109 protein-coding genes, 1 tRNA gene and 3 pseudogenes (2 of these 113 running past the window's edge) are annotated in these 112,598 nt (G+C 64.4%); 63 read left to right on the forward strand and 50 right to left on the reverse strand.

Features of this window, described 5'->3' with window-relative positions:
• Positions 1–389, forward strand: partial view of an LTA synthase family protein gene (locus LB556_RS15375; protein WP_224568422.1) — the end only. Its footprint begins 1,255 nt before the window's first position; the window shows 389 of its 1,644 coding nt (coding positions 1,256–1,644); the start codon falls outside the window, past its left edge; the stop codon is at positions 387–389.
• 248 nt (positions 390–637) lie between these two features.
• On the forward strand, positions 638–1,270 hold the full coding sequence (locus LB556_RS15380) for a YceH family protein (protein WP_224568424.1): 633 nt from the start codon (positions 638–640) through the stop codon (positions 1,268–1,270).
• A 174-nt stretch (positions 1,271–1,444) separates the two neighbouring features.
• On the opposite strand, the gene LB556_RS15385 is transcribed toward LB556_RS15380, so the two are convergent.
• The gene (locus LB556_RS15385) at positions 1,445–1,870 is read right to left on the reverse strand and encodes an OsmC family protein (RefSeq protein ID WP_224568425.1); all 426 of its coding nucleotides are present in this window, start codon (positions 1,868–1,870) and stop codon (positions 1,445–1,447) included.
• Positions 1,871–2,081: 211 nt separating this feature from the next.
• Between LB556_RS15385 and LB556_RS15390 the strand changes: the two genes are divergently transcribed.
• From LB556_RS15390 to LB556_RS15400, 3 genes are read left to right on the forward strand one after another with little or no spacing between them, the layout of a single operon-like run.
• Entirely contained in the window at positions 2,082–2,309 is a 228-nt protein-coding gene (locus LB556_RS15390; RefSeq protein WP_224568426.1) for a hypothetical protein, read from the forward strand.
• The gene (locus tag LB556_RS15395) at positions 2,306–2,662 is read left to right on the forward strand and encodes a YciI family protein (protein ID WP_224568427.1); all 357 of its coding nucleotides are present in this window, start codon (positions 2,306–2,308) and stop codon (positions 2,660–2,662) included. Before LB556_RS15390 ends, LB556_RS15395 begins: the two co-directional genes overlap by 4 nt.
• A 7-nt stretch (positions 2,663–2,669) precedes the next feature.
• On the forward strand, positions 2,670–3,344 hold the full coding sequence (locus LB556_RS15400) for a hypothetical protein (protein ID WP_224568428.1): 675 nt from the start codon (positions 2,670–2,672) through the stop codon (positions 3,342–3,344).
• A gap of 220 nt (positions 3,345–3,564) precedes the next feature.
• Here LB556_RS15400 and LB556_RS15405 read toward each other — a convergent pair whose 3' ends face one another.
• Complete coding sequence (locus LB556_RS15405) at positions 3,565–4,824, reverse strand: ubiquinone biosynthesis hydroxylase (protein WP_224568429.1); 1,260 nt, start codon at positions 4,822–4,824, stop codon at positions 3,565–3,567.
• A 99-nt stretch (positions 4,825–4,923) separates the two neighbouring features.
• On the opposite strand from LB556_RS15405, the gene tesB reads away from it, so the two are divergent.
• From tesB to LB556_RS15440, 7 genes are all read left to right on the forward strand, one after another.
• A complete protein-coding gene (gene tesB, locus LB556_RS15410) occupies positions 4,924–5,784 on the forward strand; it encodes an acyl-CoA thioesterase II (protein ID WP_224568430.1) in 861 nt (286 codons plus the stop codon).
• A gap of 301 nt (positions 5,785–6,085) precedes the next feature.
• Entirely contained in the window at positions 6,086–6,424 is a 339-nt protein-coding gene (locus tag LB556_RS15415; protein WP_006327120.1) for a P-II family nitrogen regulator, read from the forward strand.
• A gap of 31 nt (positions 6,425–6,455) precedes the next feature.
• Positions 6,456–7,811, forward strand: a complete 1,356-nt coding sequence (locus LB556_RS15420; protein ID WP_224568431.1) for an ammonium transporter — start codon at positions 6,456–6,458, stop codon at positions 7,809–7,811.
• Positions 7,812–8,139: 328 nt separating this feature from the next.
• Positions 8,140–8,415, forward strand: coding sequence for a hypothetical protein (locus tag LB556_RS15425; protein WP_224568432.1), 276 nt, complete (start codon positions 8,140–8,142; stop codon positions 8,413–8,415).
• Positions 8,416–8,620: 205 nt separating this feature from the next.
• On the forward strand, positions 8,621–11,293 hold the full coding sequence (locus tag LB556_RS15430; RefSeq protein ID WP_224568433.1) for a DNA translocase FtsK: 2,673 nt from the start codon (positions 8,621–8,623) through the stop codon (positions 11,291–11,293).
• Between the two features lie 134 nt (positions 11,294–11,427).
• Positions 11,428–12,108 (forward strand): outer membrane lipoprotein carrier protein LolA, encoded by a 681-nt coding sequence (locus LB556_RS15435; RefSeq protein ID WP_224568709.1) that lies wholly within the window; start codon positions 11,428–11,430, stop codon positions 12,106–12,108.
• A gap of 116 nt (positions 12,109–12,224) precedes the next feature.
• Complete coding sequence (locus tag LB556_RS15440) at positions 12,225–13,031, forward strand: exodeoxyribonuclease III (RefSeq protein WP_224568435.1); 807 nt, start codon at positions 12,225–12,227, stop codon at positions 13,029–13,031.
• Between the two features lie 48 nt (positions 13,032–13,079).
• Here the strand turns inward: LB556_RS15440 and LB556_RS15445 are convergent, their stop codons facing one another.
• Positions 13,080–13,535 carry a Crp/Fnr family transcriptional regulator gene (locus LB556_RS15445; protein WP_224568437.1) on the reverse strand — a complete coding sequence of 152 codons (456 nt, stop codon included), beginning with the start codon at positions 13,533–13,535 and terminating at the stop codon, positions 13,080–13,082.
• Between the two features lie 121 nt (positions 13,536–13,656).
• The gene (locus tag LB556_RS15450; protein ID WP_027145512.1) at positions 13,657–14,340 is read right to left on the reverse strand and encodes a response regulator transcription factor; all 684 of its coding nucleotides are present in this window, start codon (positions 14,338–14,340) and stop codon (positions 13,657–13,659) included.
• Between the two features lie 144 nt (positions 14,341–14,484).
• Here LB556_RS15450 and LB556_RS15455 point away from each other — a divergent pair, with 144 nt between their 5' ends.
• Positions 14,485–15,021: a L,D-transpeptidase gene (locus LB556_RS15455; protein ID WP_224568710.1), complete on the forward strand. Its 537-nt coding sequence runs from the start codon at positions 14,485–14,487 to the stop codon at positions 15,019–15,021.
• Positions 15,022–15,141: 120 nt separating this feature from the next.
• Here LB556_RS15455 and LB556_RS15460 read toward each other — a convergent pair whose 3' ends face one another.
• Positions 15,142–15,384 (reverse strand): hypothetical protein, encoded by a 243-nt coding sequence (locus LB556_RS15460; RefSeq protein WP_224568439.1) that lies wholly within the window; start codon positions 15,382–15,384, stop codon positions 15,142–15,144.
• Positions 15,385–15,548: 164 nt separating this feature from the next.
• Here LB556_RS15460 and gcvA point away from each other — a divergent pair, with 164 nt between their 5' ends.
• The gene (gene gcvA, locus LB556_RS15465; protein ID WP_224568441.1) at positions 15,549–16,481 is read left to right on the forward strand and encodes a transcriptional regulator GcvA; all 933 of its coding nucleotides are present in this window, start codon (positions 15,549–15,551) and stop codon (positions 16,479–16,481) included.
• A 63-nt stretch (positions 16,482–16,544) separates the two neighbouring features.
• On the opposite strand, the gene LB556_RS15470 is transcribed toward gcvA, so the two are convergent.
• Genes LB556_RS15470 through tsaD form a run of 7 tightly spaced genes read right to left on the reverse strand, consistent with a single transcriptional unit; the run spans position 16,545 to position 21,321 of the window.
• On the reverse strand, positions 16,545–17,288 hold the full coding sequence (locus tag LB556_RS15470) for a glycosyltransferase family 25 protein (RefSeq protein ID WP_224568443.1): 744 nt from the start codon (positions 17,286–17,288) through the stop codon (positions 16,545–16,547).
• Between the two features lie 12 nt (positions 17,289–17,300).
• Positions 17,301–17,717: a DUF1761 domain-containing protein gene (locus LB556_RS15475; protein ID WP_224568445.1), complete on the reverse strand. Its 417-nt coding sequence runs from the start codon at positions 17,715–17,717 to the stop codon at positions 17,301–17,303.
• A 22-nt stretch (positions 17,718–17,739) separates the two neighbouring features.
• On the reverse strand, positions 17,740–18,465 hold the full coding sequence (locus LB556_RS15480) for a class I SAM-dependent methyltransferase (RefSeq protein ID WP_224568447.1): 726 nt from the start codon (positions 18,463–18,465) through the stop codon (positions 17,740–17,742).
• On the reverse strand, positions 18,420–18,845 hold the full coding sequence (locus tag LB556_RS15485) for an EVE domain-containing protein (RefSeq protein ID WP_224568448.1): 426 nt from the start codon (positions 18,843–18,845) through the stop codon (positions 18,420–18,422). The genes LB556_RS15480 and LB556_RS15485 overlap by 46 nt, the downstream gene beginning before the upstream one ends.
• A gap of 41 nt (positions 18,846–18,886) precedes the next feature.
• On the reverse strand, positions 18,887–19,183 hold the full coding sequence (locus LB556_RS15490; RefSeq protein ID WP_224568450.1) for a YciI-like protein: 297 nt from the start codon (positions 19,181–19,183) through the stop codon (positions 18,887–18,889).
• Between the two features lie 33 nt (positions 19,184–19,216).
• Entirely contained in the window at positions 19,217–20,239 is a 1,023-nt protein-coding gene (locus LB556_RS15495; protein ID WP_224568453.1) for an NAD(P)H-dependent glycerol-3-phosphate dehydrogenase, read from the reverse strand.
• Positions 20,236–21,321 carry a tRNA (adenosine(37)-N6)-threonylcarbamoyltransferase complex transferase subunit TsaD gene (gene tsaD / locus LB556_RS15500; protein WP_224568711.1) on the reverse strand — a complete coding sequence of 362 codons (1,086 nt, stop codon included), beginning with the start codon at positions 21,319–21,321 and terminating at the stop codon, positions 20,236–20,238. The genes LB556_RS15495 and tsaD overlap by 4 nt, the downstream gene beginning before the upstream one ends.
• Before the next feature lie 101 nt (positions 21,322–21,422).
• Between tsaD and hemC the strand changes: the two genes are divergently transcribed.
• The 6 genes from hemC to LB556_RS15530 all read left to right on the forward strand — a co-directional run bounded on the left by hemC (position 21,423) and on the right by LB556_RS15530 (position 27,553).
• Positions 21,423–22,349 (forward strand): hydroxymethylbilane synthase, encoded by a 927-nt coding sequence (gene hemC, locus LB556_RS15505; protein WP_224568455.1) that lies wholly within the window; start codon positions 21,423–21,425, stop codon positions 22,347–22,349.
• A gap of 2 nt (positions 22,350–22,351) precedes the next feature.
• Positions 22,352–23,068 (forward strand): uroporphyrinogen-III synthase, encoded by a 717-nt coding sequence (locus tag LB556_RS15510; RefSeq protein ID WP_224568458.1) that lies wholly within the window; start codon positions 22,352–22,354, stop codon positions 23,066–23,068.
• A gap of 111 nt (positions 23,069–23,179) precedes the next feature.
• Positions 23,180–24,682, forward strand: a complete 1,503-nt coding sequence (locus LB556_RS15515) for a COG4223 family protein (RefSeq protein WP_224568460.1) — start codon at positions 23,180–23,182, stop codon at positions 24,680–24,682.
• 10 nt (positions 24,683–24,692) lie between these two features.
• Positions 24,693–26,285, forward strand: a complete 1,593-nt coding sequence (locus tag LB556_RS15520; protein ID WP_224568462.1) for a heme biosynthesis protein HemY — start codon at positions 24,693–24,695, stop codon at positions 26,283–26,285.
• A 53-nt stretch (positions 26,286–26,338) separates the two neighbouring features.
• Entirely contained in the window at positions 26,339–26,818 is a 480-nt protein-coding gene (locus LB556_RS15525; RefSeq protein WP_224568464.1) for a TerB family tellurite resistance protein, read from the forward strand.
• Positions 26,819–26,836: 18 nt separating this feature from the next.
• On the forward strand, positions 26,837–27,553 hold the full coding sequence (locus tag LB556_RS15530; RefSeq protein ID WP_224568465.1) for a glutamine amidotransferase: 717 nt from the start codon (positions 26,837–26,839) through the stop codon (positions 27,551–27,553).
• A 60-nt stretch (positions 27,554–27,613) separates the two neighbouring features.
• Here LB556_RS15530 and LB556_RS15535 read toward each other — a convergent pair whose 3' ends face one another.
• The 8 genes from LB556_RS15535 to LB556_RS15570 all read right to left on the reverse strand — a co-directional run bounded on the left by LB556_RS15535 (position 27,614) and on the right by LB556_RS15570 (position 36,810).
• On the reverse strand, positions 27,614–27,844 hold the full coding sequence (locus LB556_RS15535; RefSeq protein WP_224568466.1) for a hypothetical protein: 231 nt from the start codon (positions 27,842–27,844) through the stop codon (positions 27,614–27,616).
• Between the two features lie 73 nt (positions 27,845–27,917).
• Entirely contained in the window at positions 27,918–29,156 is a 1,239-nt protein-coding gene (locus LB556_RS15540; RefSeq protein ID WP_224568467.1) for an MFS transporter, read from the reverse strand.
• A gap of 159 nt (positions 29,157–29,315) precedes the next feature.
• Positions 29,316–30,416: an aminotransferase class I/II-fold pyridoxal phosphate-dependent enzyme gene (locus tag LB556_RS15545; RefSeq protein WP_224568468.1), complete on the reverse strand. Its 1,101-nt coding sequence runs from the start codon at positions 30,414–30,416 to the stop codon at positions 29,316–29,318.
• 109 nt (positions 30,417–30,525) lie between these two features.
• Positions 30,526–31,008, reverse strand: a complete 483-nt coding sequence (locus LB556_RS15550) for a MucR family transcriptional regulator (RefSeq protein ID WP_224568469.1) — start codon at positions 31,006–31,008, stop codon at positions 30,526–30,528.
• A 188-nt stretch (positions 31,009–31,196) separates the two neighbouring features.
• Positions 31,197–31,901, reverse strand: a complete 705-nt coding sequence (locus LB556_RS15555) for an ROK family protein (RefSeq protein ID WP_224568470.1) — start codon at positions 31,899–31,901, stop codon at positions 31,197–31,199.
• 14 nt (positions 31,902–31,915) lie between these two features.
• The gene (gene zwf, locus LB556_RS15560) at positions 31,916–33,292 is read right to left on the reverse strand and encodes a glucose-6-phosphate dehydrogenase (RefSeq protein ID WP_224568471.1); all 1,377 of its coding nucleotides are present in this window, start codon (positions 33,290–33,292) and stop codon (positions 31,916–31,918) included.
• A 22-nt stretch (positions 33,293–33,314) separates the two neighbouring features.
• Complete coding sequence (gene gnd, locus LB556_RS15565) at positions 33,315–34,331, reverse strand: phosphogluconate dehydrogenase (NAD(+)-dependent, decarboxylating) (RefSeq protein WP_224568472.1); 1,017 nt, start codon at positions 34,329–34,331, stop codon at positions 33,315–33,317.
• 52 nt (positions 34,332–34,383) lie between these two features.
• Positions 34,384–36,810, reverse strand: a complete 2,427-nt coding sequence (locus LB556_RS15570; protein WP_224568712.1) for a glucan 1,4-alpha-glucosidase — start codon at positions 36,808–36,810, stop codon at positions 34,384–34,386.
• Between the two features lie 205 nt (positions 36,811–37,015).
• On the opposite strand from LB556_RS15570, the gene LB556_RS15575 reads away from it, so the two are divergent.
• The 4 genes from LB556_RS15575 to LB556_RS15590 are packed head-to-tail and all read left to right on the forward strand — an operon-like array spanning position 37,016 to position 41,582.
• On the forward strand, positions 37,016–38,029 hold the full coding sequence (locus LB556_RS15575; protein ID WP_224568474.1) for an ABC transporter substrate-binding protein: 1,014 nt from the start codon (positions 37,016–37,018) through the stop codon (positions 38,027–38,029).
• A 49-nt stretch (positions 38,030–38,078) separates the two neighbouring features.
• Positions 38,079–39,650, forward strand: a complete 1,572-nt coding sequence (locus tag LB556_RS15580) for a sugar ABC transporter ATP-binding protein (RefSeq protein WP_224568476.1) — start codon at positions 38,079–38,081, stop codon at positions 39,648–39,650.
• 1 nt (position 39,651) lies between these two features.
• Positions 39,652–40,632: an ABC transporter permease gene (locus LB556_RS15585; protein ID WP_224568478.1), complete on the forward strand. Its 981-nt coding sequence runs from the start codon at positions 39,652–39,654 to the stop codon at positions 40,630–40,632.
• 2 nt (positions 40,633–40,634) lie between these two features.
• Positions 40,635–41,582 carry an ABC transporter permease gene (locus LB556_RS15590; protein ID WP_224568479.1) on the forward strand — a complete coding sequence of 316 codons (948 nt, stop codon included), beginning with the start codon at positions 40,635–40,637 and terminating at the stop codon, positions 41,580–41,582.
• 56 nt (positions 41,583–41,638) lie between these two features.
• Here the strand turns inward: LB556_RS15590 and LB556_RS15595 are convergent, their stop codons facing one another.
• Positions 41,639–42,169 (reverse strand): TetR/AcrR family transcriptional regulator, encoded by a 531-nt coding sequence (locus LB556_RS15595; protein ID WP_224568480.1) that lies wholly within the window; start codon positions 42,167–42,169, stop codon positions 41,639–41,641.
• 164 nt (positions 42,170–42,333) lie between these two features.
• On the opposite strand from LB556_RS15595, the gene LB556_RS15600 reads away from it, so the two are divergent.
• A complete protein-coding gene (locus LB556_RS15600) occupies positions 42,334–44,046 on the forward strand; it encodes an MFS transporter (RefSeq protein ID WP_224568481.1) in 1,713 nt (570 codons plus the stop codon).
• Between the two features lie 100 nt (positions 44,047–44,146).
• Positions 44,147–46,222, forward strand: coding sequence for a 3-hydroxyacyl-CoA dehydrogenase NAD-binding domain-containing protein (locus LB556_RS15605; RefSeq protein WP_224568482.1), 2,076 nt, complete (start codon positions 44,147–44,149; stop codon positions 46,220–46,222).
• A 2-nt stretch (positions 46,223–46,224) separates the two neighbouring features.
• On the opposite strand, the gene LB556_RS15610 is transcribed toward LB556_RS15605, so the two are convergent.
• The 4 genes from LB556_RS15610 to LB556_RS15625 form a co-directional block, all read right to left on the reverse strand.
• On the reverse strand, positions 46,225–47,049 hold the full coding sequence (locus LB556_RS15610) for a metal ABC transporter permease (RefSeq protein ID WP_224568483.1): 825 nt from the start codon (positions 47,047–47,049) through the stop codon (positions 46,225–46,227).
• Complete coding sequence (locus LB556_RS15615) at positions 47,033–47,827, reverse strand: metal ABC transporter ATP-binding protein (protein WP_224568484.1); 795 nt, start codon at positions 47,825–47,827, stop codon at positions 47,033–47,035. The genes LB556_RS15610 and LB556_RS15615 overlap by 17 nt, the downstream gene beginning before the upstream one ends.
• Before the next feature lie 9 nt (positions 47,828–47,836).
• Positions 47,837–48,718 (reverse strand): metal ABC transporter solute-binding protein, Zn/Mn family, encoded by an 882-nt coding sequence (locus tag LB556_RS15620; protein WP_224568485.1) that lies wholly within the window; start codon positions 48,716–48,718, stop codon positions 47,837–47,839.
• A 255-nt stretch (positions 48,719–48,973) separates the two neighbouring features.
• A complete protein-coding gene (locus LB556_RS15625) occupies positions 48,974–49,789 on the reverse strand; it encodes a response regulator transcription factor (RefSeq protein WP_224568486.1) in 816 nt (271 codons plus the stop codon).
• 119 nt (positions 49,790–49,908) lie between these two features.
• Between LB556_RS15625 and LB556_RS15630 the strand changes: the two genes are divergently transcribed.
• The 6 genes from LB556_RS15630 (at position 49,909) to LB556_RS15655 (ending at position 55,788) form a co-directional block, all read left to right on the forward strand.
• Positions 49,909–51,045, forward strand: coding sequence for an ABC transporter ATP-binding protein (locus tag LB556_RS15630; RefSeq protein WP_224568487.1), 1,137 nt, complete (start codon positions 49,909–49,911; stop codon positions 51,043–51,045).
• Positions 51,026–52,189, forward strand: coding sequence for a PotD/PotF family extracellular solute-binding protein (locus LB556_RS15635; RefSeq protein WP_224568489.1), 1,164 nt, complete (start codon positions 51,026–51,028; stop codon positions 52,187–52,189). Before LB556_RS15630 ends, LB556_RS15635 begins: the two co-directional genes overlap by 20 nt.
• A gap of 62 nt (positions 52,190–52,251) precedes the next feature.
• Entirely contained in the window at positions 52,252–53,115 is an 864-nt protein-coding gene (locus LB556_RS15640) for an ABC transporter permease (RefSeq protein WP_224568491.1), read from the forward strand.
• Positions 53,115–53,927 (forward strand): ABC transporter permease, encoded by an 813-nt coding sequence (locus tag LB556_RS15645; protein WP_224568493.1) that lies wholly within the window; start codon positions 53,115–53,117, stop codon positions 53,925–53,927. The genes LB556_RS15640 and LB556_RS15645 overlap by 1 nt, the downstream gene beginning before the upstream one ends.
• A 10-nt stretch (positions 53,928–53,937) precedes the next feature.
• Entirely contained in the window at positions 53,938–54,699 is a 762-nt protein-coding gene (locus LB556_RS15650; RefSeq protein ID WP_224568495.1) for an SDR family NAD(P)-dependent oxidoreductase, read from the forward strand.
• A 279-nt stretch (positions 54,700–54,978) separates the two neighbouring features.
• A complete protein-coding gene (locus LB556_RS15655) occupies positions 54,979–55,788 on the forward strand; it encodes a hypothetical protein (protein WP_224568497.1) in 810 nt (269 codons plus the stop codon).
• 53 nt (positions 55,789–55,841) lie between these two features.
• On the opposite strand, the gene LB556_RS15660 is transcribed toward LB556_RS15655, so the two are convergent.
• Both LB556_RS15660 and LB556_RS15665 read right to left on the reverse strand, forming a co-directional pair.
• On the reverse strand, positions 55,842–56,285 hold the full coding sequence (locus tag LB556_RS15660; RefSeq protein WP_224568499.1) for a GFA family protein: 444 nt from the start codon (positions 56,283–56,285) through the stop codon (positions 55,842–55,844).
• Positions 56,286–56,385: 100 nt separating this feature from the next.
• Positions 56,386–56,702 (reverse strand): annotated as a pseudogene (locus tag LB556_RS15665) (aldehyde dehydrogenase family protein); the annotation flags it as partial.
• 275 nt (positions 56,703–56,977) lie between these two features.
• On the opposite strand from LB556_RS15665, the gene LB556_RS15670 reads away from it, so the two are divergent.
• From LB556_RS15670 to LB556_RS15680, 3 genes are read left to right on the forward strand one after another with little or no spacing between them, the layout of a single operon-like run.
• A complete protein-coding gene (locus tag LB556_RS15670; RefSeq protein ID WP_224568501.1) occupies positions 56,978–57,535 on the forward strand; it encodes a hypothetical protein in 558 nt (185 codons plus the stop codon).
• 5 nt (positions 57,536–57,540) lie between these two features.
• Positions 57,541–58,911 (forward strand): glutamine synthetase family protein, encoded by a 1,371-nt coding sequence (locus tag LB556_RS15675; protein ID WP_318011290.1) that lies wholly within the window; start codon positions 57,541–57,543, stop codon positions 58,909–58,911.
• A 2-nt stretch (positions 58,912–58,913) separates the two neighbouring features.
• On the forward strand, positions 58,914–60,212 hold the full coding sequence (locus LB556_RS15680) for an NAD(P)/FAD-dependent oxidoreductase (RefSeq protein ID WP_224568505.1): 1,299 nt from the start codon (positions 58,914–58,916) through the stop codon (positions 60,210–60,212).
• A 32-nt stretch (positions 60,213–60,244) separates the two neighbouring features.
• Here the strand turns inward: LB556_RS15680 and LB556_RS15685 are convergent, their stop codons facing one another.
• Positions 60,245–61,015 carry an IclR family transcriptional regulator C-terminal domain-containing protein gene (locus LB556_RS15685; protein ID WP_224568507.1) on the reverse strand — a complete coding sequence of 257 codons (771 nt, stop codon included), beginning with the start codon at positions 61,013–61,015 and terminating at the stop codon, positions 60,245–60,247.
• 122 nt (positions 61,016–61,137) lie between these two features.
• On the opposite strand from LB556_RS15685, the gene LB556_RS15690 reads away from it, so the two are divergent.
• The 8 genes from LB556_RS15690 (at position 61,138) to LB556_RS15725 (ending at position 69,328) form a co-directional block, all read left to right on the forward strand.
• On the forward strand, positions 61,138–61,995 hold the full coding sequence (locus LB556_RS15690; protein WP_224568508.1) for a CoA transferase subunit A: 858 nt from the start codon (positions 61,138–61,140) through the stop codon (positions 61,993–61,995).
• Positions 61,992–62,786: a CoA-transferase subunit beta gene (locus LB556_RS15695; RefSeq protein WP_224568510.1), complete on the forward strand. Its 795-nt coding sequence runs from the start codon at positions 61,992–61,994 to the stop codon at positions 62,784–62,786. The genes LB556_RS15690 and LB556_RS15695 overlap by 4 nt, the downstream gene beginning before the upstream one ends.
• Position 62,787: 1 nt before the next feature.
• Positions 62,788–63,993 carry a 3-oxoadipyl-CoA thiolase gene (gene pcaF / locus LB556_RS15700; protein WP_224568713.1) on the forward strand — a complete coding sequence of 402 codons (1,206 nt, stop codon included), beginning with the start codon at positions 62,788–62,790 and terminating at the stop codon, positions 63,991–63,993.
• 252 nt (positions 63,994–64,245) lie between these two features.
• On the forward strand, positions 64,246–65,277 hold the full coding sequence (locus LB556_RS15705; protein ID WP_224568513.1) for a BMP family protein: 1,032 nt from the start codon (positions 64,246–64,248) through the stop codon (positions 65,275–65,277).
• Positions 65,278–65,456: 179 nt separating this feature from the next.
• Positions 65,457–66,968, forward strand: coding sequence for an ABC transporter ATP-binding protein (locus tag LB556_RS15710; protein ID WP_224568515.1), 1,512 nt, complete (start codon positions 65,457–65,459; stop codon positions 66,966–66,968).
• Positions 66,969–67,040: 72 nt separating this feature from the next.
• Entirely contained in the window at positions 67,041–68,096 is a 1,056-nt protein-coding gene (locus LB556_RS15715) for an ABC transporter permease (RefSeq protein ID WP_224568516.1), read from the forward strand.
• Entirely contained in the window at positions 68,093–69,037 is a 945-nt protein-coding gene (locus tag LB556_RS15720; RefSeq protein ID WP_224568517.1) for an ABC transporter permease, read from the forward strand. The genes LB556_RS15715 and LB556_RS15720 overlap by 4 nt, the downstream gene beginning before the upstream one ends.
• A gap of 135 nt (positions 69,038–69,172) precedes the next feature.
• Entirely contained in the window at positions 69,173–69,328 is a 156-nt protein-coding gene (locus LB556_RS15725) for a hypothetical protein (RefSeq protein WP_224568518.1), read from the forward strand.
• Positions 69,329–69,349: 21 nt separating this feature from the next.
• On the opposite strand, the pseudogene LB556_RS15730 reads toward LB556_RS15725, so the two are convergent.
• Positions 69,350–70,035 (reverse strand): annotated as a pseudogene (locus LB556_RS15730) (cysteine hydrolase family protein).
• A gap of 322 nt (positions 70,036–70,357) precedes the next feature.
• On the opposite strand from LB556_RS15730, the gene exbB reads away from it, so the two are divergent.
• From exbB to LB556_RS15745, 3 genes are read left to right on the forward strand one after another with little or no spacing between them, the layout of a single operon-like run.
• Positions 70,358–71,278, forward strand: a complete 921-nt coding sequence (gene exbB, locus LB556_RS15735; RefSeq protein WP_224568519.1) for a tonB-system energizer ExbB — start codon at positions 70,358–70,360, stop codon at positions 71,276–71,278.
• A 12-nt stretch (positions 71,279–71,290) separates the two neighbouring features.
• Complete coding sequence (exbD, locus tag LB556_RS15740) at positions 71,291–71,755, forward strand: TonB system transport protein ExbD (RefSeq protein WP_224568520.1); 465 nt, start codon at positions 71,291–71,293, stop codon at positions 71,753–71,755.
• A complete protein-coding gene (locus tag LB556_RS15745; protein WP_224568521.1) occupies positions 71,752–72,690 on the forward strand; it encodes a TonB family protein in 939 nt (312 codons plus the stop codon). The genes exbD and LB556_RS15745 overlap by 4 nt, the downstream gene beginning before the upstream one ends.
• 102 nt (positions 72,691–72,792) lie before the next feature.
• On the opposite strand, the gene LB556_RS15750 is transcribed toward LB556_RS15745, so the two are convergent.
• From LB556_RS15750 to LB556_RS15770, 5 genes are all read right to left on the reverse strand, one after another.
• A complete protein-coding gene (locus tag LB556_RS15750) occupies positions 72,793–73,116 on the reverse strand; it encodes a hypothetical protein (RefSeq protein WP_224568522.1) in 324 nt (107 codons plus the stop codon).
• 170 nt (positions 73,117–73,286) lie between these two features.
• Positions 73,287–73,538, reverse strand: a complete 252-nt coding sequence (locus tag LB556_RS15755; RefSeq protein ID WP_224568523.1) for a hypothetical protein — start codon at positions 73,536–73,538, stop codon at positions 73,287–73,289.
• Between the two features lie 66 nt (positions 73,539–73,604).
• The gene (locus LB556_RS15760) at positions 73,605–74,663 is read right to left on the reverse strand and encodes a SagB/ThcOx family dehydrogenase (RefSeq protein ID WP_224568524.1); all 1,059 of its coding nucleotides are present in this window, start codon (positions 74,661–74,663) and stop codon (positions 73,605–73,607) included.
• A gap of 411 nt (positions 74,664–75,074) precedes the next feature.
• On the reverse strand, positions 75,075–75,824 hold the full coding sequence (locus tag LB556_RS15765) for a helix-turn-helix domain-containing protein (RefSeq protein WP_224568526.1): 750 nt from the start codon (positions 75,822–75,824) through the stop codon (positions 75,075–75,077).
• A 302-nt stretch (positions 75,825–76,126) separates the two neighbouring features.
• Positions 76,127–76,202 (reverse strand) — tRNA-Ala (locus LB556_RS15770).
• Between the two features lie 147 nt (positions 76,203–76,349).
• Between LB556_RS15770 and LB556_RS15775 the strand changes: the two genes are divergently transcribed.
• Complete coding sequence (locus LB556_RS15775) at positions 76,350–76,643, forward strand: YggT family protein (RefSeq protein ID WP_015315112.1); 294 nt, start codon at positions 76,350–76,352, stop codon at positions 76,641–76,643.
• A 4-nt stretch (positions 76,644–76,647) separates the two neighbouring features.
• Positions 76,648–76,962 (forward strand): DUF167 family protein, encoded by a 315-nt coding sequence (locus LB556_RS15780; RefSeq protein ID WP_224568528.1) that lies wholly within the window; start codon positions 76,648–76,650, stop codon positions 76,960–76,962.
• A gap of 80 nt (positions 76,963–77,042) precedes the next feature.
• Here LB556_RS15780 and LB556_RS15785 read toward each other — a convergent pair whose 3' ends face one another.
• Genes LB556_RS15785 through LB556_RS15795 form a run of 3 tightly spaced genes read right to left on the reverse strand, consistent with a single transcriptional unit; the run spans position 77,043 to position 79,784 of the window.
• Entirely contained in the window at positions 77,043–77,924 is an 882-nt protein-coding gene (locus LB556_RS15785) for a MurR/RpiR family transcriptional regulator (protein WP_224568529.1), read from the reverse strand.
• Positions 77,925–77,940: 16 nt separating this feature from the next.
• The gene (locus LB556_RS15790) at positions 77,941–79,011 is read right to left on the reverse strand and encodes an ABC transporter ATP-binding protein (RefSeq protein WP_224568531.1); all 1,071 of its coding nucleotides are present in this window, start codon (positions 79,009–79,011) and stop codon (positions 77,941–77,943) included.
• A gap of 2 nt (positions 79,012–79,013) precedes the next feature.
• Positions 79,014–79,784, reverse strand: coding sequence for an SDR family NAD(P)-dependent oxidoreductase (locus LB556_RS15795; RefSeq protein ID WP_224568533.1), 771 nt, complete (start codon positions 79,782–79,784; stop codon positions 79,014–79,016).
• 178 nt (positions 79,785–79,962) lie between these two features.
• On the opposite strand from LB556_RS15795, the gene LB556_RS15800 reads away from it, so the two are divergent.
• The 4 genes from LB556_RS15800 to LB556_RS15815 all read left to right on the forward strand — a co-directional run bounded on the left by LB556_RS15800 (position 79,963) and on the right by LB556_RS15815 (position 84,889).
• Positions 79,963–81,189, forward strand: a complete 1,227-nt coding sequence (locus LB556_RS15800; RefSeq protein ID WP_224568535.1) for an ABC transporter substrate-binding protein — start codon at positions 79,963–79,965, stop codon at positions 81,187–81,189.
• A gap of 441 nt (positions 81,190–81,630) precedes the next feature.
• Positions 81,631–82,500: a carbohydrate ABC transporter permease gene (locus tag LB556_RS15805; RefSeq protein ID WP_224568537.1), complete on the forward strand. Its 870-nt coding sequence runs from the start codon at positions 81,631–81,633 to the stop codon at positions 82,498–82,500.
• Complete coding sequence (locus LB556_RS15810) at positions 82,497–83,336, forward strand: carbohydrate ABC transporter permease (protein WP_224568539.1); 840 nt, start codon at positions 82,497–82,499, stop codon at positions 83,334–83,336. The genes LB556_RS15805 and LB556_RS15810 overlap by 4 nt, the downstream gene beginning before the upstream one ends.
• Positions 83,337–83,413: 77 nt before the next feature.
• Positions 83,414–84,889, forward strand: coding sequence for a M81 family metallopeptidase (locus tag LB556_RS15815; protein ID WP_224568541.1), 1,476 nt, complete (start codon positions 83,414–83,416; stop codon positions 84,887–84,889).
• Positions 84,890–85,064: 175 nt separating this feature from the next.
• Here LB556_RS15815 and LB556_RS15820 read toward each other — a convergent pair whose 3' ends face one another.
• From LB556_RS15820 to LB556_RS15845, 6 genes are all read right to left on the reverse strand, one after another.
• Positions 85,065–87,119: a M3 family metallopeptidase gene (locus LB556_RS15820; RefSeq protein ID WP_224568543.1), complete on the reverse strand. Its 2,055-nt coding sequence runs from the start codon at positions 87,117–87,119 to the stop codon at positions 85,065–85,067.
• An 89-nt stretch (positions 87,120–87,208) separates the two neighbouring features.
• Positions 87,209–87,643 (reverse strand): nuclear transport factor 2 family protein, encoded by a 435-nt coding sequence (locus LB556_RS15825; RefSeq protein WP_224568545.1) that lies wholly within the window; start codon positions 87,641–87,643, stop codon positions 87,209–87,211.
• Complete coding sequence (locus LB556_RS15830; protein ID WP_224568547.1) at positions 87,640–88,284, reverse strand: carbonic anhydrase; 645 nt, start codon at positions 88,282–88,284, stop codon at positions 87,640–87,642. Before LB556_RS15830 ends, LB556_RS15825 begins: the two co-directional genes overlap by 4 nt.
• Before the next feature lie 146 nt (positions 88,285–88,430).
• A complete protein-coding gene (locus tag LB556_RS15835) occupies positions 88,431–89,201 on the reverse strand; it encodes a DUF429 domain-containing protein (RefSeq protein ID WP_224568549.1) in 771 nt (256 codons plus the stop codon).
• A complete protein-coding gene (gene pdxY / locus LB556_RS15840) occupies positions 89,198–90,082 on the reverse strand; it encodes a pyridoxal kinase PdxY (protein ID WP_224568551.1) in 885 nt (294 codons plus the stop codon). Before pdxY ends, LB556_RS15835 begins: the two co-directional genes overlap by 4 nt.
• Positions 90,083–90,095: 13 nt before the next feature.
• On the reverse strand, positions 90,096–90,347 hold the full coding sequence (locus LB556_RS15845) for a hypothetical protein (RefSeq protein WP_224568553.1): 252 nt from the start codon (positions 90,345–90,347) through the stop codon (positions 90,096–90,098).
• Positions 90,348–90,510: 163 nt separating this feature from the next.
• Between LB556_RS15845 and LB556_RS15850 the strand changes: the two genes are divergently transcribed.
• The 5 genes from LB556_RS15850 to ppa all read left to right on the forward strand — a co-directional run bounded on the left by LB556_RS15850 (position 90,511) and on the right by ppa (position 94,030).
• Positions 90,511–91,149 (forward strand): LemA family protein, encoded by a 639-nt coding sequence (locus LB556_RS15850; RefSeq protein ID WP_224568714.1) that lies wholly within the window; start codon positions 90,511–90,513, stop codon positions 91,147–91,149.
• A 65-nt stretch (positions 91,150–91,214) separates the two neighbouring features.
• Positions 91,215–92,000 carry a TPM domain-containing protein gene (locus tag LB556_RS15855; protein ID WP_224568715.1) on the forward strand — a complete coding sequence of 262 codons (786 nt, stop codon included), beginning with the start codon at positions 91,215–91,217 and terminating at the stop codon, positions 91,998–92,000.
• Between the two features lie 9 nt (positions 92,001–92,009).
• Complete coding sequence (locus LB556_RS15860; RefSeq protein WP_224568555.1) at positions 92,010–92,648, forward strand: TPM domain-containing protein; 639 nt, start codon at positions 92,010–92,012, stop codon at positions 92,646–92,648.
• 151 nt (positions 92,649–92,799) lie between these two features.
• Positions 92,800–93,306: a GNAT family N-acetyltransferase gene (locus LB556_RS15865; protein WP_224568557.1), complete on the forward strand. Its 507-nt coding sequence runs from the start codon at positions 92,800–92,802 to the stop codon at positions 93,304–93,306.
• A gap of 190 nt (positions 93,307–93,496) precedes the next feature.
• Positions 93,497–94,030 (forward strand): inorganic diphosphatase, encoded by a 534-nt coding sequence (gene ppa, locus LB556_RS15870; protein ID WP_224568559.1) that lies wholly within the window; start codon positions 93,497–93,499, stop codon positions 94,028–94,030.
• Positions 94,031–94,168: 138 nt separating this feature from the next.
• Here the strand turns inward: ppa and LB556_RS15875 are convergent, their stop codons facing one another.
• Positions 94,169–94,786, reverse strand: a complete 618-nt coding sequence (locus tag LB556_RS15875; RefSeq protein WP_224568717.1) for a TetR/AcrR family transcriptional regulator — start codon at positions 94,784–94,786, stop codon at positions 94,169–94,171.
• Between the two features lie 74 nt (positions 94,787–94,860).
• On the opposite strand from LB556_RS15875, the gene LB556_RS15880 reads away from it, so the two are divergent.
• Both LB556_RS15880 and LB556_RS15885 read left to right on the forward strand, forming a co-directional pair.
• Positions 94,861–96,144, forward strand: a complete 1,284-nt coding sequence (locus LB556_RS15880) for an MFS transporter (protein WP_224568561.1) — start codon at positions 94,861–94,863, stop codon at positions 96,142–96,144.
• 127 nt (positions 96,145–96,271) lie between these two features.
• The gene (locus LB556_RS15885) at positions 96,272–97,846 is read left to right on the forward strand and encodes an alkaline phosphatase D family protein (RefSeq protein ID WP_224568563.1); all 1,575 of its coding nucleotides are present in this window, start codon (positions 96,272–96,274) and stop codon (positions 97,844–97,846) included.
• A 13-nt stretch (positions 97,847–97,859) separates the two neighbouring features.
• On the opposite strand, the gene LB556_RS15890 is transcribed toward LB556_RS15885, so the two are convergent.
• Positions 97,860–98,141 carry a hypothetical protein gene (locus LB556_RS15890; protein ID WP_224568564.1) on the reverse strand — a complete coding sequence of 94 codons (282 nt, stop codon included), beginning with the start codon at positions 98,139–98,141 and terminating at the stop codon, positions 97,860–97,862.
• A gap of 197 nt (positions 98,142–98,338) precedes the next feature.
• Between LB556_RS15890 and typA the strand changes: the two genes are divergently transcribed.
• Complete coding sequence (gene typA / locus LB556_RS15895; RefSeq protein WP_224568565.1) at positions 98,339–100,168, forward strand: translational GTPase TypA; 1,830 nt, start codon at positions 98,339–98,341, stop codon at positions 100,166–100,168.
• Positions 100,169–100,229: 61 nt separating this feature from the next.
• Here typA and LB556_RS15900 read toward each other — a convergent pair whose 3' ends face one another.
• Entirely contained in the window at positions 100,230–100,859 is a 630-nt protein-coding gene (locus LB556_RS15900; RefSeq protein WP_224568566.1) for a DUF1062 domain-containing protein, read from the reverse strand.
• Between the two features lie 400 nt (positions 100,860–101,259).
• Here LB556_RS15900 and LB556_RS15905 point away from each other — a divergent pair, with 400 nt between their 5' ends.
• Positions 101,260–101,874, forward strand: a complete 615-nt coding sequence (locus tag LB556_RS15905) for a LysE family translocator (RefSeq protein ID WP_224568567.1) — start codon at positions 101,260–101,262, stop codon at positions 101,872–101,874.
• A 9-nt stretch (positions 101,875–101,883) separates the two neighbouring features.
• On the opposite strand, the pseudogene LB556_RS15910 reads toward LB556_RS15905, so the two are convergent.
• Positions 101,884–102,206: pseudogene (locus LB556_RS15910) on the reverse strand (YciI family protein).
• 132 nt (positions 102,207–102,338) lie between these two features.
• The gene (locus LB556_RS15915) at positions 102,339–102,902 is read right to left on the reverse strand and encodes a peroxidase-related enzyme (RefSeq protein WP_224568568.1); all 564 of its coding nucleotides are present in this window, start codon (positions 102,900–102,902) and stop codon (positions 102,339–102,341) included.
• 136 nt (positions 102,903–103,038) lie between these two features.
• On the opposite strand from LB556_RS15915, the gene LB556_RS15920 reads away from it, so the two are divergent.
• Entirely contained in the window at positions 103,039–107,826 is a 4,788-nt protein-coding gene (locus LB556_RS15920; protein WP_224568569.1) for an NAD-glutamate dehydrogenase, read from the forward strand.
• Positions 107,827–108,153: 327 nt separating this feature from the next.
• Positions 108,154–109,530, forward strand: coding sequence for an MFS transporter (locus LB556_RS15925; RefSeq protein WP_224568570.1), 1,377 nt, complete (start codon positions 108,154–108,156; stop codon positions 109,528–109,530).
• Between the two features lie 64 nt (positions 109,531–109,594).
• Here the strand turns inward: LB556_RS15925 and purH are convergent, their stop codons facing one another.
• On the reverse strand, positions 109,595–111,211 hold the full coding sequence (purH, locus tag LB556_RS15930) for a bifunctional phosphoribosylaminoimidazolecarboxamide formyltransferase/IMP cyclohydrolase (RefSeq protein ID WP_224568571.1): 1,617 nt from the start codon (positions 111,209–111,211) through the stop codon (positions 109,595–109,597).
• 105 nt (positions 111,212–111,316) lie between these two features.
• Positions 111,317–112,598 carry the 3' portion of a heparinase II/III family protein gene (locus LB556_RS15935; protein WP_224568573.1) on the reverse strand. 443 nt of this gene lie beyond the right edge of the window, so only the last 1,282 of its 1,725 coding nucleotides appear in the window; its start codon lies beyond the right edge, outside the window; the stop codon is at positions 111,317–111,319.

Raw genomic sequence — 112,598 nt, forward strand, 5'->3', positions numbered from 1 at the left:
CCGAAGCCGAAGGTCTGATGGCGAACACAATTCTTGCGTTGCAAAGCGACCACCTCAGCGCGCCGAGCACAGTCACGGATCGCTTGAACCAATACGAACGACGCAACTTTTTCTCGGTATCGGGGGATGGCATTCCTTCCAAAGCGTATGCCGGACTGTCTGGCACGATCGACATATTTCCCACCATTCTGGACGCGCTAGGTTTGCTGCCGCGCAATGGCCAGGCTGCCTTTGGCGTGTCGCTGCTCGGGGATCGACCGGCGCTGGCTCAGGAACTTGGACAGGCTCGGTTCGATAGCTCGATCTATGCCGAGGACGTGCTCGTCAGATCGTTCTGGCAGCTGAAACCGGCGCGGACGGCTGTGGCGTCTGGGGCTGATGCACGCTAGAGCGGTTCAGCGTTTGATAGAATCGCTGAACCGCTCTAGCTCTTTGTTTTCACGCAGTTCCGGACGGAAAACCGCTGCGCACTTTTCCTGGAATTGCTCTAATGCCGACGCGAGCGCCGGGACAGAAGATGATGCTCGAGCGGCGGTAGAGCGGCTTAGGCTCATATGCAGCGATGACGTTCCGGCCTGTCGCAACGCTTCGATGTCTGTCAAAATCATCCGCGCCGACAAACAGCGAATAGTTATCCATGACCGATTCTGACCTTCCCATCCTGTCTCCCGTCGAGGCGCGGCTTCTCGGCTGCCTGATCGAGAAGAGGGAGCTTACCCCGGACGTCTATCCGCTGACGCTCAACGCGGCGCTTGCGGCGGCCAACCAGAAGACGGCGCGCGACCCTGTCATGGCGCTGGAGCAGACAGAGGTGCACCGGGCACTGAAGCTCCTCGAACAGAAGGGACTTGTGCGGCAGATGTTCGGCTCGCGCGTGGAGCGCTACGAGCATCAGATGGCGCAGCGCTTCTCGCTGACGACGCCGCAGACCGCGTTGCTCGGCCTGCTCCTGCTGCGCGGGCCACAGACGGCGCACGAACTCCTGGCGCGCGCTGAGCGCATGACGCGTTTTTCGTCGATCGAAGACCTGCGTACCGAACTCGACATGCTGATCGGCCGCCGGCCGCCGCTGGTCCAGGAAATCCCGCGCGGGCCTGGCCAGCGTGAGGACCGCTACGTGCATCTCCTCTCCGGACCTGTCGATGCCGCGGCGCTTTCGGCGCAGCGCAGCGTGGCTGCAATGCCCGTCTCCGACCTGGAAGCGCGGTTGGAGGCGCTGGAGCAGGAAGTCGCGGCATTGCGCGCCAGGCTTGACGCGCTCGGAGCTTAGAGCGGTTCAGCTTTCGATAGAATCGCTGATCCGCTCTAACTCTTTGTTTTCACGCAATTCCGGACGGAAAACCGCTACGCACTTTTCCTGGATTGCTCTAGCTGCGTCGACGCGCTTGGGCGACCTGCCCTCGTCCCGCGCCCATGGCGCGTCGATGCGTTTACGCGGCCGGTTTCACCCGAGCCTGGTGTCGAGCGACACGTTGATCGCGCCGAGCGCCTTGGAAACCGGGCATTCGGCTTTGGCCTTCTCGGCCAGTTCCTTGAATTTCCCAGCGTCGATGCCGGGCACCTTGCCGACCAGCGTGATGGCGCTGCCGGTGATGCCGGTACCGGGAACCAGCGTCACCACGGCCTTGGCGTCGAGCTCTTCCGCCGGCGTGCCGTTCTCGGCCAGGAAATGCGACAGCTGCATGGCGTAGCAGCCGGCATGGGCGGCAGCGATCAGTTCCTCCGGATTGGTGCCGGATTTGCCGCTCTCGTCCTCGAACCGCGCCTTGAACGAATAGGGCGTGGACTTCAAGGTCCCGCTCTGGGTGTCGAGCGTGCCCTTGCCCTCTTTCAGATTGCCTTTCCAGACGGCGTTTGCGGTGCGGTCCATGGAGTCCTCCTGGGTTGTCGTGAACTGGTCTTGGGTCAGCGTCCAGCCAACTATAGCGCGGGCGTGCGTGAAGACCACTGCGCTGTTTGGACCACGGCACGATGACGGTCCCTTTCCTCCGGGAAAAATAAGCATGCAAGAATGTCGGCTTCCATCCCGGCCGGCCGTCCTGCGGGGCGGCCACGGGATTTGTGGCCGGATGGAGGTTCACATGGACAATCTGTTTTTTGCACTGTGGAAGAGGCCGGGCCGCGGGCTTCAGCGACGGGAAGAGTTCTGGCTGGCCTCGCCGGCGTCCGGCTTCGGCAGGCTGCTGGCGGCGGTTGCCGTCATCGCGGTCGCGGCATGCCTTCTCGATCATGCGGCGGCGGTCGCGGGCAAGACTGACACGATTGCCGCCGCATCCCATGGTTTGCCGCAAAAAGGGAGCTTGAAATGAAATATGTCTGCCTGGTCTATGGTGAGGAAAAACACCTTCATGCACTCACCGCCGATGGCGGCGCCAAGCTCGACGCCGACTCGCTGGCCTATGACAGGTTGCTCGCCCAGCAAGGCAAGCTGATCATCGCGCAAGCGCTGCAGCCGGTGAAAACGGCAAAGACCGTACGGCGGCGCAAGGGCAAGCAACTGCTCACGGACGGCCCGTTCGCGGAGACCAAGGAACAATTGCTCGGTTTCGTCATGGTCGAGGCCGCCACTCTCGAGGAGGCGCTGGACATCGCCGCCGGCATTCCGCTGGCCGAACTCGGGATGATCGAGGTCCGGGCTGTTTACGACGTCCCGGGGTCGTAGGCGCAAATTGGCGGCCGGGGTCGTGAATCGGCTTGTTACTCGCCGAAATTCACCTGCCGCAAATGGAATTTTCTTCGCCGGAGGCAGCTCTCGCGTGTTGAAGCAACGCGACAGTTCTCCTATCGTCGCCGGGATTTTCGGGGATTTGGACATGCCTTTCCTGATTGCTGTCCTTGGCGTGCTCGGAGCGGCGGCGTTCTGGTGGTACCGGATGAAGGCCATGAACGACGCCGCGCGCGAGGTCGCCGACGTCGTCGGGCGCGTGCAAGGCAACATCAGGCGCAAGAAGCTGCGCAGCCAGGCCGCACTCTCGCCGTTGACGGCGATCGACGATCCGGTGGTCGCCGCCGCGACGCTGATTACCGCATTGGTTTCGGAAGATGGCCCGGTTCTGCCGCTGCGCGAGGCGGTCATCCGCGAGGTGATTTCGCAAATCGCGGAGAGCCAGAAGAAGACCGACGAGGCGGTTGTCTATGCCAAGTGGGCTGCCGCGCAGGTCGGCGACACCACCATGGTCATCGACAGGTTGGCGCCCTTTCTGCGCGAACGCCTCGACCCGAACGAACGGGACGATCTGCTACGGATGCTGAACCGGGTGGCTCAGGGCGGAGAGCAGCGCGTGAAGATAGCGGATCAGCGCATGCTGCGGCTGCGCCAGAAGCTCGGTTTCGAGGTGAACTGAGGGCTCGCCTTCTCGTCATTCCATGGCGGAGCAAGGAGCGCAGCGACGCGGCGCAGACCATAGAATCCATTCCGTTACGTATAGCCGTTGCAGCGGTGCAGAATTGTGCTCGGCTGCATCCTTCGACCAAGGTCACGGCACGGATCCTCGGGTCTGCACGTCCGCTTCGCTCCCGCTCCGTCGGTGGACGACGTCGCGGCCTCGGCCAATTGCCAGGCCATCAGATCGCCTCGCCCTTCAGCAGGCGCGGCGTGCCGGCCGAAAGCCCCGACGCCTGGCGAATGAAGAACTCCTTCAGGCGTGGCATGCGTTCGACGAGGCCGAGGCCGATATCGCGGACGGTGCGCAGCGGGGCGATGTCGTTGGAAAACAGCCGGTTCAGCACGTCGGTCGTGACACCCATCTGCACCGTATCGAAACGGCGCCATTGCTGGTAACGTTCCAGCACGTCGAGCGCGCCGATGTCCTGGCCGAGCCGGTCGGCTTCGACGATCACCTCGGCAAGTGCGGCCACGTCCTTGAAGCCGAGATTGAGGCCCTGGCCGGCGATGGGATGGATGCCATGAGCGGCATCGCCGGCAAGCGCGACGCGCGGTGCGACGAAGGCGCGCGCAAGGGTGAGGCCGAGCGGCCAGGCGCGCGGCTTGTCGGCGACGCGGATGTCCCCGAGCTTGAGGCCGAAGCGCTGTTCGAGTTCATGCTCGAAGACGAGATCGTCGCCGCCCACGAGCGCCTTGGCATCCTCCGTCCGTTCGACCCAGACGATCGACGAGCGGTTGGTGCCGTCCTCGTCGGGCTTCAGCGGCAGCGTGGCGAAGGGGCCGGCGGGGAGGAAATGTTCCTCGGCGCGGCCGTTGTGCGGGCGTTCATGCGCCACGGTGCAGACGATGCCGGACTGGCCGTATTCCCATTTCACCGTCTTGATGCCGGCCATGTCGCGCAGTTTCGAATTGACACCGTCGGCGGCAACCAGCAGCCGCGCCGTCAGCGCGGCGCCGTCGGCCAGATGCACCGAGATGCCGGCGCCGCTGGTTTCGAAGCCCTGCACGGCGACGCCTTCGATGATGTCGATGCCGAGCTTTTCGGCCCTGGCCCGCAAGGCGCCGTTCAATGCTTTGTTGGCCACCATGTGCGCGAAGGGCTCGCCCGGCGCCACCTCGCCGCCGAAGGTCAGGAAGACCGGGCGCACCGGATCGGCGCTGCGTGAATCGGTGATGATCATCTCGGTGATCGCTTGCGCCTTCGGCGCGATCTCGGCCCAGACGCCGAGCTGGTCGAGCATGCGGCAGGCGGCCGCGGCGATGGCCGAGGCGCGGCCATCCCTTTGCCAGGAACCGGCCGGCGCGGCATCGACCAGCGCCACGGCAAGACCCGGGCGAGCCTGCTTCAGCGAGACGGCGGCGGCCAGGCCGACATAGCCGGCGCCGGCGACGAGGACATCGAGCCCGGATCTGGTCTTGGCATCCGCGTTGCGTTCCATTGTCTTGGCTCCTTGCTTGCCGCCCGGGGCCGGCGCCCTTGACGGCCCGTTCTTCCTGTCGGAAACCGCCATAGCAATTTTGCGGCGAGGTCACAAAACATGACGGCGGCCATGGACGAGCTTCTGCGCATTCTCGACCTCGAGAGGCTGGAACACAATCTGTATCGTGGTCGCAGCCCCCAGGTAGAGTGGCAGCGGGTGTTTGGCGGCCAAACGATCGCGCAAGCGCTGGTGGCGGCGCAGCGGACCGTGGAGCCAGACCGTTTCGTGCATTCGCTGCACGGCTATTTCATGCGCCCGGGCGACATCAAGGTGCCGATCATCTACGAGGTCGATCGCATCCGCGACGGCGGCTCCTTCACTACGCGGCGCGTGCTGGCGATCCAGCACGGACAGGCGATCTTTTCGCTGGAGGCTTCGTTCCAGGTCGACGAGAAGGGGCTCGAGCACCAGTTCGCGCTCCCCGACGACGTGCCGCCGCCGGAGGGCCTGAAGACGCAGCGGCAACTGCTCGAAACCGCCGACCGGGTGCCGGAGGCGGTGCGCCGTTTCTGGGCCCGCGAGCGACCGCTGGAACTGCGGCCCGTCAATCTCCAGCACTATGAAAGCCGCGACAAGCTGCCGCCCCGGCAGAATGTCTGGATCCGCCTTGCCGGCCCGGTTCCCGATGATCGCGCGCTGCAGTCGGTGCTGCTCGCCTACCTCTCCGACATGACGCTGCTCGACACCTCGACCTTCGCGCATGGGCGCGGCCTGTTCGATCCCGACATCCAGGCCGCCAGCCTCGACCATTCGATGTGGTTCCACCGGCCGCATTCCCTCGATGGCTGGCTGCTCTATGCGCAGGACAGTCCGTCAAGCTCGGGATCGCGTGGCTTCAGCCGCGGCACGCTCTATGCCCGTGACGGCACGCTGATTGCCTCGATGGCCCAGGAAGGCTTGATCCGGCTCAAACGTTGAGCGCTACAGGAGGCTTGTTCGCGCATATTCTTTTCCGAAAATGGGTTCCCCTTTTCGGAATCATGTTCAAAGCCGGCAAAATAGGCAATTTCGAAAAACTGCACACTTTTTGAGCATGCGATGCACCGCAGGCGCCGACAGCTGCTGGCTCCCGCCGCTCCATTTCCTTTGTTTACAACAAGTTAACAGGCTGCTTCCGCACTTGGCACGGAGCTTGATTTATCGTGAGCACTCTCCGGCTCTTTGGGATCGGTGAAGTCGTGCAAACGCGGGTCACCGCAACAGCAAAGGGTGAAACCTTATGAAAATCGTGATGGCAATCATCAAGCCGTTCAAGCTGGACGAGGTACGCGAAGCGCTTACCGCCGTCGGCATCCAGGGCCTGACCGTCACCGAAGTCAAAGGCTACGGGCGTCAGAAGGGGCATACTGAAATCTATCGGGGGGCGGAATACGCGGTCAGCTTCCTGCCGAAGATCAAGATCGAGGTCGCGGTCGGTGCCGACATGGTCGACAAGGCCGTCGAAGCCATCACCGCCGCGGCGAAGACCGGTCAGATCGGCGACGGCAAGATCTTCGTCTTCGGCATCGACCAGGCGGTGCGCATCCGTACCGGCGAAACAGACACCGACGCGCTCTGAGCGGCGAACACGTATTCCAATGGAGAGTTCAATGAATATTCCTTCCACCTTCAAGACGACGGGAAGGGCGGCCCTCCTGGGTTCGCTCGCTCTCGCAGCATTGGGCAGCGTCGCCGCTTTCGCGCAGGAAGCCGCACCCGCCGCCGCGGCTGCCGCACCGGCTGCTACTCCGGCCCCGGTTCTCGATACCGGCAACACCGCCTGGATGCTGACCTCGACGGCGCTGGTGCTGATGATGACCATTCCGGGCCTGGCGCTGTTCTACGGCGGCATGGTGCGCAAGAAGAACGTGCTTGCCACCATCATGCAGAGCTTCGCCATCACCTGCCTGGTGACGGTGTTGTGGTTCATGTTCGGCTATTCGCTGGCCTTTTCCGACGGCGGCGGCATGAACGCCTATCTCGGCGGCTTCTCGAAATTCTTCCACCACGGCATCACCACCTCGACGCTGTGGGCGCCGGGCGTGGCGAACATTCCTGAATTCGTCTTCTCGATGTTCCAGATGACCTTCGCCATCATCACCCCGGCGCTGATTGCCGGCGCCTTCGCCGAGCGTATGAAGTTCTCGGCGCTGCTGATCTTCATGGCGCTGTGGCTACTGGTCGTCTATGCGCCGATCGCGCATTGGGTCTGGGGCGGCGGTTTCCTCGGCGCCGCGGGCGTTCTCGACTTCGCCGGCGGCACGGTCGTCCACATCAATGCCGGTGTCGCGGGTCTCGTCTGTGCGCTGGTGCTGGGCAAGCGTGAAGGCTACGGCACCACCAACATGGCGCCGCACAACCTCGTCTACTCGGTCATCGGCGCATCGCTGCTGTGGGTCGGCTGGTTCGGCTTCAACGCCGGTTCGGAACTGGCGGCCGACGGCCTTGCGGGTGCCGCCATGCTCAACACCCAGGTTGCCACCGCCGCGGCGGCCCTGGCCTGGATGTTCGCCGAATGGATCATCGCCAAAAAGCCTTCCGTGCTCGGCATCATCTCGGGCGCCGTCGCCGGTCTCGTCGCGGTGACCCCGGCTTCCGGCTTCGTCAACCCGACCGGCGCCTTTATCGTCGGCATCGTCGCCGGCGTGGTCTGCTACATCTCGGCGGTAAAGGTGAAGCACATATTCGGCTATGACGACTCGCTCGACGCCTTCGGTGTCCATGGCGTCGGCGGCATCGTCGGTGCGCTGCTCACCGGTGTGCTCGCCGATCCGGCGATCAACAGCCTGTCGTCGGGCGCTTCGCTCGGCAAGCAGCTCTATGGCATCGTCTTCACCATCCTTTGGACGGCGATCGCCACCTTTGTCATCCTCTACATCGTCAAGGCGCTTGTCGGACTGCGTCCGTCGACCCAGGAAGAGATCGAAGGTCTCGACATTTCCCAGCATGGCGAAGTGGTGCCATAAGGCATCCTTGCCAAGGGACCGGCGGAACCCTCCTCCCGCCGGTCCCGGTTTTTGCCCGTGTGGCTCCAAGTGGAAAACCGCTGCACGCTTTTGGCGGAATCACTTTGAAAAATCCCGTCGTGACGCTCCCGCAAGGAGGTCACGCCTTGAGGCCCGGATCGCATCCGGGCCTCTTTTTTGGCAAATTCGTTCTGCCCCAACCCAGGTCCGCGCAATCACGTTCGCGTGAAGACTCTTTCAGAGGAAACATTGACCGCCCTGGCTTCGAACTGTGGGGACGATCGCCGTTTCCGACGATCGTTTTTAAACACAGGGAAGGAATTTTCTCATGAATCTCAAGTCTATCTGCCTGGGAGCGCTTGCTCTTTCCATGGTCAGCGGCGTTTCATTTGCCGGTGCACTGGATGAGCCGGATAACATGGCGCCGTTCTTCACCGATTCCAGCATGAAAACCATGAAGCCCATGGCGGAATTCAAGACTGCTTTCATGGCCATGCCGATGGAAAAGCAGGAAGCCATGAAGAAGGAATGCCAGGACGCGGCGATGAGCAAGCCGCATGCCGAATTCTGCGCCAATGTGCAGGCGCTGGGTGGGGCCAACTGAGACAGCACGGGTCAAGCCATCGAGCGTGACCCCGCTGCCATTGCAGGGAGATGGCGGGCCGAGAGGCTCGCCATCGCCGTTTGCGCAGGTGGTCGCCGCCCGGCCATGGTTAATGCGCCCTTAACCTTCCCACGCCTAGTCTTGCATCCGAATCTGCCGGAGTGCGTCATGCGCTCGGGCCAGGCAATCACTGACGGGGAAGAGCATGCGTTCAGGGGCTTCAGCACCGCTCGCGCTGGCCGATACGGGGCACGGCATCCACGCATTCGCGCGGCGCCAGGTCGGTCGTCTGGTCGGCGCCGGCCTGTTCGCGTTCACCACCTTCGCCATCGCCAGCCTCGCGACCTGGAACGTCGCCGACCCGAGCTTCTCGCACGCCACCGCCAACACCGTCACCAACGCCATGGGCTATGCCGGCGCGGTGTTCTCCGACCTCGCCATGCAGTTCTTCGGCCTTGCGGCGGTTGCCGCGCTGGTGCCGGCGGTGATTTGGGGATACCTGCTGTTTTCGGCGCGCGGCGTCGACCGGCTGCCCAAGCGCGGGCTGTTCTGGTTCGGCTTCGCGCTGCTCGCCGCGGCGATCGCGGGCTGCATCGTTCCGCCCAAGACCTGGCCGCTGCCCACCGGTCTCGGCGGCGTCTTCGGCGACATGGTGCTCAAGATTCCCGGCGTCCTCATCGGCGGCTATCCGACCGGACTGATCGCCAGCGTGCTGGCCGTATTGTTGGCGGCACCCGCGCTCTGGCTGTTCGCCTATGGCGCCGCGTTGATCGGGCGCAAGAACGGCTTCGCGGTGATGGAAGAACCGGCGGCCGCGGACCCGCGCGAGGACGAACTCCTGTTCGGCAATGACGAGGACGAGGGCGACGAGGGCATACTGGCGCTCGGCGCAATTACACATTGGTGGCTTTCCCTGCGCGCGTGGATGCATCGCCGGGCGGTGCGCCGCAGGCAGCAGCGCGACGCATTCGAGCCGGAGATGGAGCCACGCGCCAGCGCCTGGCGCCGTGCCGCCGAACGGGTCGAATCGGCCGAGTTCGCCGAATCCCGCATGAGCCAGAACGGCCGCGCCCGCGTCGAGCCGGAATTCTTCGCCGCCATGGTCAACGACCGCGGCGTTTCGGTCGATCCGGCCGACGACGATGTCTTCGACGATCGTTTCGAAACCGGCGAGGACGATTTCGATCTCGACGATGAGCCTGTCGCCGGACGCCGTGCGGCGTCGGGCGCCAGGGTCCAGCAGTTCCGCTCCGACGCGGCCACGCGCGTGGCGGCGCCGGCTCCGCGCCCGGCTCCGGGCGCCCGCGTCCAGCGCGAGGCGCAGACCTCGCTGATCGGCTCGGACACGTTCGAAATGCCGTCGCTGCATTTCCTGTCCGAACCCAAGAACGTCGCGCGCGACCCAAGCCTTTCCAAGGACGCGCTGGAACAGAACGCGCGCCTGCTCGAAGGCGTGCTGGAGGATTTCGGCGTCAAGGGCGAGATCATCGCCGTCCGCCCAGGCCCGGTCGTCACCCTTTACGAGCTCGAACCCGCGCCCGGCATCAAGTCGTCGCGTGTCATCGGCCTCTCCGACGACATCGCCCGCTCGATGAGCGCCATCGCCTGCCGCGTCGCCGTGGTGCCGGGCCGCAACGCCATCGGCATCGAACTGCCGAACGCCAAGCGCGAGACCGTCTATCTCCGAGAGATCATGGCCAGCCGCGATTTCGAGACGACCAAGGCCAAGCTGGCGCTGGCGCTGGGCAAGACCATCAATGGCGAGGCCGTCATCGTCGACATCGCCAAGATGCCGCACGTGCTGGTGGCCGGCACCACCGGTTCGGGCAAGTCGGTCGCCATCAATACGATGATCCTGTCGCTGCTCTACCGGCTGACGCCGCAGGAATGCCGGCTGATCATGATCGATCCGAAGATGCTCGAACTCTCCGTCTATGACGGCATCCCGCATCTCTTGACGCCCGTCGTCACCGATCCGAAGAAGGCGGTGGTGGCGCTGAAATGGACCGTGCGCGAGATGGAGGACCGCTACCGCAAGATGTCCAAGGTCGGCGTACGCAACATCGACGGTTTCAATGCGCGCGTGCAGCAGGCCGAGAAGAAGGGCGAAAGGATCTCGCGCACCGTGCAGACCGGCTTCGACCGCCAGACCGGCGAGGCGATCTACGAGACCGAGAATCTGGATCTCGAGCCGATGCCCTATATCGTCGTCATCATCGACGAAATGGCCGACCTGATGATGGTCGCAGGCAAGGACATCGAAGGCGCCGTCCAGCGCCTGGCGCAGATGGCGCGCGCCGCCGGCATCCATGTCATCATGGCGACGCAACGTCCCTCCGTCGACGTCATCACCGGCACCATCAAGGCCAATTTCCCGACCCGCATTTCCTTCCAGGTGACGTCGAAGATCGACAGCCGCACCATCCTGGGCGAGCAAGGCGCCGAGCAGCTGCTCGGCATGGGCGACATGCTCTACATGGCCGGCGGCGGCCGCATCCAGCGCGTGCACGGGCCGTTCGTCTCCGACGACGAGGTCGAGAAGATCGTCGGCCACTTGAAGCTGCAGGGCGTGCCGGAATATCTCGACGCCATCACCGAGGATGACGGCGAGGACGACGACGAGCCGTCCGGCAAGGGCGGTTCCGGCGGTGGGGGCGGCGGCAATTTCGAGGATTCCGACGATCCTTACGATCAGGCGGTCTCGGTGGTGCTGCGCGACGGCAAGGCTTCGACCAGCTATATCCAGCGGCGTCTCGGCATCGGCTATAACCGTGCCGCCTCGATCATCGAGAAGATGGAAAAGGAAGGCATTGTCGGCCCGGCCAATCATGCCGGAAAACGCGAAATCCTGGTGCCGACCGAAGACGACAAATTCTGACGGATAGGAGTTCGCGGCAACTTTGAACCCTCTGGCGCGTTCAACCGGGTGAGCAGTCACCGCCTCGCCAAACTTCAGCCCAACTGGGGGTTCACGACAGCGGCCAAATCAGGAATCAGACGAGAGTGACCGATATGAAAAACGATCTTTCAGCGCTCGGCGATCTTGCCCCGACACGCCGCCATTTGTTTGCCCTCGGCCTGGTGTTCGCAGGGGCGGCCGCGCTCAACGTGATGCCCGGAGTCGAGCTGCTGGCCTCAGCGCAGGCGGCCGTGCCTTCGGCGGCGCAAAAGATCGCCGACCATTTTTCCTCCGTGAAATCGATGAGCGGAGAGTTCGTTCAGTTCGGGCCCAACAACCAGCAGACCGGCGGCAAGTTCTTCCTGGAACGGCCCGGCAAGATCCGGTTCAATTATGACGGAGCTGCGAACTTCAAGGTTATCTCCGACGGCCAGTCAGTGGTCATCCTCAACAAGAGGCTGAACACATCGGACCTTTATCCCTTGTCGAAGACGCCACTGAAGCTGCTGCTCGACGACAAGATCGATCTCTCCGGCGGCCGCGTCAAAAGCATCAAGGAAGAGAGCGATCTCACCACCATCCAGCTTGCCGACAAGTCGGTCTTCGGCAATTCCAAGATCACCATGATGTTCGATCCGAAGACCTATGAACTGCGCCAGTGGACGATCACCGACGCGCAGGGCAAGGACACGACGGTGATGATCTACAACGTCAAGGAAGGCGTCAGCTTCGCGCCTGACACCTTCGCCATCGACTATACGGCGAACCGCGAGTTGAACACCAAGACGAGATAGGTCCTCGTCTCTTCGGAGTTCCTTCTGGGCAACGCTGGCCTGATGATCATCGTCCAGCTTGTTTTTGCGGCGCGCGACTGGCAGTAGAATGGCGATCTCTTGCCGGACCCCGCCGCATGCCCTTTTCCATCGCGACCTGGAACATCAACTCCGTGCGCCTGCGCATGCCGATCATCGAGCGCCTGCTCGATGAGTACGCGCCCGATGTGCTCTGCCTGCAGGAAACCAAGGTCCCGGACGAACTGTTCCCGGAAAAGGCGTTCCGCAAGCTCGGTTACCAGCACATCGCCTTCCATGGCCAGAAAGGCTATCACGGCGTGGCGACGGTGGCGCGGCGGCCGATCGAGGTGGTCGAAAGGCGCCGTTTCTGCGACATCGAGGACAGCCGGCACCTGTCGGTGACGGTACGGGCCGGCGGCAAGGCGATCCTGCTGCATAATTTCTACGTTCCCGCGGGCGGCGACGAGCCGGATCCCGAGATCAACAGGAAGTTCAGGCACAAGCTCGATTTCGTCGCCGAGATGAACGCCATCCGCGCCGAGCACAGCGAGGTGTCGGGCTCGGTCCTGGTCGGCGATCTCAACATCGCTCCGCTCGAGCACGATGTCTGGTCGCACAAGCAATTGCTCAACGTGGTCAGCCACACGCCGGTCGAGACCGAAAACTTCGAGGCGATGCGGCTCGCCGGCGGCTGGGTCGACCTGATGCGGCTCAACGTACCATCGGAACAGAAGCTCTACACATGGTGGAGTTATCGCGCGCAAGACTGGGAAGCGTCGAACCGGGGCCGTCGGCTCGACCATGTCTGGTCGTCGCCCAACCTGGTTCCGGATTTCACCGGCTATGAGATTCTGAGGGCGGCGCGTGGCTGGGATCGTCCGTCGGACCATGTGCCGGTCATCGCGCGCTTCGATCTGGACTAGCGATACGCAGGCTTTGCGGCGAATGTCGTGTGGCTGCGCCGGCCGTGCTCACCCTGAAAAGCGCGGGGCCAGTTCCTCGATGCGGCGGATCATGTCGTGGAATTCCTCGGAGATGCGCTGGTGCAGCTTCACCGCGACATCGGGATACTCCTCCAGGATGCGCCGGAACATCTTGCGGCTCAGCCTTATCACTTCCGAGTCGATTTCGGCCGAGGCGCTGGTGAGCCGGTTGGTGTCGGCGATCAGCGCCAGTTCGCTGAGCATCGTGCCGGGGCCGACTTTGCCAATCGGGATGCGCTCGCCATTCTGCTCGCGGTAGAGCACGATACGCCCACTGACCACGACATAGGCCGAGTCGGCCACGTCGTCCTCCCGATAAAGCTTGTGGCCCGCCTGCAGGAAAGTGGTCTCGGCACCGAAGGCGAGCAGGCGCAACTGTTCCTGCGTGAAGCCTTCGAAAAGCCTCACGGCAGACAGGATGCGGATGTCGTCATCCAGCGCCATCTAGCTGTGTCCCCGAACGGTCAGTCCAATCCCTCCTCTGCGATACGATCCAGAATCCCCCTCCGACAGGATCGTACCCGAAAGCGGCCCCGCCCAGGCCGCCCATTGGATAATGAAATGTTTAAGGAACCAGCTTGTAGCCACCGCTTTCTGTCACAAGAATTTCGGCATTGGAAGGATCGCGCTCGATCTTCTGGCGCAGACGGTAGACATGGGTTTCCAGCGTGTGCGTGGTGACGCCGGAATTGTATCCCCACACTTCCTCCAGCAGCACGTCACGCGTCACCACCTTCTGGTCGGCGCGATAGAGATATTTGATGATCGAGGCCTCCTTTTCCGTCAGCCGCACCTTGCCGCCGCGCGGGTCGATCAGCAGTTTCTGGCTGGGCTTGAAGGTGTAGGGGCCGACCGAGAAGGTCGCGTCCTCGCTCTGCTCGTGCTGGCGCAGTTGCGCCCGGATACGCGCCAAGAGCACCGCGAAGCGGAACGGCTTGGTCACATAGTCGTTGGCACCGGCCTCAAGACCCAGAATCGTGTCCGAATCGGTGTCGTGGCCGGTCAGCATGATGATGGGCGCCTTGTAGCCGCCCTTGCGCAGGATCTTCACCGCCTCGCGGCCATCCATGTCGGGCAGGCCGACATCCATGATGAGCAGGTCGATGAGGCCGCCACGCGCGGCGGTGACGCCTTTTGCCGCAGTGGATTCCTGCAGCACGTCGAATTCCTCGTAGAGGGACAATTGCTCGACCAGCGTGCCGCGCAGGTCGTCATCGTCGTCGACGATCAGGATGGTGCGTGAAGTCATGGATCAATCCGTTGTTTTGAAAAGTGAATTCAGTTGACCGCTGCGTATTTATGCGGAAGCTTGCCGGCACAATAGCCGATCACAGTGATTTGTTCCGTGGCACGATCATACAAGAAAAAACGCGATCGCAATGCAGCCGGCGCAATTTTGGTAAAACGGCTGCGCGTGCTGACCGTACGGGCAAGGCCCGGCCACCCGAGCCAGGGCCTGCTGCAAGCTGGCACAACGGTGTTTGCGTGCGCGCTGGGGCGTGGCGGCATCTCGTCCGGCAAGCGCGAGGGTGACGGCGCCACGCCGCTCGCTTCAATGCGTATCCTGGCGGGCTATTTTCGCGAGGATCAGTTTGCCGCCGGCCGCAGGACGCGACTGGCGATGGCGCCGATCGGGCCGGATCTCGGCTGGTGCGAGGTACCTGACGACCGCAACTATAACAGGCCGGTCAAGATACCCTACGGCGCCAGCCATGAACGCATGCGGCGCGAGGATCGGCTCTATGACGCCTGCCTGGTGCTCGACTGGAATATCGCGCCGCGCCGCCGCGGGCGCGGCAGCGCCATCTTCTTCCACCTTGCGCGTCCCGGCTTCACGCCGACGGAAGGCTGCGTGGCGGTAACCGCGCGCACGATGGCACGGCTTCTGCCGCTGCTGTCGGCCCGGACGGTGGTGAGGGTGGTGAGGTAGGGGAATAGGGGAATAGGGGAATAGGGGAATAGGGGAATAGGGGAATAGGGGAAAGTCTTCAGTAGCAGCAGACACGTTCAAACCGCATCACCAATGCTACTCCCCTACTCCCCTACTCCCCTATGCCTTCCTATTCCGCTGCCAGCCTATGTCGAGAAGGCCCAGCCTGCCCATCTCGCGGTCCATGGCCCGGGCGATATCCTTGCGGCTGGCGCCGATGTCGCGCAACTGGCGATCGGACAGATCCTCGACGTTCTGGTTGGGAAGGTTGACCGCGACCCTGGCCTGCCGCAGCCAATCACGGACAGCCGACAGCCAGCCCGAGCGGACGACGTATGCAGGGTGAAGAGCGATGTGAGACATGATGTGATCCGTATTCCCCGGACATCAAATCCGGTTTGATGGTGTCTTGATGTTGCAATCATGCCGTATTGAAAAACAAACGGGAAACGAGTAGTTCTTTTGTCATCGTCAAGTTTTATTTGAGGATAAGGCTCCATGCATCACTTCGACCGGGCCGAACGCTGATGGCGATCCTCTTGCCGGGAACGCGGGCGCTCAGGACGCTGCAGGCGGCGGCCCGGCACCTCAATTTCACCCGAGCCGCCGACGAGCTTGGCCTGACGCCTGCCGCCGTCAGTCACCAGATCAAGGAAATCGAGGATCATCTGGGCATCGTGCTGTTCACCCGTACCAGCCGCACCATCCGGCTGACGGAGGCGGGCACCGTGCTTTACGAGGCGGCGACCGATACGCTCGACCTGCTTGGCCGGGCGGTGATGCGGGCGCGCAAGATTGCGCGCGGCACGGAATTCCTGAAGGTGACGCTGGACGCGCAATTCGCGGCGAAATGGCTGATGCGGCGCGTCGAGAATTTCCGCAAGCAGTGTCCGGGCATCGAACTCAGGTTCGACATCGCCTACGGCTTGCGCGATTTCGACCTGGACGACGTCGATGTCGGCATCCGCTTCGGCGCGGGTAAATATCCGGGACTGAGCGCGCATCGCCTGTTCGACAACATCATCATTCCCGTGTGCAGCCCGGGCCTCCTGACGTCGGGGCCACCCCTGCGTGAGCCGCGCGACCTGTTCAACCACACGCTTGCCCATATCGAATGGGCCCGGCAGGGCGTGACATGGCCGAACTGGCGCATGTGGATGGCGGCGGCCGGCATCGACGATTTCGACGACAGCCGCACCATCGTGTTCGGGACATCCACGGATGCTGTCCAGGCAGCGTTGGACGGCAATGCTGTCGCGCTCGCCGATTTCGCGATGGTGGCAAACGATCTGTCCGAGGGCCGGCTGGTGCGGCCGTTCGAACTCAGCATCAGGGTTGCGCCGGAGTTCGCCTATTTCCTGGTCTATCCCCAGGCGATGGCCGAAGATCGCCGTATCGTCGCCTTCCGCGAATGGATCCTCGAGGAAGTCGCCAGGACGCGAACGACGGACAAGGCCTGATCTCTTTTTTGTGCAATTCCGGACGGAAAACCGCGACGCAGTTTTCCTGGAATTGCTCGGCGCTCAGGACCGGGCATTGTGGCCGAAGATCATGCGCCGGTACTTTTTCACGTTCCATTTCAGCTTCTTGTACAGAAGCGGCTGCTTTTTGCCGGCGACCGAAGTCTGGAAAGCGCCGTTTTCACTGCCCTGCTCGACAATCGGCCGCTCGAACCACAGCATCTCGATGCCCAGTTTTTCGTCCATCTGCTCGATCTGATGGTCGATCACGGTGTATATCTTGTGCTCATCGATCCAGGCACAACGGGCTTCGGCGACCGGGCGGGTGATGAGATAGGAATCGGCGCACCTGGCATGGAGCGCGGGATAGAGCCTTTGGCCCTTCCGCAATTTCCAGCTCGGCGTGTAATAGGTGCTGCCGTTGCCGAGATAGATGACGGCCTTGCGCGTCGGGCCGCCGAGTTCGGCCAGACCTTGCCGGAATTTGGCGACGAAGTCGCGGGCGAGGAAGACGTCATCCTCGAAGACCAGGCAATAGGGCAGGTCGGTCTCAAGGAAATCGCGCCAGATACCGACATGCTTCAGCGCCAGCGAGACCGCCGGTGGATACGTAAAGGTGGGAGCGACCAGTTCGCTCCGGATATCGGGCGTGATATCCGGCCGGTCCCACTCCGTGTAAAAGGTGACGGGCACGCCGCGCCGCTCGAACTCGCGGACAATGTGACGGCGCCGGTCGTCATAGCCTTGCTTGACGTGGCAGACCCGGGTGAACACAAGGTCGCGGGGAAATCCGGACTCGTCGGCCATCGTCAACGCAGCTCAGCTTGCCACGGCGCCGAACCAGCCGATGACCGCGCCGATGATCAGCAGCACGCCAAGCCAGTGGCCACCGTCGATTAGGGTGAGGTCCCAGCCGAAATTCTCGTAGCGATGGTTGACAGAGAGCGTCGTGGCGACGAAACCCAGCCAAAGCACGAAGCCGAAGATCAGTCCGGCCAGCCAGGTCGGCTCGCCACCCGTCATCGCGCCGACGACCAGGGCCATGATGCAGGCCATCAGCAGTTCGGCGACGAAGGAGATGACGAAGGGCAGCGGAGATCTCTTCATCGTCGCCGGATCGAGCTTCGCGGCCTTCAGCCACGGCTTGCTCAAGGCCATGTACCAGCCGGCACCGAACAGCCACGCGACTACGGCGGCGACGATCACCGCGATCCAGTTCACTGCTGAAAAATCCATGAGTTCCCCCTCCTGTGCGGCTTCATGGAAACGCCTGTTTGGCGATGGCGTCAAGCAGTCGCCATACGGTCGTACGCTTGATCTCGGCATCCTCGAGCGCCCTTGTCACAGGCACCTGGTAGACGCAAAGCGGCTCCAGCCCCGATCGCGGCAGATAGGACCGGCCGGGATCGCCGACCAGGATGTCGGCGCCACGCCGTTTGAGCGCCGAAAACCACGGCATCAGCCTGTCGGCGAAGGGCTTGTCGTAGAAGACGTCGCCAGCCAGGATCACGTCCCAACCCGCGTCGGCGCCGATGCAGTCCGTGCCGAGGAATTCGAGTTCGACGCCGTTGGCCTCGCCATTGAGTCGGATCGCGGTGGCGCAGAAAGGATCGATATCGGCGGCGGTTACCTCCGCGGCGCCGGCCTTGGCGGCGGCGATGGCGACGAGGCCGGAACCCGAGGCGAAGTCGAGCACGCGCCTACCTTGCACGGTGCCTGGATTGTCGATGACATAGCGGGCGAGGCCCTGGCCGCCGGCCCAGGCGAACGCCCAGAAGGGTGGCGGCAGGCCGATCTCGACCAGTTCGTCCTCGGTCCGCTGCCAAAGATCATGCGCTTCGTCGGCGAGGTGGAGCAGGATCTCCGGCACATGCGGCGGCGCCATCAGCGCCGTATTGTCCAGGATGAACTTCCTGGCGCTATCGGGAGTAAGTGCTGTCACGGAGCCGGCGTCAGGCCGCCCATGCGGCAGACTTCCTTCCATTCGGCCGGGGTCACCGGCTGCACGGAAAGCCGTCCGAGCCGCACCAGCGCCATCTCGGCCAGTTTTGGATTGGCCTTGACGTCTTCGAGTGTCGGCGGGTTCGGCATGTCCCTGACGGCGCGGATGTCGACGCATTCCCAGCGCGGATCATCCGACGTGGTGTCGGGGTGGGCGAGCGCGCAGACCTCGGCGATGCCGACCACGTTCAGCCCCTCGTTGGAGTGGTAGAAGAAGCCGAGATCGCCGATCTGCATGGCCTTCATGTTGTTGCGGGCGGCGTAGTTGCGCACGCCGTCCCATTGCGTGCCGGCCTTGCCCTTGGCCTTAAGCGCCTCGAAGGAGAAAACCGAAGGTTCGGATTTGAACAGCCAGTAGTTCATTTTTTCTCCTCATGCGGCCCAGGCGTCACGGGCGCCCGGAATTAACTAGCCGCCGGCTTGTTGAACGTCCAGTTCCACGGGCGGATTTCGACGCTTTCGAACAGTCCGGCCTTGGCATAGGGGTCGGCGGCCGACAAGGCCTGCGCGCCGTTCATATCCGACGCCTCGACGACGACGAGGCTGCCATTGGGCTTGCCGTCGGCATCGAGGAAAGGGCCGGCAAAGGCCAGCTTCTTGTCGGCGTTCAGCCCTTCGAGAAAGGCGACATGCTCGGGCCGCGTGTCGAGGCGCACCTGCAGGTTTCCGGGCTTGTCCTTGCAAATCAGTGCAAACAGCATGTCTTTCTCCTGGGTGGTTGGATGAGCGTAGGATCAATCGTTGGTTTCGGTCTTCAGCGGCCGCGTCATCAGGGCCGTCACGGCCTGGCCGATGGTGATGGTGCCGTCCAGTATGGCGGCCACGGCGGCTATGATGGGCGCGTCGATGCCGCGCTCGGCGGCGATGCGCGCGGCGATCGCCGCGGTCGGCACACCTTCGGCCAGCGGCAGTCCGGAAAGCGCCTTGCCTTGCCCGAGCGCCAGCCCATAGGCGAAATTGCGCGACTGCGCCGACGAGCAGGTAAGCAGCAGGTCGCCAAGGCCGGAGAGCCCCATCAGGGTCTCGGACCTGGCTCCGAAGGCGGCACCGATGCGGCGCAGTTCGACGAAGCCGCGCGTCACCATGGCGGCCTGGGCGCTGGCGCCGAGGCCGGCACCGGTGACGGCGCCGGCGGCGATGGCGAAGACGTTCTTCAAGGCGCCGCCGATCTCGACGCCGATGAGATCGCCGCTCGAATAGCAGCGCAGATTTTCAGCCGAGAAGCGGGCGGCAAGATCGGCGGCAAGCGCCTCGTCGCCGGCAGCCACGACGACCGCGGTCGGCAGGCCGCGGGCGACATCGGTGGCGAAGCTCGGGCCCGACAGGGCGGCGACCGGGTTTCTCGGCAGGATCTCCGCGGCGATTGTCGAGAGCAAGGCGCCGGTGTCGCGCTCGATGCCCTTGGCGCAGAGGACAAGCGGAATGCCGTCCGGCATATGATCCTTCGCGGCCGCCAGCGTCGCCCGCAACGCCTGCGCCGGCGTCACCGCCAGCACGCAATCGGCGCCGGCAAGCGCTGCCCCGATGTCGCTGGTAGCCTCTATGCCGGGCGCGATGGCGATGCCGGGGAGATAGCGCGGGTTCTGGCCCTGAGCGATCGAGGCCACCGTTTCGGGGTCACGGGCGAACAGCCGCACCGAATGCCCGGCGCGCAGCATGGCCAGCGCCAGCGCCGTGCCCCAGGCGCCGCCGCCGAGCACGGCGACACGCCAGCCGTTTTTGCCGGGGCCTTCGCCCTTCATGGCTCGATCGGTCATGCCTTGGCTCCGCGCCGGCCGGAGCCGACCATTGGCGCCGAGACGCTGTCCAGCGGCCAGCGCGAGCGCGGCGCGAAATCGAAGCCGTTCTCTTGTGCCATGCCTTCGCGCAGCCGCTCGATGCCGGCCCAGGCGATCATCGCGGCATTGTCGGTGCACAGTTTCAGCGGCGGCGCGACGAAGGTGAAACCGGCCTCGGCGCACAGAAGCTCCAGTCTCGCCTTGATGGCGCGGTTGGCGGCGACGCCGCCAGCGACGACGAGCGCCGGGTTTTCCGTGCCGGGGAACGTTTCGCGAAAGCGTGCCAGCGCGCGCGAAACGCGGTCGGCGAGCGAATCGGCGACGGCCATCTGGAACGAGGCGCAGATGTCTGCGACATCCTGGTCGCTCAAGGGTTCGATCGCTGTCGCCGCCTGGCGCACGGCCGTCTTCAAGCCGGAAAAGGAAAAGTCGGGCTGCGCCGAGCCCTTCATCGGCCGCGGGAAGGCAAAACGCGAGGCTTCGCCCGATAGCGCCGCCTTCTCGACATTGGGGCCGCCAGGATAGGGCAGGCCGAGCATCTTGGCGGTCTTGTCGAAGGCTTCGCCGAGCGCGTCGTCGATGGTGGTTGCCCAGCGCTGATAGTCGCCGACGCCGCGCACGGCGACGATCTGCGTGTGGCCGCCGGAGACCAGCAGCAAGAGATAGGGGAATGCGAGACCCTCGGTCAGCCGCGCCGTCAAGGCGTGGCCTTCGAGATGGTTGACGGCGATCAGCGGCTTGCCGGCCGCGGCCGCGATGGCCTTGGCCGTCATCAGGCCGACGATCAGCCCGCCGACGAGGCCCGGCCCGGCGGTGGCGGCGATCGCATCGATATCGGCCAGGGCCACGCCCGAATCGGCGAGCGCCGCCTCGACGATTCCGTCCAGCGCCTCGACATGGGCGCGCGCGGCGATCTCCGGCACGACGCCGCCGAACGCGGCATGCTCCTCAATCTGGGAAAGCACGACGTTGGACAGGATTTTCGGCGCGGCATCGCCCTCCAGCGCCACGACGCTGGCGGCGGTCTCGTCGCAACTCGTCTCAATGCCCAGAACGCGGATCAATTCGTCGCCATCTCCAGAGATTGTATGTCAAGGCGTTCCTCGCTAGGAGAGTGCCCGGAAACGCAAAGCCAGCCGGGGGTTATCACGGACCGCGCGCCATGCAAACAACCTTGAAAATCGGAACACGCGGCAGCCCGCTGGCATTGGCGCAGGCGCATGAAACACAGACGCGGCTGATGGCCGCGCACGGCATGCCGGCGGCGGCGTTCGAGGTGGTTGTCATCTCGACCAGCGGCGATCGTATCCAGGACCGGCCGCTGTCGGAAGCCGGCGGCAAGGGCCTGTTCACGAAGGAAATCGAGGAGGCACTGCTCGACGGGCGCATCGACATCGCTGTGCATTCGTCGAAGGACATGCCGACGCAACTGCCTGACGGCCTGGAACTGTCCGCCTTCCTGCCGCGCGAGGACGCGCGCGACGCCTTTGTCGGCAGGGCGGCAAGGACGATCGCGGAATTGCCCAAAGGGGCGAAAGTCGGTTCCTCGTCGCTGCGGCGGCAGGCGCTGATCCGCCGCATGCGGCCGGATCTCGACGTGGTGATGTTCCGCGGCAATGTGCAGACGCGGCTGCGCAAGCTCGACGAAGGGGTCGCCGCCGGCACCATCCTGGCCTGCGCCGGACTGAAGCGGCTGGGCCTCGACCATCTCATCACCGACCTGATGCCGCTCGACATCTTCCCACCGGCGCCGGGCCAGGGTGCGATCGGCATCGAGACCCGTATCGGCGACCGTCGTGTCGAGAAGATGCTGGTGGCGATCCACGATGTGGCGACCGGGCAGGCGCTCGCCTGCGAGCGCGCCTTCCTGGCGGCGCTCGACGGCTCCTGCCGCACGCCGATCGCCGGGCATGCCGTGATCGAGGGCGGAAAGCTTTCTTTCGCCGGCCTGCTCATCTCGCCCGACGGCACGCAGTCGCATACGGTCGCGCTGCATGGACCGGCACAGGATGCCGCCCGCATCGGCGACGAAGCGGCGCGGACGGTGCGGACCAAGGCCGGCGAAAAGTTCTTCGACGGCTGGGCCTGACGGTGCTCCGCGTCCTGGTCACCAGACCGGAGCCGGGTGCGTCGCGCACGGCGCGAAAGCTGGAGGCGATGGGTTTTGAGCCTCTTCTCCTGCCCTTGACCGAGACGATGGCATTGCCGGTCGACGCCACGGCGGTCCCCGACGACGTGGCAGCCATTGCCGTCACCAGCGCCAATGCCGTGCGCCATGCCCCTGGAGACCTGGTAGCGGTGCTTTCCCATCTGCCTTGCCATGCCGTTGGCAAGAGGACCGCGGAGGCCGCGCGCCAAGCCGGCTTTCTCTCGGTCAGCGAGGGGCTTGGCGATGCCGAGGCGCTTGCCGACGACATGGCCGTCGCGTTTTCCGGTAAAACGATCGCCTATCTCTGTGGGCGCGTGCGGTTTGCGGCCTTCGAACAGAAGCTGAAGGCAGCGCATGTCCAGGTGCATGCCGCCGAGACCTATGACACCCTTGCGGCGCGCTATTCCGACGAAGCGATCCTTTCGCTGATATCGGGCAAATCCGTCGATGCGGTGCTGCTCTATTCGGCCAAGGCGGCTGCTGCGATGCAGGCCCTGGCCAGACGGCCCCCCCTGCAAGCCGCCTTTGAAAAGACGCGGGTTTTTGCCCTTTCCGCGCGCATTGCCGCCGCCCTCGGCGACAGCGCCGGCCACGCAATGGGCATTGCCGCACGACCTGACGAGGAGGCGCTGCTGGCACTTTTGCGGGCACGGCCCTGACCCGCGTCATCACACCGCCCCTTTTCACCGCTTGGTGATGTGCTAGACCCTTTTTAGAACCATCACGCGCCGCCGGGCGTTGAGACGAAGCGAATTTTGCGGAGCCCATGCATGGTCAAGACGCCGAAGATGCGACACTCGAAAAGCCGCCGCGAGCCGGTGACGATCGATCTCGATCCGGGTGCGGTCTCACGCATCGTCGACGAAGATGCGGCCAAGGATGCGGCACAGACCGACGAGGCGAAGGCCGAGGAAGCCGCGAACGCCTCGCAGCCGGAGGCTCCGGAAGAGCCGGTGCATGCCGACCAGGCCGATCTCGAACCCTGGGAGCATGGCGATGCCGCCGCGGGGCAGGCCGGTGCGGATTCGCCAGCGCATGCCGGGACCAAGGCCGCCGAGCCGGAAATGCCTTATCCCGGTTCGGATACACCTGCCGAACACGCCACGGCTTCCGACTACAGCTTCGAGGACGCGAGCACGAAGACCGGCGGGACCAAAGCGGCCGCCGGGAACACCGGCGCAACGAGCGAACCGATGCCAGAACAGCCGAAGCGCGGCGGCCTCAACAGCATCGCCGCCGGCATTATCGGTGGCGTCATCGCGCTGGTCGGCGCCGGCGGCCTGCAATTTGCCGGCCTGCTCGGCGCGCCAGGTTCCGCTCCCGGCGCCTCGCTGGACGGCGTCAATGGCGAGATCGCCTCGCTGAAGAGCGAAATCTCGGACCTGAAGGAAGCCGGCGTCGGCAACAACGCCTCGGCCAAGGTCGATAACAACGCCTTGGCCAAGATCGATGGCCTGTCGTCGGCGCTCGACCAGGTCAAGAGCGATGTCGCGGCGCTGAAATCGGCGGTCGAACAGGGCGGCGCGGGCGACAATGCCGGGCTTGCCGCGCTTGGCGACAAGGTCAAGCAGATCGAAACCACGGTCGCTGCCCTCGGCAAGGCCAGCAATACGGCACCGGTCGATCTTGGGCCGATCAACGAAAAACTGGCCGGCCTCGATGCGCTCGTCAAGTCCACGGACGAGGCGACGAAGGCGCAGGAGGGCCGGCTCGCGGCGCTGGAGCAGTCGGTGTCTCAGCTTTCGGGCAAGGTCGATGCACAGGCGTCGCAGCCGAAGATCGCGCTTGCCATCGCGGCTTCGGCGCTGAAGGCCGCGCTCGACCGTGGCGCGCCGTTTTCGGCCGAACTCGATACGCTGGCCGCGATTTCGCCTGATGCGCCGCAACTCGCGACCTTGCGGCCCTATGCCGAAAAGGGCGTTCCGACCCGCACCGAGATCGCTTCGCAGATGGATGCAGCCGCCAGTGCCATGGTCGCCGCGGCCACGCCGGTCGACCAGAATGCGGGCTTCCTGCAGAACCTGATGTCGAGCGCCGAATCGCTGGTCAAGGTCCGGCCGATCGGTGCCGTCGAAGGCGCCGGCGCGCCGGAAACCGTGGCGCGCATGGAGGTCGCGGTCAATCAGGGCGACTACGCCAAGGCGCTCAGCGAATATGACACGCTGCCGGAAGCCGCCAAGGCCGCGGGCGCCGACTTTGCCGGCAAACTGAAAGCGCGCATCGAGGTCGAAACCCAGGCCGACGCGCTGATCTCCAGCGCGATGAAGGCATGAGGGCAACACGATGATCCGCCTGCTCGCCTTCCTCATCGTCGTCTTCGCGCTCGGACTGGGCTTTGCCTGGCTGGCCGACAGGCCTGGCGACATGGTCGTCACCTTCAACGGCTACCAATACCAGGTCAGCCTGATGGTGGCGGCGGTGGCCGTCGTTGCCGTCGTCGCCGGGGTGATGATCATCTGGTGGCTCATCAAGTCGCTGTGGAACAGCCCCTACACCATCTCGCGCTATTTCCGCGTGCGCCGCCGCGACCGTGGCTACCAGGCGCTGTCGACCGGCATGATCGCCGCCGGCGCCGGCGACGGCGCGCTGGCCCGCAAGAAAACCAAGGAAGCGGCCAAGCTGATCCGCTCCGACCAGGAGCCGCTGATCCATCTGCTCGAGGCGCAGGCGTCGCTGCTCGAAGGCGATCATGAAGGCGCGCGGCAGAAATTCGAGAGCATGCTCGACGACCCGGAAATGCGGCTGCTTGGCCTGCGCGGGCTTTACCTGGAAGCTGAGCGGCTGGGCGACCGCAACGCCGCTCGGCATTATGCCGGCCGTGCCGCCGCGGTGGCGCCGCAACTGGCCTGGGCGGCCGAATCGACGCTGGAGGAGTTGACCGCGCGCGGCGACTGGGACGGCGCGCTGAAACTGGTCGATGCGCAGAAGTCGACGCGGCAAATCGAACGCGACGCCGCCAACCGCCGCCGGGCGGTGCTGTTGACCGCCAAGGCGCAGTCGCTCGCCGACAGCGATCCCGCGGCTGCCAGGACAGCGGCGATAGAGGCCAACAGGCTGCAGCCGGATTTCGCTCCCGCCGCCGTTGCCGCCGCCGCGGCGCTGTTCAAGCAGAACGACGTGCGCAAGGGCTCGAAGATCCTCGAGGCAGCGTGGAGGGCCGAGCCGCATCCCGAGATTGCCGAGCTCTACACCCATGCACGGTCGGGCGACGCCGTGCTTGACCGGCTCAACCGGGCAAAAAAGCTGCAGGAGATGAAGAAGAACCACGCCGAATCGTCGATGACGGTGGCGCGTGCCGCGCTCGACGCGCAGGACTTTTCGACTGCGCGCCGCGAAGCCGAAGCCGCGATCCGCATGGACCGCCGCGAGGGCGCCTATCTGCTCCTGGCCGACATCGAGGAAGCCGAGACCGGCGACCAGGGCAAGGTGCGGCAGCTGCTGTCCAAGGCGGTGCGCGCGCCGCGCGATCCGGCCTGGGTCGCCGACGGCGTCATCTCCGAGCGCTGGGCGCCGGTATCGCCGGTCACCGGCCGGCTCGATGCCTTCGAATGGCGCGCGCCGATGGAGCGGCTTGGCCAGCTGATCGACAGCCGGGACGAGCCGGATAGCCCGGTGGTGGCCATCGCGGCGCCGGACAGGCCGGAAAAGCCGGTCGACGTGATCGATCATGCCGCTCCGGGCGACGAGACGACAGGCAAGGACGCCGAAGCCGGCGAGGATCACGTCACCCCGGTCACGGCCGCCGCCTTTGCGGCGGTGCAAGCCGATGCCGAGGCCGTCGAACCGGCGGAAGAACTGGCGCGCCTGCCGGATGATCCCGGGGTCGATCCGGGAGACGAGGCGGAAAAGTCGCCACGCCGGTTCCGGCTGTTTTGATTTTGGCCATCGGGTGATTTGACTTGGCCCCCGGGCCGTTTGGGAATGGATTGATGTTCGAGCGCGTATTGTCGTTTCTCAGGGATTTGCCGGCCGGCTCCGGCAGCCGTGCCAGCGCGGACGATCCGCGCGTCGCGGCTTCGGCGCTGCTCTACCATGTGATGAACGCCGACGGCGTGCGCCAGGACGTCGAATGGGAGCGCTTCAAGGCGGTGCTGGCGCGGAGCTATTCGATCGGTGGCGCCGAAGTCGAAGCGCTCGCCGCCGCCGGTGAGCGGGCCGACAACGAGGCGATCGATCTCTATGCCTTCACCAGCGTGCTCAAGCGCCATCTCGACGCGGAGGGGCGCAAGGCCTTCATCGGCCTGATGTGGGAGATCGTCTATGCCGATGGCGAGTTGCATGAGCTCGAGGACAATACGGTGTGGCGCGTTGCCGAACTGATCGGCGTCGAACGCCACGACCGGGTCAAAGCGCGCCGCCAGGCCGCGGCGCATGCGCCCGGCGCGCGCGGGACGTCAAGCGACGAATAGACGGGATCTCGCTCAACGATGCCGCGCGGAACGAGTTCGAAGCCAAAAATCCTGATCGTGCTGCACCAGGAGAATTCGAGCCCCGGACGCGTCGGCCACATGCTGCTGGAAGAAGGCTTCGATCTCGACATCCGCCGTCCGCCGCTCGGCGACGCCCTGCCGGAAACGCTGGATGGTCATGCCGGCGCGGTGGTGTTCGGCGGGCCGATGAGCGCCAATGACGAGGACGAGTTCGTCCGCCGCGAAACCAACTGGCTGGAAGTCCCGCTCAGGGAAAACCGGCCGCTGCTCGGCATCTGCCTGGGCGCGCAGATGCTGGTCAGCCATCTCGGCGGCAAGGTCGAGGGCCACGGCGAAGGACTGGTCGAGATCGGCTGGTATCCGCTGAAGGCGACCGAAGCCGGCAGGAAACTGATGCACTGGCCCGAAATGGTCTACCAGTTCCATCGCGAAGGCTTTTCGCTGCCGAGCGACGCGACGCTGCTGGCCACGAACGGGACTTATCCCAACCAAGCCTTCCGCTATGGCGACAATGCCTGGGGCATCCAGTTCCATGGCGAACTGACCCGGGTGATGATGCAGCGCTGGGTGGTGCGCGGCGCGCACCGCTTCGAGCTGCCCGGCGCCCAGCCCGGCCGCGATCATCTCGGCGGCCGGCTGATATGGGACATCCATCTGAAGCGCTGGCTGGACGAGTTCTTGCGCATGATTTTTGGCGGGCCGGTGGCGCGGTAGGGTCAGAGCCAATGTTCTCAACGGGCCATCTGGCCGGGTTCCGACCGCGGGCTTACGGCGCTACTCCGAAAAGGTCACGCTCACGCCGCGCTGCCGGAAATAAGCCTGCATCAACTTGCGGCCCGAGCGGTTGTTCTGCGCCAACTTGGTGGGATCGAACACGGCCTGTTTCATTCCCGCACGTGTCAGTGCAGCCTTGAGCGTCGCGATATGGGCGTCGATGTCGGCATTGTCCGCCCGGAGTGACGCATAGATGCTTTCGGTCGCCTCGGCCACGGTCGGTTCGCTCACGGGTCTCGTCCTTTGGTTGGTTGGGCGGGCGGCTTAGCACAGATTCGCGGCGCCGCCGATACCGATAAGATCGTCAGTTTCGCCCGTTGAGGTGGCGAACCCTGCGCAACTGCGGGAACAGCCAGGCCCACAGGCCGGCAACCGCGACGGCGCCGATGCCGCCGATCACCACCGCCGGAACCGTGCCGATCAGCGCCGCCATTGTGCCGGCGCGGAATTCGCCAAACTCGTTGGAGGCGCCGACGAAGACCTGGTTCACGGCGTTGACACGGCCGCGCACGTCGTCGGGCGTCCAAAGCTGTATCAGCGTCTCCCTGATGTAGACGCTGAACATGTCGGTGGCGCCGAGGAAGACCAGCGCGACGATGGACAGCCAGGTAAGGGTCGACAGGCCGAACAGCACAGTGAAGGCGCCGAAGGCCGCGACGAAGCCCAGCATGATCTTGCCGGCATGATCGCGTATCGGATGGCCGGCCAGCCAGATGGCAACGCAGATGGCGCCGATCCCCGGTGCCGAGCGCAGCAGGCCGAGGCCCCATGGGCCGAGTTCCAGAATGTCGCGCGCATAGACCGGCAGCAGTGCCGAGGCACCCGACAGAAGCACGGCAAAGAGGTCGAGCGAGATGGCGCCGAGCACGATCTTCTCGCTCCAGATGTAGCGGAAGCCGGCAAACAGCGTTTCCATTGTCGGCTTGTCCGTGGCGGTCTGCTGCGCGGGCTTGGGAATGGTGAAGATGAGCAAGGCGGCGGCGAGCATCAGGACTGCCGCCGTGGCATAGGCGACTTCCGCCGACACGCCATAGAGCAGGCCGCCCGCGACCGGGCCGACGATCGTCGCCGTCTGCCAGGCCGACGAGTTCCAGGCGATGGCGTTGGCGAAATCCCGCTGCGGTACGAGATTGGCGAACAGGGAAGACGAAGCCGGCCCATAAAATGCGCGGGCAATGCCGAACATGACCAGCACGGCGAAGATGGGCAGCGGGCTGGTAAGGCCGCGCAAGGCCAGGAACAGCAGAGCCAGCGCGCAAGCCCCCTCGACCAATGTCGCCAGGGTCATGATCAGCCGGCGGCCAAAGCGGTCGGCGACGACGCCCGTAACCAGCACCAGAAGCAGTGATGGCAGGAACTGGACGATGCCGACGATGCCGAGGTCGAACGGATCGCGCGTCAGGTCATAGACCTGCCAGCCGACGGCGACGGACACGATCATGGTCGCGAAGGTGGTGAGAAAACGCGCCGTCCAGTAGCTGAGGAAGGCTTTGTGCCGGAAAGCCGCGTAGCGCTGCTCCGGCGAAGTCTGTTCTGGTATCATGGAACATGGCCCCGTTGCGACGACATCGACTGGCGGGGCACTTCCCGGATAGGCGCTGGTCCGACCGATGGAACTTGGCGAAGTTCGGCGCGGATATGCTTTAAAATCAGGCCTGGATCAAGGGACTTTCGATCGGCACCGTCGGATCGCACGCGCAAGCTAATGCCGCAGAGCAGCTGAAATTGCATCCAGTCCAGCCTTCAACCCGGCCTCAGTCGGCCAGCCGAAGCCGACGCGGAAGAAGCGCTTTTCCATCTCGAACCAGTGGCCCGGACCGACATAGGTGCCGTGATCTTCCAGCAGCCTGACATAGAACCGGTCGAGGTCGAAGCCGGGTTCGACATCGAGGCGGGGGAAACCGACGACACCGCCTTCGGGCCGCACCCAGTCGACCAGCGGCTCGCGGTCGATCCAGGCCTGGACGATATCGCGCCGCCTGGCCATGTCGGGCAGCAGCGTCGCCAGAAACGCGTCCCGGCGCTCCAGCATGCCGCGCGCAATGCCTTCGTCGATGACACTGCCGCAGATGCCGATCTGCTCCTTGGCGGCGAGGAATTTTTCCTGGAGGGGGGCATCCCTGGTGACCAGCCAGCCGATGCGGATGCCGGGAATGCCGTAGGCTTTCGACAGTGACGAGACGCTGATGGCCTTCTTGCTCAGCGAGGCCGCCGAGGGCAGGCGCCGTCCATAGGAAAGGTCTCGATAGGTCTCGTCGACCAGCAAATGGCAGCCGCTGGCTTCGGCGAGCGCGACCAGCGCGTCCAATTCGCCACGGCCCATCATCGTGCCGGTCGGGTTGTGCGGGCAGGTGATGCTGATCAGCCTGGTGTTGGGCCGCATCGCCGACTTGACGCGCTCGACGTCGATGGCGAAGCCGTCGTCGAAGGCGAGGTCGACAAAGCCGATGGCGCAGCCGATCGCCCGCGGCGTTTCAATGTTGGTGGCGTAGTTGGGCCTGATGACGACGAGGTGATCGCTGGCCGACAGCAGCGAGGTCGAGATGATGAACAGCGCACCGGCGGCGCCCGCCGTGACCAGCACGTTGTCGGGCGAGATGCCCGCGTCCTGCGCGGCGATCAGGTCGCGCAACGCCCTGTCGCCGCGATGCTCGCCATAGAAGAGCGTGAGGTCGGGCAGCGAGAGGCCGATGTCGGAGAGCTTCTGGTCGGCAATCGAACTTTCGGAAAGATTGTAGCGGATACGGTCGTAGCCATACTCCTCCGGCGCCTCTTTCTCGATCACCATCCTGGTGTAGTTCATGGCTTCCCCCAGAGCTTGTCTGGTTTCATCCAAGCCACAAAAGCATGAAGCCTGCCAAGGCGGAATCGCCGGCAGGCTCCAGACAAAACATTGGCTCAGATGAAACCGCTCAGGCCGAAACCTTGGCTTTCCGCCCCTTGGCTTTCGCGGGTGGGACCTCGACGGCCTTGCGGCCGAGCCCGATCGACTTCGCCAGTTCCGAGCGCGACGCGGCGTAGTTGGGGGCCACCATCGGATAGTCCGACGGCAGGCCCCATTTGGCGCGGTAGGCGTCCGGCGTCAGGCCGAAATGCACGCCGAGATGCCGCTTCAGCGATTTGAACTTCTTGCCGTCTTCGAGGCAGATGATGAAATCCGGCGTCACCGACTTCTTCGGGTTGACCGCCGGCACCAGCGGCGCCGCCACCGGGGCGACCGGCTGGCCGAGCCCGCTGATCGAAGCGCTGACGCTGGCGATCAGCTCGGAAAGGCCGGATGCGGGCAGGCGGTTCTTCTCGACATAGGCCGATACGATATGGGCTGTCAGTTCGAGAAGGTCGAGGGTCTTGCTGGCGTGGCTGTCTTCGTCGGTCAACCTATTTCCTCCATCCATGGCGCATGACCTCGAAAATGGGGCCGTTTTCAAAAGCGATGATGCGCAAAAATCAAAGCGTCGTCTTCGTGCGTCGCGCGCGACGCGATGTAGTAGGGTCGAATTCCTAGTCGGCAAATCCGCACAATGCAATCTATCGGCGAGGCGTCACACGCTATTTTGAACGACTATACTAAACTTTAATAATATCAGACGATCAACGCCTTGTCGCGCCACAGACGAAATCCGCCTGCGAAGGCACGTGTGTTGTCACCGCGCCTGGAATGGGCGGGCAATTTGTCGAGTTTGTCGACATTGCCGCCGCCGATGACGACATAGTCTGGCTGCAGAGCGGCGCGCAGCCGGTCGACGACGTCGAAGACATAGCCGCGCCATTTCTTCTTGCCATGCTTTTCCAGGCTGCGCTCGCCGACATAGTCCTCGAAACTCCGACCTTTGCGATAGGGGAGATGGGCGAGTTCCATCGGCTGGCCGACATTGTCGAGGACCATCGCCGCACCGAGGCCAGTTCCAAGGCCGAGGAACAGCATGCGCCCGCCCTCGTAGCTGCCGAGGGCCTGCATCAGCGCATCGTTTACCACCTTGACCGGCTTGCCGAACTCAGCGGCGAAATCGAAGCCGGCCCAACCCTTGCCGAGATTCTTCGGGTCGAGCACCGGCTTGTCGTGACGCACCGGGCCTGGATAGCCCATCGAGATGACGTCGTAGGACAGGCCCTCGGCGAGCTTTTTCACCTTGTCGATCATCTGGCGCGGCGTCAGGTCCGGCCCGGAATCGGACCGACGCTCGGCGCCGCCGGCGCTGGTCAGGATCTTGACGTGCGACCCGCCAATGTCGATCGAAAGGACGACCTCTCCGGTGTTCGATGCTGCCTGCTTCGCCGCCTTGGCCATCTTGCCTCCTCCGCTCATGCCACCGGGTCGATCCAGCCATTGGGCGGCCCGAAGCCGGCCATGGCGTCGGTCGGCCCCCACGTCTTCGGCTCGTAAAGATGTGGCGGCGTGGTGTCGCCGAGTACGGGGCCGACGATACGCCATGCCAGTTCGGCCGCGTCCTGGCGGGTGAAGAGTTGGCCATTGCCGTTCATGGCGTCGCCGATCAGCCGTTCGTAGGGCGGCATGTCGCCCTTCGAGTCGTCGAGCGCGGTGAGTTCGACCTGCTCGCCGATCATATCGTCGCCGGGCGCCTTGCGCTGTGCGCCGATGGCGATCATCACCTGCGGGTCGATGCGGAAGCGCACATAATTCTGGTCGGCGGGCTTGATCGGATCGAAGACGTCGAGCGGCGGCCGCTTCAGCCGCACGACCACCTCGGTGACATGCACCGGCATGTTCTTGCCGGCGCGGATGAAGAACGGCACGTCCTGCCAGCGCCAGGTGTCGACGAAGAAACGCACCGCCGCGAAGGTCTCGACCGGCGAGTTGGGCGCCACGCCGGGCTCGGCAAGATAACCCTTGAACTGGCCGCGCACGACATCGTCCCTGGTCAAGGTCCGGATCGCCCTCAGCACCTGCACTTTTTCGTCGATCAGGTCGTCGGCGGAGCGGCCGACCGGCGGTTCCATGGCGAGGAGCAGCAGGATGTTGAGCAGATGGTTCTCGATGACGTCCCTGATGCAGCCGACATCGTCATAGAAGCGCCCACGCCCCTCGATGCCGAAATCCTCGGCCATGGTGATCTGGACGCTCTCGACGTAATTACGGTTCCAGATCGGTTCGAGCAGGGAGTTGGCGAAGCGGAAATAGAGCAGGTTCTGAATCGCTTCCTTGCCGAGATAGTGGTCGATGCGGAAGATCGACTGTTCGTCGAACACCAGGTGCAGCACCCGGTTCAGCCAGCGCGCCGACTGCAGATCGTGGCCAAAGGGCTTTTCCACCATCAGCCGCGCGCCGTGCGCGGTGCCCGACTGCTCCAGCCCTTGCACCACTGTCTCGAACATGGTCGGCGGCACCGCCATGTAGTGCAGCGGCCGCCGGGCGCTGCCGAGCGCCGTCTTCAGCTTCTCGAAAGTGGCCGAATCGCGATAGTCGCCGCTGACATAGCGCAGCAGCGACGCCAGCTTGGCGAACACCTTCTCGTCGATCTTGCCGAGCGTGTTGACGATGCCGTCGCGGGCGCGGTCCTGCAGCTGCTTCAGGTCCCAGGCGTCGAAGGCGACGCCGATCACCGGTTCGGTGAGCGTGCCCTTGGCGACCATCTGGTAAAGGGCTGGAAATATCTTCTTGTGGGCGAGGTCGCCGGTCGCTCCGAAGAGCACCAGCGTGTCGGACCGTTCCTGGCTCATGCGTGCGTCTCCCCTGTCGCCTTCACCTGCCGCCCTTCGGCTTTTCCATGTGGCCGCCGAAGGCATAGCGCATGGCGGACAACAGCTTGTCGGCGAATTCGGATTCGCCTTGCGAGGAGAAGCGGTCGAACAGGGCCGAGGACAGGACCGGCGCCGGCACGCCGGTGTCGATCGCCGCCTTCAGCGTCCAGCGGCCCTCGCCGGAATCCGAGACCCGGCCGCCGAATTGCGCCAGGCCCGGATCGCTCTTCAGCGCGCCGGCGGTGAGATCGAGCAGCCAGGAACCGATGACGCTGCCGTGCCGCCAGACCTCGGCTACCTGGGGAAGGTCGATGTCGAACTGGTAGTATTGCGGGCTTTCCAGCGGGCTGGTCTCGGCGTCCGCCGTCCGTTGCCGCTTGCCGGCATTGGCCGACTTCAGAATGTTCATGCCTTCGGCATAGGCGGCCATGACGCCATATTCGATACCATTGTGCACCATCTTGACGAAGTGGCCGGCACCGCTCGGTCCGCAATGCAGGTAGCCGTAGGGCGCGGTGCCGGCGATCTTGTCCGGGGCGGGCACGCCGGTGTCGAGGCCCGGCGCCAGCGTGGCGAAGACCGAATCGAGATGCTGCACCGCCACGTCGGGGCCGCCGATCATCAGGCAGTAGCCGCGCTCCAGCCCCCAGACACCGCCGCTGGTGCCGACATCGACAAGGTGGATGCCCTTGGTGGCGAGTTTGGCCGCCTGGTCGACGGCGTCGTGATAGTAGGAATTGCCGCCGTCGATGACGATGTCGCCAGGCTCCATCAGCGCCGCAACCTGATCGATGACCTTGCCGGTGATCGCCGCCGGCAGCATCAGCCATACGCAGCGCGGCTTGGCGAGCTTGCCGACGAATTCCACCAAAGATGCCGCCCCCGATGCGCCGTCGCTCACAAGCGCTCCGACGCTGGCCGGGTTGATGTCGTAGACGACGCATTCGTGGCCGTCGCGCATCAGGCGCCGCACCATGTTGGCGCCCATCCGGCCCAGTCCCATCATTCCGATCTGCATGGTTTTGTCCCTGTTTCCTGAAAATAGTCTCGGGGTTTCCCGGGGGAATGGTCTACTGGCTATCCTGCCCGCCAGATGTGACGGAGAAGTCGACATTCTCCCAATCGCCGGTGCCGGGCCAGAAAAAAGTGAAGATCAGCGTGCTTCCGCCGGGGAGGCTGGCCGAGGGCAGATCGACAAGGTGGATGCCGAGAGCGTTTTCCGCTGTCTGGCTGTCGTGAGCGGTTGCCCAATCGTCGGTGCTCCAGTGGACCGTGGCTGGCGTCAGCAATTCGATACGTAGCGCCTTGCCGGCCGGCAGCGTGCGGATCTTGTTGTTGAAGCGCCATGTCCTGAACGGCGATGTGGTCTTGTCCTCGATGTAGCGCTTCACGCCTTGCGGTGGCATGTCGAAGACGGCGCCGTCGCGCAGCGAACGCAGCAGCTTGATATGTTCGGAATGTGCCCAGACCAGCGGCATGGCGCTGCCCGATGGCTTGCCGTGCAGCAGCTCGCGCTCGGGAAAATCGGCGCCGTCCCAGACCTGTTCGGGCAGCAGGCCGCCGGGTCCGGCCGACCGTTCCAGCGTCTCGAGCAGGCTTGCCGCCTTGTCCTTGCGCCCGGCCGCCAGCTCGTAATGGGCCCTTTCGCCGGCAAGCAGGGGCCAGGGCCGGCCCCGGCCGGTGCCGTCGAAGGGGGCGCCATCCTCGTGTTCGCCATAACCATCACTGTTGTAGCGATACCAGAGCGGCCCTTGCGGCAGCTGGCAGCGCAACTGTGCGTCGATGGTCGTCACGGTGTCGACGATGCGGGGATCGTCGGCGGCCCTCAGGCCAAAGCGGACCAGGGCCAGCGCGTCCGGGCTGACGATTTCCTCGGCCGGTCGCTCCGTATCGCCGGGCGGCCGGTTCTTGATCGGGACATAGCCGTCCTTCGGCGATCCGGCATCGGCGCTGTCGGGCGGCGCGATGCGGACGTAGTAGCCGTCGACGCCGGCGGCCTTGCAGATGGCGGTGCCGGTGACATAGGTCCATCGCTCGACCTGGTCGTTCCAGCAGTCGGCGGTTTCGCGCAGATAGCCTGCCGCGTCCTGCTTGCCGCAGGCATCGAGAAGGTCGGCGCCGGCAAGCAGTGCGGCGATCTCGACGGCCAGCGTGAACGGGCTGTAGCCGGCGTCTTCTTCCCAGCGGTCCTCGCCGGTGACGGGACCATTGCGCACGACATAGGACGCGGCGCGCTCGATCATCGGCAGAAAGGTCTCGAGCCTTGCACTCGGCAGGTGGCCGGCGCGATGCAGGGCGTCGGCCAGCAACAGGGGAAAGGCGCATTCGTCCATCTGGATGCCGGGCCAATAGGCGGAGCCGTCGAGCCAGGCGTTCTGCGGCCAATGGCCGTCCGGCTGCTGGATGGAGCGGAGGTATTCCAGGATCTGAAGTGCCGAAGCGGCATCGCCGGCGGCGAGGAAGCCGCCCGCCGTTTCAACCAGGTCGCGCGGCCAGACGAGATGGTAGCCGCCGAGATCGTCATCGCCCTTGTTGAAGCCCCACGGAATGGACAGGCTGGCGACCGCCGCGCCCGGCATGGCCGGTGACCTGTGGGTTGCCAGCACCGCGGTGGAGACGCGGTAGCTGTTCACTCCGGGCACCGCGGGTGTCCGGTGGCGGTCCAGCGGCAGCAGCCCGGCCTGCCATTTGCGCCATTTTTCGACATAGGATTTCGCCGCCGGTTCAAAGCCCCGCTTCAGGCTGGCGAAGGCGTTTTCGGCGGCTTCGTCCGAAGTCGCGCCAAAACCCAGCGCCAGCAGGGCTTTCGTGGTGGCGGCGGTGAAGCCGATCTCGCCGGTCAGCGCGACATTGCCGTCCTCCGCGCGCCGGCAAGCCACATCCAGCCTGCCGGTGTGGTTCAACTGCTGCCAGCCGTCGGAGAAGCCGACATAGCCGGCCGAACAATCCCGCCAGGGCAGCGACGATGCCAGTGCCAGGCAGGTGCCGCGACCCGAGGCAAACAGGACAGGCCTTCCCTTGTGCTCGCCGACCCAGGCGGTGTTGCCCATACCGGCATTGACCAGATGCGGCGCCAGAAGCGCGTAGACGCGGTAGTCGGCGGCGGAACCCTCGAGCGGGCTGAAGGTGATCTCCTGCAGCAAGGTCGGGCGCGCCGGATCGGCCACGACGCGCTTCTCGATCCGATAAGCGCCGTCGTCAGCCGTATTGACCAGGCTGTAGGCGGGCACGCCGGCCTCGAACGGCTCGATGGCGTGCGCGGCATCGCGCTTTTCCTCGGAGAAGTACCCGTTCAAACCGGTGACGATCAAGCCCAGGTCGCGTGTGCAGGCACTGTCGACGCGGGGATAATAGATCTCGTTCAGGATGCCGTGGCTGATCGTGAACCAGACAGGGCCGGCTGACGAGAGGGAAGCTCCGACGCCGCTTTTGGCGCTGGACGTCCAGCGTGCCGGAATACCCGGGGCGCCAGGGGGAACGATTGGCGCCGCCGTCATGCTTTTCAGCCACATGGGCGCATGCCTAGCCCATTCACCGAAGCCATTTCAACCGACGCACCGCAAGTTGATCGCCGGCGCGCATCGGATTGCAGTTGACAGCTCGCCGGCGCTGCTGCACTTTTGTCTGATAATAGATAAAAAACAGGAATGCAATCGCGACGCTCATCATCAGCAGGCCAGCAACATTCGGGAGGAGTATGACATGAAGAAACTGTTCGTTCTGGGCACCCTTGCAGCGGTGCTCGCAGCCGGTACGGTACTCGCCGACACCAGCGGCAAGAAGATCGCGTTCTCCAACAATTACGCCGGCAATTCCTGGCGCCAGGCGATGCTCGACAGCTATGCCATCGTCACCAAGAAGGCCGTCGACGACAAGATCGTCGGCGCGGCCGATGTCTTCACCACCGCCGACAAGGAAGTGCCGACCCAGGCCGCCCAGGTGCAGAACCTGATCCTGCAGGGCTATGACGCCATCGTCATCAACGCGGCGTCGCCGGACGCGCTCAACGGCGCCATCAAGCAGGCCTGCGATGCCGGCATCACCGTCGTTTCCTTCGACGGCATCGTCACCGAGCCCTGCGCCTACCGCGTCGTCGTCGACTTCAAGGACATGGGCAAGCAGGAAGTCGAGCACATGGCCAAGTTCCAGCCGAAGGGCGGCAACCTGCTTGAAATCCGCGGCCTTGCCGGCACTTCGATCGACGACGCCATCCATGCCGGCATTCTCGAAGGCGTCGCCGCGCATCCCGAATTCAAGATCGTCGGCTCCGTCACCGGCGACTGGGACCAGACCACCGCGCAGAAGGCGGTCGCGACCATCCTGCCGTCGCTGCCCGACATTGTCGGCGTCGTCGACCAAGGCGGTGACGGCTATGGCGCCGCACAGGCCTTCGCCGCCGCCAACAAGCCGCGCCCGACCATCATCATGGGCAACAGGCAGGACGAATTGAAGTGGTGGAAGGAGCAGAAGGACAAGGACGGCTACCAGACCTGGTCGGCTTCGATCGCGCCCGGCGTGTCGACGCTCGCCTTCTGGGTGGCGCAGCAGGTGCTGGACGGCCGCAAGGATATTCCGCACGATCTGCTGGTGCCGTATCTGGCCTTCACCCAGGACGATTTCGAAGCCGCGCTGCCGAAGATCAAGGAGGGTGGTGTCGCCACCCACGAATATACGCAGGAAGATGCCATCGCGGCCATCAAAGCCAACATGAAGTGAACGTCGCAGACGTGTTGCCCTGGGCGTCACCGAGCGGATATCGTTGAGCATGGCCGCAGGCAGCACGGACATCGTCGGACTGAGCGGCGCCGAAAAACAGTTCGGCGCCGCTGATGCTGACGCCGTAAGACTTGACGGGGCCGAAAAACAGTTCGGCGCCGCCAACATTGACATCGTAAGACTTGATGGTGCCGAAAAGCATTTCGGCGCCGTCAGGGCGCTCGGCGGGGCGGATTTCCATGTCGGGCCTGGCGAGTGCGTCGGCCTTGTCGGCCATAACGGCGCCGGCAAGTCGACCTTGATGCACATGGTGGCCGGCACCCTGACGCCCGACAGCGGCACCATCGCTGTGCATGGCGGCATCGAGGAGAACTACTCGGTGTCGCGGGCACGACAGCTGGGCATACGCTGCGTGTTCCAGGAGCTGTCGCTGTGCCCCAATCTCAGCGTTGCCGAGAATACACGCATCAACCACGCTTCGCTCACCGGCTTCGGCTGGAGACACAAGGCAGCGGAGTTGATCGCCGCCAAGCTGGACGAAATCTTCCCGGACCACGGCATTTCGGCGTGGGATATCGTCGGCGATCTCTCGATCGGCCGGCGCCAGATGGTCGAGGTGGCGCGTGCCTTCACGGTGACGCAGGACCGGCTCGACCTGGTCATCCTCGACGAGCCGACCTCGTCGCTCGACGCACACACCGCCGGCCAGTTGCTGGCCTTCGTGCGCCGCTTCGTCGCCGGCGGCAAAAGCTGCATCCTGATCTCGCATGTGCTGGGTGAGGTGTTGCGGAACGCCGACCGGATCGTGGTCATGCGCGATGGCAAGATGGTGGCGTCGGACGCGGCTTGTGCTTTCGATCGCGACCGGTTGGTGACGGTGATGGGTGGGGCTGAGGCGCATCGGAAGACCGCCGCGCAGGCCGCTGTCGCCACGCCTGGGACCAGTCCGCTGCGTGTTCAGGCACGGCCCACCGGGCAGACGGACGGCAAGGATCTTGTCGCGCGTGCGGGCGAGATCATCGGGCTTGCCGGGTTGGCCGGTCACGGACAGACCGACCTGCTGCTGCGGATATTCGACGCCGCCGCACGCGCCAGGGCCGGCATCGAGGTCACGGCGCCGGTGGCGCTGGTGGCGGGCGACCGCCAGTCGGACGGCATCTTCCCGCAATGGTCGATCGCGCAGAACATCGGCATCCGTTCGCTGGCGCGTCTGCGCAACGGGTTGTTGATCTCGCCGCGTCGCGAGGCGGAACTCGCCGATGCCTGGAAGAAGAAGATCGGTATCCGCACGCCCGACATGAACAACAACATCTTCTCATTGTCGGGCGGCAACCAGCAGAAGGCCCTGTTTGCCCGCGCGCTGGGCTCCGATGCCGAAATCGTGCTGATGGACGACCCGATGCGCGGCGTCGACATCGGCACCAAGCTGGAGGTCTATGACCTCGTGCGCGAGGAGGCGGGCCGCGGCCGCACCTTCCTCTGGTACACGACCGAAACCGAAGAGCTCGACAATTGCGACCACATCTATGTCTTCAAGAACGGCCGCATCGTCGCCAACCTGACGCGCGACGAGCTGACGGAAGAGAAGATCATCCAGTCCTCTTTCGGCGATGCGGCCTGAGATGACGGCGACGCCGATCGACAATGGCTTCAAAGGATCGGCGGCGCGCAATGCGGCGGCGCGGGCGCGGCTGTTGCGCGGCTTGCTCCCGGCGCTGTCGCTGGCGCTGGTGTTGGCGGCAATCGCCTGGCTCAACCCGCGCGCCATCAGCTATTTCGGCTTCAGCCTGATGCTGAACCTGGCGATTCCGATCGCGCTGGCGACGATCGCGCAGATGTTCGTCATCGCTGGCAACGAACTCGACCTGTCGATCGGCACGTTCGTCGGCTTTGTCGGCTGCGTCACCGCGACATGGCTGAAGGACGCGCCGCTGATCGGCGTCCTCATTCTGCTCGGGTCGATCGGCGTCTATGCGCTGCTCGGCGCGCTGATCCATCTGCGCAACCTGCCATCCATCGTGGTGACGCTCGGCACGAGCTTCGTCTGGCAGGGGCTGGCCATCCTCGTCCTGCCCAAGCCCGGCGGCAAGGCGCCGGACTGGCTGCTGGCGATCATGGCGTTCAAGCCGCCCTTCATTCCGTTTCCGATCATAGCCGCGCTGCTGATCGCGGCCACCGTGCATTTCGGCCTGATGCGCACCTCCTACGGCGTGATCCTGCGCGGCTCCGGCGGCAATCCGGCGGCGCTTCGGCGCGCCGGCTGGTCGCTGCTCAAGACCAAGATCGTGCTGTTTTCGCTGGCCGGAGTTTTCGGCGTGCTGTCGGGCATGGCGCTGATCGGCATCACCACCTCGGCCGATGCCAATATCGGCAATGGCTACACGCTGCTGGCCATCGCCGGCGTGATCCTCGGCGGCGGCGAGTTCGTCGGCGGCCGGGTCTCGCCGATCGGTGCCGTCATCGGCGCGCTGACGCTGGCGCTGGCCGCCTCGCCGCTGCTCACCTTCATGCATATCCCGCCCGACTGGCAGGTGGCCGCCAACGGCGCGATCCTGATCATCGTGCTGGCGGCGCGGGTGCTGATCAGCCGCAGGGAAAGGTGAGGATGGCTTCACTAAAAACGCTGCTCACAAAACCCTGGATCTGGTCGTTTGTCGGCGCGCTGCTGGTGTGGCTGGCGACGATCGCCTTCACCGGCGGCTATGGCGCCGGCGGCATGGTAACGGCCGCGTTGTCGCTTGCCGTGTTCACCGTCATCGTCGGCGTCGGCCAGATGTTCGTCATCACGCTCGGGCCCGGCAATGTCGACCTGTCGCTGCCGGCCAATATCGGCCTGGCCAGCGCGGTCGCCATGAAGGTGATGGGCGGCAGCGACGCCATGATCGTCATCGGATTGCTGGCGGCGCTCGCCTGCGGGGCCGCAATCGGCGCCATCAACTATCTGCTGATCTGGGCGCTGCGCATCCCGCCGATCATCGCCACGCTGTCGGCGAGCTTCATCATCCAGTCGGTCGACATCAGCTATGGGCGCGGGCTGCAGATCAAGCCGCCGCCGGGCTTCGCCGATTTCACCAACTGGCAGGTGCTGGGCATTCCCGTGCTGGCGATCCTCACCGTGCTGTTCACCATCGGCGCGGCAATTGCCTTGCAGCGCATGATCTATGGCCGCTCGGTGCTGGCGATCGGCCAGAACATCCGCGCCGCCTGGCTCGCCGGCGTCCATGTCGGCCGCATTCGCTTCTTCACCTACACGCTGTCGGGCGCGCTCGGCGGCATCGATGGCGCGCTGCTCGCCGGCTATTTCCGCGGCGCCAATGTCGATATCGGCAATGAATATCTGCTGGCCTCGATCGCCGTCGTCGTCATCGGCGGCACGTCGGTTGCCGGCGGCAAGGCCAATGTGCCGGGGGTGTGGGGCGCAGCATTGTTCCTGGTGCTGCTGCTCACCATGCTCAACACGTTCGGCGTCAGTGCCGGCGTGCGGCTGCTACTGACTGGACTGATCATCGTCGGCGTGATCACGGTGGCAGGTGGGGAGAAGGCGGTGCGGTGAACCGCGCCTTCGTCATTTTCGGGAAGGGTTCGGCAAAACGGCAAGTATCGAACTGCTCACACTTGACCGCTCCCTTCCAAATGCCGAGCCAGCATCAGCCGCAATTCCTGCAGCACGCCGTCACGCAACCGCTTCTCGCCGAGAAGCGTCAGCGGGATGCGCATCAGTTGCGGCACGATGACGGCCAGCCGCTCGGCTTGCCCTGAGGGGAGCGGCGGCTCGGCCCGCGCGAACAGGGCGGCGATCTGCTCGCGCCGGCGGCCCCGCATCTTGCGCCGCCAGCCCTCGTCGCCGGGTAGGTCAAGCAGCGCTGAATAGGCCGGATACTTGGTGAGGAAGTCGCCGAGCACGTCGAACAGCGCGTCGGCGATCGCTGCCGGCGCCAGGCCCATGGCGCGTTCCTGCAAGGCGTCAAGCTGCGTGGACAGGCTCTCCGCGTTCTCGGCCAGAATGGCTTGCGCCAAGGCCTCCTTGGTCGGGAAGAACAGATAGAGCGTGCCGATGGCGGCGCCCGCGCGTGCGGCGATTTCGGTCATCGTCGTGGCGTCGAAACCCTTCTCGACGAACAGCGCTGCCGCACTCGCCATCAGTGCCGCGACCCGTTCGCGCCCTCTTTTTTGCTGCGGTGCACGCGGATTCGCTGCCGGGGCCCTTGCTTTTTCCGAGGTCATCCTCATATTTCCAAACCTGAGACTATCCTCATATATGGCGCTGGCGGCAACCGCGCCAGCACCCGTCGAGAGTTACCACCATGAATACCGCAGTCGACAGTCGCCCGCAGAGCCACAAATGGATGGTTCTGAGCAATACCACGCTCGGCATGCTGGCCGCCGCCATCAACGGCTCGATCCTGCTGATCAGCCTGCCGGCGGTGTTTCGCGGCATCGGCCTCAAGGCGCTCGACCCGGGTAACATCAATTACCTCTTGTGGGCGATCATCGGCTACATGATCGCCACGGCTGTGCTGGTCGTTGCCTTCGGCCGGCTCGGCGACCAGTTCGGCCGGGCGAGGATGTACAATCTCGGCTTCGCCATCTTCACTGCCGCCTCGATCGCGCTCAGCCTTTTGCCCGGGCAGGGCGATTTCGCCGCCATCTATCTGATCAGCGTGCGCATCATCCAGGGCATAGGCGGCGCACTGATCATGGCCAATTCGACGGCGCTGCTCACCGATGCCTTTCCGGAAAACGAACGCGGCTTCGCGCTCGGCATCAATGTCGTGGCGGCCATTGGCGGCCAGTTCGTCGGCCTGCTGATCGGCGGCCTTCTGGCCGACACGGACTGGCGGCTGGTGTTCTGGATCAACGTGCCGTTCGGCCTCGTCGGCACGGTCTGGTCGTATCTGAAGCTGCATGACGCGCCGAACCGTTCGACGCATACGATCGACTGGCTCGGCAATATCAGTTTCGGCCTCGGCCTCGTGCTCATCCTCACCGCCATCACCTACGGCCTGCAGCCCTATGGCGACCAGGTTATGGCGTGGACCAGCCCGAAGGTGCTTGTCCTGTTTGCCATCGGCTTCGTCTCGCTGATCGCCTTCATCTTCATCGAGCAGCGTGTGAAGAAGCCCATGCTCGACCTGAAGCTGTTCCGCATCCCGGGCTTCGCCTATGGCAACATCGCCAATCTCGCCTCGGGCATCGCGCGCGGCGGGCTGCAGTTCATGCTGATCGTCTGGCTGCAAGGCATCTGGCTGCCGCTGCATGGTTATTCCTTCGAGGAGACGCCGCTGTGGTCGGCGATCTTCATGCTGCCGCTTACCGTCGGCTTCCTCATCGCCGGGCCGGTATCCGGCTATTTCTCCGACCGGGTCGGCGGCGTGCCTTTCGCGGTCGGCGGCATGGCCGTGGGCGCTGCGAGTTTCATCGCTTTGATGGCCTTGCCGGCCGACTTCTCCTACATCGCCTTCGCGGCACTTCTGTTTCTGAACGGCCTTGGCTCCGGTCTGTTCGTGGCGCCGAATTCGACGCAGATCATGAACTCCGTGCCGGCGCGCGAACGCGGCCAGGCGTCGGGCATGCGCGCCACGACGACGAATGCCGGGCAGGTGCTGTCGATCGGCCTGTTCTTCAGCCTGATGATCCTGGGCCTTGCCGCCAGCCTGCCGCAGAGCATGGAAGCCGGCCTTCTGGCGCAGCACGTGCCGCAGGCAGTGGCGCACCAGATCGCCAACATGCCGCCGGTGGCCAGCCTGTTCGCCGCTTTCCTGGGCTACAATCCGATGGGCGAGCTGATCCCGGCCGACGTGCTGCATGCTCTGCCGCAGCAGAGCATCGACACGCTGACCGGCCACGCCTTCTTCCCGGAATTGATGTCGGGGCCGTTCAAGCATGGGTTGGTCTTCGCCTTCACCTTCTCAGCGATCCTCTATCTGGTCGCGGCTTTCGCGTCCTGGCGCGGCGGGCGTACCGTCAACGCCGCCCTGCCCGAGATGATGGCAACGGAGGCCGCCGGCCGGCGCTAATCGTTGTGCCAGGCCGGAGGCCAGTTTCCATCGGCGTCACGGCGCTATAAATCCCATTCGTGCGGCGGCGAGCCGTGGATTATCGCTGGGAGGTTTCTGCGTGTCCGATTTCCTGAAGCTCAGCCGGGACGGCGACGTCGCCATCGTCACCATCGACAATCCGCCGGTCAATGCCCTGAGTTTTCATGTCCGGGCGCCGCTGATGCAGGCGCTGGGCGCTTTGCGCGACGACGCTTCGGTCGCCGCAATCGTCATTGCTTGCGCCGGCCGAACCTTTGTTGCCGGCGCCGACATCACCGAGTTCGGCAAGCCGATGCAGCAGCCTGAATTGCGCGCCATCGTGGCAGTGCTCGAAGCCATTGCCAAGCCGACCGTCGCCGCCATTCACGGCACGGCGCTCGGCGGCGGGCTGGAACTGGCGCTTGGTTGCCATTTCCGCGTCGCCGACGTCGGCGCGAAGCTTGGCCTTCCCGAAGTGAAACTCGGACTGCTGCCGGGCGGCGGCGGCACGGCGCGGCTGCCGCGGCTGGTCGGGGCATTGAAGGCCTTGAGGATGATCGGTTCAGGCACGCCGATCGGCGCAGATGAGGCGCACGCAGTGGGGCTGGTTGATGCCGTCTTCGCAGGCGATCTGGCCACGCATGCCGTGAATTTCGCCCGCGAGATCGCCCGCAAGGGCGGGCCGTTCACACCGGTGCGCGATCGCAATGACCTGCTTGGGGAAACCGAGCTTGCTGCCTTCGATGCCGAGGCCGCGGATCTCGCCCGGAAAGCGCGTGGCCTGGAAGCGCCGGTCGCCTGTGCGCAGGCGGTCCGCAATGCCGTCACCCTGCCCTTCGACCAGGCCCTGGCGGCGGAGCGCGCGCTGTTCGTGAAGCTCGTCGCCAGCAACCAGTCACGCGCGCAGCGTCATCTGTTTTTCGCCGAACGCGAGGCGGCAAAGCTTCCTGGCAAAGATGTCATCAAGCGCCGGATCGCCAGCGTCGGCGTCATCGGCGCCGGCACGATGGGCGGCGGTATAGCCATGGCCTTCGCCAATGGCGGCTTTCCTGTCATCTTGCTGGAAACCAGCCAGGAAGCGTTGCGGCGGGGGTTGGCGACGATCGAGAAGAATTACGCCGTCTCGGTCACGCGCGGCTCCTTGAGCGAGGACGCAAAGCGCCAGCGACTCGCCCAATTCAAAGGCTCCACCGACTACGCCGATCTTGCCGATTGCGATCTGATCGTCGAGGCCGCGTTCGAAGACATGGCGGTCAAGAAAGAAATCTTCGGCAAGCTCGACGCGGTGGCCAAGCCAGGTGCCATCCTGGCCACCAACACCTCCTATCTCGATATCGACGAGATCGCCGCCTCCACCTCGCGGTCGCGGGACGTGCTCGGCCTGCACTTCTTCTCGCCGGCCAATGTGATGAAGCTGCTTGAGATCGTGCGGGCGGAAAAGACCGCGCCCGATGCGCTGGTGACATCAGTCGACCTAGCGCGGCGGATCGGCAAGGTGGCTGTCGTCGTCGGCGTCTGCCATGGTTTCGTCGGCAACCGCATGCTGGCGGCACGTGGCGCCGAATCGGAAGCGCTGCTGCTGGAGGGCGCGACACCCAGCCAGGTCGACAAGGCCTTCACCGATTTCGGCTGGCCGATGGGGCCGTTCCAAATGGGCGACCTCGCTGGCCTCGACATAGGCTGGCGCAATCGCAAGGCGCGGGGCCTGACGGCCGCGATCGCCGACACGCTGTGCGAACAGGGGCGGTTCGGCCAGAAGACCGGCCGTGGCTTCTATCTCTACGAGAACGGTTCGCGCACGCCGGTTCCCGATCCGGAGGTCGAGGCGCTGATCCGTGCCAAGGCGGTCGAGAAGGGCGTCGCGCAGCGCGCGATCGGAGCCGAGGAAATCATCGAACGCACGCTTTATCCCCTGGTCAACGAGGGGGCGAAAATCCTCGAGGAAAAGATCGCGGCCCGCGCGTCCGATATCGACGTCGTGTGGGTCAACGGCTACGGCTTTCCCGTCGGTAAGGGCGGCCCGATGTTCTGGGCCGGCCTTGAAGGCGCGGCCAGGATCGTCGAGCGGCTCGAGCATTGGTACCGGCAGACCGGAAAGGATGTCTTCAAGCCGGCGCCGCTGCTTCGGCGCATGGCCGAAACGGGCTCGTGGGAGACCGACGCGACGGGCGGGTGAGTTCAGGACCTGCCATCAGCGGCCTGGCGGCGGGCCATCGAGCGTTGCGCGATGCCGCTGACCAGATAGGCCGATGTACCCAGCGCCGTGATCCAGAAACTTGTCGGCCAGTCGGTCAGGTAGGCAAGCGACAGGCTGATCCAGGCTATGGTGACGGCCAGTACCATCGAGACCGCCAAGCCTGCGAGTACCCCTTGCGTCAGTCGAAGCGCGGTCGCCGCGGGAGCCACCATCAACGCGAAGACAAGCAGCACGCCGACGATTTGTACAGCTTCCGAAGTGGTGAAGGCGACGAGCACCATGAAAAGGGTCGAGACGAGGTTGATGGGCACGCCCCTTGCCTCGGCGAGTTCCGGCTGCAGGCTGGCGAACAGCAGCGGCCGGGCGATCAGCACCAAAGCGACCAGGATCGCTACCGCCAGCACCGCGAGCACGATGACGGTCCGCAGGTTGATGCCCAGCACATTGCCGAACAGCACATTGGTCGCCTGCGAGGCGAAGGCGGTGTAGAAATGCAGGAACAGAAGGCCGAGGCCGAGCGACAGCGTCAGCACGATGCCGATGGCGACGTCGCGATGCGCGCGCTCGCCAAGCAGCCCTATGCCGATGCCGGCGATGACGGTGAACACGGTCAGGCCGAAGAACGGCGACAGGCCGACCAGGCCGGCGCCGGTGGCGCCGGGGAAGCCGACATGGGCGAGCGCATGGCCGGCGAAGGTCTGGCCCCTGAGCACCAGGAAATAGCCGACCGCGCCGGCGACGATGCCGACCACCGTGCAGGCATAGAAAGCGTTGCGCATGAATTCATAGTCAAAGATCGTGGACATGCGCCTCGCCTTCCAGTTCCACATCGTCGGCCATCACGAAGATGCGCCCGGCGACCCGCACGACATTGATCGACGTGCCGTAGAGTTCCGACAGCACCGGCCCGTTGATGACCTCGTCGACACTGCCGATCGCGGCCTTGCCGTTGCCGAGATAGAGCACGCGATCAACGGCGCGCAGCAGCGGGTTGATCTCGTGCGAGCAGAACAGCACCGCGATGCCGAGCCGCTCGCCGATCTCATGCACGAGGTCGATGATCGTCCGCTGGTGCGCCGCGTCGAGGCTGATCAGCGGCTCGTCGAGCAGCAGGAGCTTGGGGTCACCGATCAGCGCCTGGGCGATCAGGATGCGCTGGCGCTCGCCGCCGGAAAGCTCGGTCAACGGACGCCGGGCGAGGTCGCTCGCTCCGACGGCTTCGAGCGCTTTCCAGGCGGCTTCCTTCTCGGTGGCGGAAGCAACCGGCCAACCCCAGCGGTGGCCGCCGGCAGCGATGAGGACGAAATCCAGGCCGCTGATCCCCGTCTGGGCCAGGGCACGCCGCGCCTGCGGCATGTAGCCGATATCAGCGTTGCCGCGCGTCGGCGGTTTGTCGAGCACCGAAATGGCGCCGCCGGCCGGCTTGATGAGGCCGAGGATGGCGCGCAGCATCGTCGTCTTGCCGGCGCCATTGGCGCCGAGCAAGCCGACAAAGGCGCCTTGCGGAATCGAAAAGGAGACGTCGGACAGAACCCGGCGTCCCCCATAGGTCAACGTGACCTTGGCGAACTCAATTGCATTCATCGGTCACGTTTATTGTGTGCGGGCTGCGAGCGCCTTCTGGACAGCGTCGATCTGGCCGCTGAACCAGCTCTGGATCGTCTTGCCGGCGGGCTCCGTCTCGGTGACGCCGATGACGGTGACCTTGTTCTGCTTGGCGAGGTCGAGAAGCCGGGTCGTCGCCGGATCGGTCACCTGCGAATTGTAGAACAGGATCTTGGCCGAACCGTCCTTCAGGCTGTTTTCGAATGCCGCGACCTGTGTCGGGCTTGGCTCGGCGTCGTTCATCACCGTCACCTGGAAATCATAGTTCAGCATCTTGAGGCCAAGCGCCTCGGCCATGTAGCCGAACACAGGTTCGGTGGCGGTCACCTCGGTGCCGGCATAGGCTTTCTTGACGGCTGCGATTTCCTTGTTGATGCCGTCGAGCGAGGCCTGGAATTGCTTGAGGTTGGCCTCGTAGTGAGCCGCGTTGGCGGGATCGCGCTTCGACAGTTCGGCGGCGAGCGCCTTGGCGACCGCCGGCAGCGTCGCCGGGTCGTACCAGAGATGCGGGTTGTCGCCGGACTTCTTGCCGATCAGGTCGGCGGCAACGATGGTCGTGCGGTCCGGCTTGCTCGATGCGGCGAGCAACTTGTCCATCCACGGATCGTAGTCGGCGCCGTTGTAGATGATGACCTTGGCATCGGCGATGGTGCGCGCCGTCGACGGGCTGGTCTCGAACAGATGCGGATCGTCGTCGGGATTGGACAGGATGCTGGTAACGGCGACATGGCTGCCACCGATCTGATGGGCGAGATCGCCATAGAAATTCTCGGCGGCAACTATGTTCAGCTTGTCTTCTGCCCGGGCGACGGTGCCGGTCAGCAGCGGCACCGCAACCAGCAGCGCGGCCAGGAAGGGAAGGGAACGCATCCTTGGGTCTCCTTTAGAAAGTCAGGGCGGCCAAGATCCGCCGCCATGCGTGTCACGTGTGGCACAGCCTGTTACAGTATAACGTTTACGATGGCAATCCGAGACGATCAATGGAACTTTCCAATACGGCCACGTTTGGCGCACACAAATCCGTGACCTCGGTCAGCATGGCACCATTCCGAATTGGTCAAAGCGATTGATGTTTCCGCCGATCGCCGAAGCATGCGGTCCGTCAGCACGGACGCATCCGACCCTTCAATTCCTTATCCGTGCGTCGATGATCTCGACGAAGCGGGCGAAGAGGCCGGCCTGCGACTTGATCTTGAGCTTGCGGTAAATGTTGCGTCGATGGACCTTTACGGTTCCCGGCACGATGCGCATCGCCCTGGCGATCGATTCGGTCGAATGGCCCTGCAGCACCAGATCGACGACGTGTTTTTCGCGCGGCGTCAGCGATAGGCTTTTCCAGATATGGGCGCGGTCGAACTCGTTGGCCGCGGCTATTTCCTCGTCCTGCTTCGCCTCGGCCGGTTCGTCGGCGGGGAGGGCAGGCCAGCGCAATCGGATGAAGCTGATCACCGCCGGCGCCATGTCGCGCAGCAGCCTGGCATCGGCGGTGCCGAACGGGCCGGAAGCGCTGAGCCGCATCAGCGACAGCACCAGCGCGTCCTTGCCCGGCAACGGCACGAAGAAGCCGATTTCCTCGGCCAGCCTCGTCTGGCTGTAGTAGGAGCGAAAATATTCGCTGGCGTAGAAACGATCTGGCGCGAGTTCCCGCATCCGCCAGAACCCCTCCTTGCGCTCGACCGCCGCGTGATGGAACGGGTCGAGCAGATACGGCCCTTCCTGGTAGAGCGCGACGAAGACGTGGCTTTCGGCCGGTGAGAACGTCTCGAACAGCAGTGGCGGTCTGGAGGCGCCGCGATAGCCGAAGATCACGCAGTGGTCGAAGCCGACATGCTGCCGTAGCCAATCGACCATCGCTTGGCCGAACAGGTCGCCGCTCGTTTCCCGCGTCGCCGCGACAAGGGCGGCGAGCCGGCTGTATTCGTCGCTGCGGGATGCGCTCAACTCATACCCCCTAAAACGAGAAAATAGATCAGATATACCACCTGGGAGGTATATACTAGCTGCCATTGGCTCTGGTAGCGTCTCGAAATCGCATCGTCCTGTCGCTGGAGCCCGCAGCCTTGACCGCAGTGCCCGACATCGAATTTCGCGGCGTCACCAAGCGCTATGGCGCGGTGACGGCGGTCAGCGGCATCGACCTGGCCGTGCCGCCTTCCGCCTTCGTTGCCCTGCTCGGACCGTCCGGCTGCGGCAAGACGACCTGCCTGCGCATGATCGGTGGCTTCGAGCAGCCGAGCGAAGGCCAGATGTTCATCCGCGGCCAGGACATGGCCGGCACGCCGCCCTACCGGCGACCGGTCAACATGGTGTTCCAGCAATACGCGCTGTTCCCACATCTCGACGTGGAAGCCAATGTTTCCTACGGGCTGCGCCAGCAAAGGCCACGGCTGCCGCCGCGCGAGATCGGCCGACGGGCCGGCGAAGCGCTCGAAATGGTGCGGCTCGCCGGCTATGGCGGCCGCAAGATCCACGAATTGTCGGGCGGCCAACAGCAGCGTGTGGCGCTGGCGCGGGCGCTGGTCAACAAGCCGGCGGTGCTGTTGCTCGACGAGCCACTGGCGGCGCTCGACAAGAAGCTGCGCACCGACATGCAGATCGAGCTGCAGAACCTGCAGCGCGAGATCGGCATCACCTTCGTGCTGGTCACCCACGACCAAGAAGAAGCACTGTCGATGAGCGATTTCGTCTGCGTCATGAATGGCGGCCGCATCGTCCAGCTGGGGCAGCCGAGCGAGATCTATGACGAGCCGGCCGATCTGTTCGTGGCCGATTTCGTCGGCAAGACCAATCTACTTGCCGGCAAGGTCGAGGGGCATAGGGGCGAGCTGGTGGACGTCGCGCTGGCGGACGGCACCGTCATTGCGGCGCGCAAACGCACCGCCCTGCAACAAGGCGAGGCCGTCTCGGTCAGCCTGCGTCCTGAATCACTCAGCCTTGGCGGTCCGACAAGCGGCCCGCTCAAGGGTGTCGTCCGCAACCGGATTTTCCTGGGTTCGACGGCGGAATACGCGATCGAGGTCCAGGGAATCGGAACATTGCTCGCCAAGGCCGACCACCTGATCGGCCAAGGCAATCTCTTCAAGCCGGGTGAACCCGTCGCCATCGGCTATGCCTCCGGAACGCCGCTGGCGTTTCCGGAAACCAAGAACAACGGGACCAACCAGAGGGTAAACAAACATGTCGAAATCATATCGTGACGGACTGCCGATAAGCCCTGAGAATTTCGTCGACCAGCTGATGCGCTTGAAGCGCGGCTCGATCGGCCGTCGCGACTTCCTCGGCCTCACCGGCCTCGGTATCGCGACGGCGGTGATGGCGCGCGAGATCGGCATCATGCCGACGCCGGCCTTTGCCGCCGAGAGCCTTGGCGATCGCATGTCGATCGCCACCTGGCCGAACTATCACGACCCGCAGACCTTCGAGAACTTCAAGAAGGACACCGGCGTCGCCGTCGAGGTCAACGTGTTCGGCTCCAACGAGGAGATGCTGGCCAAGCTGCAGGCCGGCGCCTCGGGCTGGAGCCTGTTCGTGCCGACCAATTATACGATCTCGACCTACAAGAAGCTCGGCATCATCGAGCCGCTGGAGATGGCGAAGCTGCCGAATTTCGACGGCACCCAGGAAGATCCGCGCTTCACGTCGGAGGGCACGATCGACAAGGTGATCTATGCCGTCCCGAAGAACTGGGGCACGACAGGCTTCGCGGTGAACACCAAGAAGCTCAGCAAGCCGATGACGAGCTGGAAGGATTTCTGGGATACCGCCATGGCCGAGGGCGATGGCCGCACCATGGTGCATGATTACCAGCTGACCACTATCGGCAACGCGCTGAAATATTACGGCTATTCGTTCAATTCGCTGAAGCCCGACGAGCTCGCCAAGGCGGAGGAATTGCTGCTGAAGGTCAAGCCGCATCTGTTCGCCGTCTCGTCCGACTATCAGCCGGGCATGCGTGCGGGCGACGCCTGGATGACGATGTGCTGGACCAATGACGGTGCGCAGCTCCATCGCGACGTTCCCGAGATCGCCTATGTGCTGGGCAAGGAAGGCGGCGAGATCTGGACCGATTTCTATGCCATCCCGAAGGACGCGCCGAACAAGCCCGCCGGTTATGCCTTGCTCAACTATCTGATGAACCCGCAGGTCGCGGTGAAGGAGCACCTGGCCAATGGCGCGCCTTCCACCGATGCGCGCGTCAACAAGCTGCTGCCGAAGGAAGTGCTCGACAACCCGATCCTCTATCCGGCGGCGGATCTGTTGACGCCGCTCGAATTCGGCGCGGCGGCGACGCTGACCGATCCCGGCCGCGCCGAACTGATGGCGCGCTTCAAGTCGGCTTGAGACTGGCCTGATACAGACAATCGACCGGCGGGCCCATGTCCGCCGGTACCGGAACGCTTTCAATGCACGGCAACAGATTTCGGCATAATTTCCTGACCGCCTTGCTGCTCGCTCCGGCGACAGTATGGCTGGTGGTGTTCCTGGTGCTGCCGTTCATCGCCATTGCCGTGTTCAGCGTTGGCGAGCGGGCGCCCGAGGGCGGCTATCAGGCGGCCTTCACGCTGACGCAATACGCCAACCTTCCGGCGCGGGCGACCGCGTTCTGGAACACGATGGTGCTGGCGCCAGTGGGCGCGCTTGCCTGCCTGCTCGTTGCCTATCCGGTCGCCTATTACCTTGCCTTGCGTGCGCCGCAGCGCTGGCGGCTGATCCTGCTCGCGCTGGTCGTCATTCCGTTCTGGACGAGCCTTTTGATGCGGACCTATGCCTGGATGTACATTCTGGGCGGTCGCGGCATACCGGCGCTGCTCGCTCTTGTCGGCATCGAGGATGTCAGGCTGATCAACACGCCGGGCGCCGTGCTGCTCGGCATCGTCTACGGCTATTTGCCGCTGATGATCCTGCCGATCTATGTCAGCCTCGAGCGGCTCGACCGAAGGCTGCTGGAAGCCTCCGCCGATCTCGGTGCGACTCCATTGTCAACCTTTCTGGGCGTGACCCTGAAACTGTCGTTGCCGGGTGTGATGACCGGATTCTCGCTGGTCATGATCCTGCTGCTTGGCGAATACCTGATCCCGACGCTGCTTGGCGGCGGCAAGGTGTTCTTCATCGGCAACGCGCTGGTGGATCTGTTCCTGCAGTCGCGCAACTGGCCGTTCGGCTCGGCCATCGCAATCACGCTGGTGCTGGTTTCGGTGGCGGTGCTGATTGTCGCCAACCGCATTTCGAACCGGGTTGCGGGCGCCCGCCGGGTGGACCTCATCTGATGCGCGCCTTCGTCATCACCGTCTTCGCCTTCCTCTATCTGCCGATCGTGCTGGTCGTGCTGTTCTCTTTCAATGCCGGCCACCATGCCAGCGAGTTCACCGGCTTCTCGGTGCAATGGTACGGCAAGGCGCTGTCCAACCCATTCCTCGTCGAAGCGCTGAAGAACAGCCTGTTTATTGCCACTACCAGCGCCCTGCTGGCGGCAGTGTTCGGCACCGCGGCAGCCCTTGGCCTGACGCGTGTCGGCATCAGAACCCGCGCCGTCTTCGATGGGCTGCTGGGTGCTGCGATCGTCGTTCCCGGCGTTGTCATCGGCATCTCGACGCTGGTCGCGCTCGTCCAGCTGTTCGCCGTTGTCAATCCATTCCTTGCCTCGATCTGGCCCGGTGACCAGCCGCCGCGCCTGTCGCTCGGCTATGGCTCGATCATCGCCGCGCATGGCCTGTTCTCGATGGCGCTGGTGACGATGATCGTGGGCACGCGGCTGGGCAGCCTCGACCGCAATCTCGTCGAGGCTTCGAGCGACCTCTACGCCACGCCACTGACGACCTTTCGCTCGATTGTCCTGCCGCAGATCATGCCGGCGGTGGTCGCCGGCTTCCTGCTCGCCTTCACCTTCTCCTTCGACGACTTCATCGTCGCCTTCTTCGTCGCCGGCGCGCAGACGACTCTGCCGATCTATGTCTTTGCCTCCATCCGGCGCGGCGTGACACCGGAGATCAACGCCATCGCGACGATCGTGCTCGTTGCTTCCGTCCTGCTCGTGGTGCTTGCCCAATGGCAGCTGCGCCAGCGCAAACCATCAAACTGAAAGCCGCTCCATGATCCTCAAAGACCGCATCGCCGTGGTGACAGGCGCCGGGTCCGGCATCGGACGTGCCGGTGCCATGATCATGGGTCGGGAAGGCGCGATGGTCGTCATCGCCGACAGGGATGAGGCTAACGGCGAGGCAACTGCTTCAGACATCCGGGCATTGGGCGGCCTAGCCGAGGCCATCGCCACCGATGTGGGAGAGGACGCGGCTGTTGAGAAACTCATAATCGGCACGCTGGAAAAGCATGGGCGCATCGACATACTGCATAATCATGCCGGCATCCAAGTCGGCGGCACGCTGACCGAAGTCGAAACCGACGGCATGGATGCCTCCTGGCGAGTCAATGTGCGGGCGCAATTCCTGGCAGCGAGGATCGTCATGCCGTCGATGATCGCGCAAGGGGGCGGCGTCATCCTCAACACGGCTTCGAATTCGGGCGTCTTCTACGACCGCGAGATGATCGCCTATGCGACGTCCAAACATGCCGTGGTGGCGATGACCAGGCAGATGTCGCTCGACTATGCCCGGCACAATGTGCGCGTTAACGCGCTCTGCCCGGGTTGGGTCGACACGCCGTTCAACGAACCGTTCATCGCCCAGATGGGCGGACGCGAGGCGATCGAAAGCTATGTCCGCACCAAGATCCCGATGGGGCGCTGGGCCGTGGCTGAAGAGATCGCCGAGGCGATCTTGTTCCTGGTCTCGGACCGATCGTCCTTTATGACCGGCCAGGCGTTGGTGATCGACGGCGGTGAAAGCATCGGCTGAAACCTCCGCTTTTCCACCTTCCTATTCAGCCCCCTTTCTTGCTGCCGTTCGCGTGGCGCCGGCGGCACAGGACTATGGTCTGGCTGCCCTGGGACTTCAGTGCCATGGCACGTCAAAGGCAGTGAATTCCGTTGCTTTTCAGTGCCTTACAATTCCGGCGCAGCGCCCACTCTCGGATTGCGACCGAATTTGTCTAAAGTTTACCGGGTCTCATTAGCGATTTCTCATAGGGAGATGGTTCAGCGGTGGGCGAGAACGCGATTCCCAAGGGAGACTACCATGACAAACCGGAAAACCCTGTTCGCGGCGCTTGCCGCATTGGCGCTGCTGGCGTCTCCGGCGCTCGCCGGCAACGGGCACGGCAATGGCAACGGTAATAGCGGCGGCAATGGCAATGGTAATGGCAATGGCAATGGCAACGGTAACGGTAACGGTAACGGCAGGGCGGGCGGCAACGGCAACAGCGGTGCATCGCATGGCAAGTCGTCGTCGGCACCAGGACAGGTAGCCAAGGCGGACACGGTCACGACGGCCAGCACCACGGTCGATACGACGACGGAAGTCTCGTCGAAGCAGAAGAACGTCCACGCCAAACTCGGCCGGCTGAATTCGCTTCAGCGCAACATCAACGCCTACATGAACTCCAAGAGCAAGAAGTTCGCCGCCGTTCAGGCATTCGTGACACAGTCCGCAACGGCCAAAAATGCGCAGGCAGCTGCTGCCGCGGCCGCCGCCACTGCCGCCGCCGCCCAGGCCCAGCTGGATGCACTGCAGTCACAGCTGGATGCGCTGGCGTCGCTTTCGCAGGCCCAGATCGACGCCCTGCCACCCGAACAGCAGCCGGCGGCGCTGCAGGCTGACATCGCCGCCCAGCAGACAGTGGTCGACGCCGCCAATGCGGCAGCTAAGCAGGCGGCGGACGCTGCAGCCGCGGCAGCGGTCGGCACCGATGACGCATCGCTCCACGCGGCGCTGACGGACATGGCAAACAAGCCCGTCGACGCCGAGGTCACGGCCTGGGCCCAAGGGGTCCTTGCCGGCAAGATCGACCAGATGGCGGCCAAGATTCAAGCGGGAACGACGCCGTAGCGGATCGTGACTGAAAAGGCGGGAGCTGAAGCGATCGAGGCGTAAGTTGCGGCCTATTTGCGGCCGGCGGGATCCCCGAACGCGGGATCGCGTGGCCGCGAATAGGTGTCGATGCGCGGGCGGTCGTCGGAGAATTCCACCCAAGGCAATCTCATGCGCCAATAGGCATGCGCCTGCGGCCCGAACCTTTCCGGATGGTCGAAAAAGCCTATCGTGATGTAGAGTTCGTCGCTCAGACCTTCGTCGCGGTAGGCGATCGACGTGCCGCAGTCCGCGCAGAATGTGCGCACGATACCCTTGGTCTTTGAAAACTCCTTCGGCTGGCCGCGGGTCAACCGAACCTGATGCGGCCGGTAGCCGACCCATACGGTCATCGGGCTGCCGATTGCCCGGCGGCAATCGTCGTCATGATCAGTACATATCCAGAACGGCTCGCCTTGCATCTCGGCGGCAATAGCCCCGCAAAAACAGGCGCCCGTTTCAATCCTGCCATCCATCTCGTCGCTCCCAGTCCCAAGCCGCGTCGACAATTCAGTCGAAGCAACAATTCCGGCAAGGCCTGGGTTCCCGCGCGTCGCTCGGAAGCCGCTGTTCCGGTCACACGTGCTTGCGGCCGCCGGTCTCGTGGAACCAGCTATCGGGATAGGGATACCACCATTCCTGGATCGCGGGCTTGTGGTCGATGATCACCATCTTCGAATGGCGGAAGGCATCCAATCCCTGGCGGCCGAGTTCGCGGCCGATGCCCGATGCCTTCCAACCGCCGAAGGGCAGGGCGTCATTGTCGATCAGCGGGTTGTTGACCAGACCATGCCGGCCTCCAGCCGTTCGGCCGCCTCATGGGCTTCGGCCAGATCTGATGTGGACACCGAAGCGCCGAGCCCGAAAGGACTGTCGTTGGCGAGCCAGATCGCCGAAGGCTCCGCCAACCGCTTCGTCGCCGATGCGCTTGCCGATCATCTGAGGCGGCTTCCTGGCATCCATGCCGGTGTCAACGTCTTCCGGCTGAAGTAATCGCTGCGCGAGCACCTGTACATACTCGACCATCTCGAAAACCGGCAGTATGAGGTTGCTGCCGATCTGCTTCGCGTCCACCTGCGGCTCTCCCGCAGCCAGCGACCGCAGGCGGCCAGCCGCGGGGCGCCCGCGCTGTTCGGCATGATCAGCCGGCTGGAATGACGAGGATTGATTGACGCGTAGAGCGAGCCCGACGATCGCGCTGTTTCCCGAAGCCAGCTTCGGGGCGGCGTTGAATTGCGTCGGTATCGCGCAAGCCTTGCGTGCCCGTGATGCGCGTCCGGTGTTCATCTGCCATGCCGGCTTTTCCGGTGTCTTTGCCGATTGTGGTTTCCAGGAATACCAGCTGCCGAGCGACGAGCCGCTGAGCGACAGTGCACGCCAGAGCTACTGGCAGACGTTCGTGCGCCGGCACCTGCCGCATTTCAGGCTGAGCCCGATCGACCAGCTCGAATCCTATGTCGCGCCGACCTGGCAGGCGATCGTCGATACGGCGGTCTACGCCGAAGCGCCGCTGCGCCACGACAATGCGCAACGCGCCGGAGAGACCGGCGTCGGCGATCACATAGGCAGGGACGCCTGGACAGAAGGAGTATTGGAGAGAGCCATTCTCGGCCTGCTGGCCGACGATGCCATGCGCGCCCGCCCGAGGGACAATGCAGCCGAGATGGCGCTGAAACCCGGAACGGACGTGGCCGCGCAAGCCATTCCCTCCCTGATACGGACATGAACGAAATGCTTGATAAGAACGCGAACACCGCAATCAACGACCCCAAGGCCTGGCTCACGCAGCACGGCATCACCGAAGTCGAGTGCCTTGTGCCCGACATGAACGGCGTGCTGCGCGGCAAGGCGCTGCCGACGGCGAAGTTCCTCAAGGCGCTGGAAGACCGCGCGCTTTACTTGCCCAGCAGTGCGTTCCTGGTAAGCATCGATGGCCGCTATTCCGGCTCGATCGACGAGGGATTTGCCTATTCGGACCCGGACATGCGCATGGTGCCCGATGTCTCGACGCTGTGCCTGGCGCCCGGGGCGGCGGCTGGCAAGGCCTATGTCTTCGCCGACGCATTCCACATGGACGGCAGGCCGTGGATGGCCTCGCCGCGCCATGTGCTGCGCGCCGTGCTCGATCTCTACCGCCAGCGCGGCTGGCGCGCGGTGGTGGCGCCGGAACTCGAATTCTATCTCACCGCGCATAACCCGGATCCGGACAAGCCCTTGACCGCGCCGGTCGGCGCCAATGGCCGGGCCGAGGGCGTGCAGCATCCCTATGACATGGCCGCCCTCGAGGAGTTCGAGCCGGTGATCCGGCGCGTCTACGATTACGCCGCCGCCGCCGGCCTGCCGCTCGACACGCTGATCCATGAATCGGGCACGGCGCAGCTGGAGATCAACCTGCTGCATGGCGACGCGTTGCCGCTGGCCGACCAGGTGCTGTTGTTCAAGCGGTTGACGCGCCAGGCCGCACAGCAATGCGGGATGCATGCCACCTTCATGGCCAAGCCGATCGCGGCGCAGGCGGGCAGTTCGATGCACCTGCACATGTCCATCATCGACGAGGCGGGCAACGCGCTGTTTGCCGGCGCTGAGGATGCCGACACCGAGATGTTCGGACACTTCATCGGCGGCCTGCAGAAATATGTTCCCGAAATCATGCCGCTGTTTGCGCCCAACGTGAACTCGTTCCGCCGCATCCGGCCGAACCACAGCGCGCCGGCCAACATCGAGTGGTCGCATGACAACCGCTCCTGCGGCCTGCGTGTGCCGGCGGGAGGGAGGGCGGCGCGACGGGTCGAAAACCGGTTACCGGGCGCGGATTGCAACCCCTATCTGGCGATCGCCGGCTCGCTTCTCGCCGGCTATCTCGGCGTCGAGCAGAAGCTCGCACGCTCGGCCGAAGCCTCGGGCAATGCCTACAAGATCAGGAGCACGCTGCCGAAGACCATGGAGGAGGCGCTGGATCGTTTCGAGGCTTGTGATCCGGTGCGGAAACTGCTCGGCGAGGATTTCTTCCAGACCTATCTGCGCGTCAAGAGCGTCGAGCTCGACCTGTTCCAGAGCGTGGTGACGAGCTGGGAACGCGACCATTTGCTGCTGAAGGTGTGATCATGGCATCTTCAACGGGTTTCAATTCCGGTCTCGATATCGGCAAATCCTACTATGTCGCCACCGCCAATCCGGCGCCGGACCATGCGGCGCTGGTCGGCGATGTCGAGACGGATCTGGTTGTCGTCGGCGGTGGCTGCACCGGCCTGTCGGCTGCCCTTCACGCTGCCGAGCGCGGCCTGAAAGTGGTGTTGCTGGAAGGCGGCAAGATTGGCTGGGGGGCGTCGGGCCGCAATGGCGGCCAGATGATCCCCGGCCTGCGCAAGGGGGCCAAGGGGCTGGTCAAGCTCTATGGGCCGGAACGGGCGAAAATGCTGTTCGACCTCGCCTTCGAGGCGCGCGGGCTGGTGCTCGACATCATCGAGCGCCATGCCATCGATTGCGACCTCAGGCTGACCGGCCATCTGGTCGGGGCGGTCAACGGCTCTGACCTCAGGGATCTGGAAGAGGAGGCCAAGTGCCTTGAAAGCGTGATGAAATTCCGCGACGTCGAGATATTGTCGGCGGCGGACGCCCGGGCCAAGGTCGACACGCCCTATCACGGCGCGATGTACGAGCCGCTTGGCGGTCACATGCATCCCTTGAACTACACGCTCGGCCTTGCCCGCGCGGCAGTGGCTGCCGGCGTCACTATCCACGAGAATTCGGTGGCCACGCGGCTGGAGCGCGAGCCTTCGATCCGCATCTCAACGGCAAAGGGATCGGTACGGGCCAGACATATCGTGCTGGCGGGCGATGCGCTGCTCAATGGGCTGGAGCCGCGCGTCAACAGCCGCATCATGCCTGTCGGCAACTACATCGTCGCCACCGAGCCGCTGGAGGGCAAACGCAACGTTATCCCGGCCAATGTCGCGGTGTCCGACACACGTTTCGTCGTCAATTACTACCGCATGTCGGCGGATGGACGCCTGCTGTTTGGCGGCGGCGAGCGCTACACCCCGTCGCCGCCGGCCGACATCGCCGGCTTCGTGCGGCCCCACATGGAAGCCACCTTCCCGCAGCTCAAGGGCTGCCGCATCGATCATGCCTGGGGCGGGCTGGTGTCGGTGACGACGTCGCGGCTGCCGCATGTCGGACACTATGGCGAGGTTTATTTCGCACATGGCTATTCCGGCAAGGGTGTCATCCTGTCGACGCTGTCGGGCAAGCTCTTGGCCGAGGCGATCACCGGCAATGCCTCCCGGCTCGATTTGTTCTCGACGCTGACGCCCATGCCGTTCCCGGGCGGCACGGCGCTGCGCGGTCCGCTCTATGTGCTCGGCATGCTGTGGTATGCGATGCGGGACAGGATCAAGCACTGAGGGGGTTGCGTTAGTTTCGCGTCGTGAAACCTTTAGACGACAAAGAAATCCTCGATGCGCTGCCTCGCGACAAGCAGCGCCGGCAGGAATTCCTGCTCCATCTCCGCGACGGAAAACCGCGCCGACTGGGTCGAGACGTTGATCGCGGCGATCGTGCGTCCGGCGCGGTCGTGGATCGGCACGGCGATCGAGCGCAGGCCGAGTTCCAGCTCTTCGTCGACGATGGCAAAGCCGTCCGCCCTGGCTTTGGCAATGGCCTTCGCCAGCAGCGGCCTTTCAACAATCGTCTTCGGCGTCCGTCGCTCGATTGTCGCCTGGCGGAGAAATGCGTCGAGTTCCCCTGATGTCAGCCCGGCGAGCAGCATCCGCCCCATCGAGGTGCAATAGGCCGGCAGCCTGGTGCCGACATCGAGCGATACGCTGAGGATGCGGCGGCCGGGGATGCGGGCGACATAGACGACATCCTCGCCTGACAGGATCGCCGCCGAGCAGGCCTCGTTCAGCCGCGCCGCCACCGCGCGCATGATGGGGGCGGCGAAGCTCCACAGCGAGGCGCCGCCGAGCCATGTGCGGGCAACGGTCAGCAGGCGCGGCGACAGCGAGAACACACGGCCGTCCTGGGTGGCATAGCCGGTGGCGACCAGCGTCAGCAGGAAACGGCGGGCGCCGGCGCGGGTCAGGCCGGCTTCCTCGGCCATTTCGGTCAGCGTCATGCCGGAGGGGTGGCGGGCGAGGATTTCCATGACGCCAAGGCCGCGCTCAAGCGAGCCGACGTGATCACGGGAAGCAGCCGCTTCGTCCATCTGACCTCCATACCAAAGGCTGCCGTCGCCCGGATTGACTCCGGGCTCCCGTCAGCATAGAAAGTATCACATATAATACATATGTTCGCAATACGAACTTTTTTTGCATTGGAGCCCTGGCGATGGTCAAGTTCCTGCCGCTCAAACAGGCGGTGGCCGAGAATTTGAACAGTGGCGATTCCGTTGCGTTCGAAGGTTTCACCCATCTGATCCCGACAGCCGCCGCGCATGAGGCGATCCGCCAGGGGTTTCGCGACCTGACGTTGATCCGCATGACGCCGGACCTGATCTACGACCAGATGATCGGCATGGGCATGGCGAAGAAGATCGTCTTCTCTTATGTCGGCAATCCCGGCGTCGGCCTGCTGCGACGCGCGCGCGACGCCATCGAGAACGGTTTTCCCCGATCGATCGAGGTCGAGGAACACAGCCACGCCGGCATGGCCAATGCCTATGAGGCGGGAGCTGCCGGTCTGCCCTGCGCGGTGTTTCGCGGCTATCGCGGCGCCGGGCTGGCTGATGTCAATTCCAACATAAAGTCGGTCACCTGTCCGTTCACCGGCGAGGTGCTGGCGGCGGTGCCGTCGATCCGGCCCGACGTCACCTTCATCCATGCGCAGAAGGCCGACAAAAAAGGCAATGTGCTGGTCGAGGGCATCATCGGCATCCAGAAGGAGGCTGTGCTGGCGGCCAAGCGCGCGGTGGTGACGGTGGAGGAAGTGGTCGACGATTTCGACGATCTCCACCCCAATCTGACCGTGCTGCCGCGCTGGACGATCGCGGCGATCTCGGTCGTGCCCGGCGGCTCGCACCCGTCTTATGCGCACGGCTATTATGCGCGCGACAATGCCGCCTATCTCGAATGGGACGAGATCGCTGCCGACCGTGGCAAGTTTCAGGCATGGATGCAGGCGAACGTCATCGAGAAGGACGCTGGAGATTTCGCGGCACGCGTCGAACATTTGAGGAAAGCGGCATGAGCGGGCTGGGTTTCACTCCCAACGAGATGATGACGATCGCCGCCAGCCGCGCGTTGAAAAACGACGATGTCTGCTTCGTCGGCATCGGTGCGCCCTCCGCCGCTTGCAACGTGGCGCGGCTGACGCATGCGCCGGATATCACCTTGATCTACGAAAGCGGCACCATCGGCACCGCGCCCGACGTGCTGCCGCTGTCGATCGGCGACGGCGAATTGTGCGAAACCGCCGTCACCACCGTGGCGGTGCCGGAAATGTTCCGCTACTGGCTGCAGGGCGGCCGCATTTCCATCGGTTTTCTCGGTGCGGCGCAGCTCGACAGGTTCGGCAACATCAACACCACCGTCATCGGCGACTATTTCCACCCCAAGACAAGGCTGCCCGGCGGCGGCGGCGCACCCGAGATCGCGACATCGTCGAAGGAGATCTATATCACCATGGCGCAGTCGAAGCGTGGCATGGTCGAAAAGATCGACTTCTTCACCTCCTTCGGCCACGGCGAAGGGGGGGATCATCGCAAGCGGCTTGGCATCGACACGGCCGGGCCGACGCTTCTGATCACCGACCTTGCCATCTGGAAACCGGACCTAGTGAGCAAGGAATTCACGGTCGTGTCGCTGCATCCGGGCGTGACACGCCAGCAGGTGCAGGAGACCTGTGGCTGGGTCGTCAGGTTCGCCGAGGCGCTTGACGAAACACCGGCGCCAAGCGAACTCGAACTGAAGACATTGCGCGACCTGCAGGCCCGCACCAGGGTGGCGCATGAGGGTACCGGAAAAGGGAAGGCTGCCTGACATGGCCGAGGTCTATATCTGCGACTACATCCGCACGCCGATCGGCCGCTTCGGCGGCTCGCTATCTTCGGTGCGTACCGACGACCTTGGCGCAATCCCGCTGAAGGCTTTGCTTGAGCGCAATCCCGGCATCGACTGGCAGGCGGTGGACGATGTCGTCTATGGCTGCGCCAACCAGGCCGGCGAGGACAACCGCAACGTGGCACGGATGGCGCTGCTCTTGGCCGGCCTGCCGAAGGAAATTCCGGGCTCGACCATCAACCGCCTGTGCGGGTCCGGCATGGATGCGCTGACCATCGCGGCGCGCGCCATCAAGGCCGGCGAGGCGGAGTTGATGATCGCAGGCGGCGTCGAATCGATGAGCCGCGCGCCCTTCGTCATGCCCAAGGCCGACACGGCGTTTTCGCGCAATGCCGAGATCCATGACACCACCATCGGCTGGCGCTTCGTCAACCCGCTGATGAAGAAGCAGTATGGCGTCGATTCGATGCCGGAGACGGGTGAGAACGTCGCCGAGGATTTTTCCGTGTCGCGCGCGGACCAGGATGCCTTCGCGGCGCGCAGCCAGGAAAAGGCGGTCGCGGCACAAGCCAATGGCCGGCTGGCGAAGGAGATCACTGCGGTGACGATCCCGCAGCGCAAGGGCGATGCGGTCGTCGTCAGCAAGGACGAGCACCCCCGCGCCGGCACAACCGTCGAGTCGCTGGCGAAACTGCCGACGCCGTTTCGGCAAGGCGGCACGGTGACGGCGGGCAATGCGTCCGGTGTCAATGACGGCGCGGCGGCGCTGATCGTCGCCTCGGAAGCGGCTGTCAGGAAATACGGGCTGACGCCGATCGCTCGAATCCTTGGTGGCGCCGCCGCCGGGGTCGCGCCGCGCATCATGGGTATCGGCCCGGCGCCGGCGACACAGAAGCTTTGCGCGCGGCTTGGCCTGACACCACAACAGTTCGATGTCATCGAACTCAACGAAGCCTTTGCCTCGCAAGGCATCGCCGTGCTGCGCCAACTCGGCATTGCCGAGGATGCCGAACACGTCAACCCGAATGGCGGCGCCATCGCGCTGGGCCATCCGCTTGGAATGTCGGGGGCTCGTATATCGGGGACGGCCGCGCTTGAGCTGCTCGAACGCGGCGGCCGCTATGCGCTGGCCACCATGTGCATCGGCGTCGGCCAGGGCATCGCCATCGCGCTGGAGCGGGCCTGATCGTCGGTTCTCGGCTCGAGAAGACCATGACTGGATTCGGCGGCTCCGCCAAATTTGACCATGTGGACAAAAGTCCGGCCCCGTTCCATAGTTCCCCGCGCATGACCCCGAAAATCGAAATCGATTTTCGGAAGAATCATGCGCAGAACTAAGAAGCTACAGCGTCCTTTGCGCGTCCGAGGGACGCGCGGCGCTGTAGGCTGATTTTTAGAACAGCCGGCTCGACACGGCTGTCGAACAGAGGGGACTGCAATGGAAAACCGGAAGAACAAATCTCAATCGGCACGCGACGGGCTGTCGCGGCGCAACGTGCTGGAACTGGGCGCGCTTGGCCTCGCGGCGGCGATGCTGCCAGGCGCTGCCTTCGCCAAGGACAAAAAGCTGAAGGTGGCGGCGATCTTCGCCACGCCGATCGAGGAGCCATGGGACAACCAGATCCATGTCGCCCTGCAGAAGGCCGAGAAGGAACTCGGCATCGAATACAAATGGTCTGAAAAGGTGCAGACTGCCGATTTCAGCCGCGTCATGCGCGAATACGCGCAAGGCGGTTACCAGCTGGTGCTCGGCGACGCCTTCGCCGCCGAACGGGAATCGCGCCGCACGGCCAAGCAGTTCCCCAAGACCGCCTGGCTGTTCGGCTCCGGCGCGGGGCCGGCCGAACCCAATTTCGGCGTCTTCGACAACTGGATCCACGAGCCCGCCTATCTCTCGGGCATGATCGCCGGCAAGATGTCGAAGTCGGGCACGGTCGGCGCCGTGGCTGCGATGGGCATTCCGGAAGTGAACCGGCTGGTCAACGCCTTCTTCGCCGGCGCCAAGGAAGTCAATCCGAACGTCAAGAAGAAGGTCGCCTTCATCGGTTCCTTCTTCGATCCGCCGAAAGCCAAGGAAGCCGCGGTCGCGCAGATCGATGCCGGCGTCGACGTCATCTATGCCGAGCGCTTCGGCGTCATCGAGGCGGCGGTGGAGAAGAAGATCCTCGCCATCTCCAACATGTCCGACCAGTCGAGCCTAGGCCCCGACACGGTCATCACCGGTCCGGTCTGGGACATGTACCCGACGGTCGAGCAGGCGATCAAGCTGGTCAAGGCCGGCGTCTACACGGCGCAGGATTACGGTGATTTCTCGCGCATGGCCAAGGGCGGCTCGTATCTGGCGCCCCTCCACAAGTTCGACAAGACGCTGCCCGCCGACGTCAAGGATCTGGTCGAGAAGAAGAAGGCCGAAATCCTGGAAGGCAATTTCCGCGTCGACGTCGATGAGAACACGCCGGTTTCGGATTGAGTGCTTTCCCTCCCCTCGAGGGGAGGGTGGCCGTAGGGCCGGGTGGGGCCGCGGTGGCGCGCTCCATCCTGCTCGGTCATAGGTAGAGGCGGTTGAGATGACCCCACCCGCCTCGCTCTGCTCGGTACCCTCCCCTCGAGGGGGAGGGGTATCCGTGCCAGTTCTCATCAGGAGCATCCTTGCCCGCCCCACTCATCGAAATGCGCGGCATCACCAAGAGCTTCGGCGCCGTCAAGGCGAACGAAGCCGTTGATCTCAGCGTGGCGCCGGGCGAAATCCTTGGGCTGCTGGGCGAAAACGGCGCCGGCAAGACGACGTTGATGAACGTGCTGTTCGGCGCCTATGCGCCGGATGCCGGCGAGATCCTGATCCAGGGCCAGCAGGTGCGGATCGCCAGTTCGGCCGACGCGCTGGCTGCCGGCATCGGCATGGTGCACCAGCATTTCCATCTGGCGCCACGGCTGACGGTACTGGAGAACCTGCTCATCGGCATTCCCGGCAAATCCGGGCGGATCGACCGCGCCGGCGGGTTGGCGAGGCTGGTCGAAATCGGCCGCCAGCACGGGCTGACGCTCGACCCGGATCTGCCGGTCTCGGCGCTGTCGGTCGGCGAGCAGCAACGGCTGGAAATCGTCAAGGCGCTGTTTCGCGGCGCCAAGCTTTTGATCCTCGACGAGCCGACAGCCGTGCTGGCGCCGAGCGAGGTCGACGGGCTGTTCTCGGCGTTGCGATCAATGGCGGCACAGGGCCTCGGCATCATCTTCATCTCGCACAAGCTCAATGAGGTGCGGGCGCTGACGCATCGCTGCACCGTGCTGCGGCATGGCCGCGTCGCCGGGCGGGTAGATGATCCCGCCAACACGACGTCGGCTGCGATGGCTGAATTGATGTGCGGCCACGAAATCGTGCCGCCGTCGCGCGGGCCATCGACACCGGGCCAGGCGGTACTGACCCTAGACGGCATCTCGACCGCGAAGCATGCGGGTACGGCGCTGCGCGACATATCCCTTGCCGTGCGCGCCGGCGAAATCCTCGGCGTTGCCGGCGTCTCCGGTAACGGCCAGCGGGCATTGGCGGAGGTCATCTCGGGCGTGCGCGCGCCCGATGCCGGCCGGATGACCATCGCCGGCCAGAACGTGTCGCGGTTCTCGCCGCGCGAGGTGCAGGCGCTAGGCCTCGGCCGCATCCCGGAAGATCGCATGACGACGGGGCTGGTCACCAATCTGCCGCTCGCCGATTCCATGGTGCTGCCGCGCATCGGCTCATCGACCTTCTCCGCCAAGGGGCTGCTCAAGCCCGATGCAATCCGCGCCTTCGCCGAAGAACAGATAAAGGCCTATGATATCAGATGTCCCGGGCCGATGACGCGGGCCGGCGCGCTGTCCGGCGGCAATCTGCAGAAGGCGCTGCTGGCGCGCGAACTTGCCTTCGACCCGAAGGTTCTGATCGTGTCGCAGCCGACGCGCGGCCTCGACATCGGTGCAGCCCGTTTCATCCATGAGAAATTCCTCGACATGCGCGCCAAGGGCTGCGGCATCGTCGTCATCGGCGAGGATCTGGAAGAACTGCTGGTGCTCTGCGACCGCATCGCGGTGATGTATGAGGGCCGCATCGCCGGCACGCTGGACAGCGCGAATGCGACCGTCGCGCGGCTTGGCCTGCTGATGACCGGTGCAGAGGGGAAGGCGTAGCATGGGCTTGCCTCGACGTTTCGCTTTTGAGGCTGGCGCCGCCAACGTCTGGCGGGCGGGGGACCACATTTGATGTTCCGCCTCGAAGTCCGCCCCTCGACGCCCGCCTGGTTCAACCTCGCGCTGCCGCTGCTGGCGATCGCCGCCACGCTCGTGCTATGCAGCGGCCTCATCGCGCTGGCCGGAGCCGGCGTGTTCGAATCCTACGGCGTGATGTTCACCGCTTCGCTCGGCGACAGCTATGCCATCACCGAAACGCTGGTGCGCGCCGCTCCGATGATCTTCACCGGTCTGGCGGTCGCTGTCGCCTTCCGCGCCAAATTCTGGAACATCGGCGCCGAGGGCCAACTGCTGGCCGGTGCGGTGGCCAGTTGCTTCGTCGGCGCCATCCCCATGCCGGGACCGCTGGCGATGCTGTCGATGGCGATCGCCGGAGCCGCGGCCGGGGCCGCCGTCGCACTGGTGCCAGCGACGTTGCGCGTAAAATTCAAGGTCGATGACGTGGTGAGTTCCTTGCTGCTCAACTCGGTCATCTACTACGCACTGATGGCGCTGATCGAAGGGCCGTGGAAGGACTCGTTCAGCGGTTACCCGATCTCGCCGCCGATCGAGGATTCGGCGAATTTCCCGGTGCTGATCGAAGGCACGCGACTGCATCTCGGCGTCATCGTGGCGCTGATCGCGGCACCCTTGATCTGGTTCCTGATCGTGCGCACGACGCTCGGCTTCAGGATCAGGGTCACCGGCGAAAACCCGGAAGCCGCCCGATATGGCGGCATCCACGTCGAGCGGGTGCTGATCTCGACGGCATTGCTGTCGGGCGCGCTGGCTGGCCTTGCCGGCGTCGGCGAGGTCGGCGGCGTGCATTTCCAGGTGATGAGCGACATCTCGCCGGGCTACGGCTATTCCGGCATCGTCGTCGCCATGCTGGCGCGGCTCAACCCGCTCGGCGTCGTGCCGGCGGCGGTCTTCCTCGCCGCAGTGATGACGGGCGCCGAGGCGATGTCGCGCGCGACCGGGGTGCCGGCCTTCCTCAGCGATGTCATCCAGGGCACCGCTTTGCTCGCCATGCTGGTGGCGCTGCTGTTCACCGCATATCGCATCCGCCGCGTCGGAGCCGTCCCATGAGTGCGGTGTTCGAACAGATTTTCCAGGTTGGCTTCCTCGCCGCCATCATCCGCATCGCCACACCGCTCGCCTTCGCCACGCTCGGCGAGATGTTCTCCGAACGGGCCGGCGTGCTCAATCTCGGCATCGAAGGCATCATGCTGCTTTGCGCCATGACCGGCTTCACCGCCGCCAGCTTCAGCGGCAGCCTGTGGCTGGGGGTGCTGGCAGCGGTGCTGACCGGCATGCTGATGGGCGCGTTGCATGCGCTGTTCACTGTGGCGCTCGGCCTCAGCCAGCATGTCTGCGGGATCGGCGTGACGCTGTTCTCGTCGGGGCTCGCCTATTTCCTCTACCGGCTGATCTTCGGCCAGCAATCGGTGCCGCCGAGCATCAAGGGTTTTCAGACGCTGCCGATCCCGGTTCTGTCGGACATTCCCGTGCTTGGCCCGGCCGTGTTCAACCAGTTCGCGCTGGTCTACATGGCGATCCTGGCCATTCCGCTCGCCGCCTTCGTGCTCTACCGCACACCGTGGGGCCTGTCGGTGCGCATGGTGGGCGAAAATCCGCGCGCCGCCGATTCGGCCGGCGTAAGCGTCATCGCCACGCGCTTCCAGGCGGTCATCCTCGGCGGTGCCCTGATGGGGCTCGCCGGCGCCTTCCTGTCGATGGCGCAGTTCAACGCCTTCACCTTCGGTGTCGTCTCCGGGCGCGGCTGGGTGGCGATCGCGCTGGTCGTGTTCGGCCGCTGGGATCCGTGGCGCTCGGCGGGGGCCGCGCTGCTGTTCGCTTTCGTCGATGCCTTGCAATTGCGCATGCAGGCGAGCGGTTTGGGACATATCCCCTATGAGGCGTTCCTGATGTTGCCGTTCATCTTTACGATCGTCGCCATGGCGGTCATGTCGCGCAACGCTGTGGCACCGTCGGCGCTGCTGAAGCCGTTTCGGCGGGAGGAGCGATAGGGCGGAGTCTCGCGCCTACAGCAATTTCCACCATTGTTTAGCGAATTACGAGAACAAAATTCTATCAATGACGAGAAAATAGCACTCGACAAAGTCTACAAGTTTTATAGATTAACCGGCGAGACGGAGGCCTATATGTCCTACATCCAGAACGCCCGGACCGACAATGGCGGCCAGAGGCTGGCCAATGCCCAGGGCTTTCGCCCGGCCTATGCCGGGACTTTCGCCTATCTGATCTTTGTCCTTGCGTTCGTGTTCACCGGGGCGGTGGTGCTGGGCCTTATTCCCTAGAGCGACAGGGACCGCGGTCCATCAGGCTCCTTTTGCTTCCCGCCTGTCGCCAAGCCTCGACAGAGCTTGGATGACGGCGGCGGAATCGGTCAACGCGCCAAAAACGCCATCCTCGACCGTGACCATGTGCAACGCCGCTTCATGCGCTTGCCTGTCGCCACTGGCGCAGGCGTCCGAAATCGTCAGGCACTGGAAGTTGCGGTCGCAGGCTTCGCGCAGCGTGGTGTGGACGCAGACATCCGTCGTGCAGCCGGAAAACATCAGATGTGTGATGCCCCGCGCGCGCAGCACAAGCTCGAAATCCGTATAGGTGAAGGCGCTGTTGCAGGTCTTGTCGACGATGATGTCGTGGGGCGCGACATCGATCTCCGGAACGATCTGGAACCCTGCGCCCGAGCGCAGCAGGACGTCGGTGCCGTCGAGGCCGGCGCGCTCGCGGCGCCATTTCTCGTAGGGCGTCTGTCGGCCATGTCGGCACGGTAACCCTGCCTGGTGTGGACGACGGTCAGCCCGGCCCTGCGCGCGGCCGCGATCAGGCGGTTCACCGTGGGCAGGATCGCCCGCAGCGGCGAGGGGTCATAGCCCTTCCTGGCGAAATAACCCGTCGTCGACAGGAAATCCTGCTGCAGGTCGATGACGATCAACGCGGTGTTTTCGGCAACCAGCCTGCCGTCGTAGGGGTAGTCGAAGGGAATTGCCTTGATCATCGGGAGCTCCATGCCGCCGGATCACTCTAGCGGGTTCGCATCGATGCGGCGACACCGAATGCCGGCGTCGCGCCGTCTGGGAGAACAAGCTGGCGGCCCGTGGCGTTTAAGGTTTCTGGCCGGCAAACTCCCAAATTGTTGAATGAAAGTCATCTTTAATGTTGACTATAACTGTCATGTTTTATAGTCCACCAGTTGGATGTGCTCGGTCTGACGCACGGCACACGGCGCGAGATCATGCAAGGCTATGTGCGGCGATGACTTCGCCAGGAGTGGTGGAACCAGGAATTGGCTGGCCGCCATGGGAACAAGGAAGAAGCTCGTGTCGAGACATGGGTTGTTGGCGACGTTGGTCGCGTCGGTGATCCTGGCGGCGACCGGCACGATGGCCCAGGAGCTACCGGCCGGCGCTGCTTCGGCAGTCGGGGCACCTGCCGCGCCGGCTGAAGCGGCGCAAGCTGGTCCAGCCGCACTCGCGACGCCGGCGCCCGCGCCGCCGGAGGGGGCGGCACCCACGGGGGCGATGCAACTAAACCTGCCGCACGACGACCTGTCGCCATGGGGCATGTTCATGAGCGCTGACATCATCGTGAAGGGTGTGATGATCGGACTGGCCTTCGCGTCGCTGGTCACCTGGACGATATGGCTGGCCAAATCGCTGGAGATACTCGGCGGCAAGCTGCGCGTCTGCCGTGCCGTCCGCGCCATCGGCGATGCCGCGACATTGAAACAGGCGAGCCGCGCGCTCTACCGCTGTGGCGGTCCCGGCGCGCTGCTGGTGCGGGCCGCCGAGGAAGAGACCGCGCTTTCGGCCGGCGTGCTGGATCATGTCGGCGGGGACGGGCTGAAGGAACGGATCGCCTCGCGCCTGTCGCGCATCGAGGCCGCCGCGTCGCGGCGCATGGCGCGCGGCACCGGCCTGCTGGCGACGATCGGTTCCACCGCGCCTTTCGTCGGCCTGCTCGGCACCGTCTGGGGCGTCATGAACGCCTTCATCGGCATTTCGCAGGCGCAGACCACCAATCTCGCCGTGGTCGCGCCAGGCATCGCCGAGGCGCTGCTGGCCACCGCGATGGGGCTGGTCGCGGCAATTCCCGCCGTCGTCATCTACAACGTCTTCGCCCGCTCGATAGCCGGCTACCGGCAGATTCTGGCCGACGCTTCGGCGAGCGTCGAACGGTTGGTCAGCCGGGAGCTCGATTTCCGTACTGTCGCGCCCGCGACAGCGCCGGCGGCCGAGTAGCGGAGCAAGACCATGGGCAGCCGAATGCGCCAGGCCATGGACGACGATCTCGAGGAAAGCCACGAGATCAACGTCACGCCGTTCATCGATGTCATCCTTGTGCTCCTGATCATCTTCATGGTCGCCGCGCCGCTGGCGACGGTGGATGTCAATGTCGACCTGCCCGGCTCGACCGCAACGCCGGTGCCGCGTCCCGAGACGTCGCTTTTCCTGACATTGAGGGCTGACCTCACGCTTGCCATCGGCAATGACAGCGTGCCGCGCCCGGCTTTCGCCGCCACGCTCGACAGCCGCACCAAGGGCGACAAGCAGACGCGGATCTTCCTGCGCGCCGACAAGGCGGTCGCCTATGGCGACCTGATGGAGGCGATGAACCTGTTGCGTGGCGCCGGCTATCTGAAGGTGGCCCTGGTCGGCCTGGAGACCGCGCCCGCCGATGCGGCCGCACCGGTGCCAGGCGCGACGGCCGCCCCATGACCCCATCGTCCGCCTCGCCCACGGTGGTGCTGTCGCGCTTCGGCTGGCGCGACCTTGGCCTCTGGGCATGTGCGGCGGTGCTGATGCTTGGGGCGCATGCTGCGGTCGCTTATGCCGTGCAGGATTTCAGTCCGGTCGAGCTGTCGGATAGCGGGCCGCCGCCAGCTCCGGCAATCGAAATGGTACAGATGATGGTGACGCCGGCGGTCTCCGAGCAGGCCGCCATGCTCGATCCGGCGATCCCCGACCAGACCGAGCCGGTCGAAGAGACCGGGAAGACCGCCGAGGCCGAGCCCGACAAGCTGGTCGAGCAGGTGGAGCCTGCCGCCGAGCCGAAGTTGTCGCCGCTGGACGAGCCCAAGGAGATGACGAAGGCCGAACCGGTCGACCAGCCGCCGCTGGAGGAGGTCGTGCCCGCCGCGGCCGTTACGCCAGACGTGGCCGTTCCACTGCCGCGACCAAGGCCGGTCGAGGAGCCAAGGGAGGAGCAGCCGGTCCAGGCCAAGACGAAGAAGCCGGCCGAAAAGTCCAGGCCGCGGCCAAGGAGGGAAAAGGCAGAACCGGCAAAGATGGCGGCCAACGCAAGCGCGGAGGCGAGACCGTTGGCCAGGGCGGCCGCGCCGAAATCGGCGTCCGGGGTTTCGGGTATCGGCCGAGCCAAGTGGGAGTCCCGTCTGGCGGCATGGATCAATCGGCACAAGCGTTATCCCAGCGGGGCGAGGTCCAGGCGCTCGCAGGGCAACACCAACGTGGCCTTCACGATGGATGCCTCAGGCCGGGTGATCTCAGCGCGCGTGGTCCGTTCGTCGGGCGATCCTGAGCTCGATCATGCCGCGCTCGCGGTGCTGCAGGGTGCAACGGTGCCGCCGCCGCCGCCGGAACTTGGCTCGCGCGTCAGCCGCACGGCACCATTTGTGTTCAGTCTGCGGGACTAGAGCTTTGTTTTCACGCAATTCCGGACGGAAAACCGCTACGCGGTTTTCCTGGAATGCTCTAGCCGCCGCCGCCCATGCGTTGAAGCACGAATGGAACGGTGTCTATCGCTGGCTCATGGACTGGCAGAGCGCCTCGACCTGTTCCAGGTAGAAGCGGCATCTGGTGCGCAGGATTCCGAGGTTGGGATCGCTGGCGCCATTGATGTCGATGGACTGCATCATGAAGTCGAAATGGGCGTGAAAGGCATCGGCCGCGCCCCACAGGCTGTCGGCATGCCACGTGTCGGCCATTGCCATGGAAATCAGCTGCCGCGCCTCCGCGCGGGCGGCATCGGGCGAGCCCGGCCGGCTGGCGATCAGGGCATTCAAACGGGCAAAGACGCTTTCGCTGGCGTCGGCGCTCCTGATGGTCGCGATCATGTTCATTTTCTGGTCCCCTCAAATTTGTGCGCATGAATGTCCGCTTGGTAGGCCGCGGGCGATCAGGTCCGCGGCGGCCTTTCTCGGCAGCGCAGCAAGCTTTGCGGCCCGCACAGCGTCTGCGACCGGTTCGGCAGCGAGCCAGCCGCCCCGCATAGCCTGATAACTGCACCGCGCTACGCTGTCCGCGGCTGAGCGTGGTTGTCTTTCACGCGTGCCTTGGCGTGCACAGGGTTGCCGTTGAGCTGCGTATGTCTGGCCGGCCGCGCGCCGCGCAAGACATCAAAGGCCTCGGCATAAGCCATGCCGAGCAGATAGGAGATCATGGGAAAACGGCTTGCTTCGGCCATCTGCACCAGCTCATTGGTCATCGTCGCGATATATTGAAGGCTGTCGAGATCTGACTGGCGTAAGGACCGATTTGGCATGTGCTGCTCCTGTTATCGGATGGAACTCTGGAACGTGTACCGGCTGCCCCGGATATAGTGAGGCGGCTAATTGATCGAATGGCCCGCCGAATGCGGGTCAGGTTCCGGAGTTGAGAGCGTCAACGCATAGACGGGTGCGTCGGTGAGGCGGTCGAGGCCCAGCAGGCGTTTGATTTCCGAATGGCTCAGCGCGGCCGTTGGGCAGGCCGACAGGCCGTGCCTGGTTGCCGCCAGCATCATGTTCTGGCCGATATGGCCGGCCTCGATCAGCACGACGCGGTAGGCGTTGGCGTCCTCATATTTCCACATCGTGCGATCGAGCCTGGCGCAAAGCAGAACGAGACACGGCATGGCGTCAACCCATTCCTGTCCGCCGACCAGTTCCGAGATCTTCGGCAGATGATTGGCAGAAATCCTGCCGAGATCATGTTCAGCGGCGGAATAGTGATAGACGCCGGGCTCCAGACCTTCGACGCCAAGCGCAACCACATAGGCCTCATAGGGGTTTCGCGCACCGCCCGAAGGGGTCATGCCGAGCGGCAGGGCGCCGACGCAATTGCGGGTCTCGCCGGTAATGCCCATGCCCGCGAAAAGGCAATCCGAAAGCTGCCGCAAGGTGATGGTTGGTGCCGCCGCGGTGCGGTTTGTGCGGCGCCTGGCCATCAGGGTCAGAAGCTCGTTGTCGGCCAGCGCGTCCGGCAGACGGATGGCGTCCGCGGCATTCCTGAGCAGGAGGTCCGGCTGCGCGACATGGCCGGCGCGTTCGATCTGCCGCGCCTCCGCCTGTTCGATGGTCATGAACTCCGAGTCCTGGACGCAGAAATGCATCAGCGCGGTCGGCAGGCCCCAGCCCCATTGCCCGGAGAACTGTGTTTCCTGTTCGGCGAGCGGCGAGCCGGCAGTGACGAGGGCGGAAAAATCGAGCAGTTGCGGGACGATGGCGTTCAGGTCCGCCTTCGACCAGCCGTGGGCGCGGGCGATCTCCGCCGCGGAAGCCCATTCATCCCAGGAAGCGAGGAGGCCGACCACTTCGGGGCTGCATTCGAAGACGCTTCTGGTCAGGAAGTTGCAGGCTGTGACCTTGTTGGTCCCAGGGTAGAAGACGAGCGTTTTTGAGGAGCGCATTTTCATGATGCTGAGTGCCATTCGTGGACGCGAAGCGCCGACAGGCGGATGCCCGTCGGCGCCGAACGACTTCAGCGCTTGTTGTAGTGCATGCCCTGCGAGAAGAAGACGGTCTGCGTGCCGGCTGCAACCGTCAGCTTCGGGGCATTGGTCACTTTCTTGGCCATTTTCGTTCCCTTTCCCGACCCCCCAATGGGATCTGTTGAAGGATCCCACAAGGGATCCGCGACAAGAAAGGTAAGGTCGAAAGAGTTAATGATTTGTTAAAATTGCAGTAACTCAACTATGAGCTAAAATATCTTTCTTGGTGTTAAAGTCTAAAGAATCGATTTTACTCAGATAGGGAGTAAGCAATGGTCGGCATACGCTTTTTCTGGATGTTCTTATTCCTATTTAGCGTAAGCAAGCGGGCTAATCGAGCCCATCCCGGGCAAGGCTGACGACAAGCTGATCGATGCTGGGATCGTCGAGCCTGACGACATGCGCCATGCGGATCGCGTGCCTGGGCCGGATATTGGACATGTCCTGCCGCATGATGACCGACACGAATGCCGGCCCAGCTTCGGTCAGAAGCATGGCCTTGCCTGTCAGCACCGGTTCGGAGATCGGTGCCCATTGCACCGAAATCAGCGACGGCTCGCCGGTCTGGCGGCGGTTGATGCCGCTGAAATAGATCCAGTTGAGGCGCGAAATCGCCACGCCATAGTGATTGCCGCGCGCCCGCGCCCAGGTCGAGCCGCCGCGCTCCGACCATCCGGTTACCCTGCGGAACGTCACCAACTCGGCCTCGCGGCGTATGAAGGTCACCGAACGCATCAGCAGGTCGGAGCGGGTCGGGATCGAAAAATAGGTGAAATAGGTGCCGCCCGCGATCGACGGGGCGGGCGGACGGATCATCTGGATGAACAGGCTTTCGGAAATCGGTGGCAGGCCGGCAACCGGGAGATCCGGAGTGCCGGGATCCCGGTAAAGTTCGGCTTCATCGATGCTGAAGTAGTCGCAGATCAGCTTGGCCGTGGCCTTGTTGGGAACGGTCTGCCCTTGCAGGTAACGCTCGAACTGCGTACGGTTGATGCCCAACTCGCGGCATACCGCGCTAATGGAGGCATGGTCCTTGCAGAGCCGTCTGAGATTTGCAGCGAGATTCTCGCGAATTGACACGTCTTTGCTTTCGCAGGCGAATTTTCATTTCGACTCGAAAATCCCTATAGCGCCATCGGTCGCCCCGCCGAAACGCCTGACCACAACACACAGGAAAAACTGATTTGGTGACGTCAGTCTAATGGGACGGCTTGCGAAAAAAAAATAGCGCAATCCGACAGCGACCATCGCCATAAGTCCAATTGACAATTGTCTTGCGAGGAAACCCGCGAAATCGCATAGGGCCTTTTTTGGGCTATCGACGCGGCGAACGGTGCTTGCGCCTCGCCGGCGCAGCGAAAAGTGGAGAATGATTATTCCGCTGGTGGAGCTGAGGAGGATCGAACTCCTGACCTCGTCATTGCGAACGACGCGCTCTCCCAGCTGAGCTACAGCCCCGTCCAGCGGATGGCGCATTTATCGGGCGACGCGGTTTCCTGTCAAGGCGGCGCTTCATCGAAAACCGAACGCCGGCCGCGCGGCGCAAGCCTGCCCTTGCCGGTTTGGCGCGTAATGGCTACATGTCGGCAACAACCGGAGACCGGCATGCTCGCCCTCATTCAAACCATCGTCATGGCGCTCGACCTCTATTGGTGGGTCATCATCGCCTCGGCGATCTTTTCCTGGCTCTATGCCTTCAACGTCGTCAACTCGCGCAACCAGTTCGTCGGCAGCATCGGCAACATGCTCTACCGGCTGACCGAGCCGGCGCTGCGGCCGATCCGCCGATTCATGCCCGATCTTGGCGGCATCGACATCTCGCCGATCATCCTGCTGCTGATCCTGTTCTTCCTCAGGCAATTCATTCTCACCACGGTCGCGCCGCTGCTGCTGGCCTGATCGCATGGGCGAGCCGTACCGCATTCGCGAGAACGGCATTGATCTGTTTGTCCGGCTGACACCGAAAGCGGCGATGGACCGGATCGATGGCGTCGAGGCGTCAGCAGACGGACGAAGTCACGTGAAGGCGCGGGTCCGCGCCGTGCCGGAAAACGGCGCCGCCAATCAAGCGCTGGAGAAGATGGTCGCCAAGGCGCTGGGTGTTCCGGCATCGGCCGTTTCGGTCGTTGCCGGCGGCACGGCCCGGCTCAAGACGCTGCGCATTGCCGATGATCCGGAGGCGCTGGCAAGAGGTGTCGAAGCGCTTTTCCAGAATTGAGATGCGGGCCGTACAGCGCCCCCTGTCCTGCCGGACATCTGCCCCGCTTGACCGAGATTGGCAGTTCAGGCGCCGACTCCTCAATCGCCCAGCGGCAAACGCGGGTCGTCGACCTTCAATGTGTTCACGCTCTGCTTGATACGGCGCAGGTTCTCCAGCACCTTCGGGCCGCGCGTCTCGGCAACCGATGTCACGATCATGTCGACGATCGCCAGCAGCGCGTAGCGCGACGATGTCGGCTTGTAGATGTTGCCGTCCTCCAGCGGCAGCAGATGGATGACCGTGTCGGCGGCCTTGGCCAATGCGGAGTCGGGCGCGGTGACGGCCACCGTGGCGGCGCCATATTGCTGGGCGACCTGCACCGCCTCGATGACCGAGCGCGCATAGCCCGAGACCGAGAAGGCGACCACGGTGGTGTCTGGCGTGGCGACGGCGGCGTACATGCGCTGCAGTTGGCCGTCGATCTGCGCCAGAACCGGCAGGCCGAGCCTGAACAGCCTGTTCTGCATTTCGGTCGCCATCATCGAGGAAATGCCACCCGAACCGATGCACAGCACGTTGCCCGACGCCGCAAGGCGCGCGGCGACATCGACCAATGTCGTCATGTCGAGGTTCTCGCCGGCGCGCTGGATGGCTGTAACAGCCGCTTCGGTGATGGCCGACGCAATGCGCTGCTCGCGCGCGTCGCGGCTCAGCGGCTCCGGTGACAGATACTGGCCGCCGATGGCAATGGCCTGCGCCAGGTAGAACTTGAAGTCACGCAAGCCCTCGCAGCCGAGGTTGCGGCAAAACCGGGTGACCGTCGGCTCACTGACGCCGACGCGCGCGGCGATCTCGGAGATCGCCGCCTTGGAGGCGAAGTCGAGGTCGGACAGAACGAGGCTTGCCAGCCGCCTATCCGACTTGGTGCCGTCCTGCGACATCAGCTGCAGCCGCGTGATGATGTCGGCCGGCGTCTTCATATCCGGGTTTCCGTCGTCATCTCAGTGGCAGGCCCGTCGCCGTGTCGAACAGATGGATGTTGCCGGGATCGACCGAGACCGGGAGCAGTTCGCCTGGCCGGACCGGCACACGGTCGCGGAACACGGCCCGCACCGTGTCGGCGCCGATGGCGCCGTAGACATGGGTTTCGGAACCAGTCGGCTCGACGACGTCAACCTTGAGCGCCATGGCGTCGGCGGCTTCACCGATGATGAAGTGCTCGGGCCGGATGCCGGCTTCGACGGCACTGCCTGCCGGCACCGGTTTGCCGGCGAGCGCAAGCCGCCCGCCGCCGGCCGACTCGAACCAGGTCTGGTCGGGGGTCGTCTTCAGCGCTCCGGAAACAAAGCTCATCGACGGCGAACCGAGGAAGCCGGCGACGAACTTGTTGGCCGGCCGGTCGTAGAGCTCCAGCGGTGCCCCGACCTGCTGGATCCTGCCGCGGTCCATCACCACGATGCGGTCGGCCATGGTCATGGCCTCGATCTGGTCGTGGGTGACGTAGACGATGGTCGACTTCAGCCGCTGGTGCAGCGCCTTGATCTCGGTGCGCATCTGCACGCGCAATTGGGCGTCGAGGTTGGAGAGCGGTTCGTCGAACAGGAATACCGACGGCTCGCGCACGATGGCACGGCCCATGGCGACGCGCTGACGCTGGCCGCCCGAGAGCTGGCGGGGGTAGCGGTCGAGATAGGAGAATAGGTTGAGGACGCCGGACGCCTTCTTGACCTTCTGATCGATGGCGGTGCGGCTCTCGCCCCGGATCTTCGGGCCGAAGCCGATATTATCCGATGCCTTAAGATGCGGAAACAGTGCGTAGGACTGAAACACCATGGCGATGTTGCGCTGCTGCGGCGGCAGGTCGTTGGCGCGCGTGCCGCCGATCAACAGATCGCCGGAACTGATGGTCTCCAACCCCGCCAGCATGCGCAGCAAGGTCGACTTGCCGCAGCCGGATGGGCCGACCAGCACGACGAACTCGCCGCTCTTGATGTCGAGGCTGATGTTCTCGAGGATTTTGTGCTGGCCGAAGGATTTCGACAGGTTGCGAAACTCGACGTCGGTCATGGTCACGCTCCCAATATGTCGTCGATGAACGGCAGGCAGCCGGCGGTCAATCCCGCATCCACGGGCATCACCACGCCTGTTACGCCCGAGGCGCGGTCGGAAGCAAGGAAAGCCACCGCTTCGGCCACTTCCGAGGCATTGACGATGCGGCCGAGCGGATAAAGCCGCTTGAGCTTGCCCAGGATCTCCGGGTCCTTGGCGAGGCGATGGTCCCAGGCGGCGGTGCGGATCGATCCCGGGCAGACCACATTGGCGCGCACGCCGCTGCGGCCCAGCTCGACGGCGATCGATTTGGCATAAGCGTTGATGCCGGCCTTGGCGGCGGCATAAGCGGGGTTGCCGAAATGCGCGATGGCGTTGACGGAGGAGATGAAGACGACGCTGCCGGAACCGCGCGCGGCCATCGCCTTGGCGATGGGGTCGGCGAAAACCATTACCCCGGTGAGGTTGAGGTCGAGTTCATGCTCGATCCTGTCCGCCGTCAGGGCATCAAGCGTCTCGGCGCGGGTCCAGCCGGCATTGTTGATCAGGATATCGGGGACGCCGTCCTTTTCGAGCACGGCGGCGGTCGCGGCTTCGATGGAAGCGCGATCGAGAAGGTCGAAGACATGGCGCGAGGCAAGGTGCGGGCTCGCCAGCGCCTCCCCGGACTGGTCGCAGCCAACCACCCGCGCGCCCCTGGCCGCCAGCAGCGCAACGATCGCCGAGCCAAGGCCGCCACCGGCGCCGGTGACAACGACGGTCCTGCCTTCGAATTCGGCTCTCGAAACCACGGCGCTTGCTCCTCCCGCAGGTCAGACAGATGCCGGCAGGCTAGAGAATCGAATGTAATTAAGCAACATGATAATCCGCTTGCATGCCGCCAATTCCTCGATAATGTAGGAAAGTCACATAAATCCTGGCTCGGCGCCGGCACAGGCGCAAAGGTGCGGAACAAATGGGAGAGATCGGATGAACCTCGCGAAATGGACTGCCGGCCTGATGGCCGGAATGGGCATGCTCGCCTACGCGGCGCAAGCGGAGGCAGGCGAAGTGCGGGTTACCGTAGCCGAATACAGCGCCAAGACCGGCCCCTATTTCGAGCAGGTCAAGAAGGAGTTCGAGGCGAAGAACCCTGGCATCACGGTCAAGTTCGAAGTGGTGCCGTGGGATGTGCTCTTGCAGAAGCTGACCACCGACATCACCGCCGGCACCAATGCCGATCTGTCGATCATCGGCACGCGCTGGCTGATCGACTTCGTCCAGCAGGATGTGGCCGAGCCGCTCGACAGCTACATCACGCCCGAATTCAAGGGCCGCTTCATCGATACCTTCCTGTCGCCGTCGATCATGGGCGGCAAGACCTATGGCCTGCCGATCGCCGCCTCGGCGCGCGCCATGTACTACAACAAGGAGCTGTTCGAGAAAGCCGGCATCGCCAAGCCGCCGGCAACCTGGACCGAACTGCAGGAGGATGCGCGCAAGATCAAGGCGCAGGGCGCCTTCGGTTTCGGCCTGCAGGGCAAGGAGATCGAGACCGACGTCTATTACTACTACGCCATGTGGTCGCAGGGCACCGAGATCCTCAACAAGGACGGCACGTCGGGCCTGAGCACGCCCGGTGCGCTCGAAGCCGCCAAGCTCTACAAGTCGATGATCGACGAGGGGCTGACCGAGCCCGGCGTCACCTCCAACAACCGCGAGGACGTGCAGAACCTGTTCAAGCAGGGCAAGGTCGGCATGATGATCACGGCGCCTTTCCTGTCCAACCAGATCAAGGATGAAGCGCCGAACCTCAAATACGGCGTGGCCGCCATCCCGGCGGGCCCGACCGGCGCACGTGGCACCTATGGCGTCACCGATTCCATGATCATGTTCAAGAACTCCAAGAACAAGGACGAGGCCTGGAAGCTGATGGACTTCCTGTTCACCACGGAGCAGCGCGCCAAGTTCACGCAAGGCGAGGGCTTCCTGCCGGTGAACAAGGAAGAAGCCAAGATGGACTACTACGTCAACAACGCCGATCTGGCCGCCTTTACCGCTCTGCTTCCGGATGCCCGTTTCGCGCCGGTCATCCCGGGCTGGGAAGAAGTCGCCCAGATCACATCGGATGCGATGCAGAAGATATATCTCGGCGGCGACCCCGAGGCAGGTCTGAAGGAGGCGGCGGCCAAGGCCAACGCCGTGTTGAAGAAGTAGGGCCGTGCTCAAGAAATAGGGCGTATCTCCCTGCGCCCGTGGCGCGCCCCCGACTCAGGCGGGGCGCGCCACACTCACCCCAGTCTCCAGGCAAAGGATAGATCGCGAGTGTCAGCGCCGCCCAGCCAGACTCCTTTCCTCTCCCCCGATGGACGGGGGAGAGGAAAGGCCCCCTTCCGCAACTGCTGCAGAGGACGGGTAGGCAGGTGAGGGGCAGCGCAGACGTCTGGAGGGAATTCGGAACCCGGCGCCTAGAGCATGATGCCGAAAAGTGTGAAATGGTTTTCGGATGACATCATGCTCTATCTCTTTGATTTAGAGACGGATTCAGATTTCAGGTCGACTCGACCTGAAATCATCCGGCTCTAGGAGAACAGACCGGAAATAGTCCCGCTGGCAAGCAGCGCCACCGATGCCTCGCAATGCGGTATAAACCAGCCGATGCAAACTCGCTTTCTGCCCTATCTCCTGACCTTGCCGAGCCTGTTCCTGGCGGCGGTGGTCATCTTCTGGCCGGTCTGGGACCTGATCCAGATATCCACCCATGACGTCAGCCGCTTCGGCCAATTGCGCGAGTTCAGCGGTCTTGCCAATTTCGCGGCGCTCACCGCCGATCCCGATTTCATCGCGGCTCTCTGGCGCACGGGGGCGTGGACGGTGCTGGTGGTTGGCGGTGCGCTGCTGGTCTCGATCCCGGTGGCGATGATCCTCAACACCGATTTCTACGGCCGCGGCCTTGCGCGCGTCATCATCATGCTGCCCTGGGCGGTGTCGCTGACCATGACGGCGGTTGTCTGGCGCTGGGCGCTCAGCGGCGAAAGCGGCATGCTGAATTCGGCGCTGATCGGGCTCCGTCTGATCGACCACAACGTCCAGTGGCTCGCGAGCGCCGAGACGGCGTTTCCGATGCAGGTGCTGATCGGCATCTTGGTGACGGTGCCGTTCACCACGACAATCTTCCTCGGCGGCTTGTCGTCGATCCCGGACGATCTCTACGAGGCGGCCGCTCTCGAAGGAGCGACGCCGCTGCAGCAGTTTCGCGAGATCACATTTCCGTTGCTGAAGCCATTCATCAACATCGCCATCGTGCTCAACACCATCTACGTCTTCAACTCGTTCCCGATCATCTGGGTGATGACACAGGGCGGGCCGGCCAACTCGACCGACATCCTGGTCACCCATCTCTACAAGCTGGCGTTTCGCATCGGCAAACTTGGGGAGGCGTCCGCGGTGTCGCTGGTGATGTTCGCCATATTGCTGGTCTTCACCATGATCTATGTGCGGCTGGCCATGCGGGAGCAGCGCGCATGACAAATGGACTCACGACCGGCAAGCTAAAACGCACCATCATCGCCTGGTTGCTGCTGGCGCCTTTGATCGTGGTGACGCTCTTTCCTTTCGCCGTGATGTTCCTGACGGCAGTGAAGCCGCGGACCGAGGTGCTGACACCCACCTGGTGGCCGAGCGAGTTCCACTGGTCGAATTTCTCCGACATGTGGGTGGCGACCGGCTTCGGCCAGGCGCTGGTCAATTCCCTCTACGTGTCTGTGATCGCCACCATCGGCGCCATCTTGATCTCGGTGCCGGCGGCTTACGCAATGTCACGCTTCCGCTTCGCCGGCTATGGCGCCTTCCGCCAGTTCCTGCTGATCTCGCAGATGATCTCGCCGATCGTGCTGGTGCTCGGGCTGTTCCGGCTGATGGCCGCCTGGGGGTTGGTCGAAAGCACCACCGCGCTCGGCTTCATCTACATGGCCTTCAACGTCGCCTTCACGGTCTGGATGCTGCAGAGCTACTTCGACACCATTCCGCGTGATCTCGAGGAAGCCGCCTGGATGGAAGGTGCCGGCCGCTGGCTGACGCTGCGAAAAGTGTTCCTGCCGCTCTGCCTGCCGGCGATCGCGGTGACGGCGATCTTCACCTTCATCAACGCCTGGAACGAGTTCGTCGTGGCGCTCACCATGCTGCGCAGCCAGGAGAGCTACACGCTGCCGATCCAGGTGTTCTCGCTGGTCGCGGGCCGCTACACGATCGAATGGCACCACGTCATGGCCGCGACGCTGCTGGCGACGCTGCCGGTGGCGATCCTGTTCGTCTGGCTGCAGCGCTATCTTGTCCGGGGGCTGGCGCTCGGGGCGGTCAAATAGCAGTCGGTGATTCCAGGAAAAGTGCGCAGCGGTTTTCCGTCCGGAATTACGAAAAACAAGAAGTTCACGGAGCATTCATGCGAATCTTCACCGCCTCGCTGGCCACGGAAACCAACACCTTCTCGCCGGTGCCGACCGACCGGGCCTCGTTCGAGATGGCGTTCTATGCCGGGCCGGGCAAGCATCCGGAAACGCCGACCCTGTGCTCCTCGCCGATCGTGGCACTGCGCCGGCGCGCGGCAGCGGAAGGTCTCACCGTGATCGAGGGCACCGCGACCTGGGCCGAGCCCGGCGGCCTGGTGCAGCGGCAGACCTATGAAGCGCTGCGCGACGAAATCCTCGGTCAACTGAAGGCCGCCTTGCCGGTCGATGCCGTCATGCTGGGCCTGCATGGCGCGATGGTGGCGCAAGGCTATGACGACTGCGAGGGCGACCTGCTGGAACGGGTTCGAGGCGTCGTCGGACCCGACGTGGTGATTGCCTGCGAGTTCGATCCGCACAGCCATCTGACGCCGAAGCGCGTGGCGGCGTCCGATATCATGGCCTATTTCCTCGAATTCCCGCACACCGATTTTTATGAGCGCGGCGAGCACGTGGTCGAACTGGGGCTTGCCGCTGTGCGCGGCGAGATCAAACCCGTCATCTCGACCTTCGACTGCCGCATGATCCAGGTGCTGCCGACCAGCCGCGAGCCGATGCGATCCTTTGTCGACCGCATCAAGGCGCTGCACGGCAAGGACGGCGTGCTGTCGGTCTCGGTCATCCACGGCTTCATGGCCGCCGACGTGCCGGAGATGGGCACGCGCATCCTGGTCATCACCGACAATGACAAGGCCAAGGGCGATGCGCTGGCGGAGCGGCTGGGACGCGAACTCTATGCCATGCGCGAATCGACGGCGATGACGATGCTGAGTGCGGCCGAGGGCATCGAGCGCGCGCTCACGGTGCGTGCGCGGCACAAGCCGGTGGTCATCGCCGATATCTGGGACAATCCCGGTGGCGGGGTGCCGGGCGACGGCACCATCGTGCTGCGCGAACTCCTGGCGCGTGGCATTACGAGCGTCGGCGTGGCGACGATCTGGGATCCGATCGCGGTGACCTTCTGCCGGGCGGCGGGCGAGGGCGCGGTCATCGACCTGCGCTTCGGCGGCAAGGCCGGGCCGCAGGCCGGAGAGCCGATCGACGCGCGCGTCACCGTGCTGAAGGCTGTCAGCGAAGGCTGGCAGAGTTTCGGGCCGAGTCGCGTGACATTGGGACCGTCAGCGGTCGTGCGCATCGAGGGCACCGAGATCGATGTGATCCTGAACACCAACCGCACGCAGACCTTCGAGCCGGATGTCTTCTCCAATATCGGCGTCGATCCGCTGTCGAAGGACATCTTGCTGATCAAGTCGACAAATCATTTCTACGCCGGCTTCGAACCGATCGCTGCCGAGATCATCTATATCGCGGCGCCGAGTTCGTATCCCAGCAATCCGGCGGCGACGAATTACACGAAGCTGACGCGACCAGTGTGGCCAAGGATGGCTGATCCGTGGGGCGCGGGGAGGTGACTTTGATGATCTCCCCCCTTGAGGGGGAGATGTCGCCGAAGGCGACAGAGGGGGTCGCCCGAACTGCCGCAACGTCATGCAACGGCAAAAAAGGAAGGGCCAGCGCTCCACGCGCAACGACCCCCTCTGGCCGCTTCGCGGCCATCTCCCCCTCGAGGGGGGAGATTAGCCGGCGCTATACCAATCCCCGCTTGACCATCATCGCTTCAGGCGAGGGCATCTTGCCGCGAAATGCGGTGTAAAGTTCTTCGGGATCCTTCGAGCCGCCGGCGGCGTAAATATTCTTCCTCAGCCGCTCGGCCAGCGACGGGTCGAAGGGATCGCCCGTCTCCTCGAAAGCGGCGAAGGCGTCGGCGTCGAGCACTTCCGACCACATGTAGGAATAGTAGCCGGCCGAGTAGCCGTCGCCCGCAAAGACATGGCCGAAATGCGGGGTGCGATGGCGCATCGCGATCGTGTCGGGCATGCCGAGCTCTGCCAATGTTTCGGCCTCGAAACGAAGCGGCTCTTCCGGGGCATCGGGCCGTGCATGGTAGGCCATGTCGATCAAGGCGGAGGCGGTGAACTCGACGGTGGCGAAGCCGGCGCCGAAAGTACGCGCGGCCAACATCTTGTCGAGCAGCGCCTTCGGCATCGGCTGGCCGGTCCTGACGTGCAGGGCATGCTTTTCCAGCACCGCCGGCACCGTCAGCCAATGCTCGTAGAGCTGCGAGGGCAATTCGACGAAGTCGCGGCTGACCGAGGTCCCGGAAACCGACGGCCAGGTGACGTCGGTCAGCATGCCGTGCAGCGCATGACCGAACTCATGGAACAAGGTCTTCGCCTCGTCGACTGACAACAGGGCTGGTTCACCCGCCGGCGGCTTGGCGAAGTTCATGATGTTGTAAATCACCGGCTGCGAGCCATGGCCGAGACGATAGCCGGACTTCAGCGCGCTCATCCAGGCGCCGGAGCGTTTTGAAGGTCGCGCGAAATAGTCGGCCAGGAAAAGGCCGCGCTCGCTGCCATCGGCGTTCTTCACCACGAACACGCGCGCGTCCGGATGCCAGGCCGCAATGCCTTTCTTCTCCTCGAAAGTGATGCCGAACAGCCGCGTCGCCACGTCGAAACAGGCGTTGATGATGCGGTCGAGCTGGAGATAGGGCTTCAGCTCCGCTTCGTCGAAAGCGAATTTCTCGGCGCGCAGTTTCTCCTGGTAGAAGCGCCAGTCCCAGGCAGCGAATTTTTCGTTGCTGCCGGCCTCGGCCGCCAGCCGCTCCAGCTCCTTCTGGTCGGCGGCAGCCTTCTCCAGCGCCTTTTCCCAGACCGGGTCGAGCAGCGCATGCACCGCTTTCGGTGTCTTGGCCATCGTATCGTCGAGCTTGAGCGCGGCGAAGGAGGCGTAGCCGAGCAGCTTCGCCTTCTCGGCGCGCAGCTTCAGCATGTCGCGCACCACGGTCGTGTTGTCCGACGCACCGCCATTCTGGCCGCGCATGGTGAAGGCGCGATAGGCGATCTCGCGCAGGCCGCGGCGTTCGGAGAACGTCGTGAACGGCTCGTAGATAGAGCGCGACAGGGTGACGGCGTAGCGGCCCTTCTGGCCGCGCATCTCGGCGGCCTCGGCCATCGAACTTTTCACGAAATCCGGCAAGCCGGCGAGGTCGGCCTCGTCGAGGAACAGCGCCCAGTCGCGCTCGTCGGCCAGCACGTTCTGGCCGAAGGTCGTGCCGAGCGACGACAACTCTTCGCTGATTTTGGCCAGCCGCTTCTTGCCGTCGGCGTCGAGCTTGGCGCCGGAGCGGACGAAGCCCTTCCAGGTCTTTTCCAGCACCCGCAACGTCTCGGCATCGAGCTTCAGCGCTTCGCGGCGCTGGTAGAGATCGTCGATGCGGGCAAACAGCTTCTCGTTCATCGAGATCGCCGAGAAGTGCCGCGACATCTTCGGCGAAATATCGCGCTCCAGCGCCTGGATCGTCTCGTTGGTGTAGGCGCCGGCGCGGCACCAGAAGATCGACGACACGTGGTCGAGCGCCTCGCCGCCGAGCTCCAGCGCGGCAAGCGTGTTCTCGATGGTCGGCACGTCCTTGTTGGTGGCGATCACGTCGATCTCGGCTTCATGCGCCTTCAGCGCCGCGTCGAAGACCGGGGAAAAATCGCCGTCGCCGATATCGGCAAAATCCGGCAGGCCGAGCGGCCCTCGCCACGCGGTCAACGGATGGACGGTGAGATCGACGGCTTTCGTGGAGGGCATTGAGGGTCTTTCGCTGGCGTCAGGAAGGAGGTGTCACCGATGTAGGGCTCGGCCCGCCGACCCGCAATATGCCAGTGGGCCGATCCGCCTCAGTAGCCTTCGCAGTTTTCGGCGATCGCCGCTTGCGAGCTGGCGGTGATGCGGTTGCCCGCTACCGCGAAGGTTTCCTGCATCAGCATGTCATTGTTGGGGAAGTCGTAGCAGGCGATCACCGTGGTGACGCCGCCTTCGCTCTTCTCGATGCGGTGGCGGATCGCAGCCCCTGCAGCCGCACCTTTCCATTCGTCGAGCGAGGCGATGAATTCCTGTTTGCTCTGGACGACGCCGAGGTCGTCGAGCTCGATGCGGACGTCGTCGGCGAGCAAGTCCGCCAGTTCGGTGCGATCGGCGACCAGCAGCGCCGAATACCAGCGGCTGATGATGGCGCGGTCATCGGCGCGAGCGGCCACGATCGCCAACAGCAACAAGGCTGCCGTCAAAACGCCCGCCCGGACGCCCGTCAGCTGGCGCGCCGTAGCGCTCATTCCAGCACGGGCCGCTCGAAATCGCCGGTCTCCTTGTTCATCGCCCAGAGCTCGCCGGTCGAAATGTCGAACCAGGCGCCGTGCAGCGACAGCCGCCCCTTGCCTTCGAGGATCGACACGCAGGGAAAGGTCCTGAGATTGGCGAGGGAATACCGGATCGAGATGCGCTCCAGCGCCGTCTGGCGCTCGGTCGCCGTCATGAAGGTGCTGGACGAGACCGTCTCCGCGGCCGGCGCGATCAGGCTCATCCATTTGCCGATGAAATCCCCGGGAGACAGGGGAGCCGAGGTGGTGTCGAGCGCGGCGCGGATGCCGCCGCAGCGGCCATGGCCCATGACGACGATGTTCTTGACCTTCAGGCTCTGCACCGCGAATTCGAGAGCCGCCGAGGTCGAATGGAATTCGCCGTCCGGCTCGTAAGGCGGCACCAGATTGCCGACATTGCGCAGCACGAAGAGTTCGCCGGGACCTGCGTCGAAGATCGCTTCGGGCGCCGCGCGCGAATCGCAACAGGCGACGATCATGGTTTCTGGCGCCTGGCCTTCGCGGGCGAGCTCGCGGTAGCGGCCGCTCTCGGTGAGATAGCGGCCATTCATGAAATTGCGATAGCCGGCGAGGAGGTGGTCGGGAAGATGAGGCATGGGCGGCTAAGGCCTTTCCGGTTGGAGGCGGCAGCTCGTTGCGGTCGACGAAACGCTCTAGCGGCAAACGCCCGCGATGAGCAATGCGGAATTGCGGCGGCTGGCCATAAATCCCAGGCGCCGAAGCGCAACGCCCGCCGACATGGTCACGCCCAGATAGCGACCTGTATGCCAAAATCGTCGGCGAGCGGCGGGTCGGGAAACGGCTTTGCTTCGCCGCTGGCGATGCGGCCGGCGATCAGCATCATGGCCGCCGCATCGAGGAAATCGTCGGCGGCCGCGCCGCGCGGCGGCGGCCGGTCGAGGAAGTCCATGTCATAGCCGTGCCGGCAAAGCAGCGCCTTGCGCTCCGCCATGCCGGCCGGATTGACACTGCCCCGGATCTTCTTCGGCAACAACATGGCCCGGTCGCCATTCAGGCGGCAGAAGGCGACTTCCGGATGCGATTCGAAGACACGGCCGCGCAGCTCGGGCCGCGCGATCAGCAACGCGTCGATCTCTCGTATCTTCGAAAAGATGCCGAAAGCCTGGATGGAAACGCCGCGCGGTGGATCGGATGTCGTCCTGGCCACGTCGCTCGCCCTCCCGTGTGCCGCGTACCAGGCTTCGATCGTGGTGAAGCCGCCGGTATCGGCATAGAGCGCGGCACGGGACGGGATCGAGAAGACGCTGGACTGGCGCGCGCCAAGCAGCGGCCGTACCAGCGCTTCCGGCCCGCGCCCGCCCCTGCTGGAGAACTCGGGCAGGCCGATCGGCATGTCGACGGCGACAACCGCATTGTAGGGACTAGCCGCGAGCAAATCGGAAAAGCTGTCAAAGACCTCGACGGTCGGCGAAGCGCCAGGCGCGCGCCGCACGGCGATCCAGCCGGCCTTGCAGCCGTCGGCGCCGACGAGCACGGTGCCGGCCGGGGTCACGCCCGGCGGTCCCGCCCCGGATGCGTGAGGTGGCGAAGCTGGACCATGGCCATCGGATGCGACAGGCTCTGCGCGTCGGTTTCGAGCTGCAATTCATCGCCGCCGCGCTTGGCGGTGCGCGCCAGGATCTCGTAGACCGCCGCCGTGGTCGACTGCAGCGCCTTGATCGGCGGCTGACCGGAGAGGATGCGCGCCAGATAGACGGCCGCCGTGAGGTCGCCAAGCCCGTTCGGCGGCTTGTCGATCAGGCGGTGTTCTGCGAGCAGCGCCTGGGTGCCGTCGAGCAGCAAATTACCGGTGCCGCCCGTCATCATCGATTGCGCGGAGGTGACCAGCATGGTCGACGGTCCGGCGTGGAGGGCGGCCGAGATCACCGATTTCAGATCGGGCAGCGGCGCGCCGGCCATCCATTCCAGCTCGTAGCGGTTGGGGGTGGCGATATCGGCGATCGGCATCAGCCGGTCGCGCATGGCGGCGGCCGTGGGCTCGGGCACATAAAGCCCACCGGAATCACCCATCACCGGATCGCAGATATAGACGGCGCCAGGCGTCCTGGCCTTGACCGCGGCGACCAGCGAAGCGACCGCCTCGGCCTGTCCGGCCTCGCCAAGGTAGCCGGAAAGCACGGCGCCGACTTCACCCAGCCATGGCGCACGCTCGAGATCGGCCATCAGCGCCTTGAACTGGTCGAGCGGCGGCACGATGCGGGTCGCCCGCCCATGGCCGGGATGCCAGGGCAGGATGATTGTCGGCACCGCCCAGACCGGAAAGCCCAGTGTCTCCAGCGCGAAGACGGCGGCGCGGTTGCCGACCGAACCGCGCGCGACATGGCTGGAAATGACGATGACCGCGCGCGGCGCGTCGGCTTTTTCGGCGCTCATTGTTTTTTGATTCCTAGCTGCCCCGGGTGAGGAAAAGCACGAGCCAGACCATCAGGCCCAGCGCCAGAAGCAGGCCGAGTATCCTGCCAACGCGCGTGCCCCAGACCTCGATCGGGTCCGTGCGGTCGGCATCGGCCGCCGAGACGTGGTCGCGCATGCTTTTTGTCGTCCGTGCCACGAAAGAGTTGCCGGCCGGATCGGTCTCCTGCGCGACGCGCTGGAGGATGCGGCGCGATTCGTTGTCGCTGTCCTGGCGCTTCGCCATGATGATGTCCCGTTCTGCTCGAACCTTATCGCGTTCGCGGGGCCAATCACAGGGCCTTTCGCGGGCACCATCCGTGCCGAGCCTGCAGCGGAGGTCGAGGCCGTTTTCTTGCACGCCGATTGTGGTAATGCTTCGCATGCAACTTCTATCGAGGGACCCCATGATGCCTGCCCAGCGCCTTGCTCGACCATCGACATTCCGCACGCTGCCCGCCTTCCTGATGATGGCAATCGTGATGCCGCTGCTTGCCGGCTGCGGCTACAACACCATCCCGACGGCGGAAGAGAACGCCAAGGCGGCATGGAGCGAGGTGCTGAACCAGTACCAGAGGCGCGCCGACCTGATCCCCAACCTGGTCGAGACGGTCAAGGGCTATGCCTCGCATGAAAAGGACACGCTCGACGCGGTGGTCGAGGCGCGCGCCAAGGCGACGCAGATCACGGTGACGCCTGATACTCTGAAGGATCCCGAAGCCCTCAAGAAGTTCCAGGATGCCCAGGCAGGGCTGACCAGCGCGCTGTCGCGGCTGATCGCGGTGTCGGAGGCCTATCCCGACCTCAAGGCCAACCAGAATTTCCTGGCGCTGCAGGCGCAGCTCGAAGGCACCGAGAACCGCATCGCGGTGGCGCGGCGCGACTATATCCAAGCTGTCAGGGACTATAATCTGACACTGAGGACGTTCCCGTCGGTGCTGTGGGCGACCTTGTGGTTCCGCGGCAACCAGCCGTTCGCCAATTTCACCGTCGACGAAGACAAGATGCAGCCGCCGAAGGTCGATTTCGGTACGAAGCAGGGCGGGTGACAGCGGGGGTCGACGTGTTGACCTTGCGGACCGATGAGGGGCGAGACGTCGTTCGTCTCGTCGCCGTGGCGCTCGTCATCCTGCTGCTGCCGTTCGCTGCGTTCGCCGCCGATCTCCCGGCGCTCACGGGCCGTGTGGTCGACAATGCCGGCATCATCGATGCCGGCACGAAAGCGGCATTGGCGCGCAAGCTGGCGGACTTCGAAACCAAGGGCTCCGACCAGATCGTCGTCGCCACCATCCCCAGTCTCGACGGTGAGGAGATCGAACCCTACGCCAACCGGCTGTTCCGCTTCTGGAAGCTCGGCCAGGCCAAGGAGAACAACGGCGTCCTGCTTCTTGTCGCGCCAAACGACCGCAAGATGCGCATCGAGGTCGGCTACGGGCTGGAAGGCACACTGACCGACCTGCACACCAAGCTGATCATCGAAAACGACATGGTGCCGGCATTCCGCGCCGGCGATTTCTCCGGCGGCATCTCGAAGGCCGTCGACGACATGATCATGGTGCTGCAAGGCAATCCGGAGGAACTGGAGGCGCGCGGCAAGCGCAACCAGCAGGCGCCGTTCAATGCCGACAATCTGTTCTTCGCCATCTTCATCGGCATCTGGCTGATCATCGTGTTTGGCAGCGTCGCGGCCTCGGTCCTGCCGCCGATCTTCGGGCAGAAGCTTGGGCCCGGACGCTATCGCTGGCTCGGCATGACCTTCGAGCCTGGCCGCCGGTCCTCATCCGGTGGCGGCTGGTCGTCGGGAAGTTCCGGCGGCGGCTGGTCTTCGGGTGGCGGCGGCGGTGGCTTTTCGGGCGGCGGCGGTTCGTCCGGCGGCGGCGGTTCCTCGGGAAGCTGGTGAGACAAGATCATGGCAACACGACCGATCAGTCCGCAGGATCATGAGCGCATCGCCGACGCGATCCGGTCCGCGGAATCCAGGACCGATGGCGAGATCTATTGCGTCATGGCGCATGCCAGCGACGGCTATTTCGCCCGCGCCGCGCTGATGGCGACGCTCGCCATGCTGATCGTCAGTCTTGCCGTCGCCTATGGGCTGGAAACCTGGTGGCTCACTATCCGCCTGCCGCATTTCGTCATCGCCCAGCTGCTGGCGCTGGCCTGCGTGCTGGCCCTGTTGTGGGCGCTGCCGGGCCTGGGCATCCGTATGGTGCCGCTACGGCTGCGCTACCAGGCAGCGCACGCCAATGCGATCAAGCAGTTCCTCGCCCGCAATGTCCACCGCACCACGGCGCGGACCGGCGTGCTGATCTTCGTCTCGATCGCCGAGCGCTATGCCGAAGTGGTCGCCGATTCAGGCATCGACGCCAAGGTCGGCCAACATGTCTGGGACGGAGTGGTGCGCGATCTCACCGCCCATGCCGGCGACGACCGGCTCGCCGACGGCTTCGTCAAGGCGATCGAGCAGGTGGGGGCGGTGCTGGCTGAGCACTTCCCGGTCTCGACGGGCGACACCAACGAGCTGGATGATCACCTGATCGAAATCTGAGAGCCTTTCGACCGACGCCGCCTTGCCAGATCCGCCCGTTTCCGGGCGGGCCCCTCCCGATGTCGGCAGTGTAGGATCGGCTGTGAGAAAGCGGCTGGCGGGCCGCCGGGACTCTTGCAATCGGCCGATGCGGGTCTATGGTTAACAAATCATGAATACGCTGACGATCGACATCCGGAAAGCCGACCCACGCGATGCAGGCGCCATCGCCGAAGTGCATCTGGAAGCCTGGCGCGGCGCCTATTGCGGGATCATTCCGCACCGCACGCTGACGTCGATGATCAACCGCCGCGGCGCCGACTGGTGGGCGAATGCGATTCGCCGTGCCGCCACGGTTCTGGTGGTCGAGATCGGCGGCACGATCGCCGGCTATGCGACGATCGGCAAGAACCGCGCCCGGGAACTCAAGCAGCAAGGCGAGATCTACGAACTGTATCTGCGCCCGGAGTATCAGGGCATCGGCCTCGGCCGGCGGCTGTTTTCGGCGGCCAGGGCGCGACTCGCTGATCATGGCTTGAAAGGCATGGTGGTGTGGGCGCTTGAAGACAACCAGAACGCGCTGGCCTTCTATGCAGGCGCCGGCGGCCGTGACATTGCCGAGGGTGTCGAGATCTTCGAGCAGAAGGCGCTGAAGAAGGTCGCCTTCGTCTGGGAGTGACCGCCGGGACCATCGCGGAAGGCGAAGTCCCGGGCACACGCAAAATCACGACGCTGAAACATCTTGTGCCGATGATTGACCGCGTTGAACACGATCGCGTCGTACCCGACGTGCGTGAACACCATTCGCCGCATTGCACCATTGTGCGCCGCCCGCTATCGGTTTCCCACATCGAGAGAGGGACAATGCCATGCGCATCGAAGCCGTAGCCACCGGAAAGAATCCGCCTGAGGACGTCAACGTCATCATCGAAGTGCCGATCGGCGGCGAGCCGATCAAATATGAGATGGACAAGGAAGCCGGCACATTGTTCGTCGACCGCTTCCTCCACACTTCGATGCGCTACCCCGGCAACTACGGCTTCGTGCCGCACACGCTGTCGGGCGACGGCGATCCGATCGACGTACTGGTCTGCAACACCCGCGCCCTGGTGCCGGGCTGCGTCATCAACGTGCGGCCGATCGGCGTGCTGATCATGGAAGACAATGCCGGCCAGGACGAAAAAATCATCGCGGTGCCGTCACCGAAGCTGACGCTGCGCTACGAGAACGTCACCGAATACACGCAGCTGCCCGACATCACGCGTCAGCAGGTGCAGCACTTCTTCGAGCACTACAAGGATCTCGAGCCCGGCAAATGGGTCAAGATCGAAGGCTGGCACGATTCGAAATACGCCAAGAAGATGATCGTGGACGCGATCGAACGGGCGAAGAACAGCAAGTAGCCCGAGCGGTCAGTTATCGACCCGGCCGAAAGCCGGCACGTTGCCGATCACCACGCGCTTGTCCTTGCCGCAGGCGATCGCTCCGTGCGTTGTCGTCAAGCCCAATTGTTAGCGACTGCGCTGCGGCGCCTGAAAGTCTTATTCCTTCAAGCTTGCTTCGATCAGCAGGTCGGCGTTGCGGGCGACCGATTGCGCCGGGCCGCCGAGGCCGAACAGCTGGCCGCTGATATAGGCGCCCTCGATGAGGAGCAGCAGCCCGTCGCCCAGCGTATCGGCGTCTGGCGCGCCCATCGCGGCCGCCATGGCGCGGAGGCGACGGCGCAATTCCTGCTTGTTGGCCTCGCTGACCACACGGGCCGGATGGCTGTGGTCGGGATATTCGACCGCCGCATTGGTCATGCCGCAGCCGCGATAGTCCGCCACTTGCGTTCGCGTGCCGATGCGGGTCAGGAAAGCCCTGATCTGCGCGCGCGGGTCGCCGGGATTGGCGGCAACGGCCTCATCGAAACGCTCCCAGTATTCAAGGTCATATTGCCTGAGATAGGAGGCGGCCAGTTCGTCCTTGGAGGGAAAGCTGCGGTAGAGGCTTGGCTTGGTGACGCCGGCGCGCTTGACGATCTCGTCGACGCCGATCGCCCGGATGCCTCGCCGGTAGAACAGGTCATAGGCCACGTCGAGGATTTTCTTGGCGGCCTTGGGTGACGCCAATGCATGACCGTCGCTGATGGTCGGTTCAATATTTTTGTCGGCCGGCATCATGGGAACTCGATTGACAATGTTACCGATCGGTACGTATACAAGCCTCTCATTGAAACGTACCGGTCAGTAACATGATAGCTCAGTCCCGTCCCTTTGGCCAGCGCTACGCTTTCGTCGTGGTCGGCGTCATATTCCTTTGCCTGTTGATCGCGGCCGGCCTGCGCTCCGCGCCCGCCGTCATGATGTTGCCGCTGGAAAACAGTTTCGGGTGGCGGCGGGACGTCATCTCGCTCGCCGCCGGCGTCGGCATCCTGCTCTATGGCCTGACCGGTCCCTTCGCCGCCGCGCTGATGGAGCGCATCGGGCTGCGCCGCACGCTGCTCGCCGCGCTGGTGGTGATGTCGGGTTCGACCGCGCTCAGCCTGCTGATGACCAAGCCATGGCACCTGTTCATCACCTGGGGCGTTTTTTCCGGCATCGGATCCGGCGCCGTCGCCAGCGTGCTTGGCGCCACGATCGTCAACCGCTGGTTCAAGACCAATCGCGGCCTTGTCATGGGGCTGATGTCGGCCTCCAGCGCGACAGGCATGCTGGTGTTTCTGCCGCTGATCGCTTCGCTGGCGCAAGCCGGGGGCTGGCAGCCGGTCGTGCTTGCCGTCGCAATCGCGACCGCGGCCCTGATCCCATTTGTCTGGCTGCTGGTGCCGGAGCGCCCGGCCTCGATCGGCATGGTGCGTTACGGCGCCGAGACGGATGACGTTCCGCCGGTGCCGCCGGCTTCGCAAGGCAATTTCCTGGCGCATACGCTCGGCACGCTGCGCCGCGCCGCCGGGACACGGGTCTTCTGGTACCTGTTCGCCACCTTCTTCGTCTGCGGCTTCACCACCAACGGCCTGGTCGGCACGCATCTGATCGCCTTCTGCGGCGACATGGGCATCGGCGAGGTGCAGGCAGCCGGCCTGCTGTCGATGATGGGCATCTTCGACCTGATCGGAACAACGCTGTCCGGCTGGCTCACCGACCGTTTCGACCCGCGCAAGCTGCTCGGCGTCTACTACGCCGTGCGCGGCCTGTCGCTGATCTACCTGCCCTATTCAGGCTTCTCCGCGACCAGCCTGATCATCTTCGCCGTGCTCTACGGTCTCGACTGGATCGCCACCGTGCCGCCGACCCTGAGGCTCGCCAACGAGGCGTTCGGCGACCGCAGCGGGCCGATCGTGTTCGGCTGGATCGTTGCCGGCCACCAGGTGGGCGCCGCCACCGCCGCTGCGTTCGGCGGCACCATGCGCGAGCTGCAGGGCAGTTACGAACTGGCCTTCCTCATTGCCGGCATGGCGGCTATCGCCGCCGCCTGTATTTCGCTCCTGATCAACACCAGCCGGCCGGCCTTCGATCCGGAGCCGCAGGCGGCTTGAGCTGCTGATCTTCCCCTCAAGGGGGGGAGATTGGCAGCTGTTACGAAAAGTTCATGGTTTCGAGATGCGTCTGCAACACTGACGCTGGACCTTGGCGGCATCGTTCAACGCCATCCAGGAGACAGCCATGAACAAGCTTTCGATGACCCGCCGCGCCTTCGTCACTTCGGCCAGCGCGGCCGGTCTCCTCGGAGCCTCCGGTCTCGCGCTGCCCTATTATTCCCGCGCCAGCCAGCGCCCGGCCTTTACCCACGGCGTCCAGTCTGGCGATGTCGACGCAACCAGCGGCATGGTCTGGACGCGTACCGACCGGCCGTCACGCGTCATGTTCGAGGTGTCGTCGACGGAAAGCTTCGCCAACCCGACCCGGCTGGCGCCGCTCGACACCTCGCCGGCCAGCGACTACACGGTCAAGCGGCTGCTCACCGATCTCGCTTCGGACCAGGATATCTTCTACCGCATGACGGCGGCGGACCTCGCCGACGTCAACGCCGTGTCCGAGCCGATCGTCGGCCGCTTCCGCACCGCGCCGGCCTCGAAGCGCGACGTCCGCTTCGCCTGGTCGGGCGACACCGCCGGCCAGGGCTGGGGCATCGACGAGACCGGCATGAAGACCTATGCCACCATCGCCAAACACACGCCCGATTTCTTCCTGCACTCGGGCGACACCATCTATGCCGACGGCGCGATGAAGGACGAGGTCGACCTGCCCGGCGGCGGCAAGTGGAAGAACGTCGTTCTCATCGACGGCAAGCGCAAGGTCGCCGAGACGCTGGACGAATACCGCGACCAGTGGAAATACAACATGATGGACAAGAACGTGCTGGAACTCAGCGCCATCTGCCCGACCTTCTACCAGTGGGACGACCATGAGGTGCTGAACAATTGGTCGGATTCGAAGAACCTCAGCGCCGACGATCGCTACAAGGAGAAATCCATCCACGTGCTGGCGGCGCGCGCGGCGCGCGCCTTCCATGAAATGACCACCATCCGATATGAGCCGTCCGAGCCCGGCCGCGTCTACCGCAAGATTGCCCACGGGCCGCTGCTCGACGTCTTCTTCCTCGACATGCGCTCCTATCGCGGCCCCAACGGCCCTGACATGCAGGACACGATGACCCCGCAGTCGCGCATGCTCGGCGAACAGCAAACGAAATGGTTGAAGCGCGAACTGGCGAACTCCAAGGCGACCTGGAAGGTCATCGCCGCCGACATGCCGCTCGGCCTCGTCGTCTGGGACGACGGCGCCAAGAAGGTTGGGGCCGAGGCGGTCAGCAATGGCGACAACGGCCTGCCAAAAGGACGCGAGCTCGAAATCGCCGACCTGCTGCGCTACATCAAGAACGCCGGCATCACCAACACGGTGTGGCTGACCGCCGACGTGCACTACACCGCCGCGCACTATTACAATCCCGACAAGGCGCAGTTCCAGGACTTCAATCCGTTCTGGGAATTCGTGTCGGGCCCGATCCATGCCGGAACGTTCGGACCGAACGATTTCGACATGACCTTCGGTCCCGAGTTGAAGTTCATCAAGGCGCCGAGCGCCGAAGAGGGACAAAACCTGCCGCCGTCAGCCGGCTTGCAATTCTTCGGCCTCGTCGAAATCCAGGGCGCCACCGAACAGATGACGGTGCGGTTGATGGATCGCGACGACAATGAACTTTACAAGATCACGCTCGATCCGGTGCGGTCGGCATAAGGACCGGCGGGCCTCAGTCCGGATAGCAGACCATCGGAATGTGGGGCCAAACCGCCGCATCGCAGTTGGCGCTGGCCTGTCTCTGCCTGAAGGCGGCTGAAACCGGCCCGGTCACCACCGGGTCGACGCCGTCGGGTGCGTCGGCAAAGGCCTGTTGCGCGGAAGGCTCGTCGGCCGGCAGGACAGGCCGCGCCTCCTGCAGCGCCGCGGCCGACTGTGCGGCGTTGACCGCCAGCAATACGGCAAAGGCACAGGACGCGATAAGCGGCCAAAATCGGTTGAGTCTATCGGTCATGACGTTCGAACTGCCCGGGCCCTCAAAGGTTCCCGCCTTGGTTAACAAAATCATCTCACACGCAGATGCTTAAGATTTGATGAGTATTTGGTGTCGCGCGTCCCCTTTCGCAACTGCGAAAAACCCTGTATGAGCCGCGCAACCGAAAGAGGCAGCGCCTTTGGCCTGCTGCCTGCAACGCTTCCGAGACCAGAATCATGAAACTCCGTAATATCGCGATCATCGCGCACGTCGACCATGGAAAGACCACCCTCGTCGACCAGCTTTTGAAGCAATCCGGCTCCTTCCGCGACAACCAGCGCGTCGCCGAGCGCGCCATGGACTCCAACGATCTCGAAAAGGAACGCGGCATCACCATCCTGGCCAAGGCGACCTCGGTCGACTGGAAGGACACCCGCATCAACATCGTGGACACCCCCGGCCACGCCGACTTCGGCGGCGAGGTCGAGCGCATCCTTTCGATGGTGGATTCGGCCATCGTGCTGGTCGACGCCGCCGAAGGCCCGATGCCACAGACCAAGTTCGTCGTCGGCAAAGCGCTCAAGGTCGGCCTGAAGCCGATCGTCGTCATCAACAAGATCGACCGTCCCGACGCGCGCCATGTCGAGGTGGTCAACGAGGTGTTCGACCTGTTCGCCGCGCTCGATGCCACCGACGAGCAGCTCGACTTCCCGATCCTCTATGGCTCGGGCCGCGACGGCTGGGTGTCGGAAAACCCGGAGGGTCCCAAGGACCAGCAGCTTGCGCCGCTGTTCGACCTCGTCATCAAGCATGTCCCGGCGCCGACCGTCCATCCCGGCCCGTTCCGCATGATCGGCACCATCCTGGAAGCCAATCCGTTCCTCGGTCGCATCATCACCGGCCGCATCGAGAGCGGCACGCTGAAGGCCAACCAGGCCGTCAAGGTGCTGCACCATGACGGCACCCAGATCGAAACCGGCCGTGTCTCGAAGATCCTGGCCTTCCGTGGCCTCGAGCGCCAGCCGATCGAAGAGGCGCAGGCGGGTGACATCGTCGCCATCGCCGGCCTGTCCAAAGGCACCGTCGCCGACACGTTCTGCGATCCGGCGGTGAACGAGCCGCTGCACGCGCAGCCGATCGATCCCCCGACCGTGACCATGTCCTTCCTTGTCAACGACAGCCCGCTTGCCGGCACGGAAGGCGACAAGGTGACCAGCCGTGTCATCCGCGACCGGTTGCTTCGGGAAGCCGAAGGCAATGTCGCGCTCAAGATCGAGGAATCGCCCGACAAGGATTCGTTCTTCGTCTCCGGACGTGGCGAATTGCAGCTCGCGGTGCTGATCGAGACGATGCGCCGCGAAGGTTTCGAGATCGCCGTCTCGCGTCCGCGTGTCGTCATGCAGAAGGGCGAGAACGGCGAATTGCTGGAGCCGGTCGAGGAAGTCGTCATCGACGTCGACGAGGAACATGCCGGCGTCGTCGTGCAGAAGATGTCGGAGCGCAAGGCCGAGATGGTCGAACTGCGTCCCTCGGGCGGCAACCGCCAGCGCATCGTCTTCCACGCGCCGACGCGTGGCCTGATCGGCTACCAGTCGGAACTGTTGACCGATACGCGGGGCACCGCCGTGATGAACCGGCTGTTCCACGCCTACGAACCCTACAAGGGCGAATTGCCCGGCCGCACCAACGGCGTGCTGATCTCCAACGAGCAGGGCGAATCGGTCGCCTACGCCATGTGGAACCTGGAAGACCGCGGCCCGATGGTCATCGATCCCGGCGTCAAGGTCTATCAGGGCATGATCATCGGCATCCATTCGCGCGACAACGACCTCGAAGTGAACGTGCTGAAGGGCAAGAAGCTGACCAACATCCGCGCCGCCGGCAAGGACGAGGCGGTCAAGCTCACCCCGCCGATCCGCATGACGCTGGAGCGCGCGCTGGCTTGGATCCAGGACGACGAGCTGGTCGAGGTGACGCCGAAGACCATCCGGCTGCGCAAGCTCTATCTCGACCCCAACGAGCGCAAGCGTTTCGAGAAGTCGTCAAAGGTCGTCGGCGCGGCTTGATCTTCTCTTCCCGCATCTGAAAACGGGCAGCGGCACACCGGTGCGCCGCCCGTTTTTCATTTCATCCACCGGCTGCCCTGATGATGGCTTGCCGATCAGGTTCGCCGGTCAGGTCCAGACGCAACGTCGTTCCCTCGCGTGCCAGTTTGCGCAGGGCATTTGCCCCGTCCGGGTCGATCACCAGCAGTTGCCGCTCCTCCAACGTCTGAAGCCTCGATCGTGAGATGCCCAGTTCATTGGCGAGCAGACGGTCGAGCCGGAGCGACGTCGGCATTTCGAGCTCGAGCCTGAGTTCCAGGATGGTCCCGCCGCCACCCTTTCGATCTCCGAGTGCCTGCTTGTCCACGATGGCATCTGAAAACTCCTCGACACGTCCCACCTTGTTGCGCAGGGCAACGACGTCGAAGGCATGGCGCCGCGCCAGCTCCGGGTCGTTGCTTTCGAGCGCCGCGAGCAGCGCCGGCTCGATGTCGCGGCGGTTGCGGCGCTCGAAAATCCCGAAATTCCAGGAATTGTCGCAGCCGCTGCAGCGATAGATCAGCCACGCGTCGATGCGCTTGCCGTTGGCGTTGACGCGGAATTTCCCGCTGCAGCGATAGGCTTTCAGGCCGCCGCAGCGATTGCAGTTGATCAGGGGGCGCGGTGCGATTTCAGGCGCGATCGTCCAGTGGATGCGCAGGAGCGAAGACATGCCGGTAAGTCCTTCCCTTCGGGAAGTTCATCCGGTCGGCGATGTCGAGATGCCCGTGCGGGCGCGGCGTGGCGGGTGGTTGCGGAGATCGCGGAGTCGGGTGTCGCTGAAAAAAAGCGCGACAGCGGTTCAGCACTGCCAAACCGGTCTCGAACCGCCGCCCAGAGGAACACATGAAAAATCAAACAGGCACTGCCGATGCGGCGCCATGCAGGTGTGTCGGGGGAGTTGACGAGACCGGCGGTTACTGAGGCAAAGTGACGCTCTAAAATTGTTTTCGCGGCGGGCCCTTCTAGCGGCGCGGCGCCGGACCGGCAAGCGTCTTTTTGCAGGCGCTACCGCGGCTCGATCGCTTGCGCTAGTGTCAGGCTTCAATGGTTGTCAGACAGAGAGCCCTGCCATGCATCTCACCTCACTCCTGATCTTCGCCGCCGCCTTGTTCGTGGCCGCCGGTTCGCCCGGCCCATCGATTGCGGCGCTCGTGGCGCGCGTCATCTCGAAAGGGTTTCGCGATGTGTTTCCGTTCCTGCTTGCGATGTGGATCGGCGAAGGCATCTGGCTTTCGCTGGCTGTGTTCGGGCTCGCCGTGGTGGCGCAGACCTTCCATCTCGCATTCGTCATCGTGAAATGGGTTGGCGTGGCCTATCTCGCCTATCTCGCCTGGAAGATGTGGACGGCACCTGTCGACGCCAAGGAAGGCGAGATGCCGCGTGAAGATTCGCCGGCAAAGCTTTTCTTCGCCGGCATGGCTGTCACGCTCGGCAATCCCAAGATCATGATGTTCTACCTGGCGCTGTTGCCGACCATCATCGACCTCGCATCGGTCAGCTTTGTCGGCTGGGTCGAACTGACGGCGACCATGGCGGTAGTGCTGATTGCCATCGATCTCACCTGGGTGCTCGCCGCCTCGCAGGCGCGCAAACTGCTCAGGAGCAAGCGCGCCATGAAGATCGCCAACCGCATCAGCGCCACGACGATGGCGGGTGCCGCGGCGGCGATCGCGGCGCGCTCCTGAGCGAGGGCCTCAGCCCATCATTTCGATGATCGGTGCGATCTCGATGCTGCAGTTCGGCATAGCCAAGGGCAACCCTTGGCCTTCTCGGCGGCATCGTCGATGTCCTTGGCCTCGATGATCGAATAGCCGCCGGTCGGGTTGCTGCCGCCATTGTTCTCGACCTTGCCGCCGGGCAACACGGTCTTGGACATGCCAACCGGGTTGCCGCCGTCCACCACGGCCGAGCCAAGCGTACCGAACCAGCCATTCCAGGCATCCATCGCTGCTTTGCGCTCGGCTTCGGTCGCAGGCATCTTGCCGGAGCCATGATAAACATAGAGAAACTTTGCCATGTTCTCCTCCCTCGTTCAGCGGCATCGAACCGGCATGCGGCCGTACCGCCCGGCGATCATCGGACCAAAAAGAGGAACATGCAATTAGAATTAGATATTGCTAATGTGTAATCCGATCGGGGCCTCGGTTCTTCACCTTGCCATGGCGTGGTATTCGTCGTTCGGCCGCATGTCGATCGCGGCCGCCACCCGGTTCGACATGTTGAAGAAAGCGGCTGTCGAGGCGATGTCCCAGATGTCGCGGTCGCTGAAGCCGGCCGTGCGAAGCGCTGCCCGGTCGGCCTCGACGATCCTGGCCGGCTCTTCGGTCAGCTTGACGGCGAATTCGAGCATCGCCGTCTGCTTCGGCGAAAGATCGGCGGCGCGGAAATTCATCACCATCATCTCGCCGAGCAGGGGATCGCCCGAGAGCTGGCGCACCGCCGCGCCGTGCGCGGTCAGGCAGTAGTAGCAGTGGTTGATCGAGGAGACGGCGACCGCGATCATCTCGCGTTCCAGCTTCGAGAGGCCGGATTCGCCCAGCATCAGGTCGTTGTACATGTCGGTGAAGGCGCGCAGCTTCTTGTCGTCGAAGGCATAGGCCCTGAGCACGTTGGGGACGAGGCCAAGCTTTTCCTCGCATTTGGCGAAATAGGCCTTTGTCGGCTCGCTCGGCTCTCCCGAGGCGAGGTCAAGCGCGGTGATTTTGCCGGTCATCGATCATTTCTCCTCGTCTGGGATGCCTTGCCGCCGAATTCCGATAATTCTTGGCAAGCCGTCAAACCTTTGTCGCCAAATGGCGGTCATCTGCTACCATAGTCGCAAAAGCATGCGACGGGAGGGAAGAAGCGTCATGGCCAGCGTGAAATCCGCAGCTAAGTCGAAGATGAAGGCAACGGCAGCGAAGCCGGAGGACAGACCGGCCAGGCTTGCCGACTATCTGCTCGCCCGCGCGCCGGCTGAGGATATCGCCGCCTATGACGTGGCCGATATCGAACGCGCCGCCGATCTCGCCGGCCAGGCGGTCGCCGGCCACAAAAAGGGTGAGTGCATCGTCGCCGTCGAAGCCGATTCGGGCGTGGTTCGCGAAGGCCGCCCGGTGACCGTCATCACGGTCGTCAACGACAACATGCCGTTCCTGTTCGATTCCATCCTCGGCGAAGTCACGGAGACCGCCGGCGAGCCGACCCTGGTTACCCACCCCGTCATCACCGTGCGCCACGGCAAAGGCGGGGTTGAAGAGATCCTCGGCGACGGCAATTTCGCCAAGGATGACGGCAGCCACGACCGGCTGAGCGTGATCCACGTCCACATTCCCCGACTGACGCCGGAACAGGCGAATGCCTTGACCGAGCGGCTGCGCAAGATGCTTGGCCAGGTCCACGCCGCGGTCAACGACTGGCGGCCGATGCTGGCCCGGCTCGACCAGGCAATCTCCGAATTCCGCTATTCCGCAGTGCCGCTCGACAAGAAGAGCGTCGCCGAGGCCATCGCCTTCCTGGAGTGGCTGCGCGACGACAATTTCACCTTCCTCGGCATGCGTGAATTCAAGTACACCGGCGGTGAGGAAAGCGGCAATCTGGAGCGCGCCGAAAAACCCGGCCTGGGCATCCTGTCCGACCCTGACGTGCTGGTCCTGAGGCGCGGCACGGAGGCGGTGACGACGACGCCGGAAATCCGTGCTTTCCTGCACGGGCCGGAGCCGCTGATCGTCACCAAGGCCAATGCCAAGTCCCTGGTGCACCGGCGCATCTATCTCGACTATGTCGGCGTCAAGACCTACACCGCCAAGGGCACGCTGGCGGGCGAACTGCGCATCGTCGGCCTGTTCACCTCGACCGCTTACACGCGCTCGGTGATGAAAATCCCCTACCTCAGGTCCAAGGCCGAAATCATCATCGCCAAGTCGGGCTTCGACCGCCACGACCACTCCGGCAAGGCGTTGATCAACGTGCTGGAAAGCTATCCGCGCGACGAGCTTTTCCAGGTGCCGGTGCCGATCCTGCGGAAGCATGCCGCCGCCATCCTCGGCCTGGTCGAGCGGCCGCGCGTGCGGGCGCTGGTGCGCGCCGACCAGTTCGACCGTTTCGTCTCGGTCCTCGTCTTCGTGCCTCGCGACCGCTACGACAGCGTCGTGCGTGAGAAGATCGGCGCCTATCTGAAAACGGTGTTCGAGGGCCGGCTGTCGGCCTACTACCCTGCCTTCCCCGAGGGCGGGCTGGCGCGCGTGCACTTCATCATCGGCCGCTCCGGCGGCAAGACGCCGAAGGTCGAGCAGGCGACAATCGAGGCGGCGATCCGCGATATCGTGCGCACCTGGGAAGATGCGCTTGCCGATGCGGCTGATGCCGACGGCGGCGACCAGGCGTTGAAGGCCATCGCCGCCCGGCTGCCGGAGAGCTACCGGGATACGTTCAGCGCGGCGGTGGCGCTGGCCGATGCCGGACGCATCGCGGCGATCAGCGCCGGCAACCCGATCGCCATCGATTACTACCGCCATGCCGAGCAGAAGCCGCACCAGGCGGCGCTGAAGATCTATCACCATGGCAGCCCGGTGGCGTTGTCGCGGCGCGTCCCGGTGCTGGAGAACATCGGCTTCCGCGTCATCAGCGAGCGCACTTTCGAAGTCGGCGACGACCTCTCCGGCATGGTCTTCATCCACGACATGGAACTGGAGAACAGCTACGGCAAGCCGATCGACCTCGCCGATGGCGGGGCGCTGTTCGAGGACGCTTTTCTGTCGGTGTGGCGCGGCGACGTCGACAATGACGGCTATAACGGCCTTGCCCAGACCGCCGGCCTGTGGTCGGGCGAGATCACCATCTTGCGCGCTTATGGCCGCTACCTGCAGCAGGTCGGCATCCCGCAAAGCCAGGATTTCATCGCCGCGGCACTCAACCGCTATCCCGAGATCGCGCGCGGCCTGCATGACCTGTTCATCGCGCGGCTCGGCCCGACGGCGGAAACGGAGGGCGTGGTGGCGGCAAAGCACCTCAAGGCCAAGATCAAGGATGCGCTCGAAGATGTACCCAACATCGACGACGACACCATCATCCGCCGCTATCTCAATTTGATCGAAGCCTCGCTGCGCACCAATCATTTCGTTGCCGATACGAAAGAGAAAGGCCAATCACTGGCGATAAAGCTCGAGTCGCAGGCGGTCGAAGGGCTGCCGGCACCAAGGCCATGGCGGGAAATCTTCGTCTACGGCTCCGAGGTCGAAGGCCTGCACTTGCGTTTCGGCCCGGTCGCGCGTGGCGGGCTCCGCTGGTCGGACCGCGCCCAGGACTACCGCACCGAGGTCCTCGGCCTGGTCAAGGCGCAGCAGGTCAAGAACGCCGTCATCGTGCCGGTCGGCGCCAAGGGAGGATTCTATCCAAAGAAACTGCCGATGGGCGCCGGACGCGATGCGATCTTCGAGGCTGGCACCGCCGCCTACAAGAACTTCGTCTCCAGCCTGCTGTCGATCACGGACAATATCGGCCTCGACGGCGTCATCCCGCCAGCGGGTGTCGTGCGCCGCGACCAGGACGATCCCTATTTCGTCGTCGCCGCCGACAAGGGCACGGCAACCTTCTCCGATATCGCCAATGCCATCTCCGAAAGGCACGGGTTCTGGCTCGACGACGCCTTCGCCAGCGGCGGCTCGGCCGGCTACGACCACAAGAAGATGGGCATCACCGCCAAGGGCGCCTGGGAAGCGGTCAAACGGCATTTCCGCGAGATGAACCGCGACATCCAGACCTCGCCCTTCACCGTCGTCGGCGTCGGCGACATGTCGGGCGACGTGTTCGGTAACGGCATGCTGTTGTCGCCGAAGACCCGGCTGATCGCCGCCTTCGACCATCGCGACATCTTCATCGATCCCGATCCGGACATGGCGGCCTCGATGGCCGAGCGCGAGCGCATGTTCGCGTTGCCGCGTTCGAGCTGGCAGGATTATGACAAGACCAAGCTGTCGGAAGGCGGTGTCATCGTCTCGCGCAGCCTGAAGTCGATCACCTTGCCGGCAGCCGCGGCGGCGGCGATCGGCCTCGCCAGGACGACCGCCACGCCGGTCGAGATCATGACCGCCATCCTCAAGGCGCCCGTCGATCTCCTGTGGTTCGGTGGCATCGGCACCTATCTGCGGGCATCGACCGAAACCAATGCCGAGGTCGGCGACCGCGCCAACGATGCCATCCGCATCACCGCGCTCGACGTGCGCGCCAAGGTGATCGGCGAGGGCGCCAATCTCGGCGTCACGCAGCGGGCGCGCATCGAGTTCGGCATGAATGGCGGCCGCTGCAATTCGGACGCCATCGACAATTCGGGCGGCGTCAATTGCTCCGACGTCGAGGTCAACATCAAGATCGCGCTGGCGTCGGCGATGCGCAAGGGATCGCTGACGCGGCCGGCGCGCAACAAGCTGCTGGCCGAGATGACCGACGAGGTCGCGGCCCTGGTGCTGTCCAACAACTACCAGCAGACGCTGGCGCTTTCGATTGCCCGCAAGCGCGGCCTCGCCGACATCGCGCATCAGGCCCGGTTCATGTCCGCGCTCGAAGCGCGGGGCCTGCTCGATCGCGTGGTCGAGACGCTGCCGTCGCCGGCCGCCCTTGCCGAACGCGAGGCACGCGGCGAACCGCTGACCCGGGCCGAGCTCGGCGTGCTGCTCGCCTATGCCAAGATCGTGCTGTTTTCCGACATCGTCGCCAGCGACGTGCCTGATGACGCGCATTTCGACCGCGATCTGATGGGCTATTTCCCGGACCGGATGGCGAAGAAGTACGCTTCCGAAATCCACGGTCACCGGCTGCGTCGCGAGATCATCGCTCGCGTCGTCGCCAACGATCTGGTCAACCGCGGTGGCCCGTCCTTCGTCAACCGGTTGCAGGAAGCCACAGGGCGCACCGCCGCCGATGTGGTGCGAACCTTCGCCATGGTGCGCGACGGCTTTGCGCTGCCGGCGCTCTATCGCGAGATCGACGCGCTCGACAACCAGATCGATGGCCAGGTGCAACTCGATCTCTATCAGATTGTGAGCCGGCTCATCTATATGAGCAGCGGCTGGTATCTGAAGAACGATACCGGTACGGCACCACTCGGCCAGCGCATCGCCGAACTGCAGGATGCGCGCAAGGCGCTGGAGCCCAAGCTGCTATCGCTGCTGCCGGCTTTTTCGCGCGAGCGCATCGAGGAGAGGCGGCACGGTCTGTTCAAGGCGGGCACCCCGGAGAAGCTGGCCGAACAACTGGCGATGAGCGAGGCGGCGGAGCTCATTCCCGACATCGCGCTGACGGCGCGCACCGCCGGTGCCGACATTGTCGCGGCCGCCAAGGCGTTTTTCGCCGTCAGCGATGCCTTCCGCATCCCGCGTGTCGAGGACGCGGCGCGCTCGATCACACCATCGGACTATTACGATCAACTCGCCCTGTCCCGCGCCACCGACACGATCGGCGCGGCGCGGCGCGGCATCGCGGTGGCCGCGCTCACCGGCCATGCCAAGGCGGCCGATCCGGTGGCGGCCTGGCTGGAAGCCGGCGGCGAGCGGGTGGCGCGCATCCGCGAGCGGCTGCAGGCGCTGACCGAAGGCGGCGACATCACCGTCTCGCGGCTGTCGGTGGCGTCGGGGCTGATGAGCGATCTGACGGGAATGTGACGAAATCTTGCGGAGGTTGGCGCCGCCCCTCATCCGGCTGCCGCCATCTTCTCCCCGCATAGTGACGGGGAGAAGGGAACTGGCTGGGATGACGGCGCTCATTCTGCGACATCGAGAATTGGCGAAATCCTCGGCGACAACCTCTTTCTCCCCGTCACTATACGGGGAGGTGAGGCGTGGTCGGCGCAGCGGACGAAAAGCCAATTGCTTGGCTTTTCGAACAACGAACCCCGGCAGGGCAATGAGCGGCAGCGCAACGCTTGTCATTTGCATGAACACCGGAAAAATGCAGACATGGCGCGCGAAGCGGGTGCCGGGGGAATCAGCATGGCGGTAGCGACAATGCAGCGGTCGTCCGGGCGTGGCATCTGGGGGTGGATGTTCTTCGACTGGGCGGCGCAGCCGTTCTTCACGGTCGTCACCACCTTCATTTTCGGTCCCTATTTCGTTTCGCGCATGGCGGGCGATCCCACCACCGGCCAGGCCGTCTGGGGCTATGGTATCGCGGCGGCCGGGCTGGTCATCGCGGTGCTGTCGCCGATCCTCGGTTCGATCGCCGACCAGACCGGACCGCGCAAGCCATGGATCGCCTTCTTCGCCGCGATCAAGATCACCAGTCTCACATTGCTGTGGTTCGCCGCCCCCGGCTCGAACCTGTTTCTGATCGTGGCGCTGTTCTCGCTGGCGTCGGTGGCGGCGGAATTCTCCACGGTGTTCAACGATTCCATGATGCCGCGGCTGGTGCCGAAGAGCGAGATCGGCCGCATCTCCAACATGGCCTGGGGGCTCGGCTATCTCGGCGGCATGATCGCGCTGATCTTCGTCGTCACCTGCCTGGCCGGCTCACCGGAGACCGGCAAGACGATCATCGGCATCACCCCATTGTTCGGTCTTGATCCACAGCTGGGCGAGGATGCCCGCGCCACCGGGCCGTTGTCGGCCGGCTGGTATTTCCTGTTCATCCTGCCGATGTTCTTCTTCACGCCCGACGCCATCAAGGGCATCCCGATCGGGCCGGCGGTGCGCGAAGGCCTGTCGGAGCTGAAATCGACGCTGGCCGAGGTGCGTCGGCGTGGCGGCATCTTCCGCTTCCTCGTTGCCCGCATGATCTATCAGGATGGCGTCAACGCGTTGCTGGCGCTCGGCGGCACCTTCGCCGCGGGGATGTTCCACTGGTCGATCACCGAGATCGGCATGTTCGGCATCATTCTCAACGTCGTCGCCATCTTCGGTTGCTGGATCGCGGCAAGGCTGGACACCGCCCTCGGTTCCAAGGCGGTGGTGATGATCGCGCTGGTCATGCTGTCGGTCGCCACCATCGGTATCATCTCGACGGGGCCGGGCTTCACGCTGCTCGGTGTGATACCGCTCTCGACAATCGATTCAGGCGGCCTGTTCGGCACCGCGGCCGAAAAAGCCTATATCCTGTACGGTCTGCTGATCGGGCTGGCTTTCGGGCCGGTGCAGGCCTCGTCGCGCTCCTACATGGCGCGCAGCGTGACCGCAGCTGAATCCGGCCGCTATTTCGGCATCTATGCGCTGGCCGGCCGGGCAACCAGTTTCCTGGCGCCGTTCATGGTGGCGACGATCACCGCCACCAGCGGCTCGGCGCGGCTCGGCATGGCGGCGATTATCTTGTTCCTGGCGATAGGCATGGCGATCCTGGTTCGCACGCCATATCCGGCCGATCGGCCGGTGGAGTAATTAGGCCGAACGAAGGCGCCGGCCCTCATTGCCCTGCCGGATGAGGGGGGCGCGACCTTCTAGATTAGTGTCTGAAATGCCGTACGCCGGTGAACACCATGGCGATGCCATGTTCGTCGGCAGCGGCGATGACATTGTCGTCGCGCATCGAACCGCCCGGCTGGATCACGGCGGTGGCACCGGCTTCGATAGCCGACAGCAGGCCATCGGCGAAAGGGAAGAACGCGTCGGAAGCGACGACCGAGCCCTTGGTCAGCGGCTCGACCCGTCCCGCCGCCTCCGCGGCGTCGAGCGCCTTGCGCGCGGCGATGCGTGAGGAATCGACCCGGCTCATCTGGCCGGCGCCGATGCCAACGGTGGCGCCGTCCTTGGCATAGACGATGGCGTTCGACTTGACGTGCTTGGCGACGCGGAAGGCGAATTTGAGGTCAGCCATTTCGCCGGGCGTCGGCGCGCGCTTCGTCACCACCTTGAGTTCGAGGTCGTCGACCACGGCATTGTCGCGGCCCTGGACGAGCAGGCCGCCGGCGACCGACTTGACCGTCGTGCCTGCCGTGCGCGGGTCGGGCAGTCCGCCGGTGACCAGCAGGCGCAAATTCTTCTTGGCAGCTATGATTGCCGCGGCCTCCTCGGTGGCATCGGGCGCGATGATCACCTCGGTGAAGGTCTTGACGATTTCCCCGGCCGCCTCGGCGTCGAGGGTGCGGTTCAAGGCGACGATACCGCCGAAGGCCGAGACCGGATCGCAGACGAGTGCCTTGGCGTAGGCCTCCTTCAGCGACGTGCCTTCGGCGACGCCGCACGGATTGGCGTGCTTGATGATGGCGACGGCAGCCGAGCGGTTGGGATCGAATTCGCCGGCCAGTTCGAAGGCGGCATCGGTGTCGTTGATGTTGTTGTAGGACAGCTGCTTGCCCTGGAGCTGCCGCGCCGTGGCAACGCCAGGCCGCTTGTCGCCATCGACGTAGAAGCCGGCACTCTGATGCGGGTTTTCGCCGTAGCGCATGACCTCGGCCAGCCTGCCGCCGAAGGCCCGCCAGGTAGGATGCTCGATCTCAAGCGCCTCGGCGAACCAGCCCGAAATCGCCGCGTCATAGGTGGCGGTGCGGGCAAAGGCCTTGGCCGCCAGTTTCTTGCGAAAATCCAAGGACAGGGAGCCGATGTTCATCTCCAGTGCGTTGAGCACCGCGGCGTAGTCGCCGGGATCGGTGACGATGGCGACGTAGGCGTGGTTCTTGGCCGATGCGCGGATCATCGCCGGGCCGCCAATGTCGATGTTCTCGACGATCGCCGCATAATCGGCGCCGGAGCGGCGGACGTCCTCGAACGGATAAAGATTGGAGACGACGAGATCGATCGGCTCGATGCCGTATTTGCGCATCGCCAACGCATGCTCGGGGTCATCACGGACGCCAAGCAGCGCGCCATGCACGGACGGGTGCAGTGTCTTGACACGGCCGTCCATGATTTCGGGAAAACCGGTGAGTTCGGAGACGTCGCGCACCGCCATGCCGGCATCGCCGATCGCTTTTGCCGTGCCGCCGGTGGAGACCAGTTCGACGCCGGCCGCGGCCAGCGCCCTGGCGAAGTCGACCAGGCCGGTCTTGTCGAAGACGGACAGCAGTGCGCGGCGGACCGGAACGAGGTCGGGGGCGGGAATGTTCTTGGCTGGAACGGCCATGGGCTGGCGGCCTTTCAAGTCTGGAGGAGCAGGCCCGCGCCGTAGCACATGAGGCCCGGAAATCAAGGGTTCGCTTTTTCGCGGCATGCCATTGCCGCCGCAACCTCAGTTGTGTTCGGGATAACCGGCGATCTTTGTCCGCGTAAGTTGCCAGTGGACTTCGGCAATCTCGGACGCCTTGAAGGCGAGCACGATCTGACGGCTGCGGCGCGGACCGCCCAGGCCGGCGAAATAGATCGATTCCTCCACTTCGGGCATGACTTCGTCCGAGGTGAACACCCAGGTGTCGGCCTGATCGGCGGTCAGGACCAGCCGCTCCTGCTCGTCCTGCAGCAGATTGATGTCCGGATGGACGTGAAAGCGCACGGTGATGAAATCGCGGCCATTGTTGCGGATCGCGGCGTTGCCGGGCCGCAGGAACCGGTCTCGACCCTCCAGCACATTGCCCTCCGAAGAGAGTTTCAGCTCACGCTCATGCAGGAAACCGAAGCGCTGGAGATAGCCGTCATGACGGGCGATGAAGCCGTGGACGCCCTTCTGGTCGATGCGCTTGCACTGCACGTGCTGCGGGCCGCCGATCAACGGTGAGCCCAATTGGTCGTTGACCCGCAGCGAGTGGGTGAAACGCGCCGAAGACGTGTCGTTGATGGTGGCTGTCGAATGCGCGGCGGTGGCGCGGGCCAGTGGCCGGAACTCGGCGGCGCCGTAGGTATCGATGCCGGCATTGACGATATAATGCTGGCGGCCCGACGACAGTTCGAAGGCGAGGCAGCCGGCATGCGCCGCATTGGACACGTCGACCGGCGGCGGCAGGCCGGTATCGGCGATGACGGTGGTGCCGCCCATGGCCAGCCGCTCATAGCCAGAATGCGGCGCATGCAGCAGCGGCAAGCCGGCGGTGTCGTCATGGCGCAGGATGGTGGCGATGCGGTCGTGGATGGTGGCGCCCATGCCGTTGAAGCGGGCGAGGCTGCCATCCTGGTGGCGGAAGAAACGCAGCGCCGGCAGCATGCGGTCAATGGCGCCGATCAGCGCCTGCGGCGGCGCTTCGGCCTGGTTGGCATAGGTCTGGCGCAGCGGCAGAAGGTCGGCGAGGATTTCCAGCACCGCCATTGGATTGCGCGAGACATGGCCGCCGTCGGCAAGGATCTGGCGATTGAGTTCCTCGGCGAGGTTGCGGGTGGCGGTGCGCAGCGCCGAGGCCGGCGCCGGCAGGGACAGGGCGGCAAAGGCCAGCGCGATGCGGGCGCGCAGCCGGTCCTTGCCGTCGGGCATTTCGCGCGCCATCGACTTGAGATAGCGGATCTGCACCGCCAGCGATTTCAGGAAAGCCCGGTAGAAGGGAAATTCGGCGCCTTGCAGCACGACGGAAGAATGCTGCAGCCAG

This window comes from Mesorhizobium sp. ES1-4 (genome assembly GCF_020164745.1).
Lineage (GTDB): Bacteria > Pseudomonadota > Alphaproteobacteria > Rhizobiales > Rhizobiaceae > Mesorhizobium.

Excerpts from the sequence above, each read along its gene's own strand:
- LB556_RS15380 (WP_224568424.1), top strand. The coding sequence starts at position 638 with ATGACCGATTCTGACCTTCCCATCCTGTCTCCCGTCGAGGCGCGGCTT.
- LB556_RS15385 (WP_224568425.1), bottom strand. The coding sequence starts at position 1,870 with ATGGACCGCACCGCAAACGCCGTCTGGAAAGGCAATCTGAAAGAGGGC.
- LB556_RS15390 (WP_224568426.1), top strand. The coding sequence starts at position 2,082 with ATGGACAATCTGTTTTTTGCACTGTGGAAGAGGCCGGGCCGCGGGCTT.
- LB556_RS15395 (WP_224568427.1), top strand. The coding sequence starts at position 2,306 with ATGAAATATGTCTGCCTGGTCTATGGTGAGGAAAAACACCTTCATGCA.
- LB556_RS15405 (WP_224568429.1), bottom strand. The coding sequence starts at position 4,824 with ATGGAACGCAACGCGGATGCCAAGACCAGATCCGGGCTCGATGTCCTC.
- tesB (WP_224568430.1), top strand. The coding sequence starts at position 4,924 with ATGACGGCGGCCATGGACGAGCTTCTGCGCATTCTCGACCTCGAGAGG.
- LB556_RS15415 (WP_006327120.1), top strand. The coding sequence starts at position 6,086 with ATGAAAATCGTGATGGCAATCATCAAGCCGTTCAAGCTGGACGAGGTA.
- LB556_RS15420 (WP_224568431.1), top strand. The coding sequence starts at position 6,456 with ATGAATATTCCTTCCACCTTCAAGACGACGGGAAGGGCGGCCCTCCTG.
- LB556_RS15425 (WP_224568432.1), top strand. The coding sequence starts at position 8,140 with ATGAATCTCAAGTCTATCTGCCTGGGAGCGCTTGCTCTTTCCATGGTC.
- LB556_RS15430 (WP_224568433.1), top strand. The coding sequence starts at position 8,621 with ATGCGTTCAGGGGCTTCAGCACCGCTCGCGCTGGCCGATACGGGGCAC.
- LB556_RS15435 (WP_224568709.1), top strand. The coding sequence starts at position 11,428 with ATGAAAAACGATCTTTCAGCGCTCGGCGATCTTGCCCCGACACGCCGC.
- LB556_RS15440 (WP_224568435.1), top strand. The coding sequence starts at position 12,225 with ATGCCCTTTTCCATCGCGACCTGGAACATCAACTCCGTGCGCCTGCGC.
- LB556_RS15445 (WP_224568437.1), bottom strand. The coding sequence starts at position 13,535 with ATGGCGCTGGATGACGACATCCGCATCCTGTCTGCCGTGAGGCTTTTC.
- LB556_RS15450 (WP_027145512.1), bottom strand. The coding sequence starts at position 14,340 with ATGACTTCACGCACCATCCTGATCGTCGACGACGATGACGACCTGCGC.
- LB556_RS15460 (WP_224568439.1), bottom strand. The coding sequence starts at position 15,384 with ATGTCTCACATCGCTCTTCACCCTGCATACGTCGTCCGCTCGGGCTGG.
- gcvA (WP_224568441.1), top strand. The coding sequence starts at position 15,549 with ATGGCGATCCTCTTGCCGGGAACGCGGGCGCTCAGGACGCTGCAGGCG.
- LB556_RS15470 (WP_224568443.1), bottom strand. The coding sequence starts at position 17,288 with ATGGCCGACGAGTCCGGATTTCCCCGCGACCTTGTGTTCACCCGGGTC.
- LB556_RS15475 (WP_224568445.1), bottom strand. The coding sequence starts at position 17,717 with ATGGATTTTTCAGCAGTGAACTGGATCGCGGTGATCGTCGCCGCCGTA.
- LB556_RS15480 (WP_224568447.1), bottom strand. The coding sequence starts at position 18,465 with ATGGAAGGAAGTCTGCCGCATGGGCGGCCTGACGCCGGCTCCGTGACA.
- LB556_RS15485 (WP_224568448.1), bottom strand. The coding sequence starts at position 18,845 with ATGAACTACTGGCTGTTCAAATCCGAACCTTCGGTTTTCTCCTTCGAG.
- LB556_RS15490 (WP_224568450.1), bottom strand. The coding sequence starts at position 19,183 with ATGCTGTTTGCACTGATTTGCAAGGACAAGCCCGGAAACCTGCAGGTG.
- LB556_RS15495 (WP_224568453.1), bottom strand. The coding sequence starts at position 20,239 with ATGACCGATCGAGCCATGAAGGGCGAAGGCCCCGGCAAAAACGGCTGG.
- hemC (WP_224568455.1), top strand. The coding sequence starts at position 21,423 with ATGCAAACAACCTTGAAAATCGGAACACGCGGCAGCCCGCTGGCATTG.
- LB556_RS15515 (WP_224568460.1), top strand. The coding sequence starts at position 23,180 with ATGGTCAAGACGCCGAAGATGCGACACTCGAAAAGCCGCCGCGAGCCG.
- LB556_RS15520 (WP_224568462.1), top strand. The coding sequence starts at position 24,693 with ATGATCCGCCTGCTCGCCTTCCTCATCGTCGTCTTCGCGCTCGGACTG.
- LB556_RS15525 (WP_224568464.1), top strand. The coding sequence starts at position 26,339 with ATGTTCGAGCGCGTATTGTCGTTTCTCAGGGATTTGCCGGCCGGCTCC.
- LB556_RS15530 (WP_224568465.1), top strand. The coding sequence starts at position 26,837 with ATGCCGCGCGGAACGAGTTCGAAGCCAAAAATCCTGATCGTGCTGCAC.
- LB556_RS15540 (WP_224568467.1), bottom strand. The coding sequence starts at position 29,156 with ATGATACCAGAACAGACTTCGCCGGAGCAGCGCTACGCGGCTTTCCGG.
- LB556_RS15545 (WP_224568468.1), bottom strand. The coding sequence starts at position 30,416 with ATGAACTACACCAGGATGGTGATCGAGAAAGAGGCGCCGGAGGAGTAT.
- LB556_RS15550 (WP_224568469.1), bottom strand. The coding sequence starts at position 31,008 with ATGGATGGAGGAAATAGGTTGACCGACGAAGACAGCCACGCCAGCAAG.
- LB556_RS15555 (WP_224568470.1), bottom strand. The coding sequence starts at position 31,901 with ATGGCCAAGGCGGCGAAGCAGGCAGCATCGAACACCGGAGAGGTCGTC.
- zwf (WP_224568471.1), bottom strand. The coding sequence starts at position 33,292 with ATGAGCCAGGAACGGTCCGACACGCTGGTGCTCTTCGGAGCGACCGGC.
- gnd (WP_224568472.1), bottom strand. The coding sequence starts at position 34,331 with ATGCAGATCGGAATGATGGGACTGGGCCGGATGGGCGCCAACATGGTG.
- LB556_RS15570 (WP_224568712.1), bottom strand. The coding sequence starts at position 36,810 with ATGACGGCGGCGCCAATCGTTCCCCCTGGCGCCCCGGGTATTCCGGCA.
- LB556_RS15575 (WP_224568474.1), top strand. The coding sequence starts at position 37,016 with ATGAAGAAACTGTTCGTTCTGGGCACCCTTGCAGCGGTGCTCGCAGCC.
- LB556_RS15580 (WP_224568476.1), top strand. The coding sequence starts at position 38,079 with ATGGCCGCAGGCAGCACGGACATCGTCGGACTGAGCGGCGCCGAAAAA.
- LB556_RS15585 (WP_224568478.1), top strand. The coding sequence starts at position 39,652 with ATGACGGCGACGCCGATCGACAATGGCTTCAAAGGATCGGCGGCGCGC.
- LB556_RS15590 (WP_224568479.1), top strand. The coding sequence starts at position 40,635 with ATGGCTTCACTAAAAACGCTGCTCACAAAACCCTGGATCTGGTCGTTT.
- LB556_RS15595 (WP_224568480.1), bottom strand. The coding sequence starts at position 42,169 with ATGGCGAGTGCGGCAGCGCTGTTCGTCGAGAAGGGTTTCGACGCCACG.
- LB556_RS15600 (WP_224568481.1), top strand. The coding sequence starts at position 42,334 with ATGAATACCGCAGTCGACAGTCGCCCGCAGAGCCACAAATGGATGGTT.
- LB556_RS15610 (WP_224568483.1), bottom strand. The coding sequence starts at position 47,049 with ATGTCCACGATCTTTGACTATGAATTCATGCGCAACGCTTTCTATGCC.
- LB556_RS15615 (WP_224568484.1), bottom strand. The coding sequence starts at position 47,827 with ATGAATGCAATTGAGTTCGCCAAGGTCACGTTGACCTATGGGGGACGC.
- LB556_RS15620 (WP_224568485.1), bottom strand. The coding sequence starts at position 48,718 with ATGCGTTCCCTTCCCTTCCTGGCCGCGCTGCTGGTTGCGGTGCCGCTG.
- LB556_RS15635 (WP_224568489.1), top strand. The coding sequence starts at position 51,026 with ATGTCGAAATCATATCGTGACGGACTGCCGATAAGCCCTGAGAATTTC.
- LB556_RS15640 (WP_224568491.1), top strand. The coding sequence starts at position 52,252 with ATGCACGGCAACAGATTTCGGCATAATTTCCTGACCGCCTTGCTGCTC.
- LB556_RS15645 (WP_224568493.1), top strand. The coding sequence starts at position 53,115 with ATGCGCGCCTTCGTCATCACCGTCTTCGCCTTCCTCTATCTGCCGATC.
- LB556_RS15650 (WP_224568495.1), top strand. The coding sequence starts at position 53,938 with ATGATCCTCAAAGACCGCATCGCCGTGGTGACAGGCGCCGGGTCCGGC.
- LB556_RS15655 (WP_224568497.1), top strand. The coding sequence starts at position 54,979 with ATGACAAACCGGAAAACCCTGTTCGCGGCGCTTGCCGCATTGGCGCTG.
- LB556_RS15660 (WP_224568499.1), bottom strand. The coding sequence starts at position 56,285 with ATGGATGGCAGGATTGAAACGGGCGCCTGTTTTTGCGGGGCTATTGCC.
- LB556_RS15675 (WP_318011290.1), top strand. The coding sequence starts at position 57,541 with ATGCTTGATAAGAACGCGAACACCGCAATCAACGACCCCAAGGCCTGG.
- LB556_RS15680 (WP_224568505.1), top strand. The coding sequence starts at position 58,914 with ATGGCATCTTCAACGGGTTTCAATTCCGGTCTCGATATCGGCAAATCC.
- LB556_RS15685 (WP_224568507.1), bottom strand. The coding sequence starts at position 61,015 with ATGGACGAAGCGGCTGCTTCCCGTGATCACGTCGGCTCGCTTGAGCGC.
- LB556_RS15690 (WP_224568508.1), top strand. The coding sequence starts at position 61,138 with ATGGTCAAGTTCCTGCCGCTCAAACAGGCGGTGGCCGAGAATTTGAAC.
- LB556_RS15695 (WP_224568510.1), top strand. The coding sequence starts at position 61,992 with ATGAGCGGGCTGGGTTTCACTCCCAACGAGATGATGACGATCGCCGCC.
- pcaF (WP_224568713.1), top strand. The coding sequence starts at position 62,788 with ATGGCCGAGGTCTATATCTGCGACTACATCCGCACGCCGATCGGCCGC.
- LB556_RS15705 (WP_224568513.1), top strand. The coding sequence starts at position 64,246 with ATGGAAAACCGGAAGAACAAATCTCAATCGGCACGCGACGGGCTGTCG.
- LB556_RS15715 (WP_224568516.1), top strand. The coding sequence starts at position 67,041 with ATGTTCCGCCTCGAAGTCCGCCCCTCGACGCCCGCCTGGTTCAACCTC.
- LB556_RS15720 (WP_224568517.1), top strand. The coding sequence starts at position 68,093 with ATGAGTGCGGTGTTCGAACAGATTTTCCAGGTTGGCTTCCTCGCCGCC.
- LB556_RS15725 (WP_224568518.1), top strand. The coding sequence starts at position 69,173 with ATGTCCTACATCCAGAACGCCCGGACCGACAATGGCGGCCAGAGGCTG.
- exbD (WP_224568520.1), top strand. The coding sequence starts at position 71,291 with ATGGGCAGCCGAATGCGCCAGGCCATGGACGACGATCTCGAGGAAAGC.
- LB556_RS15745 (WP_224568521.1), top strand. The coding sequence starts at position 71,752 with ATGACCCCATCGTCCGCCTCGCCCACGGTGGTGCTGTCGCGCTTCGGC.
- LB556_RS15750 (WP_224568522.1), bottom strand. The coding sequence starts at position 73,116 with ATGAACATGATCGCGACCATCAGGAGCGCCGACGCCAGCGAAAGCGTC.
- LB556_RS15755 (WP_224568523.1), bottom strand. The coding sequence starts at position 73,538 with ATGCCAAATCGGTCCTTACGCCAGTCAGATCTCGACAGCCTTCAATAT.
- LB556_RS15760 (WP_224568524.1), bottom strand. The coding sequence starts at position 74,663 with ATGCGCTCCTCAAAAACGCTCGTCTTCTACCCTGGGACCAACAAGGTC.
- LB556_RS15775 (WP_015315112.1), top strand. The coding sequence starts at position 76,350 with ATGCTCGCCCTCATTCAAACCATCGTCATGGCGCTCGACCTCTATTGG.
- LB556_RS15780 (WP_224568528.1), top strand. The coding sequence starts at position 76,648 with ATGGGCGAGCCGTACCGCATTCGCGAGAACGGCATTGATCTGTTTGTC.
- LB556_RS15785 (WP_224568529.1), bottom strand. The coding sequence starts at position 77,924 with ATGAAGACGCCGGCCGACATCATCACGCGGCTGCAGCTGATGTCGCAG.
- LB556_RS15790 (WP_224568531.1), bottom strand. The coding sequence starts at position 79,011 with ATGACCGACGTCGAGTTTCGCAACCTGTCGAAATCCTTCGGCCAGCAC.
- LB556_RS15800 (WP_224568535.1), top strand. The coding sequence starts at position 79,963 with ATGAACCTCGCGAAATGGACTGCCGGCCTGATGGCCGGAATGGGCATG.
- LB556_RS15805 (WP_224568537.1), top strand. The coding sequence starts at position 81,631 with ATGCAAACTCGCTTTCTGCCCTATCTCCTGACCTTGCCGAGCCTGTTC.
- LB556_RS15810 (WP_224568539.1), top strand. The coding sequence starts at position 82,497 with ATGACAAATGGACTCACGACCGGCAAGCTAAAACGCACCATCATCGCC.
- LB556_RS15815 (WP_224568541.1), top strand. The coding sequence starts at position 83,414 with ATGCGAATCTTCACCGCCTCGCTGGCCACGGAAACCAACACCTTCTCG.
- LB556_RS15820 (WP_224568543.1), bottom strand. The coding sequence starts at position 87,119 with ATGCCCTCCACGAAAGCCGTCGATCTCACCGTCCATCCGTTGACCGCG.
- LB556_RS15825 (WP_224568545.1), bottom strand. The coding sequence starts at position 87,643 with ATGAGCGCTACGGCGCGCCAGCTGACGGGCGTCCGGGCGGGCGTTTTG.
- LB556_RS15830 (WP_224568547.1), bottom strand. The coding sequence starts at position 88,284 with ATGCCTCATCTTCCCGACCACCTCCTCGCCGGCTATCGCAATTTCATG.
- pdxY (WP_224568551.1), bottom strand. The coding sequence starts at position 90,082 with ATGAGCGCCGAAAAAGCCGACGCGCCGCGCGCGGTCATCGTCATTTCC.
- LB556_RS15845 (WP_224568553.1), bottom strand. The coding sequence starts at position 90,347 with ATGGCGAAGCGCCAGGACAGCGACAACGAATCGCGCCGCATCCTCCAG.
- LB556_RS15850 (WP_224568714.1), top strand. The coding sequence starts at position 90,511 with ATGCCTGCCCAGCGCCTTGCTCGACCATCGACATTCCGCACGCTGCCC.
- LB556_RS15860 (WP_224568555.1), top strand. The coding sequence starts at position 92,010 with ATGGCAACACGACCGATCAGTCCGCAGGATCATGAGCGCATCGCCGAC.
- LB556_RS15865 (WP_224568557.1), top strand. The coding sequence starts at position 92,800 with ATGAATACGCTGACGATCGACATCCGGAAAGCCGACCCACGCGATGCA.
- ppa (WP_224568559.1), top strand. The coding sequence starts at position 93,497 with ATGCGCATCGAAGCCGTAGCCACCGGAAAGAATCCGCCTGAGGACGTC.
- LB556_RS15875 (WP_224568717.1), bottom strand. The coding sequence starts at position 94,786 with ATGCCGGCCGACAAAAATATTGAACCGACCATCAGCGACGGTCATGCA.
- LB556_RS15880 (WP_224568561.1), top strand. The coding sequence starts at position 94,861 with ATGATAGCTCAGTCCCGTCCCTTTGGCCAGCGCTACGCTTTCGTCGTG.
- LB556_RS15885 (WP_224568563.1), top strand. The coding sequence starts at position 96,272 with ATGAACAAGCTTTCGATGACCCGCCGCGCCTTCGTCACTTCGGCCAGC.
- LB556_RS15890 (WP_224568564.1), bottom strand. The coding sequence starts at position 98,141 with ATGACCGATAGACTCAACCGATTTTGGCCGCTTATCGCGTCCTGTGCC.
- typA (WP_224568565.1), top strand. The coding sequence starts at position 98,339 with ATGAAACTCCGTAATATCGCGATCATCGCGCACGTCGACCATGGAAAG.
- LB556_RS15900 (WP_224568566.1), bottom strand. The coding sequence starts at position 100,859 with ATGTCTTCGCTCCTGCGCATCCACTGGACGATCGCGCCTGAAATCGCA.
- LB556_RS15905 (WP_224568567.1), top strand. The coding sequence starts at position 101,260 with ATGCATCTCACCTCACTCCTGATCTTCGCCGCCGCCTTGTTCGTGGCC.
- LB556_RS15915 (WP_224568568.1), bottom strand. The coding sequence starts at position 102,902 with ATGACCGGCAAAATCACCGCGCTTGACCTCGCCTCGGGAGAGCCGAGC.
- LB556_RS15920 (WP_224568569.1), top strand. The coding sequence starts at position 103,039 with ATGGCCAGCGTGAAATCCGCAGCTAAGTCGAAGATGAAGGCAACGGCA.
- LB556_RS15925 (WP_224568570.1), top strand. The coding sequence starts at position 108,154 with ATGGCGGTAGCGACAATGCAGCGGTCGTCCGGGCGTGGCATCTGGGGG.
- purH (WP_224568571.1), bottom strand. The coding sequence starts at position 111,211 with ATGGCCGTTCCAGCCAAGAACATTCCCGCCCCCGACCTCGTTCCGGTC.